At 46.1% G+C, this 115343-nt stretch carries 105 protein-coding genes, 1 pseudogene and 2 riboswitches (2 of these 108 cut by a window edge); of the genes and pseudogenes, 13 read left to right on the top strand and 93 right to left on the bottom strand.

The features are described 5' to 3' along the window. The 9 genes and pseudogenes from ABGV42_RS03130 to ABGV42_RS03090 form a co-directional block, all read right to left on the bottom strand. Positions 1-435, bottom strand: partial view of a sugar ABC transporter ATP-binding protein gene (locus tag ABGV42_RS03130; RefSeq protein WP_347383125.1) — the 5' end (the start) only. Its footprint begins 1047 nt before the window's first position; 435 of the gene's 1482 nt are visible here — the first part of the coding sequence; the start codon lies at positions 433-435; the stop codon falls past the left edge of the window. A gap of 14 nt (positions 436-449) precedes the next feature. After that, complete coding sequence (gene rbsD, locus ABGV42_RS03125; RefSeq protein ID WP_347380332.1) at positions 450-851, bottom strand: D-ribose pyranase; 402 nt, start codon at positions 849-851, stop codon at positions 450-452. Beyond that, complete coding sequence (rbsK, locus tag ABGV42_RS03120) at positions 848-1729, bottom strand: ribokinase (RefSeq protein ID WP_347380331.1); 882 nt, start codon at positions 1727-1729, stop codon at positions 848-850. Before rbsK ends, rbsD begins: the two co-directional genes overlap by 4 nt. Beyond that, positions 1722-2711: a LacI family DNA-binding transcriptional regulator gene (locus ABGV42_RS03115; protein WP_347380330.1), complete on the bottom strand. Its 990-nt coding sequence runs from the start codon at positions 2709-2711 to the stop codon at positions 1722-1724. The genes rbsK and ABGV42_RS03115 overlap by 8 nt, the downstream gene beginning before the upstream one ends. 189 nt (positions 2712-2900) lie before the next feature. Next, positions 2901-5034: pseudogene (locus tag ABGV42_RS03110) on the bottom strand (serine hydrolase domain-containing protein). A 356-nt stretch (positions 5035-5390) separates the two neighbouring features. Then, complete coding sequence (locus ABGV42_RS03105; RefSeq protein WP_347380329.1) at positions 5391-6650, bottom strand: MDR family MFS transporter; 1260 nt, start codon at positions 6648-6650, stop codon at positions 5391-5393. A gap of 337 nt (positions 6651-6987) precedes the next feature. Continuing rightward, positions 6988-7884 carry an aldo/keto reductase gene (locus tag ABGV42_RS03100; RefSeq protein WP_347380328.1) on the bottom strand — a complete coding sequence of 299 codons (897 nt, stop codon included), beginning with the start codon at positions 7882-7884 and terminating at the stop codon, positions 6988-6990. 118 nt (positions 7885-8002) lie between these two features. Beyond that, positions 8003-8776 (bottom strand): SDR family NAD(P)-dependent oxidoreductase, encoded by a 774-nt coding sequence (locus ABGV42_RS03095; RefSeq protein ID WP_347380327.1) that lies wholly within the window; start codon positions 8774-8776, stop codon positions 8003-8005. Positions 8777-8840: 64 nt separating this feature from the next. After that, positions 8841-9329 carry a GNAT family N-acetyltransferase gene (locus ABGV42_RS03090; protein WP_347380326.1) on the bottom strand — a complete coding sequence of 163 codons (489 nt, stop codon included), beginning with the start codon at positions 9327-9329 and terminating at the stop codon, positions 8841-8843. A 171-nt stretch (positions 9330-9500) separates the two neighbouring features. Between ABGV42_RS03090 and xerS the strand changes: the two genes are divergently transcribed. Further along, a complete protein-coding gene (gene xerS, locus ABGV42_RS03085) occupies positions 9501-10595 on the top strand; it encodes a tyrosine recombinase XerS (protein WP_347380325.1) in 1095 nt (364 codons plus the stop codon). Positions 10596-10768: 173 nt separating this feature from the next. Here xerS and mobB read toward each other — a convergent pair whose 3' ends face one another. Together mobB and ABGV42_RS03075 are read right to left on the bottom strand one after the other, a co-directional pair. Continuing rightward, on the bottom strand, positions 10769-11314 hold the full coding sequence (gene mobB, locus ABGV42_RS03080; RefSeq protein WP_347380324.1) for a molybdopterin-guanine dinucleotide biosynthesis protein B: 546 nt from the start codon (positions 11312-11314) through the stop codon (positions 10769-10771). A 5-nt stretch (positions 11315-11319) separates the two neighbouring features. Then, a complete protein-coding gene (locus ABGV42_RS03075) occupies positions 11320-12588 on the bottom strand; it encodes a molybdopterin molybdotransferase MoeA (protein WP_347383124.1) in 1269 nt (422 codons plus the stop codon). A gap of 167 nt (positions 12589-12755) precedes the next feature. Here ABGV42_RS03075 and ABGV42_RS03070 point away from each other — a divergent pair, with 167 nt between their 5' ends. Continuing rightward, a complete protein-coding gene (locus ABGV42_RS03070) occupies positions 12756-13046 on the top strand; it encodes an HNH endonuclease (protein WP_347380323.1) in 291 nt (96 codons plus the stop codon). A 135-nt stretch (positions 13047-13181) separates the two neighbouring features. Here ABGV42_RS03070 and ABGV42_RS03065 read toward each other — a convergent pair whose 3' ends face one another. The 5 genes from ABGV42_RS03065 to ABGV42_RS03045 all read right to left on the bottom strand — a co-directional run bounded on the left by ABGV42_RS03065 (position 13182) and on the right by ABGV42_RS03045 (position 16092). Beyond that, positions 13182-13916 (bottom strand): DUF4247 domain-containing protein, encoded by a 735-nt coding sequence (locus ABGV42_RS03065; protein WP_336781953.1) that lies wholly within the window; start codon positions 13914-13916, stop codon positions 13182-13184. Positions 13917-13927: 11 nt separating this feature from the next. Further along, a complete protein-coding gene (locus ABGV42_RS03060) occupies positions 13928-14434 on the bottom strand; it encodes a DUF4178 domain-containing protein (RefSeq protein WP_347380322.1) in 507 nt (168 codons plus the stop codon). Between the two features lie 23 nt (positions 14435-14457). Continuing rightward, positions 14458-14859, bottom strand: a complete 402-nt coding sequence (locus tag ABGV42_RS03055) for a DUF350 domain-containing protein (RefSeq protein WP_347380321.1) — start codon at positions 14857-14859, stop codon at positions 14458-14460. Between the two features lie 96 nt (positions 14860-14955). Further along, on the bottom strand, positions 14956-15627 hold the full coding sequence (locus tag ABGV42_RS03050) for a PspA/IM30 family protein (RefSeq protein WP_347380320.1): 672 nt from the start codon (positions 15625-15627) through the stop codon (positions 14956-14958). Between the two features lie 123 nt (positions 15628-15750). After that, positions 15751-16092, bottom strand: a complete 342-nt coding sequence (locus tag ABGV42_RS03045) for a hypothetical protein (RefSeq protein ID WP_347380319.1) — start codon at positions 16090-16092, stop codon at positions 15751-15753. 151 nt (positions 16093-16243) lie between these two features. Between ABGV42_RS03045 and ABGV42_RS03040 the strand changes: the two genes are divergently transcribed. Then, on the top strand, positions 16244-17035 hold the full coding sequence (locus tag ABGV42_RS03040; protein ID WP_347380318.1) for a polysaccharide deacetylase family protein: 792 nt from the start codon (positions 16244-16246) through the stop codon (positions 17033-17035). Positions 17036-17165: 130 nt separating this feature from the next. On the opposite strand, the gene ABGV42_RS03035 is transcribed toward ABGV42_RS03040, so the two are convergent. The 3 genes from ABGV42_RS03035 to ABGV42_RS03025 all read right to left on the bottom strand — a co-directional run bounded on the left by ABGV42_RS03035 (position 17166) and on the right by ABGV42_RS03025 (position 20459). Then, the gene (locus ABGV42_RS03035) at positions 17166-17843 is read right to left on the bottom strand and encodes a 3D domain-containing protein (RefSeq protein ID WP_347380317.1); all 678 of its coding nucleotides are present in this window, start codon (positions 17841-17843) and stop codon (positions 17166-17168) included. A gap of 2 nt (positions 17844-17845) precedes the next feature. Beyond that, a riboswitch (cyclic di-AMP (ydaO/yuaA leader) is annotated at positions 17846-18045 on the bottom strand. A gap of 262 nt (positions 18046-18307) precedes the next feature. Further along, on the bottom strand, positions 18308-19033 hold the full coding sequence (locus ABGV42_RS03030) for an amino acid ABC transporter ATP-binding protein (protein WP_347380316.1): 726 nt from the start codon (positions 19031-19033) through the stop codon (positions 18308-18310). Further along, a complete protein-coding gene (locus ABGV42_RS03025) occupies positions 19020-20459 on the bottom strand; it encodes an ABC transporter substrate-binding protein/permease (RefSeq protein ID WP_431523631.1) in 1440 nt (479 codons plus the stop codon). The genes ABGV42_RS03030 and ABGV42_RS03025 overlap by 14 nt, the downstream gene beginning before the upstream one ends. A 204-nt stretch (positions 20460-20663) precedes the next feature. Here ABGV42_RS03025 and ABGV42_RS03020 point away from each other — a divergent pair, with 204 nt between their 5' ends. Further along, entirely contained in the window at positions 20664-21839 is a 1176-nt protein-coding gene (locus ABGV42_RS03020; protein WP_347380314.1) for a M20 family metallopeptidase, read from the top strand. A gap of 246 nt (positions 21840-22085) precedes the next feature. Next, positions 22086-23837: an alpha-glycosidase gene (locus ABGV42_RS03015; RefSeq protein WP_347380313.1), complete on the top strand. Its 1752-nt coding sequence runs from the start codon at positions 22086-22088 to the stop codon at positions 23835-23837. Between the two features lie 75 nt (positions 23838-23912). Here ABGV42_RS03015 and ABGV42_RS03010 read toward each other — a convergent pair whose 3' ends face one another. The 3 genes from ABGV42_RS03010 to glgB form a co-directional block, all read right to left on the bottom strand. Continuing rightward, a complete protein-coding gene (locus ABGV42_RS03010; RefSeq protein WP_347380312.1) occupies positions 23913-25619 on the bottom strand; it encodes a right-handed parallel beta-helix repeat-containing protein in 1707 nt (568 codons plus the stop codon). Positions 25620-25753: 134 nt separating this feature from the next. Then, positions 25754-27196 (bottom strand): glycogen synthase GlgA, encoded by a 1443-nt coding sequence (glgA, locus tag ABGV42_RS03005; protein ID WP_347380311.1) that lies wholly within the window; start codon positions 27194-27196, stop codon positions 25754-25756. Then, positions 27193-29199 carry a 1,4-alpha-glucan branching protein GlgB gene (gene glgB / locus ABGV42_RS03000; protein ID WP_347380310.1) on the bottom strand — a complete coding sequence of 669 codons (2007 nt, stop codon included), beginning with the start codon at positions 29197-29199 and terminating at the stop codon, positions 27193-27195. Before glgB ends, glgA begins: the two co-directional genes overlap by 4 nt. Positions 29200-29395: 196 nt before the next feature. Here glgB and ABGV42_RS02995 point away from each other — a divergent pair, with 196 nt between their 5' ends. After that, a complete protein-coding gene (locus ABGV42_RS02995) occupies positions 29396-30631 on the top strand; it encodes a glucose-1-phosphate adenylyltransferase (protein ID WP_347380309.1) in 1236 nt (411 codons plus the stop codon). A gap of 75 nt (positions 30632-30706) precedes the next feature. Here the strand turns inward: ABGV42_RS02995 and ABGV42_RS02990 are convergent, their stop codons facing one another. From ABGV42_RS02990 to ABGV42_RS02970, 5 genes are all read right to left on the bottom strand, one after another. Further along, complete coding sequence (locus tag ABGV42_RS02990) at positions 30707-32218, bottom strand: sensor histidine kinase (RefSeq protein WP_347380308.1); 1512 nt, start codon at positions 32216-32218, stop codon at positions 30707-30709. After that, positions 32215-32913 (bottom strand): response regulator transcription factor, encoded by a 699-nt coding sequence (locus ABGV42_RS02985; RefSeq protein ID WP_095286490.1) that lies wholly within the window; start codon positions 32911-32913, stop codon positions 32215-32217. The genes ABGV42_RS02990 and ABGV42_RS02985 overlap by 4 nt, the downstream gene beginning before the upstream one ends. Further along, the gene (locus ABGV42_RS02980; protein ID WP_347380307.1) at positions 32906-34222 is read right to left on the bottom strand and encodes a hypothetical protein; all 1317 of its coding nucleotides are present in this window, start codon (positions 34220-34222) and stop codon (positions 32906-32908) included. Before ABGV42_RS02980 ends, ABGV42_RS02985 begins: the two co-directional genes overlap by 8 nt. Positions 34223-34244: 22 nt before the next feature. After that, complete coding sequence (locus ABGV42_RS02975; RefSeq protein WP_347380306.1) at positions 34245-34970, bottom strand: phosphonate ABC transporter ATP-binding protein; 726 nt, start codon at positions 34968-34970, stop codon at positions 34245-34247. 84 nt (positions 34971-35054) lie between these two features. Next, on the bottom strand, positions 35055-36254 hold the full coding sequence (locus ABGV42_RS02970; RefSeq protein WP_347380305.1) for an MFS transporter: 1200 nt from the start codon (positions 36252-36254) through the stop codon (positions 35055-35057). A 201-nt stretch (positions 36255-36455) separates the two neighbouring features. Between ABGV42_RS02970 and ABGV42_RS02965 the strand changes: the two genes are divergently transcribed. Then, on the top strand, positions 36456-37376 hold the full coding sequence (locus ABGV42_RS02965; protein ID WP_347380304.1) for an ArsR/SmtB family transcription factor: 921 nt from the start codon (positions 36456-36458) through the stop codon (positions 37374-37376). A gap of 45 nt (positions 37377-37421) precedes the next feature. Then, positions 37422-38186, top strand: coding sequence for an HAD family hydrolase (locus tag ABGV42_RS02960; RefSeq protein ID WP_347380303.1), 765 nt, complete (start codon positions 37422-37424; stop codon positions 38184-38186). Between the two features lie 52 nt (positions 38187-38238). Here ABGV42_RS02960 and ABGV42_RS02955 read toward each other — a convergent pair whose 3' ends face one another. From ABGV42_RS02955 to pdhA, 9 genes are all read right to left on the bottom strand, one after another. Next, a complete protein-coding gene (locus ABGV42_RS02955) occupies positions 38239-40572 on the bottom strand; it encodes a type IA DNA topoisomerase (RefSeq protein ID WP_347380302.1) in 2334 nt (777 codons plus the stop codon). A gap of 125 nt (positions 40573-40697) precedes the next feature. Next, positions 40698-41189 carry a Fur family transcriptional regulator gene (locus ABGV42_RS02950; RefSeq protein ID WP_347380301.1) on the bottom strand — a complete coding sequence of 164 codons (492 nt, stop codon included), beginning with the start codon at positions 41187-41189 and terminating at the stop codon, positions 40698-40700. Between the two features lie 249 nt (positions 41190-41438). Continuing rightward, positions 41439-42926, bottom strand: a complete 1488-nt coding sequence (locus ABGV42_RS02945; protein WP_095286483.1) for a glutamate synthase subunit beta — start codon at positions 42924-42926, stop codon at positions 41439-41441. 650 nt (positions 42927-43576) lie between these two features. Then, entirely contained in the window at positions 43577-44065 is a 489-nt protein-coding gene (locus ABGV42_RS02940; RefSeq protein WP_347380300.1) for a dihydrofolate reductase, read from the bottom strand. Between the two features lie 27 nt (positions 44066-44092). Continuing rightward, positions 44093-44887, bottom strand: a complete 795-nt coding sequence (gene thyA / locus ABGV42_RS02935; protein ID WP_347380299.1) for a thymidylate synthase — start codon at positions 44885-44887, stop codon at positions 44093-44095. A gap of 278 nt (positions 44888-45165) precedes the next feature. Continuing rightward, positions 45166-46581, bottom strand: a complete 1416-nt coding sequence (gene lpdA / locus ABGV42_RS02930; protein WP_153979013.1) for a dihydrolipoyl dehydrogenase — start codon at positions 46579-46581, stop codon at positions 45166-45168. A 3-nt stretch (positions 46582-46584) separates the two neighbouring features. Further along, positions 46585-47904: a dihydrolipoamide acetyltransferase family protein gene (locus ABGV42_RS02925; RefSeq protein ID WP_347380298.1), complete on the bottom strand. Its 1320-nt coding sequence runs from the start codon at positions 47902-47904 to the stop codon at positions 46585-46587. Positions 47905-48080: 176 nt separating this feature from the next. Then, positions 48081-49058 carry an alpha-ketoacid dehydrogenase subunit beta gene (locus ABGV42_RS02920; RefSeq protein ID WP_347380297.1) on the bottom strand — a complete coding sequence of 326 codons (978 nt, stop codon included), beginning with the start codon at positions 49056-49058 and terminating at the stop codon, positions 48081-48083. 105 nt (positions 49059-49163) lie between these two features. Next, positions 49164-50231, bottom strand: coding sequence for a pyruvate dehydrogenase (acetyl-transferring) E1 component subunit alpha (pdhA, locus tag ABGV42_RS02915; protein ID WP_175399014.1), 1068 nt, complete (start codon positions 50229-50231; stop codon positions 49164-49166). Between the two features lie 255 nt (positions 50232-50486). Here pdhA and ABGV42_RS02910 point away from each other — a divergent pair, with 255 nt between their 5' ends. Then, on the top strand, positions 50487-51221 hold the full coding sequence (locus ABGV42_RS02910; protein WP_347380296.1) for an alpha/beta hydrolase: 735 nt from the start codon (positions 50487-50489) through the stop codon (positions 51219-51221). A gap of 146 nt (positions 51222-51367) precedes the next feature. Here ABGV42_RS02910 and ABGV42_RS02905 read toward each other — a convergent pair whose 3' ends face one another. Together ABGV42_RS02905 and ABGV42_RS02900 are read right to left on the bottom strand one after the other, a co-directional pair. Beyond that, positions 51368-51838: a low molecular weight protein-tyrosine-phosphatase gene (locus tag ABGV42_RS02905; protein ID WP_347380295.1), complete on the bottom strand. Its 471-nt coding sequence runs from the start codon at positions 51836-51838 to the stop codon at positions 51368-51370. Between the two features lie 2 nt (positions 51839-51840). After that, on the bottom strand, positions 51841-52509 hold the full coding sequence (locus ABGV42_RS02900; protein WP_347383123.1) for a trimeric intracellular cation channel family protein: 669 nt from the start codon (positions 52507-52509) through the stop codon (positions 51841-51843). Positions 52510-52678: 169 nt separating this feature from the next. On the opposite strand from ABGV42_RS02900, the gene ABGV42_RS02895 reads away from it, so the two are divergent. Further along, on the top strand, positions 52679-53320 hold the full coding sequence (locus ABGV42_RS02895) for a thiamine diphosphokinase (protein WP_347380294.1): 642 nt from the start codon (positions 52679-52681) through the stop codon (positions 53318-53320). Between the two features lie 287 nt (positions 53321-53607). Then, complete coding sequence (locus ABGV42_RS02890; RefSeq protein WP_347380293.1) at positions 53608-54108, top strand: C40 family peptidase; 501 nt, start codon at positions 53608-53610, stop codon at positions 54106-54108. Between the two features lie 140 nt (positions 54109-54248). On the opposite strand, the gene ABGV42_RS02885 is transcribed toward ABGV42_RS02890, so the two are convergent. The 26 genes from ABGV42_RS02885 to metH all read right to left on the bottom strand — a co-directional run bounded on the left by ABGV42_RS02885 (position 54249) and on the right by metH (position 81668). After that, positions 54249-54941, bottom strand: a complete 693-nt coding sequence (locus ABGV42_RS02885; RefSeq protein ID WP_347380292.1) for a response regulator transcription factor — start codon at positions 54939-54941, stop codon at positions 54249-54251. Positions 54942-55115: 174 nt separating this feature from the next. Further along, complete coding sequence (locus tag ABGV42_RS02880) at positions 55116-56165, bottom strand: ThiF family adenylyltransferase (protein ID WP_347380291.1); 1050 nt, start codon at positions 56163-56165, stop codon at positions 55116-55118. Further along, on the bottom strand, positions 56162-56929 hold the full coding sequence (locus ABGV42_RS02875) for a thiazole synthase (RefSeq protein WP_347380290.1): 768 nt from the start codon (positions 56927-56929) through the stop codon (positions 56162-56164). Before ABGV42_RS02875 ends, ABGV42_RS02880 begins: the two co-directional genes overlap by 4 nt. A gap of 3 nt (positions 56930-56932) precedes the next feature. Beyond that, on the bottom strand, positions 56933-57136 hold the full coding sequence (gene thiS, locus ABGV42_RS02870; protein ID WP_347380289.1) for a sulfur carrier protein ThiS: 204 nt from the start codon (positions 57134-57136) through the stop codon (positions 56933-56935). Next, the gene (gene thiO / locus ABGV42_RS02865) at positions 57133-58362 is read right to left on the bottom strand and encodes a glycine oxidase ThiO (protein WP_347380288.1); all 1230 of its coding nucleotides are present in this window, start codon (positions 58360-58362) and stop codon (positions 57133-57135) included. The genes thiS and thiO overlap by 4 nt, the downstream gene beginning before the upstream one ends. Positions 58363-58390: 28 nt before the next feature. Further along, the gene (locus ABGV42_RS02860) at positions 58391-58954 is read right to left on the bottom strand and encodes a thiamine phosphate synthase (protein ID WP_347380287.1); all 564 of its coding nucleotides are present in this window, start codon (positions 58952-58954) and stop codon (positions 58391-58393) included. Between the two features lie 308 nt (positions 58955-59262). After that, a riboswitch (TPP riboswitch) is annotated at positions 59263-59372 on the bottom strand. Positions 59373-59482: 110 nt separating this feature from the next. Then, positions 59483-61033, bottom strand: a complete 1551-nt coding sequence (locus ABGV42_RS02855; protein ID WP_347380286.1) for an ABC-F family ATP-binding cassette domain-containing protein — start codon at positions 61031-61033, stop codon at positions 59483-59485. A 137-nt stretch (positions 61034-61170) separates the two neighbouring features. Next, positions 61171-62166 (bottom strand): hypothetical protein, encoded by a 996-nt coding sequence (locus tag ABGV42_RS02850; RefSeq protein ID WP_347380285.1) that lies wholly within the window; start codon positions 62164-62166, stop codon positions 61171-61173. After that, on the bottom strand, positions 62153-62704 hold the full coding sequence (locus ABGV42_RS02845; RefSeq protein WP_347380284.1) for a hypothetical protein: 552 nt from the start codon (positions 62702-62704) through the stop codon (positions 62153-62155). The genes ABGV42_RS02850 and ABGV42_RS02845 overlap by 14 nt, the downstream gene beginning before the upstream one ends. Next, a complete protein-coding gene (locus ABGV42_RS02840; protein WP_347380283.1) occupies positions 62701-63099 on the bottom strand; it encodes a hypothetical protein in 399 nt (132 codons plus the stop codon). The genes ABGV42_RS02845 and ABGV42_RS02840 overlap by 4 nt, the downstream gene beginning before the upstream one ends. Before the next feature lie 16 nt (positions 63100-63115). Beyond that, the gene (locus ABGV42_RS02835) at positions 63116-63601 is read right to left on the bottom strand and encodes an ABC transporter permease (RefSeq protein ID WP_175399029.1); all 486 of its coding nucleotides are present in this window, start codon (positions 63599-63601) and stop codon (positions 63116-63118) included. 65 nt (positions 63602-63666) lie between these two features. Next, positions 63667-65733, bottom strand: a complete 2067-nt coding sequence (locus ABGV42_RS02830; RefSeq protein ID WP_347380282.1) for a hypothetical protein — start codon at positions 65731-65733, stop codon at positions 63667-63669. Continuing rightward, positions 65723-67549 carry an ATPase, T2SS/T4P/T4SS family gene (locus ABGV42_RS02825; protein WP_347380281.1) on the bottom strand — a complete coding sequence of 609 codons (1827 nt, stop codon included), beginning with the start codon at positions 67547-67549 and terminating at the stop codon, positions 65723-65725. The genes ABGV42_RS02830 and ABGV42_RS02825 overlap by 11 nt, the downstream gene beginning before the upstream one ends. A 7-nt stretch (positions 67550-67556) precedes the next feature. Continuing rightward, complete coding sequence (locus ABGV42_RS02820; protein ID WP_347380280.1) at positions 67557-68387, bottom strand: ParA family protein; 831 nt, start codon at positions 68385-68387, stop codon at positions 67557-67559. Continuing rightward, positions 68384-69097: a hypothetical protein gene (locus ABGV42_RS02815; protein WP_347380279.1), complete on the bottom strand. Its 714-nt coding sequence runs from the start codon at positions 69095-69097 to the stop codon at positions 68384-68386. The genes ABGV42_RS02820 and ABGV42_RS02815 overlap by 4 nt, the downstream gene beginning before the upstream one ends. Before the next feature lie 73 nt (positions 69098-69170). Beyond that, positions 69171-70187, bottom strand: a complete 1017-nt coding sequence (locus tag ABGV42_RS02810) for an SAF domain-containing protein (protein WP_347380278.1) — start codon at positions 70185-70187, stop codon at positions 69171-69173. Positions 70188-70217: 30 nt separating this feature from the next. Then, positions 70218-71693, bottom strand: coding sequence for a serine/threonine protein kinase (locus tag ABGV42_RS02805; protein WP_347380277.1), 1476 nt, complete (start codon positions 71691-71693; stop codon positions 70218-70220). Positions 71694-71872: 179 nt separating this feature from the next. Continuing rightward, on the bottom strand, positions 71873-72922 hold the full coding sequence (locus ABGV42_RS02800; protein WP_347380276.1) for an SAM-dependent methyltransferase: 1050 nt from the start codon (positions 72920-72922) through the stop codon (positions 71873-71875). A 6-nt stretch (positions 72923-72928) separates the two neighbouring features. Further along, the gene (locus tag ABGV42_RS02795) at positions 72929-73702 is read right to left on the bottom strand and encodes an ABC transporter ATP-binding protein (protein ID WP_347383122.1); all 774 of its coding nucleotides are present in this window, start codon (positions 73700-73702) and stop codon (positions 72929-72931) included. 2 nt (positions 73703-73704) lie between these two features. Continuing rightward, the gene (locus tag ABGV42_RS02790; protein WP_347380275.1) at positions 73705-74022 is read right to left on the bottom strand and encodes a thioredoxin family protein; all 318 of its coding nucleotides are present in this window, start codon (positions 74020-74022) and stop codon (positions 73705-73707) included. Continuing rightward, complete coding sequence (locus tag ABGV42_RS02785; protein ID WP_347380274.1) at positions 74022-74360, bottom strand: cyclic-phosphate processing receiver domain-containing protein; 339 nt, start codon at positions 74358-74360, stop codon at positions 74022-74024. The genes ABGV42_RS02790 and ABGV42_RS02785 overlap by 1 nt, the downstream gene beginning before the upstream one ends. 20 nt (positions 74361-74380) lie before the next feature. Continuing rightward, complete coding sequence (locus ABGV42_RS02780) at positions 74381-75229, bottom strand: deoxyribonuclease IV (RefSeq protein ID WP_347383121.1); 849 nt, start codon at positions 75227-75229, stop codon at positions 74381-74383. Continuing rightward, positions 75219-76040: an Fpg/Nei family DNA glycosylase gene (locus ABGV42_RS02775; RefSeq protein ID WP_347380273.1), complete on the bottom strand. Its 822-nt coding sequence runs from the start codon at positions 76038-76040 to the stop codon at positions 75219-75221. The genes ABGV42_RS02780 and ABGV42_RS02775 overlap by 11 nt, the downstream gene beginning before the upstream one ends. A 6-nt stretch (positions 76041-76046) precedes the next feature. Then, positions 76047-76856, bottom strand: a complete 810-nt coding sequence (locus ABGV42_RS02770; protein ID WP_347380272.1) for a TIGR01457 family HAD-type hydrolase — start codon at positions 76854-76856, stop codon at positions 76047-76049. Between the two features lie 349 nt (positions 76857-77205). After that, positions 77206-78153 (bottom strand): ribonuclease Z, encoded by a 948-nt coding sequence (gene rnz / locus ABGV42_RS02765; RefSeq protein WP_347380271.1) that lies wholly within the window; start codon positions 78151-78153, stop codon positions 77206-77208. Positions 78154-78227: 74 nt separating this feature from the next. Then, entirely contained in the window at positions 78228-81668 is a 3441-nt protein-coding gene (gene metH, locus ABGV42_RS02760; RefSeq protein WP_347380270.1) for a methionine synthase, read from the bottom strand. 179 nt (positions 81669-81847) lie between these two features. Here metH and ABGV42_RS02755 point away from each other — a divergent pair, with 179 nt between their 5' ends. After that, positions 81848-82393, top strand: coding sequence for a cupin domain-containing protein (locus ABGV42_RS02755; RefSeq protein ID WP_239296289.1), 546 nt, complete (start codon positions 81848-81850; stop codon positions 82391-82393). 91 nt (positions 82394-82484) lie between these two features. On the opposite strand, the gene ABGV42_RS02750 is transcribed toward ABGV42_RS02755, so the two are convergent. From ABGV42_RS02750 to ABGV42_RS02715, 8 genes are all read right to left on the bottom strand, one after another. Next, positions 82485-83159 carry a GntR family transcriptional regulator gene (locus tag ABGV42_RS02750; protein WP_347380269.1) on the bottom strand — a complete coding sequence of 225 codons (675 nt, stop codon included), beginning with the start codon at positions 83157-83159 and terminating at the stop codon, positions 82485-82487. 105 nt (positions 83160-83264) lie between these two features. Continuing rightward, positions 83265-84896, bottom strand: coding sequence for an extracellular solute-binding protein (locus tag ABGV42_RS02745; protein WP_347380268.1), 1632 nt, complete (start codon positions 84894-84896; stop codon positions 83265-83267). A 69-nt stretch (positions 84897-84965) separates the two neighbouring features. After that, a complete protein-coding gene (locus tag ABGV42_RS02740; protein WP_347380267.1) occupies positions 84966-85835 on the bottom strand; it encodes a carbohydrate ABC transporter permease in 870 nt (289 codons plus the stop codon). Between the two features lie 12 nt (positions 85836-85847). Beyond that, positions 85848-86777, bottom strand: a complete 930-nt coding sequence (locus ABGV42_RS02735) for an ABC transporter permease (protein WP_371859930.1) — start codon at positions 86775-86777, stop codon at positions 85848-85850. Positions 86778-87368: 591 nt separating this feature from the next. Then, positions 87369-88160, bottom strand: a complete 792-nt coding sequence (locus tag ABGV42_RS02730) for an HAD family hydrolase (RefSeq protein ID WP_347380266.1) — start codon at positions 88158-88160, stop codon at positions 87369-87371. A 27-nt stretch (positions 88161-88187) separates the two neighbouring features. Next, a complete protein-coding gene (locus tag ABGV42_RS02725) occupies positions 88188-88700 on the bottom strand; it encodes a hypothetical protein (protein WP_153979047.1) in 513 nt (170 codons plus the stop codon). A 127-nt stretch (positions 88701-88827) separates the two neighbouring features. Then, entirely contained in the window at positions 88828-89037 is a 210-nt protein-coding gene (locus ABGV42_RS02720) for a DUF896 domain-containing protein (protein WP_347380265.1), read from the bottom strand. Positions 89038-89133: 96 nt separating this feature from the next. Further along, positions 89134-89511: a LysM peptidoglycan-binding domain-containing protein gene (locus ABGV42_RS02715; RefSeq protein WP_347380264.1), complete on the bottom strand. Its 378-nt coding sequence runs from the start codon at positions 89509-89511 to the stop codon at positions 89134-89136. A gap of 296 nt (positions 89512-89807) precedes the next feature. On the opposite strand from ABGV42_RS02715, the gene lexA reads away from it, so the two are divergent. Beyond that, positions 89808-90434: a transcriptional repressor LexA gene (gene lexA, locus ABGV42_RS02710; RefSeq protein ID WP_090916776.1), complete on the top strand. Its 627-nt coding sequence runs from the start codon at positions 89808-89810 to the stop codon at positions 90432-90434. Between the two features lie 109 nt (positions 90435-90543). Here the strand turns inward: lexA and ABGV42_RS02705 are convergent, their stop codons facing one another. The 21 genes from ABGV42_RS02705 to ABGV42_RS02605 form a co-directional block, all read right to left on the bottom strand. Continuing rightward, positions 90544-91314: an aldehyde dehydrogenase family protein gene (locus ABGV42_RS02705; RefSeq protein ID WP_347380263.1), complete on the bottom strand. Its 771-nt coding sequence runs from the start codon at positions 91312-91314 to the stop codon at positions 90544-90546. Further along, positions 91308-91838 carry an aldehyde dehydrogenase family protein gene (locus ABGV42_RS02700; RefSeq protein ID WP_347380262.1) on the bottom strand — a complete coding sequence of 177 codons (531 nt, stop codon included), beginning with the start codon at positions 91836-91838 and terminating at the stop codon, positions 91308-91310. The genes ABGV42_RS02705 and ABGV42_RS02700 overlap by 7 nt, the downstream gene beginning before the upstream one ends. A gap of 241 nt (positions 91839-92079) precedes the next feature. Further along, entirely contained in the window at positions 92080-93408 is a 1329-nt protein-coding gene (glnA, locus tag ABGV42_RS02695) for a type I glutamate--ammonia ligase (protein ID WP_347380261.1), read from the bottom strand. A gap of 129 nt (positions 93409-93537) precedes the next feature. Continuing rightward, positions 93538-93951 carry a MerR family transcriptional regulator gene (locus tag ABGV42_RS02690; protein ID WP_095286436.1) on the bottom strand — a complete coding sequence of 138 codons (414 nt, stop codon included), beginning with the start codon at positions 93949-93951 and terminating at the stop codon, positions 93538-93540. 82 nt (positions 93952-94033) lie between these two features. After that, a complete protein-coding gene (locus tag ABGV42_RS02685) occupies positions 94034-95263 on the bottom strand; it encodes an aminotransferase class I/II-fold pyridoxal phosphate-dependent enzyme (RefSeq protein ID WP_431523630.1) in 1230 nt (409 codons plus the stop codon). 108 nt (positions 95264-95371) lie between these two features. Next, positions 95372-96655, bottom strand: coding sequence for a GTPase HflX (gene hflX / locus ABGV42_RS02680; RefSeq protein ID WP_347380259.1), 1284 nt, complete (start codon positions 96653-96655; stop codon positions 95372-95374). A 117-nt stretch (positions 96656-96772) separates the two neighbouring features. Beyond that, positions 96773-97744 (bottom strand): AAA family ATPase, encoded by a 972-nt coding sequence (locus tag ABGV42_RS02675; protein ID WP_154893792.1) that lies wholly within the window; start codon positions 97742-97744, stop codon positions 96773-96775. 109 nt (positions 97745-97853) lie between these two features. Beyond that, entirely contained in the window at positions 97854-98417 is a 564-nt protein-coding gene (locus ABGV42_RS02670; protein ID WP_347380258.1) for a DUF402 domain-containing protein, read from the bottom strand. 284 nt (positions 98418-98701) lie between these two features. Continuing rightward, the gene (locus tag ABGV42_RS02665; RefSeq protein WP_347380257.1) at positions 98702-101383 is read right to left on the bottom strand and encodes a PBP1A family penicillin-binding protein; all 2682 of its coding nucleotides are present in this window, start codon (positions 101381-101383) and stop codon (positions 98702-98704) included. Between the two features lie 171 nt (positions 101384-101554). After that, a complete protein-coding gene (gene hfq, locus ABGV42_RS02660; RefSeq protein WP_017687918.1) occupies positions 101555-101797 on the bottom strand; it encodes an RNA chaperone Hfq in 243 nt (80 codons plus the stop codon). A gap of 227 nt (positions 101798-102024) precedes the next feature. Continuing rightward, a complete protein-coding gene (locus ABGV42_RS02655) occupies positions 102025-102252 on the bottom strand; it encodes a hypothetical protein (protein ID WP_347380256.1) in 228 nt (75 codons plus the stop codon). 202 nt (positions 102253-102454) lie between these two features. Further along, a complete protein-coding gene (gene miaA / locus ABGV42_RS02650; protein WP_431523629.1) occupies positions 102455-103417 on the bottom strand; it encodes a tRNA (adenosine(37)-N6)-dimethylallyltransferase MiaA in 963 nt (320 codons plus the stop codon). Continuing rightward, complete coding sequence (locus ABGV42_RS02645; RefSeq protein WP_347380254.1) at positions 103401-104186, bottom strand: class I SAM-dependent methyltransferase; 786 nt, start codon at positions 104184-104186, stop codon at positions 103401-103403. The genes miaA and ABGV42_RS02645 overlap by 17 nt, the downstream gene beginning before the upstream one ends. A 17-nt stretch (positions 104187-104203) precedes the next feature. Further along, a complete protein-coding gene (gene mutL / locus ABGV42_RS02640) occupies positions 104204-106288 on the bottom strand; it encodes a DNA mismatch repair endonuclease MutL (RefSeq protein ID WP_347380253.1) in 2085 nt (694 codons plus the stop codon). A gap of 20 nt (positions 106289-106308) precedes the next feature. Then, complete coding sequence (gene mutS, locus ABGV42_RS02635; protein WP_347380252.1) at positions 106309-109101, bottom strand: DNA mismatch repair protein MutS; 2793 nt, start codon at positions 109099-109101, stop codon at positions 106309-106311. Positions 109102-109305: 204 nt separating this feature from the next. Continuing rightward, positions 109306-110556, bottom strand: a complete 1251-nt coding sequence (locus ABGV42_RS02630) for a putative amidoligase domain-containing protein (RefSeq protein WP_347380251.1) — start codon at positions 110554-110556, stop codon at positions 109306-109308. A gap of 109 nt (positions 110557-110665) precedes the next feature. Continuing rightward, positions 110666-111226: an outer spore coat protein CotE gene (locus ABGV42_RS02625; protein WP_095286426.1), complete on the bottom strand. Its 561-nt coding sequence runs from the start codon at positions 111224-111226 to the stop codon at positions 110666-110668. A gap of 75 nt (positions 111227-111301) precedes the next feature. After that, on the bottom strand, positions 111302-112279 hold the full coding sequence (locus tag ABGV42_RS02620) for an aromatic acid exporter family protein (protein WP_095286425.1): 978 nt from the start codon (positions 112277-112279) through the stop codon (positions 111302-111304). Positions 112280-112747: 468 nt separating this feature from the next. After that, positions 112748-113539 (bottom strand): ABC transporter permease, encoded by a 792-nt coding sequence (locus ABGV42_RS02615; RefSeq protein ID WP_431523628.1) that lies wholly within the window; start codon positions 113537-113539, stop codon positions 112748-112750. Between the two features lie 41 nt (positions 113540-113580). Beyond that, positions 113581-114375, bottom strand: a complete 795-nt coding sequence (locus ABGV42_RS02610) for an ABC transporter ATP-binding protein (RefSeq protein WP_347380250.1) — start codon at positions 114373-114375, stop codon at positions 113581-113583. Positions 114376-114404: 29 nt separating this feature from the next. Continuing rightward, positions 114405-115343, bottom strand: partial view of an ABC transporter substrate-binding protein gene (locus ABGV42_RS02605; protein ID WP_347380249.1) — the 3' portion only. The gene runs 66 nt beyond the window's last position; the window shows 939 of its 1005 coding nt (coding positions 67-1005); the start codon falls outside the window, past its right edge — the gene reads right to left on this strand; it ends in the stop codon at positions 114405-114407.

Here is a 115343-nt window from a genome sequence, read left to right as displayed (position 1 = left end):
CTGCTGTCCAACGGAGCACTCTCCTGCCGGCCGTTCAAGCGGGATCTGTACCGACAGCTTGGCGAATTGCTCTGAAGCGAGCGCTTTCATTTGTTTCGTATTGAGCAGTCCTAAGGAAGATGTCATTTCCTTGCCGATGAACAGATTATCGAGGACCGTCATTTCAGGCCAAACGTTCAGCTCCTGATGAATAAATGCGATGCCTAGTTTCTCTGCTTCCTTTGGACTTCCAAAATAGGTTTCCTTCTCATCAATGGAGATCGTTCCCTGATCACGCTGATGGAGTCCGATCAAAATGTTCATCAGCGTGGATTTGCCGGCTCCGTTCTCACCCATCAGGGCATGAACCTCACCTTCCCTCAGTTCGAAATCCACTCCGCTAAGCACCTGATTGGTGCCAAATGCTTTATGAATGTTGTGCATCTGAATATGCATCATGCAACCTCCTTTTAACCGAAATGGACACCTGATTGTAAAATGCAATTGGCATAGGGTGTAGCTTCACCTGTACGAATAACCGCCTTAACCTGCCGAGTTAGTGCTTTGAATTGTTCGTGGTTTACGGAGGCATCAATGGCATTGTTGCCAAATTTCTCGGTAACGAACCGCAAAGCCGCCGGATTGCCTTCCTTGATCTCTTCTGCCACAATCACTCTCTCAATGACCATATCGTCTGCGATTAGTTCGACCACTTCCTGAAAGCTTGGCGTTCCGAGTTTCAGGGCAACATCAATCTTGACCACGCCTTCTGGAACAGGAAGGCCGGCATCAGCAATGGCAATCATGTCTGTATGGCCTAAGTCAGAAAGTATTTTAGAAATATGACTATTTAGTATGCCGTTTCTTTTCATGACAGACTCTCCTCCACTTCGTTTCTCGTTGGCATGCCGCCCTGCGCTCCGAACTTGGTCACGGACAACGATGCGGCACGATTGGCAAAACGAATGCTCTCCTGCAGAGGCTTGCCTTCCGCCAAGGCGACCGCGAATGCTGCGTTAAATGTATCTCCTGCACCAGTCGTATCCACGGCCTCCACCTTGTATGTTGGGACAAGGATTTCTTGCGCTCCATCAAAATAACGAACGCCCTTGCTGCCTTCCGTGATAAACAGCTTGTTTGGATATAGGCGCAAAGCCTCTGCCGGGCTCATGCCTTGGAACAGGATCTGGGCTTCATGCTCGTTCGGCGTGATGTAGGTGGCTTTGTCAATGACTTCCTGCGGCACTGTTCTCGCTGGAGCCGGATTAAGCAGCAGCGGCGTTCCGTACTCAGCACACAGAGAACTCACATGGACTACGGTTTCTTCGGGAATTTCCTGCTGGATCAGCACGATATCGGCATCGCGGATCACCTTAGTCGCTTGATCTACATAAGAAGGAGTGACTTCGCGATTTGCCGCCTCGACGACTACGATACTATTGTCACCTTCTGCCAATATGATATGAGCCGTTCCACTCTCCAAATGTGTAACCGGTTTCACATTTTGCGTATTTACAGCATTTGCTTGAAGATTATTTAAAATTGCTGTGCCGAATGCGTCATCTCCTACCCGGCCGACCATCGCAACCTCGGCACCCAACCGTGCAGCAGCAACGGCCTGATTGGCTCCTTTTCCACCAGGAACCGTTTTGAAGCTGTCTCCAAGGACGGTTTCACCCGCCCCTGGACGTCTTGAAGATGTAACGACGAGATCCATGGAACTGCTTCCGATTACGCATATTTTAGCCATTTGATTTCACCTTTCTGGTTGTGCCGCGTTCAATAAATCCTACGGGCAGCTGTATGTTTTTGTTCTCAATTGGAGCTTGTTCTACAAGCCCGATAAGTAATCCCGCTGCTTCCCTACCCATCTCGTATGCAGGCTGGCGAATGGTGGACAATGCTGGTGATAACAGACTGCTCATTGGAATATCGTCAAAGCCAATCACTTGCACATCGTCAGGAACCTTTCTTCCGATTCGTGATGCCTCATGCAGTACCGCCATGGCTGCAATGTCATTGCTGGCAATGACCCCATCCGTGTCGGCGTATTTGCTGAACAGCTCTTCTGCCCATAATCCCGCTTCGTTAAACGAGAACGAGGTTGTCTGGATTACGCCGTAATTCAAACCGGCATCCCGGATGATTTCAATGGCTCCCTCGAACCGATCCTGTGCTGGCTTGATATGTGAGGGACCCTGCATAACGGTTATCCGGCGGCTACCGCGCTTGATAATCTCTCTCGCTGCCAATCGTCCGCCCTCTCTTCCGTCTGCATAGACAGAAGGACTATCCAGTGCAGTCCGGTCAAGAAACACGACAGGAATTTTTAATTTTTCATATATTGGAGAATGAGGGTAGTTCGTTGAAGAGATCACACCAACTACGTTATTTTGAACAAACGTCTGGATATAGTCCTGCTCCTTCGATTCATCCTCATCGCTATTTCCGAAAATAAGTCTGAAATCCTGCTCCTGCATACGATCCTCTACACCCCGAGCTAATTGCGGAAAGTAAGGGTTTGCAATATCCGGAAGCAGCAGACCAATCAGTTTGGATTTACGTTTATATAATGATCGAGCTACTTCGTTAGGGGAGAAGTTAAGCGCCTTCACGGCATCTTCTACTTTCTTGCGTGTATCCGCATGTACATAACCCCTGTCATTAATGACCCTTGATACGGTGGCTACCGATACGCCAGCCAGATTTGCTACGTCTTTGATTGTTGTCATGAATTTGTTCTCCTCTATGTGTAACCGGTTACAGACATTAAATTATCATATATTTTTTTATTTGACAATCTTTTTCTTGCTGGAAATTTATCCAAGTAGTTCAGCGTTCACAGATCCTATTGATTATACGAACACCAAAAGCCGCGCTAACCGCGGATTTTGGTTGTTTCACTTTGTAGTATATATCGTTTATTTCTTATTGCTGGCAAGTGAAATTTCAAACACTGAACCGTTCTCACCAGCAAAAACAATGATGCCATTCTCAGGCAGTATTACTTCATTTTGACCTGTAACTACGGTGTGATTAATGGAGATGCCCGCTTGGTTGTACACTGTAAAAGCACCTTTTGAAGGCATTTTAACCGTCATGACTTTACCTGCAGCCGCTGCCGGGATCGAATACCACGCAGCATAACCGTTCGCCTGGATCGTTGTTTTTGACTGATTTCCGGAATAGAGCGGTTTCACCGCGTCCTGGCTCACATAAACTTTGCCCCCTGCTGTGACGTATTCCATTCCGTTTTCCACGAAGAATTTCGTATTCCATCGTATCACGACCGGCCAAGCCGGGGATTTGAAGCTGGTTCACAGCGAGGTTGGCATGTATGGTTTTATTGGTGTACACAAAGCCTGGCACCTCGTCAAACAGGTGAATCGGGATGATCGGTGTAGCACTGTCATATACCGTTGAAGTGTATTTCTCATTTACAAGAAAATAATTTTTGCCTTCACGTTTCTGCCAGGCTGCGGCAACATCCGCGGACAATTCACTCGTTTCCAGCTTCTCGGCCTTGTATTCAGAAGAAGCGATCTGCCCCAGTCCAGGCATGGACTGATACGAGCGGGACCATAAGTAGATATTCCCGTTATCCTCTTCAACGAATTTCAATTTTTCCGTCCCTGCATCGCTCGCAAAAGTTCCATCCGCGGTATATATGTACTTTTGTTCAGGACTACTCGGTGTTATAGGTGTGGACAAGGTTAGTTCTCCGTCAGCCTGCACATCAATCTTCAGCAGCGAGCTGGCCCCACCTCCATAGATGCCCGAATACGCTGCTAATTCCTTAGGCATAGTTACTTTTACAGGTTTACCATAAGATTTATCCGGTTTCCGTTCCGCAATGATATTCTTCTCCTCAAGTGCCCCAAGCAGCAGTTCGGTTGCGATCAATTGATCCGTTGTGCTTGTTCCTCCCGAAGAGGTGACGGCTGCAGCCATGTTGTATTCCGGAAGTACAATTAAAGAGGAATGATACGAAATCGTATTACCGCCTTTGGCTACGGCCTGGATCCCATATTCATTGAACGGGAATAGGTTTACACTATCCCAACCCAATCCATAAGAAATAGACGAATCTGCATCTTCCGGCCACATGCCATTCTTGTACTCTTCTTCTGCCATGGCTTCAGCCGATTCACGCGAGAGAATTCCTTCAACCTCTCCCGTGAAAATTTGTGAAAATTGAACCAAGTCTTCGGCCGTGGAGTAAATGCCTCCCGAAGCAATCATGTTCGTGTTTTCTTGTGGAAGTTGTCCTTCATGTAGGTCAGAATACGTTACGGCCAATTGGCTGTCATTAACCAGATCCTGCGGCGTTTTGGTGTTGCTCATACCCAAGGGCTCGGTGATATAGCGATGCATATAAGCAGTGAAACTCATGCCGCTAATCCTTTCAACCAGAATCTCGGCTAACGAAAAGCCATCGTTACTGTATACCGAATATGCTCCGGGATCTGCTTTTAGCTTTTGCGTTGCAAGTTGCTCCAACAATTTATCATGTGCATAGGTATCGTTATCCCCGAACAGGATCGCGCTGCTGCTTGAAGTTCCAGAAAATCCGGATGAATGATTCAACAGCATTCGTGTCGTGATTTCCTTGTAACGTTCATCCTTCATTTTGAAATCAGGGATATAATTTACCACAGGCACATCCAGATCGATTTTCCCTTCATCCACCAACTTCATCACAGCAGTTGTTACCACCATTTTGCTGGTTGAACCTATGCCATAGATCGTATCTGCGGTGAGAGGTACAGCGTTATTCTGGTCATTCTTGCCGGCTTGCCCGGAGATCACGATCTCTCCATCATCTATGAGTGCATACTGCACGCTTGTTGTGCCATATGTTTCGGTAAGGATTTTGGCTTTCTCGATCACTGCTTGTTGGGTCAGATCGTACGTAACCTCACTGACGGTACTCACCGGTGCAGCCATAGCGGACATTGGAGCAAGCATGGCAAATACCAGTGTTACGGCTGTAATTGAAGTTTGTTTCTTGATGGACAATCTTATCATCTCCTGTTTTTCTGTGTTGGCTACCATCAGGTGGCGTCCTAATTAGTGTACTTAAGGAAAATGTACTGCCCGTGTCATCCATATGAACTGAACATGAACTACAAAAAAAGCCGCGAATGCGGCATGATCAAGACACCATCAACGTTATTGATGTGGGTGTTCTTGACTTTTGTTGTTGAATAATGAAGTTCGTTATAACTCCTGGGGCGCAAATTGTAACTTGTCTGTAGGCAGTAACAAAGTACGGAAAACGATCTTGTTATTGTGAATTTTTCATATGTTGAAATATTATGGTATTAAGTCAAAAAAAGAACCTCCAACTTCACAATAAAGTGATTTGACGGTTCCTGAATTTGCTCAATCACGAATCCAATCTGGGTTTCCTACGTTGGTTGCTGTTCCCTTGCCTGTAGTCGTTGATGTGCTATCCATAAAAATGGAACCCCGCATACAGCACTTATCGCAATGGGTGCAAATACAAGCAATGGTTGGTTAGCCCCAAAGCTATCCAGCAAAAATCCGCCCAGAATCGGAGCACTGACATTGCCCAGATTGTTGAATCCGATCATGCCGAAATATGTTCCTTTCAGTTCCGGCTTCGCAATCCGATCCACCAGAACATCCATCAACGTGAACATGAGTACTTCCCCTACAGTAAAAATGACCACTGCCGTCACCAGCATCCATGGACTTTGTGCCCACCCAAACAGCAGCAGACTGACAGATACCATAATGTTGCCTGTAATGAGCGGCACTACAGGTGGAAAGCGACTCGCGATACGAACCACCGGAAATTGAACGGCGAGAACAACCACTGCGTTTAAGGAAAGCATGTATCCAAACCATTTCGCTCCATCTGTCATATTTGGGTTAATCGCCATGAATTGCGGCAAAGTCGAGCTAAAATGCCCATATCCGAGTACACAAAAGATTGTCCCAATCAAAACAAACATAAAGACAGGATCCCCACTCGTTATGCGAAAAGCTTGTTTCAAACGGATCGGCTCTGCCGTCCCCGAACCCTGCTCACCCTGCTGCAGCGGATGAAGAATAAACTGAACAATTAATAGAATGCCGTAAGCTATGTATACTCCTCCAGCGACCAAAAAGGACAAATTGGAATCCGATAATCCCAAATACAATCCCAACAATGGTCCAAACACGACTCCCAGGTTTATCGCTGCATACCTCAAATTGAATACAAGCAGCTTGCTTGAAGGTGGTGTGATGTCCGATAACAATGCCCTGGATGTTGGTTCAAATAATGCCCGGCAAATGCCGTTGAGTGCGTTCATGATAAAAAACAGCCAGATCTTATCCGATAGGGCAAACCCAATAAATACGAGCGCCCAGCCAAAAACCGACATAAACAACACTTTTTTTCGCCCAATCCGGTCCGAGATGTATCCCCCATAGAAGCTGGCAAAAACTCCAACGAGCGCGCTCACGGCCACAATTATTCCTGTCTCGGTTGGCGATGCCCCCATCTGCTGTGTTAAATAAATGGACAGAAATGGAATGCTCATCGAGGTCGCCATACGTCCAAAGATCGTACCCACGATGATCGTCCACGCCAGTGGATGAATTTGTTTTAACTGTGAAGCCATGCTGTTCCCCCTTGTTGACCACTTCTGATTTTTCATGTTCTTATAAACATATGAGTTCTATTATACGGCCAGGGAACTTCTTAGAGGGACATTTTATTTAGGAAACAGACTTGACTTTTCACGTTTTGGTTTGCTTTCCTGATTTCTCCTCGTCACGGACATACCTTGAGTCTATATCTGGCGTGGATACATGAAGAGGGTTTATTGTTATGAATTTTTCATATATTGAAAATATATTATACTTATCCTTTATAATTTTTCCCCATTGTTTCGGTGCATGTTCCTGTAAGCCTGGATTCCACTAAAAAAAGCCGCCCGAAGGCGGCTTTCAAACTCGACGGTTCTCTGTCGAACCGTTCGCTCCAATCTTCAATTAGGTACGTCCGGTCCAATCCGATCCGGCAATTTCCTGCCATCTAGTCCTGATTTCATCGTACAGTTCCTGCGGAAGCGCTCCTTTAGCCACCAGGTCAGCATTTTGCTGCCAACGGTTCGGCTTCGTTGTGCCGACAATAGCCGTATCGACTCCCTCCGTACTTAACGTGAAACGAAGGGCCGTTTCGACCGCTGCTTGCACATCATTACCTGTCAGAAAACCGTAGCCCAGTTCCTGCAACCGTCTCCAGTATACGAATGGGTAGGCATCTTCAGAGAGTGTATCAAACGTCCATGCAGCATTGGCAATCGGCCGTTTGGCGATGACACCCATGTTTCTTTTTCTCGCCTCAGGCAATGTCAGATCGATCGCTTCTTGGTCCGCAATGTTTAGCGATGTTTCCAAACTGTCGAACACGCCGGTTCCGATCGCATATAACGCGTTCGTTGTGTCCCCGCTATAACCGATAAACCTAGTCTTTCCGGCTTCCTTGGCTCGCTGCAGCACTTCGATTACCGCCCCTTGCCGGAGAACCTCTTCCGAGCAGCTATGCAAATGGATGACATCCACATACTCCGTTTTGAGTCTTCTTAGACTACGGTCAATCGTTTGTTCCAGCACCTTGGGATCCCAATCAGGGCCATCTACCCCGGCAGCATGTCCGCATTTGGTAAACAAATAATAGTCATCACGCCGGTGCGAAAGTACGTCTCCAATCAATTCCTCACTGTTCCCGTAACACTCGGCGGTATCAATGACGTTCAATCCGGCATCCAAAGCGGTATTCAGGAGTGTTTCCACGTCTTGCTTGGATACGTTGCTTCCAATTTCGGATCCGCCAAATCCGAGCGTGCTTACTTTCATGCCTGTGTTTCCATATTCACGCAGTTCCATGATTGATTCCTCCGAGCTTCGTTAATATAGGTTACAACTTATGAAAGAATGACAACTCTATGGATTATTACCCGTTAGACAAGCCACCGCACCCACTTTTGATCCACTTCTCCAACATTTAAAATCCGTATATGGACATGCCGCCGTCTACGAGCAGCGTTTGACCCGTAATATACCCGGCAGCCTCCGACGCCAGAAAAACAACTGGTCCAACGACCTCCTGCAGTTCACCGACCCGTTGAAGGGGTGTCCGGCTTACAATCTCCTGGAGATATTGAGGATCATCCAGCAGCTTTTCAGTCAGCGGAGTCCGGAAGTACCACGGACCTACGGCATTCACACGAATACCATATTTCCCCCACTCCAAAGCCAGCACTTTGGTCATATGAATAAGAGCTGCCTTGGTTGCACCATATACTACACCTGTTCGCAGTGCTGTGTGTCCACCTACGGAAGAGATATTAATGATCTTGCCGCCGCCCTGCTCCTTCATGTGCTGACCTGCCAGCTGCGAAGCCATGAAGGCTGATTTCAGATTTGTCTGCATAATGGTCTCCCATTGCTCGTCCGTTACTTCAAGAGCTGGCGTTCGAATGTTCATGCCGGCATTGTTCACGAGAATATCCAGTCTTCCCAGTTCTGCTATTACCTCACTAAAGGCAGCTTCCAGCTGTTCCCTGGACGTGATATCTGCACACAAGGCGATAGCCCTTCGACCTGTTTGCTCATAAATTAAAGCAGCCGTCTCCTCGACCTCCTTCCTCGTTCGGGAAACAAGAGCAACATCACATCCCGACTCTGCCAGTCCAATGGCGATCGCCTTTCCGATCCCTCTTCCCGCACCTGTTACGAGGGCAGTCTGTCCTTCCAGATGAAATGTAGGTCCGATCATGTCACACGCTCCTTATTCAATCCAATATGTATAAATGACAGTTGATTAGTTCATCACCTTGCTGTCACGTTACAAAAAACTGGCTCGGATTCCCTAATTCCGGATGAAATTTCTCGCGAAATCTTCCTCCTGTATAGGCTCCGATTACTTTTCTCCAGAACGCCTGAGCGATCACATTGTTGCGCACCTGCGTTACTTTCCATCGTCCCGGAAAACGATGAAACAGCTCGTGTGCCGCTTGAGTCCCGATCCCGCTCCGTCGATATTTTTGCATGACGAAGAACTCGGTCAAATAATAATCGTTATCCTTGCTGCCTGGCTCGAAGCGTTCCACCAGTGCAAAGCCGGCAGGTGCTCCATCACATGTGATGAGGAAAGCAAATTTGAGGCCTTCCTCCTCCCAAAATGCCTCCAGACCGGGATACTCCGGAAAAATACCGTTGCTGTCCACATCAATATTTAAATATTTCGTGAAATCATACAGATAAAATTGCATTAAATGGCGGATCACCTGACTCCGTTCTCGGGGAACCAGTTCGATTTGCATATTCATCCGGTCCACCTCCTCTGCTTTACTTATACTAGTTACTTTAAAGGTTTGTAAGGCGAAGGGCAAGAATACAGCTCTCCTCTGCACTATTCCATGGACAGGCTGTGACCATGCAAATTATGGTACACTAGGACATAGACGATTTGAAGAAGAACTAACCAGGAGGTGCCGAACTTGACCAATGTGCAAAAAGAGATTGATCGACGCAAGCTGGATGATAAGCTGCCTTCCATGCCTTGGTTCGTTCAGCAATTCATAGATTATAAGCTGCCTGATTTATCCCCCTCCACCCTGCTGGAGTACTTAAGGGATTATGATACTTTTTTCAGTTGGCTGCGTGCGGAAGGATTGTCCGAGGCTGAGTCAAACCGGGAAGTGACGCTAACTGAACTTGAGGTATTACGGATGGATTCGGTAACCTCATTCCGATTGTTCCTGGCTACCAAACGGGAAGGAGCCAACTCGAGAATTACAGTATCCCGCAAACTGTCCTCTCTTCGCTCACTCTTTCATTATTTGAGCCAAATTGCCGAAGATGAAGACTTCTATCCGCTGCTGAAACGAAATATTATGGCCAAGATTGAGATCAAACGCACACATAAGCCAAAAGACACCGCGGCGAAGCTGAAAGGGAAACTATTAGAGGACGAGGAGCTGCTTGAGTTTATCGGATATATCCTCGAAGGATACGCTCTCGATATGCAAAAAAACAAACAAGCCCTGTATTCCCACGAACTCAACAAAGAACGGGATGCATGCATTGCCAGTCTTATTCTGAATTCTGGACTACGGGTATCCGAAGTGGTTAACCTGAATATTGACGATCTGGACTTGAACAACAAACTGTTATATGTTTACCGCAAAGGTAACAATGATGAAACGTTCAAGACACCGGTATATTTCAGGGAGCAGGCCAAGGACGAGCTGGCCAATTACATGCAGCTGCGGCAATCGAGGTATCGCACACCCAAACGGGAAAAAGGACTATTCATTGCGCTCCGTAACGGTGAGTCCGAAGGCAGTCGAATGACCAAACGGGCGATTCAGGCCATGATTATGAAATATGCCAAATGTTTTGGCAAGCCGTATCTCACTGTGCACAAGCTGCGGCATTCCTTTGCGACAGATTATTACCTGCAAAATGATATCTATAAAACAAAGGAACAGCTTGGACATGCCTCAACAGAGACCACAGAAATTTATGCACATCTCACTGACAAAACGATGTCTGAAGCCATTGAGCGTCGTACCGAAGGTACGGGTTCATAAGAGGGCTCTTATACAACTCAAACAGCGGATATTTCTACTGATCGCCAGTAAGAATATCCGCTGTTTGGTTCATGTAATAGCTTATTCGGTTTTTCATTTACAGCATATACGGTAAACCTGTGGCTATTTATACTTTTTAACCTTTAATTTCCTCGAACAAGCCTATTCCTCGGTCATGATTGTTCTTTATTCACCTTTTTCAGCAACCACTGAGCAATACGTTCAGTCTCCTGCACAGAGTGCCAAACCACATCGCTGAGCGGACCCTGTTCGCTTCCCGCTGAATGTAATGATTCTCTCGGGAACCAGGAGACGACTGCCATCACTCCCTTTAGCTTCTCAAGTATAGCTATATGTTGTTCTTCGCGAATCATCACTAGCTTGGGATAAGCTGCCTCTTTGTAACCCTCAATCAGAATCCAATCGTAATCCGATAAACGGGTTAGCATCGTCTCAAGTCGGGTTGGCTGCTGCTCAATAATCGCCGTTCGTTTCTCCGACATCACAACCACAGCGGAGGCTCCGGCCTGATTGAAACGGTATGAATCTGTCCCTTCATGATCCATCTGAAAATGATCGTGTCCATCATGCTTAATAACCGCAACACGCAGCCCTACCGAGGAAAGATATCTGGTCAGTGCTGCTGTTAAGGTGCTTTTCCCTGTATTTTTGTATCCCACGATCTGCACAATAGGTGGTGCTGTACTCTTATTGGCCATGAGTCCTACCTCACCTGTCCACTTGGCAGCTTAAGAATGCGAACCTGTTCTCCTGCAGCAATCCCTTTCTGATCAGGTGGGATGATGATCAAGCAATCGCTGTCCTTGATGGTAATCATGACGCTGGACTCATCCACTCGTGACGCAGCAGGCATCGCATATACCCGGCCATTCCGGATCTCCGTGCGCCCCCGTACAAATCGCGTAAAATTGTTTACTTTTGTATATTCTTGATCCAGGATTGCTGTCCACTCTTCCAAGTAAGGGCGGGCATCGTTTTGCATCATGCGTATGGTCGGCCTTACAAACAGTCCGAATCCAACAAAACAGGCTCCTGGGTTACCGGATAGTGCAAATAGCAACTTATCACTCACAACCGCGGCTGTCGTAACACTTCCTGGACGCATTGTCACTTTATTAAACAGCATCTCCATGTTGCCTTCCCGTACCAGATCACCCATAATGTCATAATCGCCGACCGATACGCCGCCTGTGGTGACGACGATATCGTTATGCTCCACTGCTTCTGTCAGTTTTGCACGAGCAGTATCCACATCATCCGCAATGGACCCGTACATCACAGGTTCGCCCCCTGCCTCAACAACTAAGGATCGGAGCATATGACTGTTGCTGTTACGAATTCGTCCCGGCTGCAGCGGCTCATCCACCTCCAGCAATTCCGTTCCCGTTGCAAAAATAGCAACTCTCGGACGCCGAAAGACCGGTACATCTGCCACGCCAAAAGTAGCCAGAACGGATTGCTCTCCAGCCTGGATGATCGTTCCGGCTTCAAGCAGCAGCTGACCTTCCCGAACTTCCAGTCCAATTGGCGTTACATTGGCATTCGGCTGGATATGGCGTTTCAATGCAATCCATTGTTCTCCATCCTGTTCCCTGCTTTCAGTCATCTCCAGCATAACAACGGCATCTGCCCCTTCGGGCACTTGTGCACCTGTCATGATTCTGGCCGTGGTGCCTGGAACGATGGGTAGGTTCGACGTATATCCGCATGGAATTTCATCAACGACTCGCAGCCAGATCTGTTGATCGCTGGACGCATGAGTCGTATCACTGCTGATAATCGCGTAGCCATCCATACCCGATCTTCGGAAGAAAGGATATGGATGGGGAGCATAAATCGTTTCTGCGAGCGTTCGTCCATGCGCTGATTCCAGGGTTACTTTTTCAATTGAAGCTTTAGTAACATGAGGTGATATTTTGGCCTGAGCAGCTTCGACCTGCACGGCTGTACGATTAAATTTGGGGCTTGTCATGTCATCTGAGTGTGTGTTGATCTTCAAAATGGAAAGAACCTCCTTGGGACAAAACTTGTTTAAGAAAGTGTAGCGTGAAAGCTGGGGTGTGACAAGTAGTCGCCCTCGCGGGTAACATGAAACTGTGAACTTGTGCCCATAATAGGGATGAGAACGGAGGAATCGTCTTGAGTAACCGATGCGAATTATGTGGTAGAGAGCCTGTGGAGACAACAGTTCACCATCTCACCCCCAAAGAAATGGGCGGAACGTTCATGCCTACCGCCGATCTATGTATCCCCTGTCATAAACAAATCCATTCGTTGTTTACCAACCAGGATATCATCAGTCTGAATTTAACAGAACTTCAGGCACTGCGAGAGCATGAACGAATGGCCCCTTTTGTTCGCTGGATTCGCAAACAGCCACCTTCCACCATTCCCCGGACGCGCAAATCCAATCACGTTCGCAGATCTTAATTAAATCTAATTCAATCTATACATCCTAATATATATCAAAAAGAACAGCCGCAAGGTGAGCTTTCGCATGGCAGGGTTCATTCTGCCTTACCTTGTGGCTGTTCTCTTGAATTGTTCAGGCAGACAAACTCATCGTTACCTTCGCCTCATGATTCGTCCGCCGCCTACCCTTGTCTTGGGTTTCTTATAAGAGCTCTTTGGTGAATTGAACAATCCACCACTCTTATTACGTTCGACCGTACCTGTGCTCGGTTCCTTTTTACGGCTAAACAAACCTCCGCCTGAACCTACACTTGTATCGGTGTCTCCTCCCCGCCGGGTGATGGACCCTTTTCGGTCAACCGTAATTGGCGGAGCAGCTTTTTTGTCATTGCTTGTTGGTGCACGATAAGTACCTTGATTCGGTTTGTACGTATCACGATCGGTGTACCCTCTGTACTTTCCGTACCCGCTACCGCCAAAAGAATCAAACAAATTCCCAATAAGCGTTGCAGTCAAATACCCTTGTAAAAAAGAAGAATCATAATTCTGGCGTACATATTCCTTGGAATCCACTTCAATTAAGGTGTCTTCCTTCTTGTTCGGGTCTTGCTGCAAATGATAATACTGGTCCTGATACACCAGGAACATCCGCTCTTCATTTTCCGCCGAGATCTGATCCGGTTTGCGCTGTTCGGATAACTCCTGGGCGACTTCCGGAACAGTACGGTCGGCAGCCCGATACACATAGGATGTCGTATTGCCACTGCCACTTACAGACTCAAGCGGATAAGTGTCCTGAACGGAAGGCATCCCGCACGCGGACAACAGGGACATGACAAGGCTGAGGACCAGCATTAATTTTAATCCAAGTGCCATGCGCTTTTTCATTGGAACCTCTCCTAGCTCGAACGAATCACTTTGATATCCGCAGGAAGAATGGACTCACCTTCATACAGAGTAAATCTTCTGTCTTGCCATTCCACACGCAGAAGCATGTTATCATCAGACTGGTACTGCCAAACCAATTGCTCTCCAGCCTGACCATAAGGTGTCCTGCCCGCAGTAGAAACCATTCCTCCATATTCTTCCTCCAGATGATATGCGCGTCCATCCAGATCAAGTAAGGTGGGTACTTCGTCTGGTGCGTCAAGACGGCCATCAATTGGTGTATAGAGGGCATAACGTGTCAATTCTCTTTCTTCTACATGCAGATGTCTAAATGTTGTTCCGTCCTGCAGTGTTAATACCACCGCTTTTCGCGCACGATGCTGCACCCGACCGACGACTTCATACGTTACGAGAGAGACTTCACAGATATCCCCAGGTTCAAGTTCCAGCATGGTTTTCTCTGCTCGTGGTGGTTCGGGTTTGGCTAGTATTCCTTTAATCCGTTTCCATACACTCATACCCATTACTCCCGTTCGTTATCTTATAAACAAGCTGCAATAATTAATGCGCCCACGATGTGCAAAGCACCGGAGAACAAGCCGTACCCTGTCTTTCCTTGCTGAATTCCTGTGTCCAAATCCAGATTGGCCCACGTGCGAATCATAAAATGCACAACGCTTTCCAGAATAAGCAGGATGACAAACGAAACAACGGATACAAGTAATGCTTCACCCAGATGACCCGCTGTCGAAATCGAAGTGGCAAGCACATACCCTTGAGCAAACAGCTTCATGACCATCCGTGTCGTAACCGCCATGTTCCCTGCCTTAACTTCCGCAAAATCCTTATACTTCGTAAACAATGAATCCACATACATCAAAACAAAAAGCAAAACCGAACCAGATAATGTCCAGACCAGCATCGCCAAAATGTTCAAATACATTTACACAGCCCCCACTTATCAACATGAACCGCATTTAAAAGCGAAGGAGAAACGCTGTCTCTCCTCCGCTGGTGAACCCTGCGTAAGATGCAAGGTTTAGTTTTTATTTTCGTACTGCTTCATGAGTGCCGCCAGTTCATCCTCAACGGCCTGATCCTTGCCGATTTTTTCGAACTCTTCATCAAGTGATTTTCCTTTGGACGACATCTCGTTGCTCGCTTCTGCCTGTGCTTCCATTTGCATCATTTTTTCTTCCATACGCTTCATGCCTGCACTGGCTGTGTCGGAACTGAACCCATTTAGGGCTTTGTTGATTTCGGTTTGTGCTTTAGCTGCGTTGTAGCGCGCTACCAGCGTTTCACGTTTGTTTTTCATTTGTGTCAATTGCTTGCGCATTTCATCCAGCTTGCCGCGCAGATTGTCTGCCGAAGCCTTGTTTTGATCATAGCTTGTTTTGTATTCCGCCATTTTTACTTCGGCAGCTTTTTTCTCTTCCAGAGCCCGGCGCGCCAGATCCATATTCTGTGCACGTGCTGCGGTATGAGCTTGCTCCTCACGCTTCTTCACCAATGCTTCCTGTTCTTCGAACAGCTGCTTGAATTTTTTCTCAATCGCGATTTGTTGAGCAACAGCCTTCTCGGCATCTTCCAGATCTTCCTGCATATCACGGATATATTGATCCGTCATTTTGATTGGATCTTCTGCCTTGTCAATAATGGCATTAATGTTAGACATCGTTAAATCACGCAAACGTTTGAAAATGGACATTATGGTATTCCTCCTAGTCGATATTACATCTTGTATATAATCATACATACGTGGTAACCTTCAACCCGTTTCAATTTTACCAAAAAAAATCATAAAACACGATTCGAAGCCACCCAAAATCTACTATTTTACATCTTTCGTCCGGCTTAAATGATCATCGAGCAGCTTTTCTGCCGTCAGTACGATCTCATCGATCTGCATACGCGTAATGGCGTCAAAATGAATACCCATAATAACGGTGACGGTCACCTTGAGAGAATTCGCAGCCTTTCGTGCCAGACGCTCACATAATTCTTGTTCCTTGTGCCCAGGAATATGGACTGCAGTTCCCACCACGCGTTCTCTTTCGGGATAAAAGGTCGCCACAGCTCCTATATGAGCTTTCCCACCCGTGACCAAAAATATCTGATCTTCTCCAGCTTCAATGACCTGCAAACGAACCGACTTCAAATCATAAGTATTCATCCTAATCCACCTGTCCTTTGTGTGTATATGTAATGGTGGAATTATGAGTGTTATCGGTCAGATTGGACAATGAAACTTCTCACACTATGCATAATGAACCATCACCCCGGGCATACCAAAGAGAACGCCATTTGACAAAGGAGGCTATATCATGCGTATTCGCCTCATCGCATTCGCCATGTTGATCCTTGTTTTTCTAAGCGGAAGCTATACTTCTGGGCAGCTGCTGGCTAAACCCGTTCCAGAGAGTACGCCTGCTGCAAAGCCTGACCTATCTGAAGATGAACAGCTGACGCTCGGTCAGCTAAGGCAGAAATATGCTGATACTTTCAAAACCAATGGACCTTCAACCCGACAGGTGGCATTGACTTTTGATGATGTGCCTGATCCGCGCTTCACACCGCAGGTACTGGATATTTTGAAGAAATATAATGTAAAAGCGACTTTTTTTATTGTTGGCAACCGAGCTGAGAAACATCCTGACCTCGTCAGACGGATCGTTAGGGAAGGTCACATTGTTGGAAACCATAGTTACAACCATCCTGAATTCAGTAAGCTGTCTTTAAATGCTTTTCGCAAACAAATTCTACATACCGGTGACATTATTCGTAAACTGACCGGGTACACACCGAAAATGATTCGTCCTCCATACGGAGACATTAATGAGAAACAGCTGCAATGGGCCGCAAGACAACAATACAGTATTGTTAACTGGAATGTGGATTCGCTGGATTGGAAAGGCCTAAGCAAAGAGCAGGTTAAGCAAAATGTTTTATCTGCAGTCAAGCCAGGCTCCATCATTCTTCAACATGCGGGAGGCGGCGTGGGTTCAAATCTGTCCGGTACCATTGGGGCACTTCCGGAGATTATTGATGAACTGCGGTGCAGGGGCTTCAATCTGGTGACTCTGGACGAAATGCTGCAATTGCCGAAGAGCAAATAATACAGGGCATAGTGGATAGTAAACACATCTTAATCATGAAACTAACAATCTTATTTTTTGTTAAAAACAAAGGGTACCCTTATTTCACGTTAAACGTGTCATAAAGGCACCCTTTTATTGGCGATGATACTTATTTTAAAATATAAAGTTCAACATCCTGAAAACCAAAAGTGCTCACAGACTTCTGACTTCCAGGAATGAAAATATCAATCCGTTTGCCTTTGATCGCCCCGCCGACATCACGTGCAGTAGCCACAAATGCCTGCTTAGGCAGCCCCGGATGGGAGTGACCTGTAACAAGAACCTTCGTCCCCAGTGGGATCACACTCGGATCTACTGCGATCGTGCCGAGTTCAAGCGGATTACCGAAGTAATCTACAGCACCCCATCCACCATTTTCAGAAGCGGCCGAAGAGTATGCTGTTGCTTTCACTTCAACAGCCTTACTGTAATCAAACGTTTTGCCCCAAGCTTGAACGACTTTCTCGTCAGCATTCACATCAAGGCTAGCTGTCGTGATCGCCTTTGCTTCGGAAGAGCTCTTGGCAGCTGGAGCAGCCGAGGCCGTATTTGTTGTTTTTCCTGGGATCGTAATTTTCAAACCACCATAAATGTTGTAAGGCGAAATATCATGGTTAGCTTTGATAAGTGTGCTCAGTCCAACCCCATATTTTTTCGACAAGGTGTAGAAGGTATCCCCCTCTTTGGCCACGTGAACAGAATCAGCGTGAGCTGGAACGGCCTGAATGAGCATTGCTGCTGTCAGCAGGGCTGCTGCTGTTTTGGCTATTGTTCTCTTCTTAATCATGGTCTTCCTCCCTCATTGTGCCTGCGAAGTTAGTTGTCGGATTCGGATGGAGGAAACCACCCTATAGGTTGCTGTTACATGCGTATTGCGTTATGTACCCCTAATTCACCCCAAGCAGCGTGCGTATCGATCTTCCCCTTCACGGCCTGCATCATTACATCCTCCGCACTTCCTCCTCAGGAAGTTTCGGCAGGAACAATATATCACAATTCTGTAACCAGGGTCCGTAGTAAATGTTACCAACTGTTTTAAACAACTCATTATACAGCTTTAATAATAAGGATTTTTTCAAAATCTGGAGTGACTATGCAGCTTTGGAACAATGACAGAAACGTTACTTTTAAGACAGTGGATACTTATCCACACAAAAAAACAACCCTGCTAACCATAAAGTTAACAAGGCTGTTTGATTTCGTTTTTGTTAGTCCATCCAATATGATTAACTGGCTGATCATGTTCAACGATTATGACAAAACTTTACCGAGGAAGTCACGCGTACGTGGATGCTTAGGCTGACCAAATACTTCATCAGGTGTCCCCTCTTCCACGATTACCCCGCCATCCATAAAGATGATGCGATCTCCAACTTCACGGGCAAAGCCCATCTCGTGGGTAACGATAACCATAGTCATGCCGCCTTCAGCCAGGCGCTTCATCACGTCGAGTACTTCACCGACCATTTCAGGGTCAAGTGCAGAGGTTGGCTCGTCAAACAGCATCACATGCGGCTGCATCGCAAGGGCTCTCGCTATGGCAATCCGCTGCTTCTGTCCACCAGACAGCTGACTCGGATAAGCATCCTTTTTCTCCAATAACCCAACGGTTTTGAGCAAGTCTGCTGCGATCTGCTTCGCTTCCTGTTCAGACTGCTTTTTGACCTTAATTGGGGCAATGGTAATGTTTTGCTCCACGGTTTTATGCGGAAACAGATTAAAGTGCTGGAACACCATCCCCATTTTTTCCCGAGTTGCATTAATGTTGTGTTTGCGGTCCGTGATGGATACCCCTTCGAAATTAATCTCACCGGAAGTAGGCTGCTCCAACAGGTTCAGACAGCGCAGGAATGTACTTTTACCCGATCCTGAAGGACCAATCACGACAACGACCTCGCCCTTGCCAATTGAGACATCTATGCCTTTAAGTACTTCGTTTTTGTCGTAGGATTTGTGTAATTGTCTAACGTCTATCACTTGCACTCAACTTCCTTTCCAGTCGACCCAGCAGCTTGGACAAAATGAATGTCAATACAAAGTATATAGCTGCTGCAATAAGGAACGGATTCATTCCTTGGTACGTAATGTTTTTGACTACACTTGCCTGATACATGATATCAACCATACCAATGACCGAGATAATGGAAGATTCCTTGATGATGGTTACGAATTCATTACCGATGGCAGGCAGCACTGCTTTGAAAGCCTGTGGCAAAATAATAAATCTCATTGCGGCGCCTCTACCCATCCCAAGCGAACGGGCTGCTTCGAGTTGACCGCGGTCAACCCCTTGAATTCCCGCACGGAAGATTTCTGCAAGGTAAGCACCACTGTTGATGGAAAGTGTTAAGATACCCGCCTGAAGAGGCGAGAACGTAATGCCAAATGTCAGGGCCAGACCATAATAAATAATCATCAACTGAACCAGCATCGGCGTACCACGAATGACTTCGACATATGCCGTACCAATCCACCGCAAAATTGCAGTATCATGCATCCGGAACATGCAAATGATCAAACCGATAATTACCCCGAAGATTACGCCGAGTGCAGACAATAAGAGCGTATATCCAACGCCTGTCGCATAGAAGCTTTTGTACTGCCAGAATACTTCAAAAATATTTGGCGATTTGACCTCACGGTCTGCCATTAATTGACTGGCTTCAGTTACCATCTGCTCAATCTTATTTTCGCTTTTCAGTCGTTCAAGCGTACCATTGACTGCATTCAGCAATTCAGTATTGCCTTTGCGGATTCCGATCGCTGCTGCTACCTGCTCTTCATCCGGAACTGCAGGAGCAAGTCCGATCATATCATCCAAATAACCTGCGGCCACCGTATCTTCAACAATTGCAGCGTTAATGCGTTTAGTTTGCAGCTGAAGCACAATGTCCGAGATTTTATCAAGAGAAGTCAGCTTGGCTCCAGTAATCTTCTGTCCGATCGTTTCCTGAATCGAGCCTTTCTGTGCTCCGATCTTTTCATTTTCCAGTTCTGCCATGGTTGGGTATTTATCTTTATCCTCATTGCGAACCATGATGACTTGTTTCGATTTATAATAGGTATCCGAGAAGTCGATACTTTTCTTGCGGTCCTCTGTTGGTGTCATACCTGAGATAACAATATCCACGCGGCCACTCTGCAAGGCAGGCAGCAGGCCGTCAAAACCCATATCTTCGATTACGAGTTCTACTCCCAAATCGGCAGCAATCTCTTTGGCAATGGCAATATCAAATCCGACAATCTCATCCTTGCCATTAATGACTTTATGGAATTCATATGGTGCAAAGTCGGCACTTGTGCCGAGTACCAATTTTTTACTGTCTGAAGTGCCCGTAGTTCCACTTGCCAGCGCCGAAGGAACGGCTGCCGTCAATAAAACGACAAAGGTCAACAGCATCATGGTGTAACGACTAATCAATTTCAACCCTGTTCTCCCCTTACAATACATTATGTGCTTTCTCATGTTGATGCCTGAGTCATTATAAAGTAGAATGCATGATTATGCAATGAGTTTTGTGTTTACAAATCTTGACTTGTTTCTGAAAAAACCAAGCAAACATGATATAATGACTAAATTATTTTCATTTTGCATAAGGAGTCTACGATGACACATACCAAATCACAAATTTTGTCGGTTATTGATCAATATGCTTCCCGTTTTAAAGAGATTTCATCATACATTGGTGCCAATCCGGAACTCGGGAATGAGGAATATCTCGCTTCTGCCCGCTTAAAGGAAGAACTGGTATTTCACGGTTTCGAAATTGAGGCTCCCGTACTTGGACTGGATACGGCTTTTGTCGGGACTTACTCCGCTGCCAAAACAGGACCAACCATAGCACTGTTATGTGAATACGACGCACTTCCCGAAATTGGTCACGCTTGTGGTCATCATCTGATTTGTATGATGAGCTTGGGTGCCGCTGTCGGTCTCAAGTCCATTCTGGATGAAGTCGGTGGAACGCTTAAAGTCTTCGGGACACCCGCTGAAGAGACGCGTGGCGCCAAAGTGCCAATGGCTGAAGCAGGTCTGTTTGATGATTGTGATATCGCGCTGATGGCCCACCCTTACTACGCTTATGAGAAATCAGGCAGCTCTCTAGCCATTGATGCCGTGCAATTTGAATTCCACGGAAAATCATCTCACGCTGCGGCCAGTCCGCATGAGGGGATCAATGCTCTCGATGCCGTCATTCAAACCTTTAACGGCATTAATGCATTCCGCCAGCAAGTGAGAAGCACTGTCCGGATCCATGGCGTGATTAATAGCGGTGGTCAGGCTGCTAACATCATTCCCGACTATGCTTCTGCCCAATTTTATGTGCGCGCCGCAACAAGAAAAGAGCTCAATACACTCACGCAGCGTGTCATCCAGATTGCCGAAGGTTCGGCGCTGCAAACGGGATGTCGTCTCGTGACATCCAATTATGAAACTTCATATGATGAGATGGTAACCAATGAATCGTTATCTGCAGCGTTTAGTGAAAACCTTATGGAACTTGGTATTCCACAAGACGAGATTGTTACAGGAAATGATCATGGGTCCATGGATATCGGTAACGTATCCTTACGCTGTCCTGCAATTCATCCTTACATTCGGGTGGTTGATGAGGTTCATACCCTGCATTCCATCGAATTCCGTGATCTCGCATTACAGGAACGGGCACTGGACGGCATGATCTTGGGTGCAAAAGCTCTTGCGACAACGGCCTACGATGTGTTGACTAAGCCTGCGCTGCTGCAATCCATTCGCACAGAGTTTGAACAGGCTGTTCGATAATATAAGCTTATAGTGTTAATCAAAGAGGTGTTCTCTACAGATTGAACGGATTTCTCCCGTTCTGCAGAAAACACCTCTTTTGTTTATTGTGCATACGTATATTCAGGCTTTACCTGGAGATGCTTGTGAAATGAAAACGATGAAAGCCGTGAAAAATTTTCTGATTATGTAAACTACTCTTGGTTCATTTGCTGTCTAGCTTGGTTATGTAATGCTATAACTCATCTTGATACAGGAGGTGCTGTCATGCTGCTCGAAGCGATGTATCATGTTCCCCGTGACAAGTGGGCCTATGCCTACAACACGTCTACGATTCATCTGCGTGTACGGACGAAGAGAGATGATGTAGAATATGTGACTGCACTGACTGGTGATAAGTATGATTGGAACGGGACCTACAGAGAAGTCCAACTGGAAAAAGCTGCGTCTGACAGCATGTTCGATTACTGGGAGGCTCCGGTTAAACCTAAATTCAAGCGACTTACGTATATTTTTCGCATCACGGCTGGTCATGAAAATGTATTTTTGGCTGACAATGGAATTCACCATGAATCCCCTTACCCTACGGGAGGATATTACGAATTCTCCTACATTCATGAAATTGATGTCTTTAAGGTTCCCGAATGGGCCAAAGAAGCTGTGTTTTACCAGATCATGACGGAACGGTTTGCCAACGGTAATCCGGCTCTCAACCCGGAAGGAACCCACCGCTGGGGTGGTAAGCCCGAGCTGGATAATTACTTTGGCGGAGATCTGCAAGGCGTCCTCGATCATCTGGATGATCTAACCAAACTCGGCGTAAATGCCATCTATTTTACCCCTCTGTTTCAAGCCAACTCCTACCATAAATATGACACCATTGATTATAAAAAAGTAGATCCGCATTTTGGAGATAATGATTTGCTCAAAAAAGTGGCTGAGGAATGCCATCTGCGTGGAATCCGTGTCATGCTTGATGCCGTTTTTAATCATTGCAGCGAAGATTTCCCTCCTTTTCAGGATGTGCTGAGAAATGGAACAAAATCAAAATATGTGGACTGGTTCCATATCAATGAATTCCCTGTCCGTATTAAGGATGGCATACCCACCTATGATACCTTCGGTTTTTATGGCAATATGCCGAAATTTAACACAGCCAATCCGGAAGTGAAAGAGTATCTGCTCGATGTCGCTGAATACTGGATTAAGGAAATTAAGCTCGACGGCTGGAGACTGGATGTTGCCAATGAAGTGGATAACCACTTTTGGCGTGATTTCCGCAAAGTCGTTAAAACTGCGAATCCGGAAGCCTATATTGTGGGCGAGGTTTGGAGTGATTCCCTAACATGGCTGATGGGCGACCAGTTCGATTCCGTCATGAACTACCCTTTTGCCGACAAAGTCCTTGAATTTTTCTGCGGCTCCATGGATGGCTACAATTTTGCAAATGAGATGGGGGCCCTCATTATGCGGTATCCCCAGCAAACCAACGAAGTCATCTTCAATATGTTATGCAGTCATGATACCCCACGCCTGCTCTCCAGATGCGGCGAAGACAAACGCAGATTAAAGCTGTCGGTTGTGTTCCTGTTTACCTATATCGGTACGCCGTGTATCTTCTACGGGGATGAAGTGGGCATCAGCGGTGAAGGAGATCCCGATTGCCGTAAATGTATGGAATGGGACCCTGCCAAGCAAGATCGGGAACTCTATGACTTCTACCGGCTGATGATTGATTTGCGCAAAAGCAACGAGGCACTTCGCAAAGGCCGCTTCCGCTTCCTGAAAGCTGATCACAACGATCCTTGTATCGTTTACGAACGAATGGATGACCATCTTCACTTTACCGTATGGATGAACAATACGCCGGATGGACGTACCCTCTCTCACCCTATGGAGACAAGGGACTGGAGAGATGCTCTAACCGAAGATCCGGTTATCCCCACAGATGGCATCATGAACATTAAGCTAGATCCTTACGGTTATCGAATTCTATACAGACAACTGGATCCTTCATAAAGGAACCTCCTAATTCATCAGATCTATGCACGATGTCTTCAATCTGGTGTTTAGGAGGTTTTTTTATGAAAACTTCTATACTTTTGTCCCTTTTATATTGCCATTGGCATCGACACTGACTCTCCAACGGGTGGAATTGGGACCAGTCAACACAAGTTCATTCACCAGTTGATACACGAAACCATTGTTGTCCTTAACGACATCAATAACGACGTTTTTTCCATTCGAAAAAGCACTGGACCCGTACAAATATCGACCGGTTGCACTAGACGATACCAGTAACACATTATCTTTGATGATGTTATTTTCCACAACCCGATTGGCATTATCAAAGTGAACTGCCCACCAATTCCCCTCATATTTCATGCGATTGGCCGTAATAACGTTGTTTGATCCTCGGATTTTAAGTGATGTTCCTTTACCCGAAATTGAATTCCCCGTAAATGTAACATCATCATTTATACTGACCATACGGTCAGGATTGGTCGTGACAAAACCAGGCTGAATGATATTGTTGGCGGCGACTACCCCATTGCTTAAGTCCATTGCAATGCCTGCTTTGGCGATATAATTGCCTTTGATTATAATGTTACCGTCTGCGATGATCCCCCAATGGTTGCCATTAGGAATCACGATATTATCGGAAATAATGCCGATATCCATGCCTTCAACCCCATTATTGGTTCTTGCCTCAATGGCTGCTGTAGGACTCGACCTCGAAATCGTATCAATATAGTTGCCCTGAATCACGAAAATATGGTTGCTCACATCATTTGGGTTGTATTGGGAAGGGAGAAAGGAGACAGAAACGACAGAACTGTTTCGAATATTACTGAAGAAGTTTGAAGTGACGAATGCGCCTTGAAAGCCAATTAGCCCCACACCAAAAGCCGTTCCGATTACGCTATTATCATGAATGTGCAGGCTCCTGGCACCCGTCTCGCCACCTTCATTGTTACATGTAATGCCTCCGCCTACTTTCGGCACATTCGCCCCTTGTTGGCCTGCTGTAAAAGTAGCATAGTCAGAATCAGTTGACAGTACGGGCGTATGGAGATAGTTGTTTGTTACAAATACGTTCCAGGTTGCTTTGATAAGGATGCCATCGCCCAAGTATCGGTAGCAGTCATTTTCGGTAATCATCACAAAGGCCAAATTGGTCCTCACCGCAATGGGCTCTTCACCCAAGTGGTGCAGCTTGTTGTTTCTGATGATGACATTCCGGGAAGGATTCTCTTGACTGGTTGATCCATTCACGCCAATGCCATCCGTAAATTTGCTGATATCATTATTTTGCAACATCACGTTGCTGGAATTCTCTACATAGATGCCTGTTCTTCCTTTGGCCCATCCAGCCTGAGTCGTTCGCCTTAATGTTAGCCCACTTACTTCGATATGATTACTGTTCTCAAAGCGTAAACCTTGATCGGATACTTCCAATATGGCTCCCGGATGAGCTCTGATGGTTACCGCTTTTCCGTTGAACGTATAGAACCATCCCGATTTTACGACTTTGTAGTGTCCTGGTGTGAACAGTAAAATATCACCTTCCTGCGCGGAGTCAAAAAAGGCTTTGATCTGTGCTGATTGATTGCTCCCATCACCTGGAGCGAAATTTCTAACATCAATGATATTTCCAGGTACGGAAGCTTCAACCGCTGCAATGTTTCCTAGAATTTGACTGAACATTGCATTCATTTTAAGAGGATCAAATGTTTCGTTTCCACCCAATGCCTCCACATTTGGATTATAAGCGGAGGTAAAATTAATATGATTGGCCATTTTACCAACTCTCTTTCATCAAATTTCCAACCTGATTAGTTCATCCAACCTGTAGAGGGCACACCAACATGGCTCGGATTTATTTCTGCAAAAAGAGCCACAGTACGATATACTGCGGCTCGGTGGTTTAATCATTAGTTTATTTTTTCAATTGTAATGTTACGATAGATGTCCATGTATTCGTCAGCCGAAACATCCCAGCTGTAATCCCCGTTCATTCCATTTTTCACAATTTTCTTCCAGTGGTCGGGTTCGCGATACAACTTCTGAGCACGGCGGATCGTGTTCATCATGTCATGTGCGTTAAAGCTGGTAAATGAGAAGCCGTTCCCTTCACCGTTGAACTCATTGTATGCCTGCACGGTATCGTTAAGACCACCCGTTTCACGGACAAGCGGCACACTGCCATACCGAAGTGCTAACAGCTGACTTATGCCACACGGTTCAAACTTCGAAGGCATGAGAAATATATCGCTGCCTGCATAGAAACGACGGGATAATCCATCGTTGAACTTGATTTGGGCTGACATTTTCAATGGGTAACGATAGGATGCCTCCCGGAACCAATGCTCATAGGCGGGATCCCCCGTTCCCAATACGGCAAACTGGATATCGTCGTAATACAACAGCTCATCCAGAATACGACATACCAGATCAAGCCCTTTAGAGTCAACAAGACGGGTAACCATCACCATCAATGGTGCGTCTGGACGGACAGGCAGCCCGAGCTCCTTTTGTAGCTCGATCTTGTTCTCCGTTTTCTTGGATAAGCTTGTTCTGTACTTGACCGGGATTTTATTGTCAGTCGCCGGGTTATAGCTCTTGGTATCAATACCATTCACAATTCCGGTAAAACGTTCGCCAAGCGAGCTAAGCAAACCGTCCAAGCCATAGCCGTAATAGGATGTTTTCACTTCCTGTGCATATGTTGGGCTTACTGTTGTTACATGGTCTGAATATACAATACCTGATTTCAGGAAATTGACATTACCATAATATTCTGCGCCGTCCATGGTGAAATATCGATCGTCCAGCTCAAGCAGATCACTGAATAACGAATGTGGGAATACACCTTGATACAACAGATTATGTATGGTGAATACGGTACGTATCTCACTATAGAATGGCTCATGTGCGTAATGCGCCTTCAGCAGCAGCGGAATCATTCCGGCATGCCAGTCATGACTATGCAGCACATCCGGCTTGAAGTCCAGTAGAGGCAATACTTCGAGTACCGCGCGATTGAAGAAAGCAAATCTCTCCCCATCATCCATATATCCGTAGACACCGTCACGGCCAAAATAATATTCATTATCGACAAAGTAGATCGGAATACCGTCATGGACGATCATTTCAATACCGCAGTATTGTCTGCGCCAGCCGAGTGGAACATCTGTTACGATAACCGGCTTCATGGCCTCCTTATATTCGTCAGGGATCCCTTTATATTTGGGCAAAATGACTCGAACATCTGCCCCGGCCTTTTTCAAGGCTTGAGGCAAAGCTCCAATAACATCAGCGAGTCCACCCGTTTTGATAAATGGATGGCCCTCAGCAGCAGCGAATAAAAGTTTCACGCCTTTTTCCCCCTTTTCGATTTGGCAGTGGTTTGTTTTGTATTTTTTAGTGCTTTTGGTCTGACAGAAGCGACTTCAGTTGCTGTCTCATCCGTTTTCCGACGTGTATTCTTTTTTAGAATAACCACGCTCAGCGGAGGCAAAACAATTTCCAGACTGTGGGGATGACCATGAAAAGGAATCTTTTCGGTAGGTATCTGCATATCATTCAATATACCTGATCCCCCGTAATCGGGATGATCACTGTTCAGAACTTCGGTATACATACCGGGACGCATGACACCAATCCGGTAACGCTCCCGCTTGACCGGCTGGAAGTTCACAAGCACAAGGAGTGTATCCGCAGGTTTTTTTCCTTTGCGTACATATGAAATGACACTTTGGGCATGGTCATCCGGAGTGATCCATTCATATCCGTCCAGGGAATGATCAAGCTCCCACAAAGCTTTTTCGCTCAGGTACAGCTCTGACAGGTCACGTTCAAACTTGTGGAGTTTGCGGTGACTGTCGTAATCCAGCAAGAACCAGTCCAGTTCATCCTCATCTTTCCATTCGATAAACTGGCCAAATTCTCCACCCATAAAGAGCAGTTTTTTGCCTGGGAAAGTCATGAAGTAACCCAAGAAAGCTCGCATGCCCTCAAACTTTTGTTCATACGATCCGGGCATTTTGTCCAGCAAGGACTTTTTGCCATGTACGACTTCGTCATGCGACAGAGGCAGCACATAATTTTCAGAGAAGGAGTAGACCACAGGAAATGTTAGCAAATGATGCTTCGATGGACGATCATGGAATTCCGTTTTCATATAATCCAGCGTATCGTTCATCCAACCCATGTTCCATTTATAATTGAATCCCAGTCCACCTACGTCCACAGGAGAGGTGACCATTGGCCATGCACTGGATTCCTCTGCCATCATTAACGCATAAGGATAATACTTAAATATCGTTTCATTGAGTTGCTGCAAAAAAGCAACCGCTTCTTTATTTTCCAATCCACCGTCTGCATTGGGACGAAATTGGCCAGATTGCTTTTCAAAATCAAGCCTCAGCATGCTGGTAACCGCGTCGACTCGCAGACCATCGAAATGATACATTTCCATCCAGTAAAGGGCATTGGAAATGAGGAAAGAGCGAACTTCCGGTTTGGAATAATCAAAACTCAGTGTGCCCCACCCTGGTTTCTCGGCTAGCAAGGGGTCTGCATATTCGAACAACGGAGAGCCATCAAACAAACGCAGACCATGCGCGTCTTTGGCAAAGTGTGCAGGAACCCAATCGAGCAGTACACCAATTCCAGCCTGGTGAAGCGTGTCCACTAAGTACATTAAATCCTGCGGACCTCCAAAACGGCTTGTCGGTGCGAAGAAGCCCGTACTCTGATACCCCCAAGAAAGGTCATAGGGATGTTCACTAAGCGGCATCATCTCCACATGTGTATATTTCATTTCTAATAAGTAAGGAACGAGCAGATCCGCGATCTCCCTATAACTGTATAGAGAGCCGTCTTCCTTGCGCTTCCATGTTCCGATGTGCATCTCATAAATATGTAAAGGCTTGTTATATACAGCCCTTTGCTTGCGTCTCCATGCACCGTCGTTCCATTTATATCCCTGGATCGAACTTGTGATGGAAGCTGTCCGCGGCCTAACTTCGGCATGAAATGCATACGGGTCTGCTTTCAGCAGTTCTGTTCCGTCTTCCGTTAAAATACGGAATTTGTATAATGTTCCTTCACTGATTTCCGAAAAAAAACGAGTCCAAAATCCAGAATCGGGTATCTTATATAAAGGTTCCTGTTCACCTTTCCAATCATTGCGGTCAAGAGCCAAACCTACTTCTTTGGCATTCGGTGCCCAGACGGTGAAGCGATACCCCTGACGATGATCTTCCGTCGCAGGCTGTGCGCCCAATACTCGATAACTGTGATGAAGGTTTCCTTCATGAAACAAATAGATATCCTCCGGCGAAATGGCCGGATCTGCCAATGGTTGAATGGCCAAGAGATCACCTTCTTCCCCTAGAAAATAGATATAACGTTAACCATTACCCCATTCTAGCCAAGTTGAAAAGAAAAATGACGTGTATAAAAAAATGTTGTAATTTTACAGGAATTTTACAGTATACATCGTTTCAACAGCTCCACTTTGCGTTTATGTAAGTACTACACTGGACAAATATCTTGGGAGGGAAACGATTATGTTTAATAAAGATTGCATCGCTATGCTGTTGGCGGGAGGAGAGGGGAAAAGATTAGCCCCATTGACCTCAAGTATTGCTAAACCCGCTGTACCGTTTGGCGGGCACTACCGGATTATCGATTTTCCTCTCAGCAACTGCGTAAATTCAGGAATCGATACGGTTGGAGTACTGACGCAGTACCAAGCTGAATCTTTGCACGATCACATTGGTGGAGGAGAACCATGGGGACATGGGAATTCGGACGAGGCAGGAATCTCCCTGCTTCCATCTTATCATACAGGAAATGACGAATACTTGGGAACGGCGGATGCCATTTATAAAAATATTGACTATATTGACCAACAAAACCCCGAAAATGTTCTAATTTTGTCGGGAGATCATATTTATCACATGAATTATCGTGACATGTTGGAATCTCACAAAGCAAACGAAGCTGTTGCGACCATTTCTGTAATGGAAGTTCCTTGGGATGAAGCACATCGTTTCGGAATTATGGCTGCGGATGAAAATATGCGTGTGACCGAATTTGCGGAAAAGCCGGCTGAACCAAAAAGTAACCTGGCTTCCATGGGTATTTACATGTTTAACTGGGAGTATCTGAAACGCCATCTTTTGCTGGATGCAGCTAACCCGAATTCCAGTCATGACTTTGGTAAAGACGTAATCCCTCAAATGCTTAATGAAAATAACTCTCTTTACGTGTATAACTTCGATGGTTACTGGAAAGATGTTGGTACTGTGAAAAGCCTATGGGATGCACACATGGATCTGCTGCATAACGAGGAAAACTGGAGCCTGCACAAAGAACACTGGCCGATGTTCACTCGTGACTGGAAAACCAAATTAAGTGCTCACAAAGCTCGTCATTCCCGTGCTGAGCACATGTCGCACATGTCATCCATGGTCCATGAATCCTGCGCCATTGAAGGTCGTGCAGAGCGCTCAGTCATCTTCTGCGGGGCTGAAGTTGGTAAGGGTTCAGAAGTCAAAGAAAGTGTTATTATGCCGAATGCCCGTGTGGGCAGAGGTGTTCACATCGAACGTGCCATTATTGGTGAAGGTGCCATTATCAAGGACGGCGCCATTGTCAAAGGCACTGCTGATGAAATTGTCGTTGTAGGTCCTAATGAGGTCGTATCTGCCAAACCGGCAGTCCGCACTCAGCCTGCACGTATTCTGAAAGAAGTATATGAGAAAACCGGTCGCTTGCGCGCTGGCGAACTCTCTTCATAATACACCAAAAAAGGCAAGCCGCTGATGGCTTGCCTTTTTTGGTGTATTCATGTAATGACACTTGCAAACGAGTGTCTATTCACTTTTACTTTTACCTGTTTCCGAATCCGGTTTAATATGTTGTGCCCCAATCTCCTGCTGGGTTTCAGAGGTGGCTTCATTAGCGGGATGCTCGATTACGATCTCTTCTTCCGGCAGAGCTGGCAGCTCAATCGTGACGGTTGTGCCTGATCCGAGCTCACTTTGCATCGTAATTGTTCCATCATGCAGTTCCACGAGTTCCTGTGTGATGGCAAGCCCCAATCCTGTCCCACCGTTCTGGTGATTCACCTGGAAGAAACGATCGCGTACTTTGATGAGATGCTCTTCGCTGATTCCGATTCCCGTGTCCTGTACGGCCGCTACGATCTTCCCATCCTCTTCTTTTACCGACAAGTAAATCCAGGAATTTTCGTGGGAGAATTTGATCGCATTATCAACGATGTTCAGGAACACCTGTTTCAAGCGATTTCCATCTCCATGCACGTTAAAAGCACGGGTCTCATCTGTATCCAGCTTCAAATGTATTTGCTTCTGTTCCGCTTTGGCCCAAACGTTTAACATCGTTTCCTGCACAATCTCACGAATGCTGACTGTACCTTTGACAAGCTTCATCTGATTTTGCTGCAGCTTGGAGAAATCCAGCATCTCTTCGACAAGTCCGATTAATCGTTCTGTTTCTTTCGAGATGATACTCATCCCGATCCGTGTCTCATCCGGGTCGTATCCACCCGAATCCAACGTTTCACTCCAGCCTTTGATGCTAGTCAGCGGTGTTCTAAGTTCATGGGAAATGGAAGATATAAAATCATCCTTGATCTGATTACTGCGGACAATCTCATGGGCCATAAAATTCAGTGTCGATGCCAGTTCGCCAAGCTCATGTTTGTAGTTCCCTTTAACTCGGACATCCAGACGCCCTCTCGCCATCTGGGCAGATACCGCAGTGATATTGTTAATGGGTCGAACAATGGAGTTCGCCATACCAATGCTGATAATCAGGACAATGGCCAGAACGGCGATCCCGACGGCAACGGCAAGCAATCCCATAACCAGCAGTTTGGAGTTTACATTTTCAAGAGACGTCAAGTATCTTACAATGTACGTATTCTCCCCGCCCAGATCAAGTTTGTGCGATACGGCCATGACTTGCTCACCCGTTCCGGGTTGTCTGCCTACCCATCGTCCTGTATTGCCATTCATAGCCTGCATAATATCACTTGTCTGCATTACGGCCCGATCAGACTCAAAGGCTGCAGAGCTGGCAAGCACTCGTCCGTTGAGATCAAGAATTTCGAGTTCTGTGCTGGATAGCTCCAGATTCGTAAGTAACTTCGACAGATTACCATTATCCGCATTATCCTCGCGGGCAATAGGTTCCAAAAAGTCCTTTGACATGGAAATATGAGAGCTAATGGTATTATAGATACTCTCGTAATAATACCGCTGCACCGCAAGCATAAAAATAAATTCCACCAATAACAGAGCAAGCAGAACTACGAAAAAGTAATGTAGTACAATCTGCCTGGTGATACCTTTTTTAATCATTGCTCCCGGCCCTTCCATTTGTAACCGTGACCCCATACAGTCTGCAGGTATTCAGGTTCGGAAGGATTATTCTCGATTTTCTGGCGTAAGCGGCGAATGTTCACATCCACAATTTTGGGATCTCCCATATATTCTTTGCCCCAGACATGATCCAGGAGCAAATCCCGGCTAAGCGGTGTATTCTCTTTTTCCAGGAAAAATTGAATCAGTGAAAATTCTGTTGGAGTCAATTCAATTAATTCATTTTGTTTTTTAAATTGTTTTGAGATCAGATCCAGAGAAAACGGCCCCGATTGGAAAGTGACCTTAGCTGCGGTCTCCCGGTGCACATTCACTCTGCGTAGCAAGGATTGGATTCGTGCAATCAGTTCGGTCGGGCTGAATGGTTTGCTTACATGATCGTCTGCTCCAACTGAAAGTGCATATACCTTGTCCTGCTCCTGAACCTTTGCTGTTAAGAAAATAATCCCGAGACGCTCATTGGTTTCACGGATACGACGACACACTTCAAAACCGTCAATTCCAGGTACCATGACGTCAAGAAGGGCCAGATCAATATCAGGTACAGTTTGCAAGATGCGAAGCGCTTCATGCCCATCTCCTGCTTCAAGCACTTCGAACCCGTTTCTCTTTAAATTGATGACTATAAAACTGCGGATGGACTCTTCATCCTCAAGAATAAGTACTTTACTCATTAAGTTCTCCCTTTCTGTTCAGCTGAGACATATTATCAAGTAATCCTTCGTTACTATCCTGCGCATTACGTGAAGCAATCACCCGGTCGTTTGTTCGGGTAATCTCTTTCCATCTCTTTCCTTTCTCTTGCTCCCACTGAGAAAACGTGAAATATTTAATTTCACCCACGGTTTCATCCGTATCAATCATTTTAAATCGAATATATTTTTCCTTTTCCGATTTGGTATCAATGGTAATCTTTCCGTACCACTCCGGCTTTAGATTTAAATGAAATAGATTGGCATCATCACGATACTGGAACGAAACAAATTCTTTTCCATCCTTGCCATCCCATTGATAAAAGGTATAAAACCACATGCGGGAGTCAAATACGTAATGTTCCCAGCCTTTTGGCGTTTCCTTTAGTCCAAACTCAATAATACCATCATTGTTGAAATCACCGCTTAAAATTTTGTCATCTCTGTAGGTTTGATCAGGCGATTTGAAGGCATTCACCAGTTTGTTATCTTTCACATAGATAATTTGTGAGAAAGAGCTACGGTCATCCAGCTCTGCGTCGAGTACAATTCCCATCTTACCTTTGGCGATTTCTCCACCAAGAGCATTATAGATCTCTTTAACCGTATAATCGGTCTGTAGTCGATCAACTTCCTTGAAGCTGCCTTCCTCATACTGATATAACGCTACGCTTGCAAAACCAGTGTTATTTATGGCTACAATGGCAAAGTCGCTGTTCCCATCCCCATTCAGATCCAGTGTGTTACCTTGCAAATCGTCAATAATAAACTGGTTATACGGGACACCACCCAATACCTGCTCAAGTGCACCGCCACTATAGGAATATGCAGTCAGTGCTTTCTGCTCTTGCAGACTTACACCGAGAATGATATCCGGGTTTCCATCGTTTGTAACATCCAGGACTTTAAAAGATTGCAATTCACTTCCTGGAACATCAAACGTCAGTTTCTTCACCCACGTATCTCCCTGTTCCTCCAGCAGCATGCCATGAATTCGTACATTCTCATTGGGCGTTTCATAAAATACGATAGCTTCTCGCGTTCCGTCTCCGTCGAGATCTTCAACACGAATCATGCTAGTATTGTTCATGTCTTTGGGACGGATAAGATTGCTCTCTGGCGGCTGCTCCTTCTGAACAACGTAAAACAACTTTTGTTTGTCCGTGGATAACATAGGTTTCTTCATCAAGCCTTTGGGGTCGCTTATAACCGTACATCCGCTAAGAACAGAGCCAAGCACCACGGTGACTGCTCCACACGCTAACAGGCGCCCCCATCTTGAGTTAAGCAATTTCATCACTCATTTCAATAGTTTAAATCATGTTTTTTTCTTTCTGTGTCAGTCTACGTCCACGTATATCAAAGGCGATATTGCCTTCCGCAAGACCCCAGATGCGCGTTGCATGTTTCTCGGCCATCTCAATCGGCAAAACGGCAATGACCGTTGCTCGTTCTTCTTCGCAAAGTTTGCGTAGCGTTTCGAGCACCGTATCAGCGGTATGCGGATCAAGTCCAATCACCGGTTCATCCGCAAGAATCACTTTGGCACCATGAGCGAGTGCACGAGCAATCGCAACACGCTGTTTCTCACCGCCACTTAGCTTTTCTGCCGTTTGATGGGCTTTATCCAGTAGACCAAGCCCTTCAAGATAATCCATGGCACCCATATAATCATCCGAACGGACCATGCCAGTCACCATTCTCCACCAAGGCGTCTGACCTGATCGACCAATCAATACGTTTTTGAGTGCTGATCGCCTAGGATAGAGCTGAGGATTCTGTTCCAAGTATGCCCATTCACGCTTAATTTTCCGTTTGCCGGACCAGCCTTCTTTTAAAATTTCGACACCGTCAACGGTAAATCGGCCGCCATCCCATTTCTCCATCATGGCCAGGCACTTAAGCAGCATGCTTTTTCCACTGCCGCTAGATCCGACTACTCCGATCATTTCACCCTGTTGCATATCAAATCGTATATCCCGTAGAACCGGAACACGGTCCGCTCCAACGGATTTACTCAAATTCTCAACTCTGATCATCGCGATGTCTCCTCTTGTCCATGTTTTTCCCTACTATATAGTGTACTCGGAAATGGACATCAATTTCCATGCGAACACCAGCTTCTATTTTAACACAGAATGAGATATTGGTTTATGCTGGAATAGCACACCTGCAGCACCAAAAAGCAGATACATGCAACCAAGCAGGATAAACATGCTTCCGGGTGAAATCCAGTTGATCATCTGGCCACCCAGATTCGGCCCCACAATACTGCCAATGGTAAAGTGGAACGAGGCCACCACGTTCGCTGCAGGAAGAAGTGCCTTTGGTAAAATATCTGCTGCATAAGCAAGTCCTAATGAAAAGAAGGAACCTACCAGTCCCCCTGCTACCGTCAACAGCACCAGCGTCCACCAGAAGTGAGTCCCGGCCACGGGTACGAGCATGAACATGACCCCGCCTGCAATACCAGCAGACATTAACACCCTTTTCCGCCCAAAGCGGTCACTGAGTATACCGAGAGGTAACTGCAGGAACAATCCTCCGATGCCCACAAACGGCAGCAAAGATGAGATCTGATTGGCATCTAAACCAATCCGCAATCCGTATACCGGGAAATTGCTGTTCATCCCTGCTTCCATATAACCATACAAAAGCGCGGGTATTAACGCATACCAAGCCCAGGCCCAACTGCGACGGAACCGGCGTTCCGGGAGCTGACCATGCTCTGTTTTTTCCGGTTTAGTATCAGGAAGCTTCATTAATACAAGCACAAGCACGGCGCCCATACAAACGAAAAGAACCCAGAACGGCACTGCCTCGCCGAATCCGAGCAGCTTGATGCCCAAAGGCCCTATACTAAAGCCAAGTCCGTAGGACATGCCATATAGGGATATGTAACGACCTCTTTTTTCGGGTGCCGTAACGAGAAGAACCCAGAGCTGAGCGGCATAATGCAACGCGCTATCGCCAATACCAACGACGAGTCGAAGAATAAACCATATTTTGATATCCGGGTAATACGGAAAAAGGATTAGGGGAAACATAACAAATAACAGGCCGCCGACAATCAGTTTTTTAAAACCAACCGCTCCGAGCAGCCGTTCTGCAACCAGAGTCATTGCAAAGGAACCTACATACAGTGCTGCTGCATTGAGGCCGTTTAACCCGGGGGATACCCCTTTTTGCTCCAGAAAAATGGATAGTACAGGAAGCAATAATCCCTGACTTATCCCTGCTACAACTATAACGATAATGAGTATGAGATAGTTGGATGTAGAATGTGATGATTTTGCGACATTAATAGATGACACGAATTTCATTCCTCCTGCGGACAACCAAAAGAAAAATCGCCATCGCTGACGACTTTTCGCATGTTATTCATATTCATTGATGAAGTGTTGATAGACCGATGCATTTGCCCCGGACTTGAACATTATAGTGGACAACGCCCTGCAAAACAAGCCATAATAGTACATAAGTCGCTGCGTACATTTAGTGTGACGGGAGGATTCTGCATCGTTATGACTTATCATGTTAAGATTGATGTTTCACCGATATATGAAATGCTGAACAGTTTTCTTGTATATGTCACGAAAAAATGGATTCAACATCTGGATGTTGGACCCGAATGGATTCTTGAAGTAGAAGGCAAACTAAGTTCCAACGTACGGGCTGCACTCGCACCTGCGTCCACTTGGCCCTTTGATGATTTTGATGTCTTGTTCGCATGGGCTGCCTATCGGACTAGCTCTTCGGAGAATCAGGATTTCCTTAATATGCTTGCGAGTCTGTCTTCAGAAGAATTATTTGCGCGTGTATCTCCTCTTCTGCCGGGTATTACAATAGAAGAAACAAGTCGTATTCGGGACAGTTACGTGCCGCTTCTTCGTCTCTGGGATCAACATTACTGCCAGAACATAAGTGACGATTATCGCACCTGGCTGGAGGAAGACGCTCATGAGAAGCGAATTCTTCTGGACAAAATGGGACCCGAACTGCTTATCGAATATGCTACAGCAGGTGTTATTGTGGAGCCGATGCCCGGATTAGATGAGGTGATTCTTTTCCCCACAGTACATAACCGTCCAATCAATATCTACTGCTTCTACGAAGGCATGATGATTATGCAATATCCTGTTGATACCCCTGAAGAGAATGAAGATCAACCGCCAACCTGTCTACTGCGTTTTACACATGCTTTGGCTGATCCCGAACGGCTTCGCTTGCTTCGTTACGTATCCGATGAGCCGAAATCGCTCGCTGAGATGTGTGAAGAATTGAACAAGGACGAAGACATGGTCAAAGATCAGGTTATGGCGCTGCGTATCGCAGGTTTGCTCCGAACCCATCTGCTCGGCAGTAACCGCAAAGAGAAATACAGTATCCGGCCGGATGGCGTGTCTGAATTAAACATGTTCCTGGAATCCTATATTCGCATATAAATGAGGATGGTACTGGAGTCGCCGGCTGCAAGGAGTGATTTTGAAATGAACACCATCAAACAGCATATTATTTTCGACCTGGACGATACGCTCGTCTATTGTAACAAATATTTTAACCTGGTCCTCGGTGAGTTCTTCGAGAACATGCAGGAGTGGTTCGATAATCATGCATTAACCGTGCAGGACATTCGTGACAAACAACTGGAAATTGACGTAACCGGTGTGAACAAAGTGGGATTCGCCAGTCACCATTTTCCGGAGTCTCTCATTGATACGTATCGCTATTTCTCTCAGAAATATGCAAGAGCCACATCATTGGAGGAAGAAACGTTCCTCACGAAGCTTGGCATGAGCGTGTATGATCGAGAGGTCGAGCCTTACCCTCACATGGTTGAAACACTGGAAAGTCTGCAATCGGCTGGACATACCCTCTATCTGTATACCGGAGGCGAAACGGTGATTCAGCAGCGTAAGATCGATCAGATGAAGTTATCTGCTTATTTTGATGACCGTATCTATATAAGGCAGCATAAAAACGTTGAAGCTCTTGAAGGCATTTTGTCTTCCGGACCTTTCGACCGCAGAACAACATGGATGATCGGAAACTCATTACGCACGGATATTTTACCGGCAGTAACAGCCGGAATCCATAGCATATATATCAAACAACCAAATGAATGGCAGTACAATATTGTTGATCTTCAGCTCAATCCCGACACTTCGATGTATACCATCACGGCGCTGGAAGAAGTTCCACAGGTTATTTATGAAAATATTCAACAACAGCAACAAAAAAGGACCCTTGGTTAAGGGTCCTTTTGTTTACATCAAATCTGTGAGTATACTCGTTTTGGGTACAAGCCTATGACTCCTGCCTTTCGGCAGACAGTTTACCCGAAGATTGATCCTGCAGGATGATACGGGCCTTAACCGTGCTCCCGTCTTTACGTTTGAAGGCCAGCACCTGCGTACTTCCCTTCTCAATCAAAGACTTTAACATCGTGCTGGTTATTTTTTTGCCAACGTACTCTTTCCAGATGACAAATCCACAGCCTTCCTTAAATCGAGTACATCCATATCCTTTCTTCCCCTCGATAATCTGACCGGTACACCCTGGCGAAGGACAAGATGCCAACGGCTCACGAACACCGGATTTTGCCGGGCTCGCAGATGCTGTCTTTGCCACTGAGGTAGCCGCGTTACTCGATCTGGATACAGCCCCTGAAGGCTGACGTGATGTTTTGGAGGCTGAAGCTGCTGCTTTCGCCGTTGTTTTGGTTCCTGACTTTGAGGTTTTTGCTCCCTTGCCTTTGCCACGTCCCCCACGTGAATCTTCCCCGAATGCGTCTGCTGGTGCAGGGGCCTGTACACGTACCTTCTCAATGATGGACATGGTAAACTTCTTGACGTTCTCCATAAACTTGTCCTGGCCAGCTTCGCCTTTGGAAATCTGATACAATCTTCTCTCCCATTGTCCAGTCATCTCGGGGGAAGTTAATAGATCAACACCGGCTCGGCGGATCAATTCAATAGCCGTCCGGCCTTTCAGCGTCAGCTGCATCTTCTTGCCTTGCATCGTAATGTAACCGACATTTTTAAGCCGCTCGATAGTTGCCGCACGTGTTGCTGGCGTACCCAGTCCGCTGTCCTTCATGGCGTCACGCAGTTCTTCGTTTTCGATCTGCTTACCCGCACTTTCCATCGCTTTCAGCAAAGTCCCCTCGGTGTAGCTTTTGGGCGGTTGGGTTGCTTTCTCCTTGAACTCGCTCTTGGTACACTGAACTGGAAGCTCTGGCTGCACCGAAAACGACTTATCCGTCCATTCTTCGGCTTCTTCTTCCTCATTACTGTTCTTCTTCGTTTTTTTCTTTCCCGAGCCATTCTGCTCCTGATCCGAAGAAGGCAGAACGACTTTCCATCCGAGTGACAGCAGTTCCTTCACAGAAGTTTTGAACTGGTGCTGTTCCACTTCTGTAAGCACGGTATGCTGCTTGTACTCTGCAGGAGGATAGAAATGAGATAAAAACCGTCTGACGATCAAGTCGTAAATGTTCTGCTCATCCTTGGACAAAGTTCCTGGCCGTTTCAATGTAGGCAAAATGGCATGGTGATCCTCAACCTTGGAAGGGTTGCAGACTCCCTTGTTATTCTTATGAACCAATTCAGGTTTTGCGCCAATTGCAATTTCACTATAGGGCCCGTTCTTCAACAGATTTAATGTTTTGTGCATACCCTCAATGTTCTGTTCCGTAACATAGTTGGAATTTGTCCGCGGATACGAAATAACCTTGTGTTTCTCGTACAAGGCCTGTGCAATGTCCAGTGTCTTCTTCGCTCCATATCCATACTTGGCATTGGCTTCACGCTGCAACAGAGTCAGATCATATAACCTGTACGGATACTCCTTCGTTTGCTTTGCCTCATACTTGGTAATATGTCCGGTCTTGCCCTTCACACTGGTGGCTATCGATTCAGCAGCCTCAGCGTCCGTGAGCTTGTCTCCTTGCCGTAAACCTTTGTACTCAACACCCTCTTGACGAAACCAGGCGGCCACTTCATAAAACGTCTGTGATTGAAATGCCTCAATCTCGATTTCCCGATCATAGATCAACGCAAGCACGGGTGTCTGCACACGGCCCACAGATAACAGTGCGTTATGCCGAGTCGTAAAGGCACGTGATGCATTCATGCCAATAAGCCAATCGGCCTCACTTCGGGCGCGAGCAGCGTGGGTCAGGTTTTCGAACTCTGATGCATCCTTCAGACCGTCAAACCCTCGTTTAATGCTCTCTGCAGTCAGGTCCGAAATCCATAATCGTTTAACGGGCTGACGCAGCTTCAACTGCTGTTGAATCAATGCAAAAATATATTGTCCTTCTCGCCCGGCGTCACAGGCATTTACGATCGCTGATGCTCGTTTGGCAAGTTCCCCAATGATCTTCAGTTGATCTTTTGTTCTGGGATTTGGCACAATTTTGAACTGATCCGGAATAATTGGCAGATCGGCAATATTCCAACGTTTGTATTTCGTATCATACGCATCCGGTTCAGCAAGCCCGAGCAGATGTCCAATCGCCCAAGTGATAATGTAATGCTCACCTTCAAGATAACTGCGATTGTTTTTGGCTCTTGGTTCTATGACGGCGGCAATGGTTCGACCCATATCAGGCTTTTCCGCTATAACCAGTGTCTTCATCCGTCCATCTCTCCTCCTTCACCGTCCGCATGACGGCAAAAAGGGGCCTTCCGCCCACGGAAGCCCCTTGCTTCTGAACCCTATTATATCAGATTTTGATTCCGGGAGCATCCTCCGTGGAACAATTAGCCTGCAGCCTGTTCACTAACGGCCTGCTTTTCCCTGCATTCCCTGCATACACCCTGAAAGTCAAGTCGATGATCCGTCACGGCAAATCCGTATTGACGCTCAATCTGCTGTTCCAGACGAAGTAAGCCATCTTCCATAATTTCTTCTACTGTTCCGCACTCCGTGCAGATCAAATGGTGATGATGATGGGAACCATCTGTACTCCGCAGATCAAAGCGTGCAGCGCCATCTCCAAAATTAATTTTCTCAACAACCTGGAGATCGCTTAGCAGTTCCAGTGTCCGATACACGGTTGCCAGTCCAATCTCAGGAAACTGCTCCTTCACCAGCAGAAACACTTCTTCTGCACTAAAATGATCCTTTTCATGCTCAAGCAACACACGTACCGTAACTTCACGTTGTTGTGTTAATTTATATCCTTTGTCTACCAATTGCTTTTTAATGTCAAATATTTGTTCAGAAATGGTCTTTTCCCGGTTTCTTGCCATAGCAGGTCGCACCTCCGGATTTAAATTCTCTATTTAACGATGTCATTTGTTCTCTTATTTATAATTATTATAATCTAATAATAAATCTTTACGGGATAAAAATCAATGCTATACCGCACACTCCCCAAAATTAATTGGTAAGTCTAGAATTTACGAAACAAAAAACAACTCCCGCTAATAGCGAGAGCTGTTCTTAAGCTTCATATCTTTATGTTCGATATAATATATAAAATTATTGCTCATTTCAAGTTAAGCAAGAACGGTGGCACCCATCAAATATTTATCTACTTCACGAGCAGCCTCGCGTCCTTCATTGATTGCCCATACAACCAGACTTTGTCCACGACGCATGTCACCTGCAGCGAATACTTTATCCACATTGGTATTGTATTTGCCGTAACGAGCTTTAACGTTGGTACGACGATCAGTAGCAAGACCCAGCTGTTCAACCAGCGTTTGTTCCGGTCCATCAAATCCGATCGCGATCATTGCCATTTGCGCAGGGAATACGCGCTCTGTTCCAGGGATCGGCTGGTAGATTTTACGGCCTGTTTCATCGACGATACGCTCAATTTGAATGGTATGAAGCTCTTTGAGATTACCCTCTTCGTCTCCAACAAATTTGGTTGTCATGATAGAGAATTCACGTGGATCTTGCCCGAATAATGCTTTGGCTTCCTCTTGTGCATAATCTAATGTGTAAACGTTAGGGAATTGCGGCCAAGGGTTGTTAATGCGATCTCGTTCCATAGGTGCTTGTGTATGTGTACCGAACTGGGTTACGGTACGGCAACCGTGACGGAGCGATGTAGCTACACAGTCCGAACCGGTATCCCCGCCACCAATAACGATAACATCCTTATCTTTTGCAGAAATGTAGTTTCCGTCTTCCAGGTTGGAGTCCAGGTAACTTTTGATGCTGCCATTCAGGAAGTCCATAGCGTAATGCACGCCCTTCAAGTCGCTTCCTTCGATGTTGAATTCCCGCGGCTTCGTTGCACCACCGCACAAGACGACAGCATCATACTCGTCCACCAATTGCTGAGCAGGGATGTCCTTGCCAATCTCCGTGTTTGTCACGAACTGAACGCCTTCTGCTTCAAGCAAATCCACACGACGCTGAACCACTTTTTTGTCCAGTTTCATCGTAGGAATGCCGTACATCAGCAAGCCGCCGACACGATCTGAACGTTCATATACAGTTACTGTATGACCTGCTTTATTCAACTGAGCCGCCGTCGCAAGACCTGCAGGGCCAGAACCAACAACCGCTACGCGTTTACCCGTGCGTTTCTCCGGAGGTTGGGGAACCACCCAGCCTTCTTCGAACCCTTTTTCAATAATGGCTTCTTCAATCGTTTTGATGGTAACCGGCTGACCGATCAGGCCAACTGTACAGGATCCTTCACATGGAGCAGGACAGACGCGACCGGTAAACTCAGGAAAATTATTCGTTTTGTGCAGACGATCAAGTGCTTCTCTCCACAATCCGCGATATACAAGATTATTCCATTCCGGAATCAGGTTATGCACAGGACAGCCCGACGTTCCGCCGATCATATCTATACCTGTATGGCAATACGGGGTACCACAATCCATGCATCGTGCACCTTGTGTTCTGAGCTCTTCTTCAGCCATATGTTTATGAAACTCTTCCCAATCCTTAATCCGCTCAGCCGGCTCCCTGTCCGCAGGCAGCTGCCGTTTGTATTCCATAAATCCAGTAGGTGTAGACATCTTACGTTTTCCCCCATCCGTTCTCGTCTTAATCCCTTCATTGGCATGGTTCTATATGAAATGGATTACTCATGCTGAGTTTTTTGTCTATTGTATCACAAAAACTTCTCAAAGATATTTCAATTATAGTAGCATTTCGACAACTGAATATTAAATGGATTATCCGCATAATTATTTGTATTTTATTCATCATATCGTCAGGTTTACCTGTGGTCAATACCCTTATTCTGGAGCTATAAATAATACTCAAAAGCATATTCTAACGGTTATTATGTCGAACAAAAGAAAGAACGTCATATAAATGTGAGCTAATTTGTCATTAAAATCAACCAAGTCAGCCCCAAATACCTTCTATTTCCGAATATTAACTCGAATTTAGGGCTTTACAACGGTAAACGCCCACAACTTTTATACTTTTTTACTAGTAATGCTGAAAACCCTATTTCTGCACCCTAAATTTTCATAGCTACAAATGTTATATTCGTGTAAACCACAAAAAATAGCACGAACACGCTACATTTCAAAATAAATAAAAAGACGCTGTTCACGAATATTTCGCAAATCAGCGCCTTTCGTATTTACCGTGTCTTTTTTCACACATCACATGGAAAGCTATAAATTCTTTGAACTATCGTCTTCCCGGATAGTCTTCAGCGTTTACGTTCATAAAACTCAAACGTATAATCGTACACATTTTTTTCATCCTGCTCGCCCTCAATCTGTTCCTTAAGCTCCCATTCGGACCAATCCACTTCCGGGAAAAACGTATCTCCCTCGAACTCCTCATGGATTTTGGTAACCACCAAACGATCCGCCAGCGGGAGGAACTCACGATATACCTGTGAGCCACCGATCACACATAGCTCCTCACCCTTGGTTGCTTCCAAACCTTCTTCAATGGAATGCACAACCTCTGCCTGTTCTACCTTGTAGTTCAGGTCTCTGGTGACCACAATATTCCGGCGCTGCGGGAGCGGTTTACCACCAAAGGATTCCCACGTATTGCGACCCATAATAATGGTTTTGTTTAACGTACGACGTTTAAAGAAGGCCATATCTTTGGGCAGACGCCATGGAATCGAATTGTTCAAGCCAATAACGCCATTTTCGCCCATTGCCCATACAAGTTCAATACTCAAAATGCTACACTCCTTCTTCGAGTCTGATTATACTGCAATTGGAGCTTTGATACCCGGATGATGCTGATAGTTCTCAAACTCAAAATCCTCAAACTTATAATCAAAAATCGAATCCGGTTTACGTTTAATGATCAACTTAGGCAGCGCAAAAGGCTCACGCTCAAGCTGTGTTTTCACTTGTTCCACATGATTGGAATAGATGTGCACATCGCCACCCGACCAGATAAAATCACCGACTTCAAGGTCACATTGCTGGGCAATCATATGTGTTAGCAATGCGTAGCTCGCAATATTAAATGGCAGCCCAAGGAACGTATCCACGGAGCGCATCGTAAGCATACAGGATAATTTACCCTCTGCCACATAAAACTGAAACGCAAAATGGCAAGGTGGAAGCTTCATATTGTTAATCTCTGCCACATTCCATGCACTTACCAGATGACGGCGTGAATCCGGGTTGTTTTTGATTGAATCAATAACTGCTGCAATCTGATCGATTTTCTCTCCGTTTGGTGCTTCCCATGTTCTCCACTGTGAACCGTAAACCGGGCCCAGGTCGCCATTCTCGTCTGCCCAATCGTCCCAGATTTTCACGCCATTTTCTTTCAAATAGGCAATATTCGTATCCCCGCTCAAGAACCATAACAGTTCATGAATGACGGATTTAAGGTGAATTCGTTTCGTCGTAACAAGCGGAAAGCCTTCAGATAAGTTATAACGAAGCTGTCTGCCAAACACGGATTGTGTACCCGTTCCGGTGCGATCTCCCTTGTGTACGCCATTGTCCAGGATATCCTGTAATAAATCGAGATAGTTTTTCAAGTTGTACTCCCCCACTACTATATCTTTATGTTCACTTAAAATAAAAATAGCAACACTGGTTGTGGCAGCATCATGCGTGTTTTCCAAGCTTTACAACAGCATAACCTGCCTGCCCTCAACCTGTTTCTTCGTTGTTATAGTGTACCATATTGACCTTTAGATTGCATGATCCTTAAGCGAAACAATATATGCATAAAAAAAGGACAGATAACGCTATAACACGTTATCTGTCCCTTGATTTACGTATAATGCCGGACGAGCCCGAAGCCTAGACGGTATTAGCGGGAAATGATGTGGATCGGGTGACCCATAACCAGTTCCGCAGCTTCCATCACGATTTCGCCCAACGTTGGGTGAGCGTGAATAGTCAGAGCCAGATCTTCCAAAGTAGCGCCCATTTCGATTGCAAGACCAAGCTCAGCAATCAGGTTGGAAGCTTCCAGACCTACGATTTGGCAACCAAGTACAAGGCCGCTTTCTTCGTCAGCTACGATTTTCACGAAGCCTTCAGCGTGGTTCAAAGATACAGCACGGCCGTTACCCGCATAAGGGAACTTACCTGCTTTTACTTTGTAGCCTTTTTCTTTAGCTTCTTTTTCTGTGTAACCTACGCTGGAGCATTCAGGATCTGTGAACACAACTGCTGGCATACATTTGTAGTCAACGACAGACGGTTGTCCTGCGATCGCTTCAGCAGCCACTTTACCTTCATAAGAAGCTTTGTGGGCAAGTGCCAAACCGGATACGATATCACCGATTGCGAAGATGTGAGGAATGCTAGTGCGGCCTTGGTGGTCAACTTTAACGAATCCACGCTCGTCAACGTCAACACCGATCAGGTCCAAACCAAGCTCACCGTCCGTATTTGGACGACGTCCTACAGTAACAAGCAGGTAATCTGCAGTTACTTCTTTGGACTCACCATTTACGGAATATTTAACAGTTACATCTTTATCCGTTTGCTCAGCACTTTCAGCTTTTGCACCCGTTACAATTTCGATGCCTGTTTTCTTCATGTTTTTAGCCACAAGGCTAGTCATGTCTTTATCGAATCCTGGCAGTACAGTATCCAAACCTTCGATGATGGTTACTTTAGCACCGAATTTGGAGTACATTTGACCAAGCTCAGCACCGATATAACCGCCACCGATAACGATCAGGCTTTTCGGTACTTCAGGCAGGTTCAATGCTTCTGTCGAAGACAGAATGCGTCCGCCAAACGGGAAAGGTTTCAGTTCGATTGGACGGGAACCTGTTGCAATGATTGCATTTTTGAATTTGTAACGCGGAGATTCGTGATCGTTGAATACACGCGCTTCGTTTTCGTTGATGAACATGCACTCACCGTTGAAAACTTCAACTTTGTTGCCTTTAAGCAAACCAGCTACGCCGCCAGTCATTTTCTTAACAACGCCGTTTTTGAATTCTTGAGTTTTGCTGAAGTCCACTTTTACGTTTTCAGCAGAGATACCGAATGCTTCACCGTGAAGTGCATTTTCATATTGGTGTGCAGCAGAGATCAGGGCTTTGGATGGGATACATCCACGGTTCAAACAAACGCCACCAAGCTCGGATTTGTCTACAATCAATACGCTTTGGCCCAGTTGAGCAGCGCGGATGGCAGCTACATAGCCGCCAGGACCCGCACCAATTACTAATGTGTCGATATTGAGAGAAGCGTCGCCTACTACCATATCTTACACCTCCATAACAAGCAGCTCAGGGTTAGCGAGCAGCTGTTTAATGTAGTTCATAAAGTTTTGTGCTGTTGCGCCATCGATGATACGGTGGTCGAAGCTCAGGGAAAGCGCCATTACAGGAGCTGCTACAACTTCGCCGTCTTTGATAACCGCTTTTTCGCTAATGCGTCCAGTTCCGAGGATCGCAACTTCAGGGAAGTTGATGATCGGAGTGAAGAACATACCGCCAGCAGAACCGATGTTACTGATGGAGATTGTGCTTCCTTTCATTTCATTAGCGCTCAATTTGCCATCACGGCCACGAGCTGCCAGATCACGGATGGAATCAGCGATCATCCAGATGGATTTACGATCAGCATCTTTGATAACAGGAACGATCAAGCCGTTGTCTGTATCAGTAGCGATACCGATGTTGTAGTATTTTTTGTAAACAATTTCGTTAGCTTCTTCATCAATCATTGCATTCAGAGCAGGGAATTGACGGGAAGCTGCAACCAATGCTTTAACGATGAACGGCAGATAAGTAACTTTCGTTCCTTTTTTCTCTGCGATTGGTTTCATACGAGTACGGAAAGCAACCAGCTCAGTTACGTCCACTTCGTCCATGATTGTAACGTGAGGTGCAGTGTAAGCCGATTTAACCATTGCATTGGAAATTGCTTTACGGATACCTTTGAATGGTACGCGCTCTTCTTCAAGACGTTGGTCAGCTGCTGCCGCTGCTGGTGCTGCGGATTTTTTGTCTTCTTGAGCAGGAGCTGCGGAAGCTGCTGCGGATTGGCCGCCACCGTTTTTGAAAGCTTCAACATCTTCTTTGGTTACTTTGCCGTTGTTGCCAGTGCCGTTAACCTGAGCGATGTCTACACCTTGCTCACGAGCAAATTTGCGTACGCTTGGTGTTGCCAGAACGTCTTTGGCAGGTACTGCCGGAACGCTGTTGTTGCCGCCTTCTTGAGCTGCATCCGAGCTGGAAGCTGCTGCAGAAGAACCACTTGTGTCAGCTCCGCCTTGAGCTGCATCTTTCTCTTGTGCACCTTGGTCGCCAGCAGGCGCGTCGTCTTGCTCAGGCAGTTCGCCTTCTGCATCGATAACCGCAACAACTTCACCAACGTGACAGATTTGACCGTCTTTAGCGAATACTTCAGTAACTGTTCCGTTTACCGGACAAGGTACTTCTACTACCGCTTTGTCGTTTTGTACTTCCATGATGATATCGTCGTCAGTTACTTTGTCCCCGACTTTGATGTGCATCTTGATGATTTCGCCTTCGTGAAGGCCTTCGCCTAGTTCAGGGAATTTGTATTCAAATTTAGCCAACTGAAAAACCTCCTTGATTATGTGCTCAATCCTGAAAACAACCCTTAGCTCCAAGAACTAACTGTTACTGCTAATGCAAATAACTGTCAATCAAGGGGCTAATGGCTGTTTACAGTGCAGCCTGCGCTGCGATGTGAATCACCATACTGCGCCTTGCGGCATGTCAGATGATCAAATTAGAAATTTACGACTTTGTTAACCGCGGCAACGATACGTGCCGGGTTAGGCAGCCATGTATCTTCGATTTGTGCGAATGGATATACAGTGTCCGGGCCAGCTACACGCAGAACCGGAGCTTCCAGGTGCAGAATAGCTTTTTCATTGATTTGGGCAATGACTTCAGCTGCAACACCTGCGCTTTTTTGAGCTTCCTGTACAACAATTGCACGGTTGGTTTTCTTAATGGAAGCAACGATTGTATCGATATCGATTGGGCTAACCGTACGAAGGTCGATAACTTCAACGTTGATGCCTTGTTTTTCGAGCTCTTCTGCTGCTTTCACAGAAGTGTGCACCATCATACCGTAAGTAATGATAGTTACATCAGAACCTTCACGAACTACGTTCGCTTTACCCAGTTCTACAGTGTAATCTTCTTCTGGTACTTCTGCACGGAAAGCATGGTACAGGTTCAAGTGCTCCATGAAGAATACAGGGTCATTGTCGCGAATCGAAGCGATCATCAGACCTTTTGCATCGTAAGGGTTGGAAGGAATAACCACTTTGATACCTGGAGTTTGCGCAAGCAGACCTTCCAAGGCATCCGTGTGCAATTCTGCCGCTTTTACACCGCCACCAAATGGTGTACGGAATACGATTGGAGAATTGTATTTGCCGCCGGAACGGTAACGCATACGAGCTGCTTGAACGACCATTTGGTCGAGTGCTTCAAAGATAAATCCAACGAATTGGATTTCGGCAACTGGACGGAAGCCTTGTACACCAAGACCTACAGCCAGACCGCCAATAGCGGATTCAGCAAGCGGTGTATCGAATACACGCTCTTCGCCGAATTCTTTTTGGAGACCTTCCGTTACACGGAAAACGCCACCTACATTACCTACGTCTTCACCGAAAAGCAGTACGTTAGGATCGCGTTTCAATTCAACGCGAAGCGCATCACGGATTGCTTCTTTCATGTTCATTTGTGCCATTTGCTTCATTTCCTCCTTAAACATTGACAGTTCACATTTGAATTCATACATGTATACCGATACCCCGGAATCTGTCCCGGATGTTTATGCTTTATCGGAAAAAACTTATTGGAAATCAGCTTTTTGCTCTTCCAAGTGCTTAGGCGTTTGCTCGAACATGCTGTCGATCAAGCCTGGAATTGTCATTTTCTCGGTTTTTTCCGCTTTTTTGATCTCTTCGTTCACTTTAGCTTTTGCTTCTTCTTTCACACGCGCTGTATCTTCTTCAGTCCAAAGACCTTTTTTCTCCAGATATTTAGCGAAACGTGCGATAGGATCTTTTGCATTCCATTCTGCCTCTTCTTCTTTTGTACGATATTTGGAAGCATCGTCAGAAAGGGAGTGAGGACGGAAACGATAAGTAACAGCTTCGATCAGAGTTGCACCTTCGCCATTACGACCACGTTCAGCAGCTTCCTGAACAGCTTTGATAACTGCGAAGATATCCATACCGTCAACTTTAACACCTTTGATACCTGCTGCTACCGCTTTGTGAGCGATGGACAGAGCTGCCGTTTGTTTGGCAAAAGGAGTTGTGATAGCATAACCGTTGTTCTGTACGAAGAAGATAACAGGCAACTTGTAAACACCAGCGTAGTTCAGACCTTCGTAGAAGTCACCTTCGGAAGAACCACCATCACCTGTGTAAGTAATAACAACTTGTTTTTGTTTTTTCAATTTGTAACCCATAGCAATACCCATTGCGTGCAGAATTTGTGCACCAATGATGATTTGCGGCATCAATACATTAACGCCATCCGGAATTTGTCCACCATGTTGGTGTCCACGGGAATACAAAAATGCTTGATAAAGAGGAAGTCCGTGCCACACGAGTTGCGGAATGTCGCGATAGCCTGGAGCAATAAAATCTTCTTTTTCAAGTGCAAACTCACTACCAACCATTGTTGCTTCTTGTCCAGATACTGGAGCATAGAAACCAAGACGGCCTTGACGGCCCAGGTTTACAGCACGGTCATCCCAAGTACGGGTAAATACCATGCGGTACATAATTTCTTTTAATTGATCGTCGGAAAGTTTAGGCATCATGTCTTTGTTAACAATTTCGCCGTCAGGAGACAGCACGGACAGAGCTTCTACATCCTCCGTATACACTTCATAAGGAACCTTGCTCATTTTTTTCTTCACCTCAACAAAAAATTTGAATATCAAGTTCCGCTGTTATAATATTATTATACACCTGTTTCACTGCATACGTCAAAGATATCCGTAATTTTTTTATGTTTCCTTCCGGATTGTATGTATAACAGGGGCTTAATATTGGTATAACAGCATAATACATGATTGCGTGTTTGACCTATCCCCGCACCAGGTTAATCTTACCGTATTGCGCGGACGAATGCAAAAATAAACCGAGAAAGGTGACGTTTTATGACGGATTCCCGCTATTTGAAACGTACGATTGTTAAGGAAGAAATCGATAGCCGCTATCTTGGAGAGAAGCGCACACTTCGAATTTATCTTCCGCCAGGCTACAACGAATTACTCAGCTACCCTGTCGTTTATTGTCAGGACGGCGAAGAATTCTTCAACTTTGGTCGTATCGCTACGACTGCCAACCGTATCATTTTGGACGAGGGTGCCGAACCTTTCATTATTGTAGGTGTTCAAGTTGATGTTTCGGTTCGAACGCAGGAATATGCTCCATTCGGAAATCGATTCAAAGCATATACCGCATGCTTTGCTGAAGAGATTATTCCCTATATTGAAGAGAAATATCCTGTAAGACGCTCTCCACAGGAGCGAGTGCTTGCCGGTGATTCGCTTGGTGGCAGTGTATCGCTGCACCTTGCCCTGCTCTATCCAGATCTGTTCTCACGAGTTATCAGCATGTCCGGAGCCTTCTATTCTGCCTCACAGGAAATCTATGCGGCTGAGGAAGACTTGTCCTGGCTATCCATCTGGATGATCGTTGGTTTGCAGGAAACAGCATTTGAAGCGGATACGGGCACTTATGATTTTGTTCAGTTAAACAGGGATACACGTGATTTGCTGGAGAAACGTGGTGCTCTCGTCTCTTATCGGGAAAAGGATGGGCATCACCAATGGGGATTTTGGCAAAAAGAACTACCTGAAGCTTTGTTATATTTCCTGCAAGAGAACTAGTTGTCTCACAATACAAGCGGCTGAATCGGCCGCTATTTTTTTATGACAGTTGATAACGCTTACATCTATATTCATAAAAGAAGCAGGAATCTCCTGCTTGTCTCAAACTGCTTTCTTTTTGTAACAAAATTCTGTTCCACTTTAGATCAGGCGAGTGAATGGTCATTTTGAATCTGCTCCAAAAGTACGTTACATCCCGCTTCTACGAGCCTGTACACTTCTTCAAAGTTACCTGTGAAGTAAGGATCCGGCACTTCTCGTAGTGATTCATTCGGTAGAAGATCCATGAATTTTATAATATCCGCTTCGGCTCCGCCCGTAATTTTACGCACATTAGCAGCGTTGGAATCATCCATACAGACAATATAATCAAATTGATCAAAATCAGCACTTTCGAATTGCCTTGCAGCCATATTGGCGTAAGAAATCTGGTATGAATCAAGCAGATTGCGAGTGCCTTCATGCGGAGGCTTGCCGATATGCCAATCTCCTGTGCCAGCCGAGTCCACCTGAATCTGGTGTTGAAGTCCCCGTTCCTCGATCTTGTGACGCAATACCGCTTCTGCCATAGGTGATCGGCAAATGTTACCGAGACAAACAAACAAAACATGTATCATTATTACTCCCCCTTGCTTAACGTGCGCTTAAGTGCAGACTGTGAAGGCTGTGTTGGAACAGCTTCCGGACTTACCAATGAACGGCGAGGAAGCTTCCATTTATAATGTACAGAACACATCCGGAAAAACACAACTGCTGCAAAACATATCAACAGCCCCACATTCGTGGTAAACCATCCCATGCCTATTACAAATCCGGCTGTCATAGCCCATACCGCATAGATTTCGTCACGCAGTACTAGTGGCTTGCGACCTGCAAGCAAATCCCGTATAATTCCGCCGCCGATCCCCGTCAACACTGCAGCAACAATCACCGCGCTGATGGGATGTCCCATATTGGCAGCATACAGACCGCCTTGGATGGCAAACGCCGCCAGCCCGATCGCATCAAACAAGGCTTCGGTCCGCTTCCAGTGACCAATCCACTTCAGAGGCAGTAAGAACGCCACCGCAACAGATACCAGTGCGAGCATGATTAGTCCACCCTGACTCCATAGCGTAGTGACAGGCACCCCAATCAGAACATTACGAACAACCCCACCACCAAAGGCTGTGACAAGCCCCAATACGAGCACACCCAAGATATCATATTCCTCTTCCATTGCCACGAAAGCACCAGACATTGCAAAAGCAACGGTGCCTATAATGCTGAACACTTCAAAAATGTGCAAGTCCAACCTGTTCAAACCTCACTTTTCAAGTCATCTCCATGTCGCTCTACCCATTGTATCCGCGAGGACTGAAATTGTGCAACCACATTTTGTGTTTTATACTGAGAGCATTCGTGAATACTATGAAATGATGTAATACGTTCTACATTAATAGGAAGGATGAATTGGAATGACTACGAAACGCATTGTAATTTTTACAGGCGGAGCGCTCTCTCCTCGGTTTATTGAAGAAATTAGACATGATGATATCGTGATCGCAGCCGATCGAGGAGCACTGTATTTAATTGAACATGGCGTAAAGCCTCATATAGCCGTTGGAGATTTTGATTCCATTACCGAACAGCAATTGCTAATGGTACGTGAAAATAGTGAGCGCATGATTACTGTTGATCCTATCGCGAAGGATTGGACAGACACTGAGATGGCCTTTGAAACAGCACTCGACCACGAACCTACCCATATTCTGATGCTTGGAGCTACCGGGACTCGGCTGGATCATACCTTGGCCAATGTACATATTATGGTTCGTGCCATGCAGCATCATATCTTCTGTACCATTCAGGACGAACACAACTATATGATGCTGACTACATCAAAAGCAGAGGTGGAGGACCGGGGATATGAATACATTTCCTTACTGCCGCTCACCCATGAAGTTACGGGTATTACGCTCGACGGCTTCCTGTATCCTCTTGATAAAGCTACGATACGGATGGGACAATCTTTGGGAATAAGCAATAAACTGCTTGGAGCTTCAGGTACGGTATCTATAGATAGTGGATTGTTGCTTATTATACAGAGCAAGGACTAACACTCTTTTCGAAGCAGTTATTACGTTTTTGTAACCTGTGATTTAAACGTATTAATAGATCCAATCAACAAAAGACCCTTGATAATCAAGGGTCTTTTTTATTTTCCTGTCCTAAAACATTAGTCAACGATTAATTTTTTGACATTTTTAATTGTTTTTTAATAAAGAAACCCAAAGCTAAGCTGCACAAGGGATTACAGCGATGTATCCAATTTCTAGGCTGTTACAAACCTGTTATACTCGCTCTAGCAACTTAACGAAAACGAATTTTGGAGGTAACAAACAACATGAAAACAAACATCTTGGTCCAAAAGGCCGTAACCGTCGGGTTGTGTGCTACATTAGGTTTTGGAGCTGTATTAATGACACATGCACCGGTTGCACAAGCAGCAACTGCATCCGTATCTACTGGACAACAAATCGTAAACTACGGCAAAAAATTTACTGGAACACCATATAAATTTGGCGCGTCAACGTCCACTACGAAATATTTTGACTGCTCTTCTTTTATGAAATATATCTTTAAGAAGTATGGTGTAGATTTGCCACGTACGTCTGTGAAACAATCCAAAGAAGGTAAAGCTGTATCCAAGGCAAACCTGCGTGTAGGAGACCTGGTATTTTTCTCGAGCGGCAGTCGTTCCACGGGTTCTAACGTAACTCATGTTGGTGTCTATGCAGGGAACGGCAAAATTCTGCACACTTACGGATCCCCGGGTGTTACCATCTCGGATCTGAATTCCGGTACTTGGAAAAGAACATATATTAAAGCTCGCCGCGTACTGTAGTTTTATCAACTTGTACGATAGACAGGCAGTTGGGGCCGGATCTTTGATCCGGTCCTTTTATATTTACCCGGATTTCTCAGCTGTACAAACAGGTGCATTTTGTTAATCTAACGTTGAATTGTTACTGGAATCGTCGTTCATTAACTGGTATAAAGCATATAGCCGATTCCACGAACCGTATGGATCAGTTTAATATCTCTGCCTTTATCAACCTTTACCCGCAAATGTTTAATATACACATCCACTACGTTGGTATCCATCGCAAAGTCATACCCCCACACTTCCCTTAGAATTGTGCCCCGCGTACACGCCTCATTCACGTGCCTGGCCAAAAACTCCAGCAGTTCATATTCTTTCGGTGTCAGCATGAGATACTCCCCCGCACGGCTTACCCTGCGTGAACGGAGATTCACTTTAAGATCATGCACGACGATGACTTCTTCATCCGTTCGAGCTGCATTCGCAAAGACACGAAGTAAATTTCGTATTCTCGCCATCATGACTTTCCATTGAATAGGTTCAATAATCACATCATTCGCGCCTTGATCAAGCCAAGCTACCATCTGTTCAGGGGTTGCAAGTGATGTAATCACGATAATAGGAACAATGCCTTCCTTCTGCTCCATTAGCCATTGCAGTTCCTCCACGATTGGATTGTCATGATTCTCATCCACCACCCTGATGATCATAGTGCTGGTTTCCAGCCCAGAGTCCTGTTCCTGATACAGTTCTTCCCATGTAATATTTGAAACGGAGTAACCTTCTGTACACAACACTTCCATGTAAAAGTTCGTTCGGTCTTCATCGCCAATCAGTAAAATGGACGTTTTCATCTCGATTCACCCGGCCTGTCTCAAACCGCTGTCAAGGTGTGGGATGACTCATTTGCTCCTCATTTGCTCCTCATTTCCACCTGAAGGACAGCAATCTGTTGTTTGTTTAGCATGCCGTAAAATGAAAAAGTCCATTCCCCTACAGGGAACAGACTTGGGAAAACATCCAATGATTTAACCGAAGTATCGATGAACGAGTGTACGTGCTTCAGCAGTATCTTTCGTTCCATGAACCAGAACACGTCCATCCTGAAAAATAACCAGCCGATGTGCCCCTGTGGTAAAAGAGATCAGGAACGGATTGACTTCCACAGATCCTTCATCAAGCCTGCTCAGTCGCTCTGCCGTCTCTTGAAGATTCAGCTTCATTGCACGAGATGGGCGAATCTGTACCGTATCCCTACCGCATAAAACATCGGTTTTCTCCAGATTGGCAGCGGAGAGGTAAGGAAATGTAGCTGCATTTCCGCAGGAAGGACAATCTGCTTTCTTGGCTCCATCCACGTTAATGGATATGTATTCATTCCGCCATACATCAAACGACAACAGCTTACGCCGCAGCGCACCCTCATTACCGCTAAGAAGCTTCATCGCTTCTGCTGTCTGATTCGCCGTTACCATCTGCACAGCCTGCGGGATGATCCCCGATGTATCGCATGTATCTCCGCCGAGCGGGACCTCGCCGAGTAAACAGTTTAAACAAGGGGTATCCCCGGGCAGGAACGTATACGTGATTCCATAACTCCCTACACATCCTCCATAAATCCAGGGTATGCGATATTTCTGGGACATGTCATTAATTAGCAGCCTTGTATCAAAATTATCTGTGGCATCCATGATGAGATCTGCATTTTGAATTAAATCCTCCAACTCGTCTGCACGGACATCCATCATCTTGCCTTCGATGACAATCGAGGAGTTGATATCGAGCAGGCGTTTTTCGGCTGCCATCGCCTTGGGCATTCGCTGAACAGCATCCTGTTCAACATAAAGCTGCTGCCGCTGCAAATTGCTCCATTCCACATAGTCCCGGTCTGCAATCGTAATATGTCCAATTCCTGATCGGGCCAGCGTCTCCGCTATTCCGGTTCCCAGTGCACCAGCCCCCACAATAACGACTCTGCTGTTGCTCAGTCTCCGTTGACCTTCCTTGCCAAGCGGAGCATATCGTTCCTGTCTGGAATAACGATCGCTCTGCTCGGTTGAATTTGTTTCTTCTATCATGTATGAACCATTCCTTCCGCCGGACTGCTGGCTGCCGCATAACGCTTAACGGGTATCATACCTGCTTCATAAGCCAGTCTGCCCGCCTCAACACCCATCCGCATCGCTTTTGCCATTGTAACAGGGTTCCCCGAGCCGGACACGGCCGTGTTCAGCAGCACACCATCTGCCCCCAGCTCCATGGCATAAGCTGCATCTTTGGGGGAACGTAATCCTGCATCCACAATTACAGGAACAACCGCTTGCTCTATTATAATTTCCAGGTTGTACGGGTTGATAATACCTCTTCCTGCTCCAATCGGTGAAGCACCTGGCATGACAGCATGAACCCCAAGCAGTTGCAGCCGTTTGGCTAAAATCACATCATCCGAAATATAAGGCAATACGATAAATCCTTTTTCCAGCAGGATCTCGCAAGCCTTGTACGTTTCGATCGGATCTGGTAGCAGTGTGATTCCATCTCCGATCACTTCTACTTTTATCATATCACAAAGTCCTGAGGCCCGGGCAAGTTCAGCAGTTCGGACCGCCTCTTCTGCATTGGAAGCACCCGCGGTATTCGGAAGTAATGTGTATCGCTTCAAATCAAGTGTATCGAGGAAGTGGCGTTTACCCCGCTCTTCCAAGTTCAGACGTCGTACGGCAAAAGTCAACACTTCGGTTCCTGATGCTTCTACCGCTTGACTCTGTACGTCCAAATCTTCAAATTTGCCGGTACCCAATAACAATCTAGAATGAAATGAATGATGTCCTATTTTCAGCATGTTTTAACCGCCTCCCACAAAATGTACGATCTCGATTCGGTCTCCGTCTCTTAATACGGTCGAGGCGTGGTGCTCCCTCATCAAAATTTGACGGTTTAACTCAACCACCACGGTTTTCACCTGCAAATTAAAGGATTGCAGCAACTGATCCACATGATTCAGTTCGTCATCAACCTTCATGCTCTGCCCGTTTACGATGATGTTCAATGTATGATCTCCTTTCTGCTTAAACGCTCCGGACACAATTCATCTATGCCGAGTTCTTCGGAAGAATGGCCAGCAATCAAATCAGCCATCAGGCTGCCGGTTATTGCGCTCAGTAAGATACCGTTTCTATAATGTCCAAACGCAGTATACAACCCTGGAATGCTGTTACAAGCTCCTAGATAAGGCAAACCGTCAGGGGTTGCAGGTCGGACCCCTGCCCACGCGCGTAGGAACTGGGCTTGCTGAATTCCAGGGACCCAGCTTGCTGCGGAAGCGAGCAGTTCTTGTATTCCTTCCACAGTAACGACCCGGTCCGAACGACCCGGTAAACTGGTAGCTCCAATCCAGACTTCTCCATTTGCTTTGGGAACAATGTATACATTATCTGCATAGACCGTCTTGTCAGGTCTGTAATCTGCATCATGTTCTGCATATTGAATTGCTGCGATTTCACCTTTCACCGGAATAATCGGCATTTGAAGACCTACCTGTTTCAACATTTCTCCACCCTGTAAGCCTACTGCGACAACAACATGTTTACACGTCATTCTTCCAATGGATGTCTCCACACCCTGGATTCCATTCGCGTCCGCAGTTAGACTTACATCCTGTACACCTTCTATTACTTTGGCTCCCAGGGTTTGAGCAGCCCCGGCATAGGCACGTGCCAGGTTGACAGGAAGAAGCTCACTTTCTGAAGCTCTATACAGAGCTCCGTAAGTCTTTCCGCTTATCCATGGGGCTTCACGATGAAGAATGGAATGATCCCACCAGATTTGCTCTGTCAGCGAATCAGCACACCTTGTATCTTGATACTTGTTCATCTCGTCTTCGTTACGAAATGGTGTAACAAATCCATGCTGCTGGAGACCCATTTCAATACCGCTAAGCAGATGAAGCTGTTCTTTTTGTTGATGCAGTAATGTTCTGCTTTCACGTGCAAGCTTCGACATCACAGTAGTATGGAATGCCTCGCTGTCTGCAGCTAACATGCCCGCCGCCGCACTAGACGTCTCACTTGCAATACGGGAACGCTCAATCAAGATCACTTCTTCACCTCGTGAAGCTAACTCATACGCTATGGCACAACCAATAATACCGCCCCCCACTACAATGGTTTCCGCATGAAGTTTACCCCGGATTTCTCCGCGTATTTGGCTTGCAAAAGCTGCTCCATTTCGGTAAAGGCTACCACTTCTTCTTCGGCCTCTTACTTCTTCGCTCATTCATTCACCTCCTCGGTTCATTCATATTCTAGCGACCAATAGCCTGCCTTAAGGCAGTTCCTGCGGATTCCGGATTATCACTAGCCCATACGGATGAGATAACCGCAGCTCCCTTGGCTCCGGCTGCACGTACAGCAGCTATGTTTGCCGGTTCAATGCCGCCAATAGCGATGACGGGAATGGAAACTGCTAAACATACCTCTGTAAGTGCAGATAGTCCTCTCGGCTTGATTCCAGGTTTGCTGGCGGAAGAAAATACATGACCATAAAAGAGGTAATCCGCTCCCCGTTCTTCAGCCTCTCTTGCTTCGTTAAGAGAATGAACCGAAACACCGAGACGAAATCGATCGTTATTGTTCAGGCTGCTACCTTGAGTAGCTGCCACGTTGTACTGCCCCCAATGAATCCTTTGAATGAATAGATGTGTATCCAACTTGTTCAGCTCACTAAGACCATTGATCACGATCCTGTCAGCTGGAATTCCTGCGTTTAGCAAACTGTAGGCCCATTGAATTTTCTGCTCAGTCGTTAGATGTTTCTCCCGAATGTGGATATAGTCAAACCAAGGCCATACAGCTTGTGCAGTCTTCACGAAACGTTGTTCATCCCCTAACCCTGGCGAAACAGCATGCAGTTCAAATGAAAATGAATTCCCACGTGCATTAGAGGTATCCGTTTGAATTCCCCTCCTTACCGTCACAATATGTAACTACAAAAAAGCCACTCCCTTAGGGGAGTGGCCGCGATAATATGTCCTGTTAGTTAAATGAGCTTTACATGCCAGTTGTCAGGTATACAAGCTATTAGATTATAGCCGTCACATATACGAGATACCTGCAAGTTCCACTAGTGAGCATTCACATTCGCTACAAAATCGAATATCAATTGGCCCATGTCATTAACTAAAACGCGCCACTTCCCTACGCTGGTATAATCCAGATCAGGTGCAAAGGGTCCGGAATCGCATTATTCCATCTCAGCCGCAACGAGCGGCCCCCCTAGTGATCGTATGAAGTTGTAGCCTATGTTACCATAGACACCTTTTTTTGTCACCGTCGATTTTTTAAAACCAATGTTAATGATGTTTTGAATAAAAAGCACTTACCGCACTTCGTAACACCTAGTTTTTCTCAGACCAGGCTTCAACGTCCCATGTCTTGGTGACCCAATCCTGATAGAATTCAGGTTCATGGGAAACGAGCAAAACTGTACCTTTAAACTCTTGCAAAGCTCGTTTTAGCTCCGCTTTTGCTGTTACATCCAGATGGTTCGTCGGTTCATCAAACAGGATCCAGTTGCTTTCACGCATCAGAAGCTTGCACAAGCGGACTTTCGCTTGTTCTCCCCCGCTAAGTGCACTCAGCGGACGGGTAATATGCTCGTTTTTCAAACCACACCGGGCCAAATGCCCTCGTACTTCGTTCTGCGTCAGGTGGGAGAATTCGTTCCATACATCTTCAATAGGCGTAATATTCCCAGCCCGGACTTCCTGTTCAAAATAAGCCGTCTCCAGATAATCTCCCAGGAACGTTTTACCACTAATCGGCGGTATCTTGCCTAATATGGTCTTAAGAAGTGTCGACTTACCAACACCGTTACATCCAACAATGGCTATTTTCTCACCACGTTCGATTGTCATTGTCATTTTAGGCAGCAAAGGGTAGGAGTAACCAATCTCAAAATCAATTCCCTCAAACACAGTTTTGCTGCTGGCACGGGCATCTTTGAATTTAAATGTCGGTTTTGCTGCTTCATCCGGGCGATCGATTCGTTCAATCTTGCCCAGTTGCTTCTCACGGCTTTTGGCACGCCCGGAAGTGGAGGCTCTGGCCTTATTACGCTGAATGAAATCTTCCTGTTTCTTGATATATTCCTGCTGTTTCTCATAAGCATCGATATGTTGTGCTTTCTGCATATCAGCCATTTCGAGAAACTTGTTATAGTTGGCGGCATAACGCGTCAATTTAGCAAATTCCAGATGATAAATAACATTAACGACTTCATTCATAAATTCCGTATCATGTGAAATCAGGATAAATGCATAAGGGTAATCTTTCAAATAACGTGTCAGCCATTCAATGTGCTCCACGTCCAGGTAGTTCGTTGGTTCGTCCAGTAAAAGGGCCGTCGGTTTCTCCAGCAACAACTTGGCGAGCAGTACTTTGGTCCGTTGTCCTCCACTTAGTGAAGCAACGTCACGATCAAGCCCAATCGCGGACAAGCCGAGGCCGTTCGCCATTTCTTCCACTTTTACATCGATCAGATAAAAATCACCCTGCTCCAGTTGTTCCTGGATTTCACCCATTTCTTCCAGCAGTTTTTCCAGCTGATCGGGGTCCGCATCAGCCATCTGGTCTGTAATGGTCATCATTTCTTTTTCCAGCTCGAGTAGTGGCAGGAAGGCATCTTTTAATACGTCACGGATGGTTTTACCAGGAGTCAGCTTGGTATGCTGATCCAAATATCCGTAACGAACTTTTGGTGTCCACTCCACTTTCCCGCTGTCTTTCAGCAATTTTCCAGTCAAAATATTCATTAAAGTGGACTTTCCTACACCGTTTGCCCCGACCAGGCCTACCCGCTCTCCCGCAAGTAAACGAAAAGATACATTTTTAAATAACGTACGGTCTCCAAAATTGTGACTGACGTTCTCTACTGACAATAGACTCATAAGATGAGGTTGCTCCTATCTATTTAACATTACTTTTTATTCGGTATTGTTGATACCGGTCAAGTTCTGAACTGAACCCCTATTTTAGCACAGGACCCGCCTTTTCTGAAAGTAATGTAATAGCGCAGCTGCCCTTCTCAGTGAACGACTTCGTTAATGTAACAATTATATTCAAAATACCCAGCCGCCGCGGCCTGCTTCGTATCAGTAAAGACTTCTTCGGCCCGAAAGTTGGTCTGACAGGTTGCTGGATAATAATACTTAATGCCGGTAGAAGGGTCTACACCTCCGATCACTGCTGTTTTTTTAACCAACCGGCCGCCACCAATGGCATATGTATTCACCTTCTGGTTCCCTACAGGCAAACCCTGAATAAAGGCCATGATACCCGTATCCGTAATCGTATTGTACCAATCTTCCTGTGAAATAAGAGGCAGGGTAAACGTATAGGATATCCCATTTCTTCTTGCAAACTCATTATGCCGATTAATGACTTCGGCGAGCTTCTCCTGTACGCTCATGACGATACAAGTTTGTCTGACCTGCTCAAACGAATCTGAATCTTGCAGCAATGGTATCCCAGTAGTCGAAGCAAGTTCGCTTTGAAAACCTTCCATCCATTTACCCTGAATGGCATCATATGCATACACGTAACCGTCGAGTGTAAAATTAATGCTGCTCCCGTCTGCATCTGAATATGTATAGGGCATTTTAGGACTCCATACCTGGTGGTACGAATCATCAGTCTCACCAGTCATCTCTGCTTCTTTAGCCAAGATATAATACCCATCGTAATCAAGTACAACTATGGCGGGTATATAATCGAACAGTGCTTGTATCGCATGAGGATCATCATATATGCCCATATTTAAGGCTATCGTCTGAGTGAATGTCTGCAGTGCCAGTTCTTTATCTGCCTTTACGAATTTGGTGGAATCATAACCCGCTTCACTGTTTTGCTTCTCATTCTGGTGCATGACGGTTCCAGCATCCAATACCGCTGTTTGGAGGGCCGATCTATACCTTTGACTTAGAACCTGGGCGTCTTCCGCATCTTGAGTATGACGAGAAACGATCCAAAAGAAAGGCAAAAATATTAGAACAAACACAATGGACAAATCAGTAATCTTCATTAAGAACCATGCCTCCATAACTGGTAAACACTGCTGCTGCAGGGGCTGTACCATTCAGCCACTCGCGAATCAGCATGGCCGGTGTGCGATTGGTATTTTTAAGTGTAATCGTGAAAAAGTCACCTATGGTCAGTGTATATCTGCGGCGTGGATCATCGGCTGCGTACGTTCCCGAGACAGGGAACATTTTTTCTAGGATTTGAGCTGAGTAGTATGCATCCTGTACCGTCTCGTACGTTCCTGTAAATGTACTTTGATCCACAGGATCCGTGTAGTGAGGGACATATTTTTTGTGCAGGTGTTCAATCGTAATCTCATAAACATTGCCTGTTCGTGCCAGCTGCTCTTCAAATTCGGCATACATTCCAGGAGAAATGTAACCTTTCGTTCTGACCGAATCCACAAAACGGGTAACCGTCTGATATGTGGTCATTCGCGCTATATCGTCTTGTCGATCTGCAATTTCCGCCGTCGGATATACATATAGCAGAAGTACTGCCAGCATAACTGCTAGCAGCTTGGATACAGCATTTATCAATTGATACTGGCCTCCTTCCAAAACGCAATCATAAGCAATTCTCCGCTATCATTCCTTATAAACTCCGGCCTATAGGACGCGGATACAGGAACAGGTATGGTCGCACTTCTGTTGATAAGCGGGTCTATCGTATATGTCTTCCCGTCTACCTGCAGTTCGACCGCTGTACCAGTCATTTGTCTTACCGTATGTAACACTTCAGCTCCGCTGTAACGGAGTGGTTTGCTTATACTTAATGTCGTATTGATTCTTCCTTCCATGTCTTCATTCGTGTGCATGCTGGAACTCAAAGCACTGGCCAATACGCTAACGCTTTGTTGTCCATACAGACAGGCTGTTACAAACAGGACAATGGCGGTACAAAACAACATGAGTTGCTGTGTATTTTTTGACAATGGAAACCAACTCCTGTCAGGATTGCTGGAAGATTAGTCCTCTGACCACATTTGACTTGTCCTTAACGATAACTGCCTTGAACTTTCCACTTGGGTTAACGTACTGATTGTCCTTCTCGCTCATGGTCTGGTTAATACTGCCCACTTTGCTATCTGGAGCGATGACCGAACCGTAATCCGCATTGTTAATGTCCTGGGAAATGTTTAATTCATTGCCATACCACTGACCACCCTTGTTTTTTCCTGTAATGACCTGGATACCAAATTGATCTTTGTCCGCATATTTACGCAGCGCGTTAGTAACTTGAGACCCACTGATCGTTGTCCCGTCATACACCGTAAAAGCTGCCTGCGACAATTCTGTCTGAATGTCCGCAAAGTTGTTTTGCGCCGTTTTGGTCGCCTCCTGAGCAGAAATAAACAACAGCACCACAATTGTAATAAGGGCAATCGTCAAAAAGATCCCTGCTGCTACCTTTAAAGCACTTGAAGCATTGTTCATATTAAAAACCTCCTATATTTTGATAAAAAATTGTATATCAGACTGAACAGGTTCAACCTGAAACACTACAGTTTCTGAATTTGTTCGTAATAAATGTTCATTTGCAAGAAGCTCATACCGACAAGCGGGATCACCAGGTAGAGAAAAATGAGGGCATACATCGGGGTGAAACCAATCATTCTGCCCCATGAGGCTTTTACATCAATCATTCGGGTATACTCCTGCTTCCGCTGATCAAAATAAAATGCCATCATACTGTCCAGATCATCAAATGCTTCACGAATTGATATTTTACCGAGTGCAAGCTGCAGTTTGTCCACCAAACGCTGAAACTCAGGCAAGCCCGCATCCTCTTTCAGTTGCTCAAGCGCATTTTCGGGCCCGTGCTCAAAGTGCAATAGACATTTTTGCAATGGACGTTTAAAAATGACAGCGAATCGATTAAGCCATTCCAAAATCTCTTCAACGGACATCCGATCCATCTCACGCAAAATGGAGATTACCGTCTGATACTGGTAAATTTCATGCCTCATGTCCATGCTGCGCATTTTACGCTGAAACATCATGAGCCAAATCGGCATGTAATATCCGGCTGCACCGATAAAAATGGCAATCAGCAGTTCCCACCAGTGCAAATACTGCTTGTTGTATACCTCCAGCTTTTGAATAATGCGCAGACTCGTTTCAGTTTGCGTGTCGGAGTCCAAGGGGATGGGGGAAACCTGTTGTAGCGTGTTAAACACATCATCGTAGCTAGTTCCACGTTTCATTCCTAACCGTTCCATTACCTCTCGGTCCAAAGCTGTTTTTTCAGCAGCCTGATTCAGTTCCGCTTCGGCCATCGCTCCAAACATTCGGTCATCTCTTACAGGGTCGAATAGAATGTGATTTCTTTCGATATGATGAAGCAGTAATATACAACCGATCGCCAGAGCAAATGAGCACACAAACAACATCAGTCTGCGGATTACCAGCCACTCGTATTTCAATTCGGCGCTGCTCTCCCTCATCAACCTAACAGTCTGGGTGTAGTTAGCACTTCCTGGTTTGGCAGCAAACAACATGGCCAATTTACGAATGAATCTCTGGTTGTATAAAAAACGGTCCATCATGGAAAGTTTGCGCCCTGACCGGAATCGAGTTTCATCATATTGCTGAAGTCTCTGCAACAGCAAATAGGCCAGGATAATGATGATGTAGATTGATATTTTGGTTATAAATCCAAGCTTGCTGCGGTAAAACTCATCCATGGTCGGAAAACTGCCTCTCGCCCAGCGTTCGATGGGAGCGGTAAACAATACCGGAGCCAGTGCAATCATATTCAACCCTTTTAAAAGGTAATCCAGCTTGTCCCGCCTCAAAATTTCCAAGTGGATTTCCTGAGTCAGGTTTCCCAAACCTTTCAGGTAGATTGAACCTTGAGCCCGATCCTTATCACCAAACTCCATGACCATAAAGGAGATGCCAGCGAAAGCCTTCAGAAAGCGATTGGGGGCTATCTCGTAATATCTCTCCAACGCTTCATTGGGATCTGGCGATGTCAGTGCCTCATAGATCAGCAGCACCTGATCGGCTGCTTCACCCACGCCTGCTTCTCCAGCTTCATAGAGTGCTTCTTCAATCATTCCGTGCTGATGATATCGATGCCGCACATCCGCAAACAGGTCCAGCATGTGGACCAGAAGCCGCTTCTCCGTACGATTTAGCCACAAGTCCACAACAAGGCTATTGATCACGACAGCACAAAGTACGGACAAAATGACGAAAGCAATACCCGGTTGCATTAAAAACAGCACGATACTAATACTACCGTATCCCCCGGCAACGACCAGAACAACAGTCATGGTCATACGACGTAATGATGCTTCGTCTCCAACATGTCTGAAAGAAATCCGCTTCTGAATGAGATAGATATAGGATGATAGCAGAGGCACCTTCATTCCCCAGCGGTAGGACTGCAGCAGGAATGACCTCATCCATACCGTTCGATGGACAGTAGGAGTTGGTGCTCCAGCGGCTCTACTGCTCGCCCCCTTTCCTCTCTTAAGATAGAAATTGAGAATTAGGAGCGTAACCACCAGTCCGGATATGCATACAGCCAGCAGAATGATAAGCCACGATTTAGTTGTCATGCATATCACCCCAGTACTGCTCGATAAATTGTTCAAACTGTGATGCATCCTGCAAAGTCATATGGTCCCGCATATCCATGATGCTGCTTGTGGAAAGGGGCGCGGTCACCACATATTTGCCCTGCTTAAATTCGATCACATTCCGAAAAGCAAATCCTGCACGTTCTTCTACACTGTGCACCTGATCGGCACGGGGCAAGCACTCTGTAATTCGCTCGATGTACCTGCGTCCTTCTGGATCCTTTTTCATATGAACATCAAAATTGATGACACTGACGACCTGTTCCTCGGCGATGTGCTCATGTTGAAACATGCCTGTTTTGAGCAAAGAATTTCGGAGTGAGAATACCAAATCACGGAACGTCTTGGCATGATGGGTAAACAGGGTGAACAAACTGGCAACCTGCGACATTTGAATCATCCAGGCAGCAACCTCATCACTTGCAACCTCGCCAAGTATATTGACTGTTCCATCCGTTTTTTTCTGCAAATCCAGTCCTTGTTGACCTGAAATATGTTCCGTCTCCCGAAAGCTCAAAATATTACGACGGCTGTAGATTCGACGCAGCTGCAGCTCAAATGCCATCTCTTGTACACGCAGGGTGTATGAGGCATAAATATGCTTGACCATCGCCATCAGCAGCGTCGTTTTACCCGATCCCTGTGCACCTGTCACAGCCGTAATGCGGCTTCCTTTCATGAGGTACTGCAACAACGTGATTGGCAGTTCCGCATTCTTTCCAGTTATCAATTGCTCAAGCGAGGCATTGGGAATGTCGAATTTACGGACAAAAAAAGCCCATGACTCTGCAAAAGGAGGCCTTACCACAACTACGCGAGAGCCATCCTTCATTTCGTTGACTTTATATCCATTCGCTTCCGACAGCTGACCAGGGTAATTGTATTTATAAATATTCTGACAAACCCTTTTCAGTTCCCGGATACTGCCGAACGATAGAAATGAAAGATGGATCGACTTCCCTTTGTAGAAAATCCAAACACTTTCCATACCACTTAACGGAACCTCCACTGGTGTATCCTCAAAGCCATCTTCCAACAGATCATTCCAGGAAGCTGGGTGCTGAACTCCCATATCCTGCATGGCATCCAGCATACCGCTAACTCCCCCGCTAACCCCGTCAATTCGCTGGTCTCTGATTTCATCTACAACCGAGAAGCCCTTGTAATGCTGGTAGATTCGCTGGACGATAATATCCGTTTTTTCTCTAAATCCAAGCTCACGGTATTCGCATTCAAATACGTACCGGATATCTTCCTCGGAAATATAATATCCACCGCCATCCTCAGCACCATCCTCCAATCGGAGCCTGCCCAGATCGTACGTGTCAATTAATCGTGACAAGGCATCAACGCCGAATTGCTGACGGTAGAGGTAAAAGACAATCTCAAACTGATCTTGAACGGATAACAACTCGGGCTCCGCAAAAAGGATGACTTCATCCACATTGGTCTTGTTCAGACCTATATTTCGAGTGAGCAAATCACCGATCAGGTTTTTTACATAAGTTTTGTCACTAATGCTGCCAGAGACGCAGCCTTTTAGTGCTTTTCTCATCTCGGCACGCTGATTGATTCTTCTTCGATATTCTTCTTCATGTAGACCGATATCAGCAAGCTGACTATGACTTAATTCATGCAGCGAGTTCTTCACCTGTTCAGTTAACATTTCAATCGTGAATGCCTCTCGTTCAGGAGTTCCTGCAATTTTTTGCCGATTGAATGTTTTCGTTTTGATCCAGATGTATGTCAAAACCGCTATCAAAATGAAACTGATCCCTATCGTATTCCAGAGCATTGGAGGTTCAGGCTCCCCTTTCCAGCCTTTTCAAAACAGTGCGCATACCGGCACCGTCCATAATCAGGCGAGCAAGTTCAGCCATACTGGCGCCCATGCTCCCTTTTCGAAGATCTCTACTATCACTCAATCCTTCAAGTTGCAGATACGTAGCTGTATCCCGCCGGTTCACTGCATCCAGGAATGCGGTTGTATAAGGCACAATGGATACAGATCCTTTGTAACGGAAGCGCCGGCGAATGTTGTTAACTGTTGCCCTTGCTTGCGGATCATACTTGTTGATGACAACATGCATGTTTTGGTTACTCAAACTCTCCGGTCTGATATGTTCAAAAAACAATTCCAGATCCCGCATATTTTGTGTTAAATTCACGACAACATAGTCAGCTTGAGCCAGGAGAACGGCCGCATCCATCCCCTCCCGGTCCACATCCAGCAAAACCATATCGTAGTACTCATTCGCCACTTTCAGCAGTGCTTTCAACGTTTCTGCATGTTCTTTTGGCGTGCGTTCCATCTGGTTAATTCGTCCGGTCAATAAATCCAGTCTTTCCTGTAAAAGCGGCTTTGCGTAATCTCTCAAATTATGCTTGTTCAGGCTTCCGCTAATATGTAAACGTTCTGCTGCATCCCAACCACCCTCTTCAAATCTGAACAGAGAGTCAGCATGTCCTGACTCCATAGTTGTAAGCGATGCTTCAATACCACTGCCGGCGGGGCCAGTGTTTACTAATAAAATCCGGGTCCTGTATTGAAGTGCCATGGCGTAGGCGCTAATTACTGCACTGGACGTACTGCCCGAGCCTGCAAAAGGACTCCAAAACAAAATGTTGCTCATGCTCTCATCCTTTCCGCTTCCTTTATTGCTCGGCGGCTCCAAACACTTTCCCATCCGGTCAATTGCTCGAACAATCGACATAATGATTTTTTGTAACTCCGTGATAAAGGCCCTAACCGCACCCGACGATGATGTTCATTTTCCAGTTTTACCGCAGCAGTCAGTTCATCCCAGGGAAGCATCAATGATTCACCTGTCCAAACAAATGGACTTCCCTCCAGATAAGCCCACAGGTAACGTTCCTCCAATTTGCAGTCGACTGCATTAATCAGAATGCGCTGAAATGAAAGCTCTGTTGGCAAGGACTGCTCTTCAAGAAGCCGCCTCAACCAGCCTTTTCCTCGTTCCAGATTGTAACGTTCATAATCACTTACCCAGACACGAATATCGGCCGTAAGCCACAATTCCCTTGAGGCGAAATGAGAGGTTTCCATGTCATACAAGACATAATCATAGGATTCCAACCCTTCTCCACTTGCCTCCAAATGACTCTCAACAGCAGCCGATGTCACAAAGTGACAGGCAATATCAAAACCCTCGAATTCAGTGATCCGCAGAGAATGGTGTTCTTCTCCAACCCCATACCCGTACTTTTGTTGCAAAGTTCCGTCCACCAGCAAAACCCGCTTGCCTGAAGTGGCTAAAATTTTGCACAGATATAACATCAGATCATTTTTCTCACATAATCCGGCGAAAATCCAAATATGCAAGTGATCTCAACTCCTTTCTTGAATGCATGAATTTGTTGTTATCTGAATTAAATTGTTAAATGGTATATGTCAGCTACTCCCCACCGGTCAAAAGACTTTTCTGTTCATCCGTATATCCGGAGGACTCAGTGGAGTCATTATTTCCATTTGTCGTTTGCTGATTGCTTCCTGATCCGTCATTCCATATGACTTCGTTCGAAGTATTGTTAGATCGAGGTCTGCTGTTATGGGATACAGATGATTGTGCAACATCTTGCTCAACACTTTGAGACGGCACTGTTATGGAAGCAGCCAGAGAGCTCTCAAGGGAACTCCGTACCTGTCTCGACAACTCCTGTTCTGCCCTGCGAACGATATTCGGATCACTTTCAAGCAGTTTCAGCACTTCACTATTGGCAGGGTACGTTGGGATTGCTGCTGTCTGGAACTGAGGCTCAACATACGTTAGTGCATAAATCGAAGCTTTATGTAAATAGGCATCTACAATTGCGCTGGACAGCGACAGGATTTCTTCCTCAGTCATGGTGATCCACAACGTCGCTTCATTCAGGCGCTCTACTTTCTTTTTGGACAGAAGGATATAGTCCTGACCTGTTGGAAATTGGATTCGAATGTCAATATTGTCTCCTTGAGCAAGTGAAGAGGGTAATAAAACGACCTGCAGTTCACGATTTCTTAGATCCGGCGGAGCCGGTGTGTCTTCGTACACCATTTCGGTTGTTATGGCTGTTCCTTTTTTCAGTTCTATTTTGGCTACTTGGCCTTCCATCTGTTTGGTGCTGGACCATAAATTACGTGGTGCCTGAGCATCCGGTACTGCAATAAGTTTAATATCCTCGGGCAAGATCGGTTCTCCTGCTTCAATGTCACGCACCGTTACCCAGCCCTGTGCTCCCGTGTTCCATTGCTGCAGCAGCTCAGCCTCTTTTTGCTCATAAGCTGAAGCATACTGGGCCTCCATTTTGGATTTGGTGTCATTCATTGTAAATACGTTGTAGATGACATATCCCCCGAACAATAATCCTACTGCACCCGCACCGGTTAGTCCGGCATAGATCATTTGTCGGCTTTGTTTTCTTAATTTGGACAAAAAAGGCTCTCCTTTCACAAGCTCCTCTAATCATGAATTTTTTCTTCTTGCAAAAAACGAACGCTTCTTGGGCAGCTGCCCGATCAAATGATTTAAAATGTGCGCAAATACCTTGTCTGTCTGCGGATCCCTGTCAAAAGGATCAATGTGCAATGGAAGCCCATATACACTTGATGTATTCAATGATCTACGTACACGCTGAACTGCATCAGTGGCTGCTAGCGGCAGACAATAAATCCATTTGTCCCTCGGATAACGATAATGCGAACGAACAAAGGCATTGATCTCTGCCTGTTTCCACTCAGCGCCTGACCCTACAACAATAGGCAGGTCTGCTCTGAGAAACTCCTCTAGTCGGTTCTGATCCTGACTACTGCCCAGATCCATAACGATGAATTGATAGCTTCCTCCGAGCAGCGACAAAATATCTGCTCGTCCGGACTGTTTCCAATAGTGCACTCCGTCTACTGCAAACTGTCTGCCTGTAGATAACGGCTTCCCGGCTTGTGCAACTTGCTGAATCCTTGCAAACGATTGGGAACGCGGCGACATCTCAATGACTGCCACTTTAAACTGTTGTCTCTCCAGGTAATGGCTAATGGCTATGGCCGTATGCGTAACCCCAACACCGGAAGATGCCCCTGTCAGAGCGATAACTCTAGTCCCGCCGCTGATTGTCAATGTTGTCGGTTCATTACTCTCCGTAATTCCAGGTCTTCGAAGCAGTTCTTTGCGGACTTCGTCGGCAGATTGAAAACGTTCCTCGGGATTCTGTCTCAATAATCGCCTTACAACCGGAATGTAGGTGCGCGGAACATCACTGCGTATGGAGCTTTCAACGCCTTGGATCCATTCCGTATACGTACCACCAGTCATGAGGTACAGCAGCAAGGCTCCAAGCCCATACAAATCCGATCTGGCATCCGTTTGTCCGGTACCGTATTGTTCTGGGGCAGCAAACCCTGCCGTACCCAGTTTTACCGTATCCTCTGTATGCTGAGCTTTGAAGCTGCGAGCAATTCCAAAGTCTATCAACCTGACTTCATGGTCTGGGGTTACCATGATGTTGGATGGCTTCAGATCCCGATAGATCACTGCCGGATTCAGACCATGCAAATAACTGAGCACATCGAGTAATTGGAGTACAAAATCTGTCATATGTTCGAGTGGGATCTTTCCGCGACATTGCTTGTGATAATCGCTCAGTGTCTGACCCTCAATGTATTCCATTACCAGATACGTATACCCCTCTTCATCCGGTACAAAAAAATCAACAATCAGCGGTAATCTTGGGTGTCTGAGTGATGTCAGAAGAGCAGCTTCCGTCTCCATACTTGCTTCGTAAGGTATCGTAGCAACACTTTCTTTGATGGCCCAAGTCTTACCTGGCAACTTCATATCTTCTGCCTTATATACGTGACTCATCCCACCTGAACCCAGTACGGACTCGATCCGATATCGTCCTCCCAGCAGGCTTCCGCGTTCCAGCCTCGCCGGATGTCTCATTTATATTCCTCCTTTCTGCATAACAAAAAAGGGAAAGCTTACCGAAGCGGAACAGACCGGTTATCCGGACTTGTCCACCTCGGGATGCTTTCCCTTGGAATGGTTATGGTTAATATTGGTATCATTATAGTATACGCTACAAGATATTGTAAAGCAGTAAATTTAAAAACTTTACTAGCTTAATATTTAATCATATAAAGTGTTATTTCCTCGCGATTGTGGAACAATTGTTTGGACCGTTGAATCTGCATTCGTGAACGCTCAAACGTATCAATGACTTCCTTGATCAGTGCCAACGGTTTCTTATGAAGCAGTTTTACCGTAACAACCGCTGTTCCACCGGATTGAAGGCTGTATAACAAGTCCGAAACGAGTCGGCTCATCAGTTTTGGACTCCAGCTCATATCACAGACAAGCAGGTCAAATTCACCCTCACGGAACCGGACATCACCTGCATTCTTTTTCAAAAACGTAAGTTTGGGCGATTGCAGAAGTGTGGCATCCATTTTGGCTGGGTCCACTGCAGTGACTTCAAGACCGCGTTCAAGCAGAAACGAAGTCCAACCACCTGGAGCGGCACCAATATCCAGCGCTTTGTGGAACGACGCGAAATCAATGCCAAATGTCTGCTCAGCCTCAAGCAACTTGAATTTGGCTCGCGAGATCTGACCTTCCTCTTTTTGAAAACGTACAGCACCCCCGCTCCAGTCGGAAAGGTTCTGTTCAGGTCGTGAAATACCAGCGTATAATACTTCATCTGCCGCAAACACAGAAATGACATGGTCGGCATCGCGAACTACCCATTCACAGCCCAAAGTATCCAGCTTTTCGGTCAATACCTGCTTCAATGAAGCAGCATTTTCCAGCCAAAACGAGCCTTCTGTTTTCCGGACCTGTAGTGCCACTTTGGTTCCGGTCAACTCGGTATGGTTTGTAATATAGGCAATCAGTTTCTCCAGGGCCTGATCAGAATCTTCCGTGTTTTCCTGAAACTGAACAGGCTGAATGTGACGCAGAAACGTTGGATTTTCCTCGAGGAGTTTGATTGATACCTCTTCCTCCGCCACCGGCAAGCCGGCGAGAAGAATTTCACCCGGTACGAGTACCGTGCTCTTCACAGCACCGAATGTACGGCGCAGTTCTTCCTGAGCATAAGGTGCAAAGCCATGATTGGCTGTGCAGATAAAACGGGAGAAATTCCCTTCCCCCCAAGATGACTGTGTACTCAAATTGTGTTACCCTCCAGAACGTACGCGAATCCACGGCCGATCATGATCCCACTGAATATCGACCGGAATATCGTACGTATGCTTAATTGTATCTTGTGTTAAAACTTCATGTTTGGTTCCCGCTGCGGCAATACGACCTTCGCGAGTCAACGCTACATGTGTAAATAAAGGCACGATCTCTTCCACATGATGCGTTACATATACTACCGTTACATTACGCTGACGTAGTCGATCGATTTCAGCCAACATTTTTTCCCGTTCGTACAGATCAAGTCCAGCGCACGGCTCGTCCATGATTAATAACTTGGGATCCGCCATCAAAGAACGTGCCAGCATGACTTTTTTTCTTTCGCCCTGGGAAAGTGTACCCAGCGGGTGGTTAGCCAGTTTAGCGAATCCCATATCATTAAGAAGATTCATGGCTTTGGTCTTCACTTCATCGGGAATGGTCTGATAAAAGCGCAAAAAGGCAAATGCACCTGTCGCGACGACCTCCCATACCGGATCTCGCAGCGTCAGTTTCTCCATCAGCGTTTGACTGATATAACCAATCTCTTTTCTGACTTCACGAACGTCACATTGCCCATATAAGTTCCCCAGTACCTCAATACGCCCTTGACTGGGAAACATATATCCGTTCATCATTTCCAGCAGCGTTGTTTTGCCTGAACCATTTCGTCCCAGAATAACCCAATGCTCACCTTGCTCAATATGCAGATGAACGTCATCCAGGATCTGATTGTCCTCACGGCGGAGAGAAACTTGCTCCATCGAAATAATCCTCATTTTAGGACCACCTTTCGAATTTCATTTAGCAGGTGCTCCACCGAGGACATCCGATATATTATTTTAGGTACATCCTGCTCTCCATCAAACAACATCACTGCAGGTACACTTGAAATTTGAAATTGCTGCACAAGATCCGGAATGTCATGGATGTTCATTTCAAACAATGTGTTCTCAGGCAGCAAATGCTCTGCAATTTCCAGCATTCTTCTTGCTGCCGCACATGTACCGCATAAAGGGGTATAGACAAATACAGCCTGAGGAATGCCTTCCCACACACCGCGCATCAAAAGCTTGGAATGAATGGGCTTCATTAGCTATGCTCTCCTGCAGCAACTCGAAGCATAACCTCACCTGTCATCGGACCGTTGTGTACCTTTACAGTGTCAGGTTTATTGGTATACAACATTTCGTACATTTGACGTTTGCCGTACATGCTGGATGTGTGTAAATAAATTTCGCGCGGAAAAAGCCCTTCCCGTACAATGGCAGCAGCTACCTCTCCACCATTTGGCGAATCCGGCCCCAATTCATAATCCAGGGACAGGATATCCACATCGCCTTCCCTGAGCAGCATCAGACATTCTTCAGCATTGGTAGCCAGAACAAATCCTTTAGGACATGCCCGGTAATCATCCAAGAAAACATGCATACAACCACTCCTCTCCCCGTTTACAGCCAGGATCGCATGACTTCAATATCATCTTTGTGCGTCCCATCTTCACCTGTCTCCGTTTCCAACACAACAACAGCCCGTTGGAACTCAGGTGAACGAAGCAATTCCTGCATCGCTTTGTTTCCTATATATCCCTGACCGATTCGCTCATGTCGATCCTTACAAGAACCGGAAGCATATTTGGAGTCATTAAAATGCACAGCAGCAAGTGCATCCCAGTATCCAAGCTGTCTGCCTTTTTGGAGCATAGCCTGTTCACTATTGCTGTTCCACATCCCTGAAGCAAAAGCATGACATGTGTCAAAACAAAAAGCAATATGCTCCGGAAATTGACTCAGCTTGCGAATCTGAATCATTTCTTCCATTGTCGTACCCATTGGACCGTGGTCCCCTGCCTGATTTTCAAGCAGAACTTTTGCCTGTCCATTCCAGTCTTTCAAAACTGTATCCAGACAATGTATGAGATTCTGATATCCCTCAAGCGGTTGATCGCTTTTAAGATGACCAAAATGAACCACGGTTCCTACCGAACCGCAAGCATCTGCAATTTCCAGATCATTTCTTATGGAAGCTATGGTGGCATGAAACCCCGCCTCTCCACGGGTCATGCCCAAAGCCGGATTCGTCGGATAGGGTGAATGTGCAATGGACGCGATGCCATGCTCCTCACACCACACCCGGCACAGCTCAGCATCTTTAAGGTCGGGATCTTTCAAACCAAGGCTCCGGGGATTCTTCGGAAAATATTGAAATGCCGTAGCCCCCATATCACAGGCCCTCTTAGCCGCCTGAAAAAAACCACCTCTCGTGCTGACATGTGCCCCGATTCCGTGCTTAGGCCTCATGCTGACAATTCGGACAGAAGAAAGCCTTCTTCCCCGTAATTTCCACTCGTTCAATCGTGCTTCCACAACGTGGACAGCTTTCCCCTTCGCGGTCGTATACCCTGCATTGCTCATCAAAACTTCCTGTTTTCGTGTCCCCTTGCATCAGCGGCATTTCCATATATCCGCCTTCCGAAGCTGCTTCACGGAGCACCGACTGCATAGAACGGAACAATCGCTCAGTGAGTTCAGGTGAACTCGCAATATTCTGCGTTTTGGAACTAGGTCTTAGGCCTGCAGCAAAGGCAATCTCATCCGAGTAGCAATTGCCAATCCCAGCAATAATGTGCTGATTAACCAAGGTTGTTTTCAGTGTGCCGCGGCGTCCTTTCAGCAATAAAGCAAAACGCTCAGGATTCATGCGCCGATCGAGCGGTTCAGGTCCAAGTTCGGACATGGCTTCTTCTGTTTCCTTGGACGTAAGCAGGTGCAAATAACCCAATCGGAGTCCAATAAAGAACAGGATGCGATCACCAAATTGAATCTCAACTTGTGTCGATCGATCAGGACGATCTGCCTCCGAACCCCAGTAAATCATGCCTCCCAGCATGAGGTGGAGTACTAGTCGTTTACCGTTTGCCAAATGAAATATAAGATGCTTAGCCCGGCGCTCGACAAAAATAATACGATTGCCTGTAAGCTCGCGTGCAAATTCCTCTGGCTCCTTGTTGATGGATTTTTCCCGATTGACGATAACACCTGTAATAGGTAAATCAAGTATTTCTGCGGACAATAATGTCCGGTAGTTTTCCATTTCCGGCAGTTCCGGCATCTGTATCTATCCCTTCTTGGATGCTTGGCTCGCTTGTTGCGACAGCCACTCAATCAGTTTATGCAAATCATCAAATACATGATCAGGACGTACCTTGGTAGCGCTGATATGATTATCCATATTTTCTCTGGTTGTGACACCGGTCAATACCAACAATGTCTCACATCCAGCTGCTGCTCCTGCTGCAATATCGGTACGCATATTGTCCCCGATCACAGCGACTTCATCAGCTCTTAGATTTAAGCGGTCAATGGCTGATTTCATAATAATGCTTGAAGGCTTGCCGATTACGGTTGGTGAAACACCTGTAGCCGCTTCAATCGCAGCACCAATGGTACCTGCTCCTGGGGTCAGTCCATCATCCGATGGAAGCTGCAGGTCAGGATTCGTCAGGATTGATGTTGCTCCATCATTGATCCAGCGCAGTGCTTTGGTTAATTTATGGTAGGAAAATTCTCGGTCAATCCCTTGAATAACGTATTCCGGCTTATCCTCCGTCAATTGTAATCCTGCTTCATCGATAGCCTGGAGTAATCCTGCTTCTCCAATGCAGGCAACCTTGGCGCCCGGAGATTCTTCAGCTACATATTCAGCAGCAGAGACTGCAGAGGTGCATACCTGAGAAGCTTCCGCTGGAATCCCCATTCCGTTCAGGTGATCTGCTACCCCTTGCGGTGTACGGGAAGAATTATTGGTTACAAACAAATAAGGTACAGCTTGATCATTCAGCGTCTGGATAAGCTTGTCTGCCCCCTCAATCCGATGTCTGCCATGATAGAGTGTTCCATCCAGATCAATCAGATAGGCCTTAATCATACAGAGCACTTCCTTTCTTTTAGACCATTAACATTTCATGTCCTTAATTAAATCCCGATGATTTTTTGATCTATAGCTATGTATTCCAGAAAATAATATGGGCTTGCTCGTATGAACACGTAACACGTCGAACCGAATCGAACTCAGACGTTTTGGCTCGCGCGTCTTCTGTACAAGCTTGTCATTTCCTGCGCTTTCCCGGAAAATAATTTGATTCATTTCCCTGCTCATATTGCCCATCCTACACGCTTTCCGATCAGATTGCAAAAGGGACCTCAGGGCTTATTCCCTTCAGTCCCGCCTGGTTTGCCGTCGTTGAACCACACTGTTTTTGAAAGTCCAACTGGCTTTATTGTAACTGAGATCCATTCAGGTGATGAATGACAGGAATCAATTGATGCTCATTCGCCAATCTGGAGTTAGGAAAAACGATCTTTGCCTCGTCCAAAAGGGGCTGCAGTTGTTCTTCATCCTTATAGCGAGAACTAAAATGAGTCATGATCAATTCTCCAACATCAGCTGCTCTAGCCGCCTCGGCCGCTTGCTTAGCAGTACTGTGATAATACTCATGGGCAGTATCGGCCAAGTCATCCATAAATGTTGCTTCATGTACGAGTACATCTGCATGCTGAGCGAGGGGCAATACATTTGCACATGGACGTGTATCTCCCAGAATGGTTATCACTTTGCCGCGCTTCGGTGCTCCTAGCACATCCTCCGGACGAACAACACTGCCGTCATCCAGGGTAATTGTCTCTCCGCGTTTAAGACGACCAAAAAGAGGACCCGGCTTCAAGCCATACTCAGCCAGTTTGGCTTGGTCGAGACTGCCTGGACGATCCTTCTCCGTAATTCGGTAGCCGTAGCTGTCGATTCGGTGTTCCAGCAAAGCAGACTCTACAATGAAGCTCTCGTCTTCAAACAGCAAGCCACCCGTATGCTCCATAATCTTCAACTCATAGTTAATCCGGGACTGACTTAACTCCATTGCGGTTGTAATCATACGTTCTGTTCCAGGTGGTCCATAGACCGTTAGGGGCGTTGTCCCTCCCTGGTAGGCTCTGCTCGAAAGCAAGCCGGGAAGCCCAAATACATGGTCCCCATGAAGATGGGTGATGAAGATTTTCTCCAATTTACTCAGTTTTAGCGGTGAACTTAAAATTTGGTGCTGGGTTCCTTCCCCGCAGTCAAACAACCACAAAGCTCTTCGCTCATCCAACATGCGGAGCCCAATGGAAGTTACATTCCGCTGCAGTGTAGGTACACCAGCGTTAGTTCCCAGGAAATATAGTTCCATCCGGATTGCACCTCTTTCTGTTGCCAGCAAAAAGCCTCCGACGATGCGGAGGGCTCTGCCTGACCTCTTATTGATTATGCTTTTTCAACGTTAAAATATTTGGCTTGCGGATGGCTGAACACCATTGCTGATACAGAAGCTTCTGGCTCCATCATGAAGCCTTCCGTCAGTTCCACACCAATGTCCTCAGGCTGCATCAGCTTGAAGAGCGGCCCCTGATCTTCCAAATCCGGACAAGCCGGATATCCAAATGACACCCTTATCCCTTGGTAACGCGCCCCATGACGCTGTTTCATGGTCATGTTCGCAGGGTCCGGGAATCCCCATATATCTCTCATCATATGATGCACACGTTCGGCTAATCCCTCTGCCACTTCAAGCGCTACAGATTGCAGCGCATGTGAACGAAGGTAATCCCCTTGCTCTTTCCAGGCCGTTGATAGCTCACGCACACCGTGACCTGCTGTTACAACCATGAAACCTACATAATCCATCTCACCAGACTCCACTGGCTTCAGGAAGTCCGACAGGCACAGGAACGGTTCAACTTTTTGCCGCGGGAAAGTGAAGGTATGCAGAATATTGCTTGTGTTCTCCGGATCGTAAATGATGATGCTATTGCCGCTAGATTGTGCTGGGAAAAACCGATACATTGCATGTGCCTGTATAATTCCATCCCGGACAGCCTCTTGCATAATCTCGTCCACAACTGCTTTGAGATCGGTTGCCTTGGGATCACCGGAAGCGAGCAGCTGTTCCACAGAACCACGAAGACCAAGATGATGACCAAGCAGCATCTGCATGTTCACATATGGCAAAATGTGTGACAGTGGATAATTACGAAGCGTATGCCGCTCAAGATCCGGAGGGACTAGAACCGGATTGTCGATTGCGATATCCGACCGTTCGACCCGCGTAAGCTCCGGCAGCGGTTTAACCGTTTCTGCACTGGAAGCATCCGCTTCTTTTTCAGCCTCCATCTCCAGCTGCATAACTTCACGTGTAGCCGGGTTCATCAGCTTGTTCGCCAGATCCAGACCATCCATGGCATCTTTCGCATAGACAACCATGCCATCGTATTCAGGACGAATCCGGTTTTTGGTGAATTTACGCGTAAGTGCTGCTCCGCCCACCATAATAGGCACGTCAATGCCTGCTGTTCGCAAATCTTGCGCCGTGACGATCATCTGCTGTGCCGATTTGACGAGCAAACCGGATAAACCGATGGCATCCACTTTTTCTTCTCTATATGCTTCTATAATTCGTTCTGGTGGTACTTTTATACCCAAATTAATGATTCGGTAACCGTTATTGGATAGGATGATCTCCACCAGGTTTTTACCGATGTCGTGCACATCACCCTTAACTGTCGCCAGAATGATTTTACCTTTCACCGATGTTTCATTTTTTTCCATGAATTGCTCCAGATAAGCAACTGAAGCTTTCATTACTTCCGCGCTCTGTAAAACCTCGGCTACAATCAGCTCGTTGTTGTTAAACAGTCGTCCTACTTCTTCCATCCCCCGCATAAGTGGGCCGTTGATGACTTCGAGCGCTGAGTATTTGGCAAGAGCCTGTTCCAGATCTGGCAATAATCCCTCTTTGCTGCCTTCGACAACATAGGAGGCCAGACGCTCTTCTAATGAAAGATTCGAAATCTTTTCTTTCTTCTCAACCTTTTTGTTCCGGAATGCTGCTACGAATGCAGCGAGTGTTTCGTCATTCGTATTATAGAGCAGCTCTTCCGACAATCTTCGTTCTTCCTCCGGAATGGAGGCATAACGTTCAAGCTTTTCCGTGTTTACAATCGCATAGTCGAGTCCAGCCTTTGTACATTCGTAAAGAAACACAGAATTCAGGACTTCCCGACCGGCCTCTGGCAATCCAAATGAGATGTTACTGATACCAAGAATCGTATGACACTCAGGCATGGCTTCCTTAATAACCCGAATACCCTCAATGGTTTCCTTGGCAGAACCAATATACTGCTCATCCCCGGTACCAACAGGGAACACCAATGTATCAAAAATCAGGTCTTCTGCCTTCAATCCATACTTGTTCACCAGCAGATCGTACGAACGCTTAGCGACTTCCAATTTATCTTCCCGGCTGATTGCTTGTCCGCGTTCATCAATTGTACCTACGACAACGGCTCCACCATATTTATGGATAAGAGGAGTGACAAGCTCGAATTTCTCTTCCCCATCCTCAAGGTTAATGGAGTTAATTATCGCTTTACCTTGAGAGTACTGAAGAGCAAGATCGATAACCTTTGCGTCGGTTGTATCAATCATCAGCGGAACTTTCACTTTTTTGACAACCAGTTCGAGAAATTTTTCCATGTCTTCAGCTTCTTCACGGTCCGGGTCCTGCACACAAACGTCGACAACATGCGCACCATTTTTCACCTGAGCCCGTGCAATCTCGGAAGCTTCCTCATATTTCCCTTCAACGATCAAGCGCTTGAATTTCCGTGATCCAAGCACGTTAGTCCGTTCACCAACCATATATGGACGATTGTCCTGCTCTATATATACCGGATCAATACCGGATAATGCAGGCGGATGTGTTCCGTTCATTTCTCTTGGGGGGTACTTGGCAAGCGTATCACGCATCGCCCGAATATGTGCTGGAGTTGTGCCGCAGCAACCACCGGCGATGTTCAACCAGCCCTGTTCGGCAAATGCTCCAATTTTCTGAGCGAGTGAGTCAGGTGACTCGTGATAATTACCATTTTCATCGGGCAAACCTGCATTCGGATAACAGCTGACCGCTACAGAAGCCATTCCGGAAAGCGAACGAATATGGTCGCGCATAAACTCCGGGCCTGTCGCACAGTTTAGTCCCACTGAAATTGGGTTAAGGTGTTCTAGGGATATATAAAAGGATTCGATGTTCTGACCCGCAAGGGTTGTGCCCATCGGTTCTATTGTCCCTGATATCATCAAAGGGAGTTTAATCCCGCTCTGCTCGAATGCTTGCTGGATACCAATGCTACCTGCTTTGACATTAAGAGTATCCTGCGAAGTTTCAAGCAGTAGCGCGTCAACGCCTCCCTCGATTAAAGCAAGCGCTTGCTCAGAATAACTGTCGATGAGCTCCTGGAACGTTACCCCACCGGTAACCGAGAGCGTCTTCGTCGTTGGTCCCATCGCACCTACCACATACCGTGGAGACTCCGGAGTTGAGAAGCGATCTACCGCTGCTCTAGCAATTCGTGCAGCTTCGAGGTTAATCTCGCGAGCACGATCCTGGATATCATATTCGGCCAATACGACCGAAGTTGCTCCGAATGTATTGGTTTCGATTAAATCTGCACCAGCTTCCAGATATTCTTCATGAATGCGCTGAATGAGTTCTGGACGTGTAAGTACCAACATTTCATTACATCCATCCAGATCATCACCGCCAAAATCTGCACCCGTTAGATCAACTTGTTGAATCATGGTCCCCATCGCACCGTCGAGGATTAATATTCGTTGTTTTAATGCATCATGTAGACTAAGCTTATCCAATATCTTCACCCCCGCAAAACGTTAAATCTTAGTTTAACAGAAACTAACTTAATGTGAAAGATCGGTTTTATTCAGCTGTGTGGCGGGTTTCGGAGGATTAACGTTGAATTTGCGAATCGACAAAAGGTAGGACATCCGATATAATATCTATTAAACCAAGTGGAAAAGAGGGAAAGAACATGGCTGAAATTGTTATCAGAAATACGAACGAACGTATCACTGGAGACGAAAATGTTCGAAATTTCTTGGACAAATATGAAGTACTTTATGAAAAATGGGATGCATCCAAATTAAGCGCTGAATTGCAAAATAATTTTGGATTGACTGATGATCAAAAAAATCAGGTTTTGGAAACCTATGATTATGAGATCAAAGACCTGGCTGCACGCCGCGGATATCAGATCTGGGATGTCATCACTCTGTCCGAACAAACGCCAGATATCGAAGAAAAATTGGCCAAGTTCGAAGAAATCCACACCCACGCCGAAGATGAAATTCGCGCAATTGTTGCGGGTAAAGGGATTTTTGTTATCAAAGGCACAGATGATGTAGGTTACTTTAATGTTGAATTGTCTCCTGGAGACGTCATTTCCGTACCAGAAAACACACCGCATTTCTTCACTTTGATGGAAAACAAGCAGATTATTGCTGTTCGTCTCTTTATTGAAAAAGATGGCTGGGTTGCTGACCCTTATCCGGATCCAACGTTTATTAAACAAGCGTAATCATATATAGATATTATCGTTCATTCAACAAACCCCTGACCATTCGAACAGGGGTTTGTTGCAGTTTCGATCATTATACAACATACGTTAACTATATAAAATAATGCGGGTACTTTGCTTTGACCGTCTCCTGTTCAACAACGACAAGTCTGAGGTGTGCTTCCATCACCTTCATTGCTTGTTCGGTTTGGCGTTCCTTGATGAGCTGGTAGATTTCCTTGTGTTGGGAGATAATAATTTCCGAATTAAAATCTTCAGACAAACGCAGGATGCGCAGGCGATTAAACGGAATGTTGAGATGCTGAAGCATTTTCCAGGTTCTCATTTTGCCAGTTCCCTGAAACAGGATCTGATGAAACTCCTCATCCAGTTCGAACAGCCGATAGAAGTTTTTCTTGTCCATGCACACTTCCTGCATGGCAATATTGGTTTCCAACCTGAATTTGAATTCTTCTGCAAATGATACGCAAGCCAGCGCTACAATTTCCTTTTCTATTTTCTCTCGCATAAATCTGCCTTCTTCTACATGCTCCAGATTAATATGTGAGACGATTGTTCCGCTCTGCGGGATAATATCCAAGAGTTCCTCTTCAGCAAGCTTCATAAAAGCTTCGCGGACTGGAGTTCTGCTAACCTCAAGTTCGTCCGCAATTTCTTTCTCCGAAATCTTCGTACCAGGCTCCAGTTCAAGATGAAGAATTCTTTCCTTGATCAGATTGTATGAATAAGCCCGGGTCGAACCTCTAATCTTTTGATTAAGTGACATTCCTTAACCTCTTCCTCTCAGCCGTATTCATTCATCTTAGCATAAATTGCCGTTTCACTAAAATGGTTCAGCGAAACGGCAATGGATTAAACTTCGCTTATCATGTTACTGCTGTTTGTTTTCTTTATACTTTTTGTACGTATCATTGGAAATCTGTAGATATTGAGATAAACCTTGTCCTTCCAGTTCTTGCACAAATGCATCGAATTCGTCAAGACTGCGTTCGCCCAGAATAAATTTGAGTGTATTTTGGTCCGAGTAATCCTTAAGTGGAGTACTCAGCAATGTCACCTGTTCACGGTCAATGTCTGAGTATGGAATTGGCGGTTCAGCCGGAATAACTTCCTTGGTATCCTTCATGTCCTGCTGGAATTTCAGCTCTTCCTCGCTAAACATGGAATGCAGCAGATCTGTCGTTCCACCATACGCAAATACACCGCCGGAGAAACCGTAATCAATACGCAGATCTTTTGTGCCTTTAGGATTCAATCCATTATAGTTCACATCATCCGCAAGTTTGCGTACACCATCCTGTTTGGTAAAGGTCTCACCTTCAACCCCCCATTTGGTGAACTCTTGGCCTTCATCACTGTAGTATAACCAGTCAATAAATTGCATTGTTGCTTTGAAATTTTCGCTTTCCTTAATTTTACCGGAAATCATGACACCGTTTTCAAGACGCGATCCAGACATTAACTGTCCTTTTGGTCCACCCGGAACTGTAATTTTGGCAATGGAGAAGTTGCCTTCGCCCAATGTTTTATTCATATCATTGCGGTGCAGAACAACCGTTTGGGAGTTACCGTTAATGATAAATGATTTGCCAGAGACGAATTTTTGTATTGCCTGATCGTCATCTTGAGTTAAACTTTCCTTATCCAGGAGTCCTTCAGACACCAGTTTGTTAAAGTACGTCAGCATCTCTTTGTACTCAGGTGTAGTGGACGTATATACGAATTCATCCTTGTCTTCCTTGTACGTAAGACCATTGCCGAAGCCCCAGCCGCCCTTGGTTCCAAAACCAGCAGCCGCAATATTTAATGTACTGTTGAATTCAAAGCGGTCCGAGAATGGAATGGAATCTGGATAAATCTCTTTCAACTTCTTGGCAGCATCATATAATTCATCCCATGTCGTAGGGATCGGAATATTGTTTTCCTCGAAGACATCCGTTCTAACAATCAGTGTATAATCAGGCCATACTTCTTCGTGCAAACCAGGCAGCACGTAATACTTGCCATCTTCCTGCCGGAGACCCTCCAGTTCATCTTCCAGTCCCCACTTCTCTACCTTGTCCTTGAAATTAGGCATCAAGTCAACATAATCACTTACTGGCAAAACCGCCCCGGATGATACAAAGGCAGATTCTTCGCCCGGATAGGTTTTAGGAATAACGAGAGGTGCATCTCCTGAACTGATCAAAAGAGATCTTTTCTGAGGATAGTCGGACATCGGTACGATCGTCGGATCCAATGTCACCCCCGTCAACTCGGTGATTTTTTGGAAAAGCAACCAATCTTTCTTGTAGGGGTATGCTGGCTGATCACTATAAAGAATGGATAAGTTAAACGGCTCTGACGCTTTAAACGTCTCCCCCACACTGTAGGATTCCATTGCACCCTTAGATTCGGGTTCAGCTTTCTCTGTGCCAGCACCGCTGCTGCATGCTGCCAAAACGACACTCATCATTGTTGCCAAAACCATCTTGCCTACAAGCTTGCGTGGTCTCTTTTTCATTCCATTGTCCCCCTGCATGTGGTTTAGGTTGGCCTTGCGTAGTAAAGATATTAACTATACTGACTGGAATTACTGTTTAACAGATCCCAACATGATACCGGTTACAAAGTATCTTTGTACAAAAGGATATATCGTAAGGATTGGCAGGATCGTCAGTACCATTGTTACCGACTTGATATTTGCAGAGATTTGAGTCAAATTGTCGGCTGATGCGCCCGCCGAAGCTCCTCCTGTTGCACCCGCAATCATGTTGCGCAGATAGATGGTCACAGGGAACAGCTCTTTTTTGTCGAGATACAGGAAAGCCGGAAACCAGGAGTTCCAGTGACCCACCGCATAAAACAATACCATTGTAGCCATTACAGCCTTACTCAGCGGCAATATAATACGAAGTAAGATACCGTATGTGTTCAAGCCGTCGATGGCTGCAGCTTCCTCTAGTTCCTCCGGCATGTTCTCGAAAAACGATTTCATGATTAACATGTTATAAATACTGATTGCACCAGGGACAACCAACGCCCACATCGTATTGTTCATGCCAAGGGAATTAATCAGGACATAGTTTGGAATCAATCCGCCACTGAAAAACATGGTAAACACGGCAAACATCGTCCAGAACTTGCGTCCCATTAATCTCTTTTTGGAGATCGCATATGCGAATATGGTTGTCATAAACATGGATATCAACGTACCTACCACAGTGTAGATAATCGTATTTTTATAGTTGGTCCAGAACATGCTGTCACGAGAAATTGTCTTGTAGGTTTCCACATTGAACCCTCTCGGGATGATGCTGACTTTCCCAGAATTGATATAGGATTCGCTACTGAAAGATTGTGCTACGACATTCAGGAACGGATAGAGTGTGACGAACACCACGAGCAGCAAAAAGATGGCGTTAAACACTTTGAACACTTTGTATGATTTTGATTCCTGCATGTTGCCCCTCCTTTACCACAAGCTCCGTTGTGTTAATCTGCGTGAGATTGCATTTACCGAGAATACCAAGATTAGTCCGATGAGTGATTCGAATAATCCAATCGCAGTAGCATAACTAAAGTTGCTGGATTGCAAACCTACCCGATACAGATAAGTGGAAATCACGTCTGATGTGTCATAGATCAGCGGATTGTAAAGGAGGAGAATTTTCTCGAACCCGACGGCAAGAAAATTACCCATATTCAAAATCAGTAAAGTAACGATGGTAGGCAAAATGCCTGGTATGGTTACATGAATGGTTTGTTTCCACCGGTTCGCACCATCGATCCGTGCAGCTTCATACAAGGAATCATCAATGGTTGTCAATGCGGCAAGATACAAAATGGCTCCCCAGCCCATGCCTTGCCAAATTTCTGAGGTGATATAGATGGTTCTGAACCATTCAGCACGCTGCATAAAAGGAATGTTGTCTCCGGTAAAGAATGCAACCAAGCCATTAATTGATCCATTAACGGCGGTTAACTGCAAGATCATTCCGGCTACGATAACGATGGATAAGAAATGCGGTAGATAGGATGCAGTTTGAACAAACTTTTTAAAGCGTTTACTTTTCACTTCGTTCAGAAGTAAAGCAAAGATAATTGGAACCGGGAAAGTGAAGAGTAATGCAAGCCCACCTAGTATTAATGTATTGCCAAATACTTTCCAAAACGTTGGGTCTTGTACGAACATCTGAAAATACCTTAACCCCACCCAAGTCTCACCAAAAATGCTGCCTCCGGGTACAAATCTTCTAAAGGCAATTACATTACCAATCATGGGTCCGTATTTGAAAATAATCAGATAGATAACTGGAAGTATTAACAGTGAATATAGCTGCCAATCTTTGCGGAGTAATGCTCCAGCCGTTCTTAACCTGCTTTCTTTACGTAATGAGGTCATCGTAAGTGTGGTTTTAGCAGTTTCTGACTTCATGTTTGATTCACTCCGATCAATAAACTTGATAAAATCAAAAGTACTTCATGTCAACTCCCATCTTCTCTTCTTTCTATCGAAGACATTGCAGAAATTTCACCCCCACTGCATAATAGACATTTGGTAATGTAAGCGATATCAATTTAAATGATTTTAATGAATACACTTAGGTCCAGATTGTTATCTTGTTGCTCAATCTCATCCATACCTGTTGTATTCCAAAAATTAATAATTCCCAAAACTATGTAAAGCGCTTACAATATACATAAAAATAAAAAATAATAAAGCAACAACTTCTGATTCCATAAGATGGATATTTCAAAAGATAACCGCTTCACGAAGTTTCCATACTAGTCATACTAGTATGTTAGTTACATTCTAAAACAGCAGTTCCAACATTTCAACACCTTTTTTTATTATTTTTGAAAAACCTTCAATACACTGCAGTTTTAATGTTTGAAGCAATCAAAAAAGCATTGCTAGCCTGATGAATGATTTTGCATCATTCACCAAGACTATCAATGCTTTAAAATGAATCCCAATTAGATTCGGAAATAATCAGAAGTTAGCAATGATACGTTCTAATTCTGATAAGTGCTTAATCTCATGGTCAGGTACATACGACTCCGGGTTCACTTTGTTCTCACGATTAATCCAAACAGACTGGATTCCTGCAGACAAAGCTCCACGGATATCCGTAGTAAGTTTATCTCCTACCATCAAACCTTCTTCTGGTTTCACTCCAAGTTTGCTAAGTGCATGCTCAAAGATAGACGGGTCTGGTTTTCCTTTTCCGAAAGTACCCGAGATTATGATCTCATCGAAGAAAGGAGCCAGTTCAGGCACACCATCCAACTTCTCTTGCTGCAGAGCAGGACAACCATTCGTTAAGAGCAAAAGTTTGAATTTTCCTTGCAAATGACGTAACGTGTCCATCGTTTCCTCATAAACATGAGGTCTGGATCTTCGCTCAGCTCCAAATTGTGAAGCAAGACGCTCAGCCAAATCTTCACTGTCCACTCCTAGCTTCAATAAACCACGACGCCATGACTCCTTACGATATACAGGGGCAAGCTGTTCCAACTGACGGAACTCAGACTGGTCACCGCCTGTGAAATTAGCCCAAAGTCCTTCAAATGGATTGATGCCAATCATTTTGGTGAATGGAAAGGTTTCATAAGATTCATATAGACTACGTGCCTCGTTACGAACAGCTTCTTCCAGTTCCTCAGCATTAATGCCAGTTTCTTGCGAAGCGAGCAGGCAAGTTTCGTGGAACGCTTCACGCACACTGCGTTCATCCCACAACAAAGTATCATCCAGGTCGAACAAAATCGCTTTTAATGCCATTCCGGTCATCTTCCCCTTTGTGAATAATTACTTTTTCTCGTCTGTTTCTACAGTAATCTGATGTGCTTTGGCAAATTTAAGAAGTCGTTCAGTAATGGCATCTGTATCATAGCGGTTCAACAGTTTAGTGAACACCCATCTTTTACCGCGGCTATTATGTTCGATAACTACCGTTCCCTGCTCAAATCTGAACTTAACGATGTCATCTACTCCAATGGAGCGTTCCCGATTCCCTTTGGTTGTTATAATCCGGTTGCTCCCGATTTTAATGTAAGGACGGCGAAGCATAAAAATCACAGCCAAAAATACATACAACAGCATGGTAACCCAGTCCCATGTTGTCATCGGAGCTTTAACAAGAAATGTGCTCATAAACAGATACAAAAACGCAAGACCGATTAGGAAAATAGGAAACAGAAGACTGCGTCCTTTGAAAATGTCCTCACCGGGCGTACCCGAAATCGGTTGACCATTTTTTTTGCGCTGCTGATTCAACTGCTTTGAATTTTTCCGAACCGTTCTCTCGAACGAACGAGCCATGAGAATCCCCCTTATGTCATCTTTGTATCGGCTTACAAAAATCGTAAACCGACATTCCCCCTATAGATTTGCATTCTCAAAATAAAAGGAAGAAACCTAAATATCATAATGATATCTTTAGGTTTCCTTAGTGTTTGAGTTTGCCTTGGTGGCCCTGATCCTTCTCATCATCTACAATTTCAATGGAATCCAGTTGCTGTCTGAAGTTGCTGCGGATGTTGTTTAAGTAAATTTCTCTAAGTTTAGCACGTTCGGCAAGTTCTTCCTCTGAAAGTCCAACGGACTTTTGTTTACGAGCCAATTCATTAATCCGTGCTACCAGGCTATCTATATCCAAGCTTGTCCCCTCCAAAAATACAAAGTCATACTAACTTTGACATGATCGAGGCGGCTTGTCAAGGCTGTTACTTACTCGCTTAAATGAATCATGATTTCAAGGTGTAAATTGCGGCAAAATTAGTACTTGTCCTGCTTGAATTGATGTCGAATGAAGTTGATTTACTTTCTTTATTGCTTCTACATATACACGTGTATCCATATTTTCCGGTTTATGTTCCAATGACAAGCTCCACAATGTTTCCCCTTGGGACACAGCTATTTTACTGCCAGGGAGAACATTATTCTCGTCTCCTGCAAACACTGTCAATACAGTACTGCAACCAATAAATATGATTAACGATGCCATAATCAATTTCAACATCCATGTTGGCATCTTGGCTTCTGTAAACCATTTCTTAAAATTACCTATGTTAGACTTGACCGCTTCCGAATTCACCGGTTCATAAATACTTTGATAAGTGGAATATCTCATATCAATCGTCCTCCAAACGTTTGTTCCTATCTGTTAAAAACAATATAACACGAACACTTGTTTTGTACAACAGATTTTTAGAACAATTGTTCGCTTTATTTTGAACTCCTAATCTTCCGGAATTCTATAGGCAAATCCTAATCGCAGTTTTACTATTTCATACATGCGATGAACCACACAAAAGATTCACTCAAAAACATTGATTTTATCGGATTTTATTTAGAACTTATGTTTGTACGAACGGAGGTTCTATGTTATAATTTTCCCAAACGTTACTAAAATGGGGTTGATACGGTATGTCGAAGATATCCAGCAGGCAGCAGGCTATTCTGGAGTTTATACGCAATGAAGTCCGGTTGAAGGGATATCCTCCTTCCGTACGTGAAATTGGAGAAGCGGTTGGACTGGCTTCCAGCTCTACGGTCCATGGACATCTGGACCGCTTGGAGAAGAAAGGTCTCATTAGACGTGACCCTACCAAACCGAGAGCCATTGAGTTGTTAAGCCAGGAGGAATCAGAACACTCCCATCAGTTTGCACACAGTGTTGCTCGCATTCCTGTTGTAGGTAAAGTCACAGCAGGGGTTCCAATTACCGCAACAGAGAACATCGAAGATTATTTCCCGCTTCCGACACATTATGTTGGTGAACAGAAAGTATTTATGCTCTCTGTCGTTGGCGACAGTATGATTGAAGCAGGGATCGTTAACGGGGACTATGTTATCGTGCGTCAGCAGCAAACAGCAGATAACGGTGATATTGTCGTTGCAATGACTGAAGATGACGAAGCTACAGTTAAAACATTCTACAAAGAGAAAGACCACATTCGTCTTCAGCCTGAGAATGCAACATTGGAACCGCTTCGTTTAAAACATGTTAGCATTTTGGGTAAAGTCATTGGCCTTTTCCGTGATATTCACTAGTCTTGCAACATCTAATCAGATGAACTGTACCCACAAAAAGAGGTTGCCCTGTTCAACAGGACAACCTCTTTTTTTCTGCTATTCTTTCGATTTTACTAAATTACATTTCTTATCTTTTAAGAATGCTTTTGTGATGTGAGAATACTTCAAAGCTTTGTTTACCATGGTATGACCCCATTCCACTCTCCCCTACTCCACCAAACGGTAAATAGTGTGAAGTCATATGAGACAACGTATCATTGATACATCCTCCACCGAAGGACACTTGGTTCAAGACCTGATTCTGCAGCTCCGCATTCTGAGTGAACAGGTATAGTGCCAAGGGTTTTGGACGGCGCACTATCTCAGCCAGCAACGGATTGAGATCGTCGTAGGTCATGACCGGAAGAATTGGACCAAATATCTCTTCTTGCATAACTGGCGAGTCCCAATCCACATTTCCTACCAAGGTAGGTTCAATAAGCAGCTGATCCCGATTAGAACGACCACCAATCAGAGCATGACCACCTTCTAAGAAAACAGATAATCGATCAAAGTTACGTGTGTTGACGATATGCGGAAAATCAGGATTTCCCATAACATTCTTACCGAATTTATCTTGTATTTCTGCCCCAATCTCTTCAAGCAGCTTGTCGTGTACATCTTGATGTACAAGCAAGTAATCCGGAGCAACACAGGTCTGGCCAGCATTCAAAAACTTGCCGCGAACGATCCGCTGGGCTGCCAACTGCAAATCTGCATCTTTATGAACAATTACAGGGCTTTTACCTCCCAGTTCAAGCGTCACCGGAGTAAGATGCTCAGCTGCTGCTTTCATGACGATGCGGCCAACACCAGTGCTGCCTGTGAAGAAAATATAATCAAACTTCTCGTTCAACAAGGCTGTGTTGGTTTCGACTTCACCTTCCTGACCCCTATATATTCCTCTGGGAAGATATCCACAATCAGGTCATACGTCAAACGTGATACAGCCGGCGTTAATTCAGACGGTTTAATGATGGCACAGTTACCCGCTGCAATTGCACCAATCAAAGGACCGAAAGCCAGTTGGAACGGATAGTTCCATGGTGCAATAATAAGAGCAACTCCATAAGGTTCTGGGTAGATCGTACTTATACCATCAGGTATCACAGCACTTGTAGGCACAGCTCTAGGAGCCGCCCATTCCTTAAGATGATCTAGTGCGAAATCCAGTTCACCCAAAACGATGCGAATCTCAGAGTTATACGCCTCTGTTTCCGATTTATTCAGATCAGCATGCAGTGCATCCAATATCCGCTGGTGATACTTCTCGATCCCCCGTCTTAATTGTTGAAGAGCATCAACCCGATAATCAATATTTTTGGTTTGTCCTGTATAAAAGAATGCCCGCTGGCTTGCAACGAGTTGCTTCGCTTGTTCCATATAAACATCTCCAATAAATTTTCATAAATTAAATTGCTAAAAATATATTTGTATTATATCTTGTTTATATGAAATTATCAACATATCAAAATAGCTTTTCTCTCGAAAATATGTATTTTTACTCTCACTTATATGTATACTATTAAATGTAGCTATTTTTTTAATTATTACTCACCTCTGTTCCATTATGTTATCCATTAAAAAAAAGCCCTTAGCGCTATTGCGCCAAGGGCTTTCCATATTAGTACAACGTGATATATTGATCGCGTTCCCATTGGTGGACTTGTGTACGGTACATGTCCCACTCAATTTCTTTCAGCTCGTAGAAGTGAGCCAAGGCGTGATCGCCAAGAGCATCACAGATGACTTCGCTGCGGATCAATTCATTCAATGCTTCTTTCAGGTCAGCTGGCAAGCTTGGAATGCCTTCTTCCACACGCTCTTCATCTGACATGATGTAGATGTTACGGTCAATCGGAGCTGGTAAGGAAAGCTCACGTTTGATTCCGTCCAGACCTGCTTTCAATAAAACAGCCAAAGCCAAGTAAGGGTTAGCAGCCGGATCCGGGTTACGAACCTCAACACGTGTACTCAGACCACGGGAAGCTGGAATACGGATCATTGGGCTACGGTTACTTGCGGACCATGCTACATAACAAGGGGCTTCATAACCTGGTACAAGACGTTTGTATGAGTTCACAGTTGGGTTAGTAATTGCTGCAAACGCACGCGCATGCTTTAGAGTTCCAGCCATGAAGTGACGTGCAGTTTTGCTCAGACCCAGCTCGTCCGACTCGTCAACGAATGCGTTCACATTGCCTTGGAACAAGGATTGGTTACAGTGCATACCGGAGCCGTTCATACCAAACAGCGGTTTCGGCATAAAGGTAGCATGTAGACCATGCTGACGTGCAATCGTTTTAACAACGAGTTTGAACGTTTGGATCTGGTCTGCTGCTTTTAGAGCATCAGCATATTTAAAGTCGATCTCATGCTGGCCTGGAGCTACCTCATGGTGGGAAGCTTCGATCTCAAAGCCCATTTCTTCAAGTGTGATAACGATGTCACGACGACAGTTTTCACCAAGATCCGTAGGCGCAAGGTCGAAATATCCACCTTGGTCATTCAGTTCGTTAGTCGGGTTTCCTTTTTCGTCTGTTTTGAACAAGAAGAACTCTGGTTCAGGACCGACGTTGAAGGAAGTGAATCCCATTTCTTCGGCTTCCTTCAGGTTTCGTTTCAAGATGCCACGCGGATCTCCTGGGAACGGATTACCATCCGGAAGATATACGTCGCAAATCAGACGAGCAACACGGTTCTCTGCTACCCATGGGAAAATAAGCCAAGAATCTAGATCTGGATAGAGGTACATGTCGGACTCTTCAATACGTACATAACCTTCGATGGAAGATCCATCAAACATCATTTTGTTATCCAGAGCCTTAGTCAACTGGCTCACAGGAATCTCAACGTTTTTGATAGCTCCAAGCAAATCAGTAAATTGCAATCGAATGAATCGTACGTTTTCTTCTTTCGAAATGCGGAGAATGTCTTCTTTTGTATAACTCACTATAACCTCTCCCTTTCTTATCTGCGTATTTGGCTTGCCTGTTATATTTGTACATTAGAAAGTTCGACGGGTCAAGGAGTCTGCCATCACAACTGCATGATTTCCCCTCACTCGCCAAGTTATGCGAACTTACTTTTTATTAAAAAATCGGGAAAGCTCTCCCTGAATGAGAGATACTTGTCCAGGTCTCTTACCCGAAACCAGCTGTTGCTTCAATAAACGGTGCAGCTGTGTATCCGACAGTTCTCTGCGCTTCACTTCTGTATCTGCGGTGATGACTGTCGCTTCTTCAGATTCCTTGGATACCGGATTCATAACCTGTTTGATGCCGGCAATATTAACGCCTTTTTCGATTAAAGCCTTAATCTCCAGCAATCGTTCTACGTCATTAAAGGAAAACAAACGTTGGTTACCTGATGTTCTTGCCGGTACAATCAAGCTGTGCTGCTCATAATATCGAATCTGACGAGCTGACAGATCCGTAAGTTTCATCACAATACCTATCGGGAATAAGGCCATATTTCTGCGAATTTCGTCACCCATGTTCATCAACCTTCCAGTCATCTATTCTTCACCCTATTGTACATTTAGTTATTACTAAGTGTCAATGACGTGTTAGATAAACTCACAATAATTTACGATCTTTCATCGTCTGCAGCGCCATCAAAACGCCATATTTAACATGAGAGTAGGTTAATCCTCCCTGCATGTAACCGATATACGGCTCTCGAATAGGCGCATCCGCTGACAATTCCAGGCTTCCGCCCTGTATAAACGTACCTGCTGCCATAATGACGGGATGTTCATAACCAGGCATGTCCCATGGCTCCGGAACTACGTGACTATCCACTGCCGCAGCACGCTGAATTCCTTGTACAAAAGCGATCAGGTGCTCCGCGGAGGAAAATTGTACAGCTTGGATCAAATCCGTGCGTGTCTCATTCCAAGCAGGTTTGGTCACAAATCCAGAAGCAGCAAACATCGCAGCGGCAAAGGTACTGCCCTTAATGGCTTGTCCCACAATGGTCGGGGCCATGTAAAGTCCCTGATAGATCCCGCGTGTTGTTCCCAACATGGCACCAACCTCACCACCAATGCCAGGTGCAGTCAAACGATACGCCGCCAGTTGTACATACTTTTCCTTCCCGCATATGTAACCCCCGGTTTCAGCAAGACCTCCGCCAGGATTTTTGATTAGTGAACCTGCCATCAGATCTACCCCGACCTCTGTCGGTTCGCGTTTCTCCGTAAATTCGCCATAACAGTTATCCACGAACACGATAACATCTTCCTTAATAGCCTTTACCCGTTTGACCATATCCTCTATCTCTTCAATACAGAAGGAAGAACGCCAGTCATATCCACGTGAACGCTGGATACCAACTACTTTGGTTGAAGCTGTAATGTTCTCCTTAACTGCATCCCAATCCACACTGCCATCTGCAAGCAAAGCGGTTTCACGGTAGCCGATACCGAAATCCCGAAGAGATCCGGTTCCATCTTCCGGACTGCCAATCACTTTGTGCAATGTGTCATAAGGTTTACCTGTGATGTATAACAACTCGTCACCTGGGCGCAGTACGCCAAAGAGAGCGGTAGCAATCGTATGTGTTCCTGAGGCAAAATGAGGACGCACCAACGCTGCCTCAGCGCCAAAGACGTCCGCATATACCTCATCCAGCACTTCCCGGCCACGATCGTTATATGCGTACCCCGTGGAACCGGCAAAATGATAATCACTGACTTGTTTGCGTTGAAACGCATCAATGACCTTCCACTGGTTGTAATCCGTAATCCCGTCAATCATTTTCATTTGTTGTTCAATCTGGGCCTCAACTTGTTGCTGCAGCTCCATAATCTCTGTATCCATGCTTGCCATCTTACTTCATTCCCCTTCAATGCACTAATCTAACGCATAATATCGATTATCGTGTCAACTTACCATACCAATGTGTCATGTATATTACAGTTCAATGAAATCTTCAAGTAAATAACCGTATTTTTCGTATTCCCCTTTTTGCAGCTCAACTTGATAGATCACATCATTTTCTTCAAAAGTGGTTTCAACCACATCTCCGACTTTATAGAGGACGGATGTAAGATCTCCGCGCTCTGCGGGAATGCGGAACCGTTTCGTGTCGCCTGTCAACTCTTCCTGAATTCGCTCGCGAATCTTCAGCAAGTCAGCCTCTTCCAGTGCACTTACCTTCATATGATCTTTGTCCAGAGGAAGCATTTCTAACTGCTCTGGTGTACATGCATCTTTTTTGTTATAGAGCACCAATTGAGACTTGTCCCCGGATCCCAGCTGCTGGAGAATTTCATGTACTGTTCTCATCTGATCTTCCCGCATTGCAGAGGATGCATCCACAACATGCAAAATAAGATCTGCTTCGTTCACTTCTTCCAGCGTTGCACGGAAAGCTGCAATGAGATCATGGGGAAGGTTTTGAATAAACCCTACCGTATCCGTAAGGACGATTTCTTTACCGCTCGGAAGTTCCATCGTACGTGAAGTCGGATCCAGCGTTGCAAACAACTGATCCTGAATATATACGTCAGCGGCAGTCAATTGTTTAAGCAGTGTCGATTTGCCTGCATTCGTATAGCCTACAAGTGCAACCTGTACAATGCCCGTCTTTTTGCGACGCTCGCGGTGAAGTTTGCGATGCCGTGTAACCTCTTCCAGATGCCGTTTCAGATCATCAATGCGTCCCCGGATATGACGACGATCCGTCTCGAGCTTGCTTTCCCCTGGTCCACGTGTTCCGATTCCTCCGCCCAGCCGTGAGAGGTTCTTGCCATGCCCCGATAGTCGTGGAAGCAAATAGCTAAGTTGGGCCAATTCGACCTGAATGATACCTTCTCTTGTGTTCGCGCGTTGAGCGAAAATATCCAAAATCAACTGGGTGCGGTCGATAATTTTGAGATCCAGCGCCTCTTCCAGGTTACGAACCTGAGCTCCAGACAATTCTTGATCGAATATCGCTGTGGTAGCACCCAATTCCTCTGCGATTGCACGAAGCTCCTCCACTTTCCCTTTTCCGATAAACCACTTTGTATCACGAGTTTCCCGGTTCTGGGACAATACACTCAGCACTTCAACGCCTGCTGTCTCCGCAAGCTTCACCAATTCCTCCAAAGAGTACTCCGGATTAATCCCCGAGCGCTTCACTTCATCTGTGATCAAACTCACCAATACGGCGCGGTCTTTCTTAACTTGATCTGTATCATGGGTAATTGTCATATTCAATGTGACCTCCTTCTAAACTCAGCTTCATCTATTACGGTTATTGTTCCCTCGCAGCGTGCTTTAAGCCGAACCGGTTAACCCGGCCGGCTGCTCCAAAAAAACTATTATCGCTTACTTTCGCTCAAACTTCAAATCCTCTGTTCGAATCGTCATCAGTTCCAATTTCCCTGGGCTGCCCTGGGTATACTGTTCCAGCAATCGAACCGCCTGATGACGTATGGAGCGCTCAATTGCATTTCGAACATATCGAGCATTGCTGAAAGCATGTAGAGATTCATTTTTTTCCTGCAGCAAATGCTGCTTCAATTTCAGGATGGTCTGTGGCATTAAAATATAGTCTCGCTCTTTGGCCATAATCTCTGAAATTTGTATTAACTGATCTATACTGTAATCCGGAAATTCAACCTGAATAGGAAATCGGGATGGTAATCCCGGATTGGTCTGCAGAAAGAAATCAATTTCTTCAGAGTACCCTGCCAGGATCAGTATGAATTGATTTTTATGATCTTCCATGGATTTTACAAGCGTATCAATCGCTTCCTTGCCAAAATCCTTCTCGCCTCCGCGAGCCAAGCTGTATGCCTCGTCGATAAACAAGATGCCTCCAAGTGCTTTCTTCACCAGATCACGTGTTTTCTGCGCTGTATGTCCAATGTATTCTCCCACCAGATCGGCCCGCTCTACCTCAATGAGGTGACCTTTGCTGAGCACGCCCATCTTTTGGAACAGCTTGGCGACAATCCGCGCAACCGTTGTTTTTCCTGTCCCTGGATTTCCTTTGAAAATCATATGATACACATGTGCTCCACTGATTAGGCCTGCCTCAGAACGCATCTGGGCGATTTGCAAAAATGCATAGATTTCAAATACGAGATCCTTGATGTTTTCCAGCCCAACCAACTGCTCCAGCTCACCCTGAATCTCCTGAAAATGGCTGTGCTTAGCTAATCCCTTTACTGCCTGAAGTGGTGTCTCCTCTTCCTTGGCCAACATCTGAGGCTCCTGGTTGCGCAATACAACATTAATTTGTCTGGATGGTCTGCCTCCCGGTTGCCCTCCTGCAGCCATAACCCGTCCGTTCATTCGCCATCACCTCTATTTTATCGGGCTGATCTCTCCTGATTAATAATGTATTCTATCAGATGCTCCAATATTAGAAGGATGGCGAAGTAATTCTCTGCTTGGTCAAAACTCAGATTTGAACATTTTTGCGAAACTCCCCGTTCTCAAACAAGGTTTGCCGATGCTTCAATGATAGTTGAAAATAAGGAAATACATGAGCATCAATAGCATGCAGCAATTCTTTGGCCGTCCGGTTAGCCAGATCATAATCGCCGGTGGTGATATGTTTACGCGAAAGGGCGTCCTCAAGCTCATCTTCATCCAGCAAGAATACCTCTCCATCTTTCAGGACGACAACATCGAGATAGAGATCATCAAACCAGGGAACCCCCTGATCCGTGATGCCTTGGCTTCGACAGGTATCAATATACCATTCAACGATCCGTTCCTGATCATCAAACATGGCCGTTACCACAAAATGCTCTCCCTTCGGGTAATACTGCAGCCAAGAATACCCTTTATCCGCGATGCAGAAAGTACTTCCCCCATAGGTTTTCCACAGAGGTTCTTTCAAATCCTGTATGGTATACAACGTAATGTAACCCGTAAAAATTTTGGATTGTACGAACCGGCATGTAAATTGTCGGTTCGTAATCCGGCGCCAGTTCGCGCGGTCCCCGAATTTCCGTTTCATACGAACCCCTCTTTGCCGACTACAGGCCCCTGACCTGTTCTCATATTGGTGAACACTGAATAACGTCCGCACAGCCGATTCCATGACTTACGAATCAGTTTTGCACAACGTATTACGATAGCTACAGCTTACCATATTTAAGTTATACACTCAAAATTAAGCTTTGCCCCACCGATTCAGCGACGTAAATGGAGTTGAAATGCAGCTGTCTAAAACAAAAAACCTGCTTCACCGATCATTCGGGAAGCAGGTCTAAGAGATGCGCTCGTGATATTCGGTTGAAGTTAACCATCGTTTCCGGTCTGTGTTTCAACCGAACCATCATTTTCGCCTGTATTGCTGTCTGTTCCGGTATCCGGTGTAACAACTTCACCAGGAGTCGTAACCGAACCGTCGCTGGAACCATCATTGTTCCCACCAGGTTCGGTAGTGCCCGTTCCTGGGGACGTACTTCCATCACCAGGCTGGCCGTTGCCTTGCCCTTGTCCTCCATTGTTACCATTACCGTTACCATTCCCATTGTTTCCATTACCATTGCCGTTGTTGCCGTTACTTCCGTCATTTCCATTGTTGCCGTTGTTCTCGCCAGTATTCCCGTTGTCCGGTGAACCCGTATCCGGATTCTCTATACCAGGCTGTTCAGTGCCCGGATCCGTTCCAGGGTCTGTGCCCGGTTCTGGTTCCACTGGTTCGATCTCCTGCGCTTCTATCATGAGTGATATCGTATTGGAAGGATCCGTTTCCAGTCCAGAAGCCGCATCAAACGCTGTAACATAATACTCGTATGTCAGACCTGGAAGTGCACTTAAATCCTGTGCACTCGTCGATCCCACTGAATCAATCAGATGCGTGAATTGTGCTTCGGACGTTTCTTTCCGGTAGATACGATATTGAGTATTCGCATCTCCTGTTCCTGTCCAGTTAAGCGAAACCGTCTGAGAATTCGGATCATACGCCCCGCTTAATCCACTAACCGACAATTGAGGCTGCTCCGGTTGTATTTCTTCCGCCGGTGGTGCCTGTGCACCTTTAGGCGCTTCAAAGTCCTTAACAGGTACACCCTTCAGTGCATCAGTCATGACTTTGGCGAAGAAAGCAGCGGATAGCTTACTGCTGTTTTTGAGCATATGGGTTGCATCGGGATTGTCATATCCCATCCAGACTGCAGCAGTCCATTCAGGCGTATATCCGACAAACCATACATCACGGTTCGCGCTGTTGCCTGCGATACCGCTTTGCACCGTACCGGTTTTACCTGCTACCGGACGATCCAGCCTTGCCGAACGTCCTGTACCATCATTAACTACGTTTTGAAGCATCTGAGTCAACGCATATGCATTTTGTTCACTCATGACACGCGTCGTGTCTGACTTGTCATGCTTGTAAACAGACTTATCCGAGCTGTCTTTGATTTCCTTGATCGAATACGCCTCTTGATATTCACCCAGGTTGGCAAATGCACTATAGGCTTGTGCCATCTCAAGGGTATTGGTACCTTTACTCAGACCACCCAGTGCGATCGCAAGGTTCTTATCCTCATCTGTAAGCTGTATGCCTACACTCTTGGCAAACTGCACGCCTGTATTTACACCTATTTTATCAAGCAGCCATACGGCAGGAATGTTCTCCGACTTCGTAATGGCTTCCGTCATGCTGATTGTTGAAGAGTATCCGTGCAAGTTCCCTGGACAATAATCGCCAAAGCACTGCTTCTGATTGCTCAGTGGCGAATTGGCGTTATAGTCGCCAGACTCCAGTGCAGGGGCATACGATACGATGGGCTTGAATGCTGATCCCGGCTGTCTCCGGCTCTGTGTTACCCGGCTGTACCCTTTCGTTTGATAGTCACGACCACCCAGGAGGGCAACCAGACTACCATTTTCATGGTTCATGATGACCATTGATCCCTGGACCTTCTGGTCATCTTTACTTTCCTCAAATAAACTGTCATCCGAGAATGCACTTTCCATGGCTGTCTGTGCCTGAGCATCCATGGTTGTATAAATCTTGTATCCCCCGATATTCAGATCATCTTCTGTTTTGCCTGTTACGCGTTCCGCTTCACGAAGAACATAATCGATAAAGGCTTGATATTTTTGCTCTTTCTCCGGTGGCGTATAATCGTAATCCACTGCTTTCGCTTCATCCATTTCTTCCTTCGTGATGTAGCCTTGTTCGTACATCAGCTGCAGCACCACGCCGCGGCGTGCTTTGGAATCATTCGGATTGCTCAGTGGGTTATAGGCGGATGGCCCTTTAGGCATCGCTGCCAGTGTGGCAATTTCCCATAGCTCAAGTTTATTCAAATCTTTTTCCCCGAAATAAAACTCGGACGCGGCCTTAATGCCATAACGCTGGTGACCGAAGAAAATCCGATTCAGGTACATCGTCAAAATCTCGTCTTTTGTGTACTTGCGCTCCAAAGCCATCGCAATGGATACTTCCGTTGCTTTCCGGAAGAATGTTTTGTCACGGGACAGGAACATGTTCTTCGCTAGCTGCTGGGTTAGCGTACTGCCGCCCTCCACCATGGAACGGGCCATAACGTCTTTTACCGCAGCACGTCCGATAGACCAGATATCCACACCCTGGTGCTCGTAAAAACGTTTATCCTCTGTGGCCACAAAAGCTTCCTTCACCAACTCGGGAATCTCATCTTCATCAACTGGTTCCAGTTTCTGAATGGACAGCTCGCCCATTAATTGGCCATTGCGATCATATACTTTCGACGTCTCATTAATTGTTGTTTTGTCCATGTTGGCTGTAAGCAGCCGCTCACCACTTACCATGATGAACAGATACCCGCCAAGTGCACAAAAGATGGCGATTGCCATAGTGAAAAATAGTGTCCACCCAACGCGTTTACCCGTAATTTTTTTCTTTTTAGAGGTCTTTGTTTTCGCTTTTTTGGTTGACTTGTTATTATTGTTGCGATTATTAGACCTCGACAACGGATCGTTTGGCATGTTACCTCCTGACTCCCTTTCGGTTGCGTAATTTCTATTCGCCTGTATTTGGCTAAGGCTTATCATAAACCTTTTTTGCCCGGAATGAAAAGAACAACCCTTGTTAAGGTTGCTCTGCTTCAATTCCTATACTTGTAGACGAAATGGTTGTAGAAAAGGTTTCGTAATTTTTTAAGCTTCGCCGCTGTTATCCTGCTGCATCAGCGATACGCTGCGTTGCGGCGTGAACGTGGAGATGGCGTGCTTGTAGACCATTTGCTGGCGTCCGTCGCTGTCAATGACGATCGTAAAATTGTCAAATGCCTTGATCGTTCCACGGATTTGGAAGCCGTTGGTCAGATAGACCGTAGCAGGAATGTTTTCTTTCCGCAGTTGGTTCAAGAACGTATCTTGGATGTTGATGGACTTGTTCATTAGCCGTACCCCCATTGGTTCATTTGAATTCGTGTTTAAGATGTATTCAATATCGCTGAGTAGCTTTCGTGCTATTATATCATGAACACTTTCATATAATCCACAAAAACCCCTTGTCTACTATTTTGCATCTCGGAATCAGCCTGGCGTGCAGTTAGAAGACTTATCCATTATACACCGCTTGTCTAAAATGCAAAAGAGGGACAAAATCTTCGTTTTAGAGCGCTTTATCCTTGCCGCCCCTCGTCTCTCAAAGGTTTCGCCAACGCCTTCGTTAACGGAATTTTCTGCCGTTCTTTTCGATCGAGAATCAGTACTTTCAGGTATGTATTGGTATTGGATAGAACGATAATTACCCAAATTAGGGCAATAAGACCCAGAATGGCAACGGCAACTCCATATAATCCGGACAAAAAGAGATACAAACTCGTACCGTCACTTATGCTTGAGTCCATAATGATTCCTCCTTTCTCATTTGAACACATCGTTCATTGTCTTATGTTGTTATGTGTTTTCATCATAATAATCATGGTATTTTTTTACAATCATTTTATTGATTCTATTCCTTTATTTTCTATCTATTGCACTCAAAATAAAAAACCTCTACCCTTTAAGCAATAAAGAGATAGAGGTTCAAACGTCCCAAACGGGACCTATTCACACGCCCTGCAATCCGTTAAACTTTTGATTAATCAATGCACTTACCCGCTCGTAGTTTCCTGCGAAATCTTCTGTATCTGTCATATCCACCCATTCAATGTCCTTCATATGTCGAAACCAGGAGAGTTGACGTTTGGCAAAGCGGCGAGTATCCCTTTTCAGCAATTCCACCGCAGCATCCCAGCTCACTTCGCCTTGAAGATATGCCGCTATTTCCTTGTAACCCAACCCCTGCATGGAAATATGTCCTCTTGCAACACCGCGTTCCAGCAGTGACCTCACCTCTTCTACCAAACCTTGCTCAATCATCAGGTCAATTCGCTCTTCAACCCTCGCGTAGAGCTTCTGACGATCCATTGTTAAACCTATAATACTCAGATCGTAAGGGGATTCTTTCTTCTGTGACGCCAGCTGTTCAGATAACTTCTCCCCTGTCAGGTGGTAAATCTCAAGAGCCCGAACAATTCGCCGCTGGTCGTTCACATGCAGCCGGTCCGCACTAATTGGATCTATTTCTCTCAGCTTGTCATGCAGTGCCTGAGCACCATGTAACTCCGCATAGCGGAACTGTTCTTCCCGAAAAGCCTCATCCGACCCGCTCTCCGAGAATTGAAATCCGTAACAAACCGACTCTACATACAGACCGGTTCCGCCAACAATAAAGGGCAGCTTACCGCGGTCCTGTATTTCACGGATCAGACGGGTACAGCTCTCCTGAAATTCCGCCACTGAATATGGATATTCCGGTTCATGGATATCAATGAGATGGTGCGGTACGCCCTTCATCTCTTCACGGGTGATTTTGGCCGTTCCGATGTCCATCTCACGATAGACCTGCATCGAATCTCCTGAAATAATCTCGCAGTTGAACGCTTGTGCGAGCTCGATACTCATTCTTGTTTTGCCTACTGCTGTCGGTCCGACCAATACAAGCAGTTTCGGTTTAACTTCCGCTTTCAACATTTATCACTCCGTACAGTGTTTTTGCATTGGCGCGATCCAGCACCTCGAATCCGAGCCTCGTAAACTCCGCGCTGCCGCGCTTTTCTTTCATCACAACCCGCTTCCGGGCTACCCGTTTGGCCTCCATGATGCTTTGAATATCCAGTGCATGGGAGTTTGCATAATCCCGCAAGGGCTGAATTGCACTTGAATCCATCATTGGCTCACGGAACATCGGATCAAAATAGACCGTATCGCAGCTTCGATCGGGCATAGAACGAAGAAGGTCCAGATGATTGGCATGCCTTAATTCAATTCTGCGAAAGGCTTCATCCACTTCAGGCTGATTACTCTCGTAATATGACATCCCTTCAACCAACAGCGTATAGAGCTGCAGTGAGCTTTCGCATGCAATAACCTGTCCTCGCTTACCTGCTGCAACGGAGAATACCAGTGCGTCCGTACCCAATCCGGCTGTACAATCAATGATGGTATCTCCTTCACGTACGGCTCCCGCTTCCAGCATTGGATCAGGTTCTCCGCGCAGTACACGCTTTGCGCGTACGAATCCCATGCTGGGATGGAATTCAAGCTGCGGCGCATTCTTGCGATACAAGCGCGCCTTGCCCTGAAGCACGACAAGAATTTCGTCTACGCCATAGCGTTCCATCAGCCTGGGCAAAGACTTCTTATTGCGCGGCACATAGGTGCCCCCTGTCGTTTCCGCGAGCTTGCGCGCGCGTTCAACAAGAGAAGGTGCCTCTGTATCACCGGTTGTAATATACATAACTTCCTCCTAAACAGCTACATGACCCGTTTGAACAATTTTTCCAGGTCATAGGTTGAAAATGAAACCACAATGGGTCGCCCGTGTGGACAAGTGTAAGGCTGCCGGCAGGAACCGAGTCGCTGAATCAGCGTCTCCGCCTCCTGTTCTGTCAGCTTCTGATTGGCTTTAATCGAAGCCTTGCAGGAGCACATGATGGAAGCAGCTTCCCTCATTTTCCCCACATCAATGCTGCGTTCACTGAGCACCCATTCCGACATTTCCTCGATAATGTCCTTCTCGTCCCCTTTGGGAAACCAGAACGGATGGGACCGCACACGAAACGTCTGCCCACCGAAATGCTCCAGATATACCCCAGCCTGTTCAAACCAGGCCAGCCTTGACTTTAGTTTTTCCGTTTCGGACGGGGTGAACTCCAGTGTGATGGGCAGCAAAAGCTCCTGTGAAGCTTGAGCCGGGTTGCCAAACTTTTCATAATAATACTCGTAATTCACCCGCTCATGAGCGGCATGCTGATCAATCAGAAAGAGTCCGTCTTCATTCTGGGCAATCAGATACGTACCATGATGCTGACCAATCAGGCTGAGCTCAGGGAATGCTGGCATCGTTGCATCCGACTTCACCGCTGCTGCCAGCTTCGCAGTATCAGGTAAACCTGAACCCTTCCAGCTGCGCTCCATATTGGAACGATTAGACGTTTGATAAGATGAACGGTTCTCTCTAACTGGAGGATTCATGTTGTTGGAACGATATGCAGGAGCTGTATCTTGGTTTGGCACTGGTCGTTCATCTGCCTTAACCCGCTCATCAACAATTGCTTGAAACGGATTAATCGGATTGAACTGATCAGGCGGCGGAGCATCCGGCAAGGGAGGTACCTCTGTAAAGAGTCCTGCAGTCTGTCCCGGTTGAATATCAGCGGGCGCATCCAGATCGTCCTCCTCCACAGTCCTATTTCCATGCACAGGAGCGTGATTCATCTTGCCTTGTGAATCCTGAGCTTCTAACGCTGGCTCATCCTTGTATGGACCTCGCGGAAACAGAAACTGTTCCTGTATAAATGAACTGTTGTCTCCACGTCTGATCTGTTGTTTGGTCACTTGAGGAATAAGCACTTCCTGCCGCAGTATTCCACGCAATGTCGTTTCAATGAATTCGTACAACTCGGCTTCCTTGCTGAATCGCACTTCCAGTTTGGCCGGATGCACGTTTACATCCACAAGCGAAGGATGCATCTCAAGCTGTACCACAACCAGCGGAAACCGATTGATCGGCAATAATGTGTGATACGCTTTAAGGATTGCTTGATTAAGGCCGTAATTGCGAATGAATCGACCATTCACAATCGTTGACATGCCGCCCCGATTGGCACGTGTCCATTCCGGGAGACTAATTAATCCATTTACGCGATAATCCAGATTTTCGCCCTCGATGGGCAGCATGGCTTTGGCTGCACTCGTTCCGTAGATGGCTGCCACCACCTGAAGCAGGTCGCCATTTCCAAGCGTCTGCAGCAGGACATTGGCATTATGCCGCAGTGTAAAAGAAATATGAGGATGGGACATGGCCATCCGGTACAGCACGTCCGAGATATGTCCCAGCTCGGTCTGGATGGTTTTCATATATTTCAGCCGTGCGGGGGTATTATAGAATAATTCTTTGACAACAAACTCGGTCCCTTGAGGTGAAGTTGCATCCTCATGTGTACACAGTTTGCCACCCTCAATCACAATTCGGCGTCCTCGCCCATCGTCTCCGCTAGCCGTGAGCACTTCGACCTTGGAGACAGCCGCAATACTCGGCAGAGCCTCTCCCCGAAAACCGAGACTTGTGATCTGGAAGAGATCACGTCCGTGCGTAATTTTGCTCGTTGCATGACGGTAAAATGCTGTTTCCAGATCCTCGGGTTCAATGCCTGAACCGTTGTCTTTCACACGGATGCTGAGCAATCCGCCCTCATCAACGGAAACGTCAATTTTGGTAGCGCCAGCATCCACCGAGTTCTCCAGTAATTCCTTCACAACCGAAGCAGGCCGCTCAACCACTTCACCTGCCGCAATCTGGTTGGCAATATGTTCGTCAAGGACATGTATTTTCGCCACAGGTTTCCCCTCCCGTATTATCAGGATAATTGCTGTGCCTTTAACTTAAGATCGTTCAATAATTGCATCGCCTGTATAGGCGTCATATTCATGACATCAATGTCTTTCATGTGGCGGATAAAATCTCGCGCGGGTTTGTCCACTGCGACCACATGGGGCTTGATAGCCACATCTGGTTCATCATCACCGAATATGGACAGCTGAACAACGTCCTGTTGTTTGGAAGCAGAATTGTTCTTATTGCCTCGCTCCTTGGCCGGCTCTCTCTCCAAGTATGTCACCGTATCGGGTGCCGAAACCTCAGCTTCTTCTCGTACCATTGTGGCACTCTTGGCATTATTCGATCCAATTGTGATGTTGAGGTCCGATTCCAGCGTGCTTTTTCCCTTCCCGGCAAACTCACTGCCGACCGCCACCTGTGCGGCTGCATGTTCGAAGCCGTGCAGTAAACCATTCGCTCGTTCAATGATACTATCCGGCAGACCGGCAAGTCGTGCACAGTATATACCATAACTGCTGCTGGCTGCACCAGGAATCAATTTGCGCAGGAAGTTCACTTTGTCCCCGCTCTCCTGTACGGCCATCGAGTAGTTCGCCAGTTTATCCAGACTTTCTTCCAGATGAGCCAGTTCATGAAAATGCGTCGATACGAGCGCTTTACAGCCTATAATGTCGTGTACATACTCAATGACGGACTGGGCAATGGCCATGCCTTCGCTCGTTGAGGTGCCCCGTCCCAATTCGTCAATAATGATCAGACTCCGAGGCGTAGCCTTATCGGTCATCACCTGAATATCCGCCATCTCCACCATAAACGTACTTTGACCGCCAATCAGATCATCCGCTGCGCCAATCCGTGTAAAGATACGGTCCATGATTGGCACCTCTGCCTGACCAGCTGGTACAAAACACCCGATCTGGGCCATGATCGAGATCAGTGCAACCTGTCGCATATAGGTACTTTTCCCGGCCATATTGGGGCCTGTAATCAGCAGAATACGTGCCTCTTCCTTTTTCATTGCCGTGTGGTTGGCGATAAAGGCACCATCTCGCATAACAGCCTCCACCACGGGATGACGTCCTTGTTCCACTACAAAATCATAACCATCTGTCAGTGTTGGCCTTACAAAATTCCGCTCCGCACTAATTACTGCGAAGGATTGATACACATCAATTTCCGCGACCTGTTCGGCCAGTTTTTGCAGTCTTGCGATTTCCTGATTCAACCGATCCCTAAGCTCCGCAAACAATCCGTACTCGATATCGACCATCTTGTCCTGTGCCTCGAGAATCAGTGTTTCTTTTTCCTTAAGCTCTGGTGTAATGTAACGTTCTGCATTAGCCAAAGTCTGTTTCCGCTCATAACGGCCTTCTGGCAACGAGGCCAGATTGGACTTCGTAATTTCAATATAATAGCCAAACACTTTGTTGTAACCGATTTTCAGCGAACGGATGCCCGTAGCTTCACGCTCCTTTGCTTCCAATTCAGCGATCCACTGTTTGCCGTTAACCGAAGCTTCCCGCAGTTCGTCCAGTCGTTCATGATAACCTTCACGAATTAATCCCCCATCCCTTACGGAAACCGGAGGCTCGTCCACAATCGCACACCCGATGGCATCCCTCAGGTCACTACAGTCATCCATCATCTCCGCAATGTTCTGCAGCGTCGTCGAAGAAGAATCTGCACAATACTGGCGCAGTCTAGGTATTTTATCCAGCGATAGTTTGAGTGCATTCAGATCCCGCCCGTTGGCATTCCCGAAGGCAATCCGCCCCACCAGACGTTCCAGATCATAAATGTCCTTCAATTCGGCACGCAGATCCTCTCGCAAAATGAACTGATTGTATAACGTGTCCACCGCTTCAAGCCGCTCATTGATTTTCCCTTTTTGCAGCAAGGGTTTATCTACCCACCGCCGCAGCATCCGCGCACCCATGGATGTCTCCGTCTTGTCCAGCAGCCAGAGCAACGAGCCCTTCTTGGAGCGCTCGCGAACCGTTTCCACGAGTTCCAGATTACGTCTGGTGAATGGATCCAGAATCATGAAGTGATCCGGCTCGTAAGTCGAGATTTGTGTCAATTGCCCCAGCGAACGTTTCTGCGTTTCACTCAGATAAGAGAACAGACGAGCGACACACACTTGACGTTCCGGCTCCAGTCTTGCCCAGGCAGCCTCACCGAATTGTTGCCGAACAAGGTCTTCCTTGCTTTTGGTCCAAGGCGTGTATACAACAGGTCTCCCGATTGGTGAAGACTGCGCAGCGACGGTCTCAAGAAGAGGCGCATCACCGACTAATTCGGAAGGTTCATAGATGCCGATCTCGTCTTTCAGCCATTCCTTGGAATATGGAACGGACGTCACATACAATTCACCCGTTGACAGGTCACACGCTGCAAGCGCCAGTGTATTTTGGTTTCCCGTCAGGCAGACCATATAATTGTTGGATTTGTCACCAAGCGTCTTGCCTTCCATCACTGTTCCAGGCGTAATGACACGCACAATTTCCCGGCGTACCATCCCTTTGGTTACGGTAGGATCTTCCATCTGCTCACAAATGGCAACCTTGTATCCTTTTTCAATCAGACGCTGTATGTAATTGTCCGCCGAATGATAAGGCACACCGCACATCGGAATTTTCTCTTCCCCGCCGCCTGCGCGAGCAGTCAGCGTAATTTCGAGCTCACGTGCAGCATTGACAGCATCATCGAAAAACATTTCATAGAAATCACCTAATCTAAAAAAAAGAAAAGCGTCTTGCGCTTCGGCCTTCACTTGCAAATATTGTTGAATCATTGGCGTATACTGAGCCATGAATATCCTCCATCCGTTCCTATGTTGTCAGGAAGAGTCCCTGCCCTAGAAGGAACAATAAGGCGGTCAGGCACATCTGCGTGCCTCCGCCTCATGTTTCGGCCATCTGCCGCATCCTTCAGACCGCTGTTTGCATGTCTTCCATAGCTGTAATCAGATCCAAAATTGACTTGATTCCTATTATAACAAAAAAACATCCACTCTTCATGAACCTGCACGAATATTCCAGACTTTGCGAATGTCCCGGCTCTCATCCCACGTTCTACCCTCTCTCAGGTGGCGTATCAGCGGGGCAGCATACTTTTCATATCTTGCGTAGTCTTCCAAGCCGACCAGATCATCCAGAAGCGCTGGGATGTATTCCTTCATTCGTTCCCGGTCTCCTTCATAAAAGGCTGTGTGCACGGATGTGTTCATCAAAGGACGTAGATGAAGACTCGGGTAGGAGGCGGCGATAAGACCGGCGAGAGCGACGACTCCTTTGGCAACGAGTGGAGAGATCAGAAAACTGGGAAGTGTACGATACTCGAATCCGCCATAGTTCTTCAGTCGAAAATCACCCAGTGCTCCGTACCTTGGACGCCTGCCCGACCCACGCGGATCCTGCAGAAACGCTAGCGGGAGGGCCAGATAATTGTCCAGCGCACGCAGCAGATCCCCATTAAGAGTTACTCCGCTGAAATGCACATGTCCTCCAAGCGGCAATCCTCGCTGCGGCATTCCCCCGGCCTGCCAAATGAGCGAATGATCCGTTATGCTGCGGGATGCAAGGTCAAACGCCCTAAGTAAGTGCGTTAGCAGCTCGCGCGGTTCGGAGCTGGGCTCAGGGCGAAGTTCAGCAACTGGATAGATCCGTCTGCCCCCAATAGTCACGGAATCACAGCCTACTATTCCCGTACGCCCCAGAAATCTTGAGGCAGGTACAATTTTCGATTCTGGCATCTGAACGAGCAAAAACTCCGGGTCCATCCCGAGCACAGGTGTTACTTTGTTCTGACCTTCCTCATCCAGTTGAGACTGCAGCTGCTTCCAGCCTTCCCGGTACATGACGGATAGATCTGTCATGCCCTTCCAAGGTCGGGGGTCAATCGATACAACAGCACACCCATTTTTCCCCGAGGCTTCCAACCGTACGGCACCGTGATCCAATCCAAGGGTATATAATGTTTTGACGGCGAGCCGCTCAATTCGTTTGAACAGCGTCGAGGCCATTTCCCGGTCCAGCACGCTTTCCTGTGTACCGCCCATGCCGCTGGTATCCCGCCGTTTAATTCTAAGCGCGTACAGGCAGCATATCTCTACATCATAACGTACTCGAAGCCCAGGCTTCCGTTTTTGCCTTTCACGTGAGGCAAGCACTTCGATACCAGCTCGTTCCAATCGTCCTGCCCGTTCTCCTGCCAGCATGCGTTCGTAACGCCTTGCCGCTTGCTCTGCCTCCTCCATCACATTCATTCGGCCCCTCCTTTCCATCGCCCAAAAAGAAAAAAGAGGGCTTGCGCCCTCTTCACTGCCGCTTGCGGCGCATATGATACCTTAGCTAAGGATACAAGAGACGAAGAACTTACAGTTCCTCGTCAAGCAGGTCCGGATCAAGATCATCATAATCTTCATCTGTGCTGCCAAAGTCATAATCCTTATCTTCGTAGTCTCCGCAGCCATCTGTGCATACCTTCACGCAAACTTTGGTTTCGGCAACCAGTTCTACAGCGAATTCCCGTTCTACCCGGATAATTACGCTGCCTCCGCCTGCGGATACTGTGGCTTCCACACAGCTTGGTTCCTGCGTTGCATCCGCAGATACCTCTACTGTGGAAGCCCGGTGTTTCGGATCCAGGTAAGACAAAGGCACATGTTCTACATACGACACCGTTTCTTTGGCTACATCTGTCTGTGAATTTTTGTCATAGGAATACCAGATGTTGATATCGTAAGTACCAATAACTTCAATTCCGTCCCCCGCTGATACGGCTTCATATTGGTGGTTGATAATCCAAGCCCCCAAAATACTGGTCGGACCATTAGGCGGAGTCACGGTATGTGTTACGGTAGAGAACTTACGACCCTTGCCGCAGATCGCCTTCGTGATGATCTCTCTACATTGATGTTTATGACTCAATGACATCTTTAAACCTCCTCCATACAATCATTCACTACAAGTGTATGCAGGGCATCCGTCTAGGGTGACAACTATTTTCTATTATTCGTTTGTAGATTGGGACCGGTCCGTAATCGGAGAAGGCGCTTTGTCCTTCTTCGCAATTTTCAGATACAGCGCGAGTTCCCGGCACAGCTGGAGAATCGCGGAACGAATCTCGAATTCTTCCCTTGTATCTGGCAGCTCCATTCGCCTGAATTCTTCCTGCACATCTGCGAGAAGTTTTTCGGTTCGTCCAGTGTAAGACTCTGTAAGCACATCCTGACTGAGCTGGTCAAACAGCTCCGACACCATCTCGGCGTGCGGCATCTTCTGATAAATCTGGGATACCAGATGCATCATATGCTGAATGGAGTCCAGCTGCGTTTTTCGCATGTAAAAGTATACGCTCCATTCTTCGTTCGGATGAATGACCTGATTCTCAAGTGAACGCTTGGCTGCTTCAATGCCGCCCAGAACAGCCTTGTCCGCTTCGATCAGCTCCTTCCCTGCCCATACCTCATTCGGATTACGAAGAGTCGCAGCAAATTCCTTGAAGATCACGGAGAACAGTTCGTCGATCCTTTTGCGAATCTGAAGCATTTGCGGATCCGCTGCTGGCATGTAAGCCAGATTAACGACCATTGCAGATCCAAGACCAATCAGCAGTAACCCGATTTGTACCAAAATGACCTGAACGTCCATTTCCCCGCCACTGAAGACACGAAAGACCACGACAGACCCCGTCACAATGCCTTCCTTGAATCCGGCCCGAACAATTACCGGAAACGCAATCAGTATGTACACGGCCAGAACCCAATAATGGAAGCCTAGAAAGTGAAAAAGTACACTTGCAAACAAAAGACCTACCACAGAAGCAAAAAATCGCGCCGAAATCGTGCGAATGCTTCTTTTTCTCGTAACATCGACACCCAGAATGGCCAGCAAGCCTGCCGATGTTGGCCCGGGCAAGCCGCACCAGTCCGCAATCAGTACAGCCATCAGCGCAGCAATTGCGGTTTTGATTACCCTAAAACCCATTTCTCATGACCTCTCCTCTAAGCTGCTTATATGTCCAAGCCAGCTCTTCGTCCCATCCGGTTGAACGCATGTCCTGTTTCATACCTCTAATAAATCTGTGTTAGCCTGGTTCCGCAATACTTAGTATTACACACCCTAAGGCAAACCATTTCCCGTTTCATGAAAAAGAAGCTATTGAAGGGATGCACAAGTATATGCAGTCATATCAGAAGCAATAAACGGCATCAACCGACATGCCCATGCATGCCGGTTACAACATCGCGTCCCGGATGAGGGACGCTGGCCATTTTGATCCATGCGGGCGCAAGCCATAGGGCCCTACTCTCCAATCATCGCATACATGAGAGACTGCACGGAATATTCGTATTAGTATGGTACTTGATTTTTGGTTATCGGGCAACGTGACACCCCTTGTGAAATTGTATACATAGCAGGATTTATCCTGTTCTATTAATCCCGCTTGTGACACTACCTGCGACCTGCCAGCAGTTTTCGTTCCACGTACACCACAAGCTGATACATTGCTGTAGCTACGGCCGCGATAATGAGCAGACTCGATAAGACCAGCGTAAAATTGAAGACCTGAAATCCGTAGATAATCAAATACCCGAGTCCCTGTTTGGCGACCAGAAACTCACCCACAATCACGCCGACCCAGGCCATGCCCACATTGACTTTCAATGTAGAAACAATAGCGGGAAAGGAAGCTGGAAGTACAACTTTGGTAAAAATCACGGACCGGTCTCCACCGAACGTACGAATGACCTTAATATAATTGCTGTCCACTTCGTTGAAACTGTTGTATACGACAAGGGTAGTAATAATCACCGTAATGGACAACGTTGTCATGACAATAGCTGTAAAACCTGCACCAAACATGACGATAAAGATAGGGCCTAGCGCCACCTTTGGCATACTGTTGAATACGACCATGTAGGGATCCAGCACTTTGGACAAAAAAGGAGACCACCAGATCAGGACCGCAAGCAGCGTTCCGACAAGCGTCCCCAGCAAAAAGCCAACTGCCGTCTCCCCAACGGTGACTGCGACATGTGCCCACAGTTCTCCACTGGCGATGTCCTTGCCGATCTGGGCAAAAACTTTGCTTGGATAACTGAACAGCAGCACATCAATCCAGCGCAGCCTTCCAGCCAGTTCCCATAACAAAAACATGAAGACCAGCAGGGACAGCTGAACCGCAAGTACCTTGCGGCGCCACTCAGCGACCTGCTTCATGTGGCCCTGGTGCAGCTTCTGCATCCATTCATCACGGCGCATTTCCTGCTTCTCTCTCGTCTGATTCACCCGTTCTTCTCACCTCCTCCGGACTGTTCCAGTTCGCTCCATAGCGCCTGAAAAAGCTCATTAAAACCTTCCTGTTCCCTCGCGTAAAAGGGCTGAGACTTTCGGATTTCTTCTGGAATGATGAACTCTTTCCGGATTCGGCCAGGATTACGATCCAGCACGATAACTCGGTCACTTACCGCAATGGCTTCGGACAGGTCATGTGTGACCAGCACCGAGGTTTTTCCCGATTCCTTGAGTGTATCCGAAATCAGATCTTCCAGCTGCAGTTTGGTCTGGTAATCCAGTGCAGAGAACGGTTCATCCAGGAGCAGCAAGGACGGATCGGTTGCGAGTGTTCGCACAAGCGCGACACGCTGTCTCATGCCTCCGGATAGTTCCGAAGGGTATAAATTCTCTGTTTCAGCAAGCCCCATTCCTGCAAGCAGCTCGCGTGTTCGCTTACGACTCCGTTCATCCAGCCTGCCTGTCAATTCAAGTCCAATCAGCGCATTATCCAGAATGGTGCGCCATGGAAACAGATAGTCCTGCTGCAGCATATAGCCAATCTGGGCGGAAGGACCTTCAACCAGTTTCCCTTTAATTTTCACTTCTCCTGCGGTCGGAGTCAGCAGTCCGGCGATGATGGACAACAATGTCGTTTTGCCACACCCGCTCGGACCAACAAGACTGACAAATTCTCCTTGTTTAACCTGAAGACTCAGGTCTTCTATGACCAATGAGGCTTCACGCTCATTGACATAAACTTGCGAGATGCCTTCCAGTCTAATCACCGTATCGGATTCAGGCATGGCGATCACTCCCTTTCCTGAATGCCTGGTTACTTCGCAGATGCCGCTTGTTCCGCATAGGTGTTATCAACAATCGCTTGGGAATCTACCCGTTGTTCAAGTTCACCAGCCGCACTCATGACGTCAAGCAGATTGTTCCATTCTTCATCATCAATAATCGGATCTGTTGCATACGTTCCCTGTTCCTTATAGCGATTAATACTACTTACGAGAATAGATTGGTCGATGTCTTTAAAGTAAGGGAGGATGACCTCGGCAATCTCTTCAGCTGAATGGGAATTTACCCAGACCTGTGCTTTATGCAGCCCGTTTGTAAATTTCTGTACCATTTCCTTGTTGTCGTTGATGTAACTTTGTTTCGTCATGAACACCGTGTAAGGCAGATGTCCGCTCTCTGTTCCAAAAGATGCAACAACCTTCCCGCGACCCTCCTGTTCAAAGATGGAAGCCTGTGGTTCAAACAGCTGTACATAATCCCCTGTACCCGACGCAAATGCAGATGCAATGTTGGCAAAATCGATATTTTGAATCAATTCCAGATCACTCTGTGGATCAATGCCATGTTTGTTCAACGTGAACTCTCCAGCCATTTGCGGCATCCCGCCTTTGCGTTGACCAAGGAACGTACTTTGTTTGAGCTGATCCCAATCGAAGCTGCCCTCCGCGTTGCGTGCAAACAAAAATGTTCCGTCTGTCTGGGTTAGCTGAGCAAAGTTAATGACCGGATCTTCCGCTCCCTGCTGATAGACGTAGATGGATGTCTCCGCTCCGACCAGAGCGATATCTACAGAGCCTGCGAGCAAGGCAGCCATCGTTTTGTCACCACCAGCAGTTGTCTGGATCTCGACCTCCAGCCCCTCTTCTTCAAAAAATCCTTGGGCCACGGCTACATACTCCGGTGCATAAAATACAGAACGGGTCACCTCACCAATCGTAATTTTCGCTTCATTTTTCTCTTCATTGCAGCT

Origin of the sequence: Paenibacillus pabuli (assembly GCF_039831995.1) — a bacterium.
Lineage (GTDB): Bacteria > Bacillota > Bacilli > Paenibacillales > Paenibacillaceae > Paenibacillus > Paenibacillus pabuli_C.
Note: the sequence above shows the minus strand (reverse complement) of the source record. Positions and strands in the feature narration are given on the sequence as shown.

Excerpts from the sequence above, each read along its gene's own strand:
- rbsD (WP_347380332.1), bottom strand. The coding sequence starts at position 851 with ATGAAAAGAAACGGCATACTAAATAGTCATATTTCTAAAATACTTTCT.
- rbsK (WP_347380331.1), bottom strand. The coding sequence starts at position 1,729 with ATGGCTAAAATATGCGTAATCGGAAGCAGTTCCATGGATCTCGTCGTT.
- ABGV42_RS03115 (WP_347380330.1), bottom strand. The coding sequence starts at position 2,711 with ATGACAACAATCAAAGACGTAGCAAATCTGGCTGGCGTATCGGTAGCC.
- ABGV42_RS03105 (WP_347380329.1), bottom strand. The coding sequence starts at position 6,650 with ATGAAAAATCAGAAGTGGTCAACAAGGGGGAACAGCATGGCTTCACAG.
- ABGV42_RS03100 (WP_347380328.1), bottom strand. The coding sequence starts at position 7,884 with ATGGAACTGCGTGAATATGGAAACACAGGCATGAAAGTAAGCACGCTC.
- ABGV42_RS03095 (WP_347380327.1), bottom strand. The coding sequence starts at position 8,776 with ATGATCGGACCTACATTTCATCTGGAAGGACAGACTGCCCTCGTAACA.
- ABGV42_RS03090 (WP_347380326.1), bottom strand. The coding sequence starts at position 9,329 with ATGAATATGCAAATCGAACTGGTTCCCCGAGAACGGAGTCAGGTGATC.
- mobB (WP_347380324.1), bottom strand. The coding sequence starts at position 11,314 with ATGGCCAATAAGAGTACAGCACCACCTATTGTGCAGATCGTGGGATAC.
- ABGV42_RS03075 (WP_347383124.1), bottom strand. The coding sequence starts at position 12,588 with ATGACAAGCCCCAAATTTAATCGTACAGCCGTGCAGGTCGAAGCTGCT.
- ABGV42_RS03065 (WP_336781953.1), bottom strand. The coding sequence starts at position 13,916 with ATGAAAAAGCGCATGGCACTTGGATTAAAATTAATGCTGGTCCTCAGC.
- ABGV42_RS03060 (WP_347380322.1), bottom strand. The coding sequence starts at position 14,434 with ATGAGTGTATGGAAACGGATTAAAGGAATACTAGCCAAACCCGAACCA.
- ABGV42_RS03055 (WP_347380321.1), bottom strand. The coding sequence starts at position 14,859 with ATGTATTTGAACATTTTGGCGATGCTGGTCTGGACATTATCTGGTTCG.
- ABGV42_RS03050 (WP_347380320.1), bottom strand. The coding sequence starts at position 15,627 with ATGTCCATTTTCAAACGTTTGCGTGATTTAACGATGTCTAACATTAAT.
- ABGV42_RS03045 (WP_347380319.1), bottom strand. The coding sequence starts at position 16,092 with ATGAATACTTATGATTTGAAGTCGGTTCGTTTGCAGGTCATTGAAGCT.
- ABGV42_RS03040 (WP_347380318.1), top strand. The coding sequence starts at position 16,244 with ATGCGTATTCGCCTCATCGCATTCGCCATGTTGATCCTTGTTTTTCTA.
- ABGV42_RS03035 (WP_347380317.1), bottom strand. The coding sequence starts at position 17,843 with ATGATTAAGAAGAGAACAATAGCCAAAACAGCAGCAGCCCTGCTGACA.
- ABGV42_RS03025 (WP_431523631.1), bottom strand. The coding sequence starts at position 20,459 with ATGATGCTGTTGACCTTTGTCGTTTTATTGACGGCAGCCGTTCCTTCG.
- ABGV42_RS03020 (WP_347380314.1), top strand. The coding sequence starts at position 20,664 with ATGACACATACCAAATCACAAATTTTGTCGGTTATTGATCAATATGCT.
- ABGV42_RS03015 (WP_347380313.1), top strand. The coding sequence starts at position 22,086 with ATGCTGCTCGAAGCGATGTATCATGTTCCCCGTGACAAGTGGGCCTAT.
- ABGV42_RS03010 (WP_347380312.1), bottom strand. The coding sequence starts at position 25,619 with ATGGCCAATCATATTAATTTTACCTCCGCTTATAATCCAAATGTGGAG.
- ABGV42_RS02995 (WP_347380309.1), top strand. The coding sequence starts at position 29,396 with ATGTTTAATAAAGATTGCATCGCTATGCTGTTGGCGGGAGGAGAGGGG.
- ABGV42_RS02990 (WP_347380308.1), bottom strand. The coding sequence starts at position 32,218 with ATGATTAAAAAAGGTATCACCAGGCAGATTGTACTACATTACTTTTTC.
- ABGV42_RS02985 (WP_095286490.1), bottom strand. The coding sequence starts at position 32,913 with ATGAGTAAAGTACTTATTCTTGAGGATGAAGAGTCCATCCGCAGTTTT.
- ABGV42_RS02975 (WP_347380306.1), bottom strand. The coding sequence starts at position 34,970 with ATGATCAGAGTTGAGAATTTGAGTAAATCCGTTGGAGCGGACCGTGTT.
- ABGV42_RS02970 (WP_347380305.1), bottom strand. The coding sequence starts at position 36,254 with ATGAAATTCGTGTCATCTATTAATGTCGCAAAATCATCACATTCTACA.
- ABGV42_RS02965 (WP_347380304.1), top strand. The coding sequence starts at position 36,456 with ATGACTTATCATGTTAAGATTGATGTTTCACCGATATATGAAATGCTG.
- ABGV42_RS02960 (WP_347380303.1), top strand. The coding sequence starts at position 37,422 with ATGAACACCATCAAACAGCATATTATTTTCGACCTGGACGATACGCTC.
- ABGV42_RS02955 (WP_347380302.1), bottom strand. The coding sequence starts at position 40,572 with ATGAAGACACTGGTTATAGCGGAAAAGCCTGATATGGGTCGAACCATT.
- ABGV42_RS02950 (WP_347380301.1), bottom strand. The coding sequence starts at position 41,189 with ATGGCAAGAAACCGGGAAAAGACCATTTCTGAACAAATATTTGACATT.
- ABGV42_RS02945 (WP_095286483.1), bottom strand. The coding sequence starts at position 42,926 with ATGTCTACACCTACTGGATTTATGGAATACAAACGGCAGCTGCCTGCG.
- lpdA (WP_153979013.1), bottom strand. The coding sequence starts at position 46,581 with ATGGTAGTAGGCGACGCTTCTCTCAATATCGACACATTAGTAATTGGT.
- ABGV42_RS02920 (WP_347380297.1), bottom strand. The coding sequence starts at position 49,058 with ATGGCACAAATGAACATGAAAGAAGCAATCCGTGATGCGCTTCGCGTT.
- pdhA (WP_175399014.1), bottom strand. The coding sequence starts at position 50,231 with ATGAGCAAGGTTCCTTATGAAGTGTATACGGAGGATGTAGAAGCTCTG.
- ABGV42_RS02910 (WP_347380296.1), top strand. The coding sequence starts at position 50,487 with ATGACGGATTCCCGCTATTTGAAACGTACGATTGTTAAGGAAGAAATC.
- ABGV42_RS02905 (WP_347380295.1), bottom strand. The coding sequence starts at position 51,838 with ATGATACATGTTTTGTTTGTTTGTCTCGGTAACATTTGCCGATCACCT.
- ABGV42_RS02895 (WP_347380294.1), top strand. The coding sequence starts at position 52,679 with ATGACTACGAAACGCATTGTAATTTTTACAGGCGGAGCGCTCTCTCCT.
- ABGV42_RS02890 (WP_347380293.1), top strand. The coding sequence starts at position 53,608 with ATGAAAACAAACATCTTGGTCCAAAAGGCCGTAACCGTCGGGTTGTGT.
- ABGV42_RS02885 (WP_347380292.1), bottom strand. The coding sequence starts at position 54,941 with ATGAAAACGTCCATTTTACTGATTGGCGATGAAGACCGAACGAACTTT.
- ABGV42_RS02880 (WP_347380291.1), bottom strand. The coding sequence starts at position 56,165 with ATGATAGAAGAAACAAATTCAACCGAGCAGAGCGATCGTTATTCCAGA.
- ABGV42_RS02875 (WP_347380290.1), bottom strand. The coding sequence starts at position 56,929 with ATGCTGAAAATAGGACATCATTCATTTCATTCTAGATTGTTATTGGGT.
- thiO (WP_347380288.1), bottom strand. The coding sequence starts at position 58,362 with ATGAGCGAAGAAGTAAGAGGCCGAAGAAGAAGTGGTAGCCTTTACCGA.
- ABGV42_RS02855 (WP_347380286.1), bottom strand. The coding sequence starts at position 61,033 with ATGAGTCTATTGTCAGTAGAGAACGTCAGTCACAATTTTGGAGACCGT.
- ABGV42_RS02850 (WP_347380285.1), bottom strand. The coding sequence starts at position 62,166 with ATGAAGATTACTGATTTGTCCATTGTGTTTGTTCTAATATTTTTGCCT.
- ABGV42_RS02835 (WP_175399029.1), bottom strand. The coding sequence starts at position 63,601 with ATGAACAATGCTTCAAGTGCTTTAAAGGTAGCAGCAGGGATCTTTTTG.
- ABGV42_RS02830 (WP_347380282.1), bottom strand. The coding sequence starts at position 65,733 with ATGACAACTAAATCGTGGCTTATCATTCTGCTGGCTGTATGCATATCC.
- ABGV42_RS02825 (WP_347380281.1), bottom strand. The coding sequence starts at position 67,549 with ATGCTCTGGAATACGATAGGGATCAGTTTCATTTTGATAGCGGTTTTG.
- ABGV42_RS02820 (WP_347380280.1), bottom strand. The coding sequence starts at position 68,387 with ATGAGCAACATTTTGTTTTGGAGTCCTTTTGCAGGCTCGGGCAGTACG.
- ABGV42_RS02805 (WP_347380277.1), bottom strand. The coding sequence starts at position 71,693 with ATGAGACATCCGGCGAGGCTGGAACGCGGAAGCCTGCTGGGAGGACGA.
- ABGV42_RS02790 (WP_347380275.1), bottom strand. The coding sequence starts at position 74,022 with ATGAAGCCCATTCATTCCAAGCTTTTGATGCGCGGTGTGTGGGAAGGC.
- ABGV42_RS02785 (WP_347380274.1), bottom strand. The coding sequence starts at position 74,360 with ATGCATGTTTTCTTGGATGATTACCGGGCATGTCCTAAAGGATTTGTT.
- ABGV42_RS02780 (WP_347383121.1), bottom strand. The coding sequence starts at position 75,229 with ATGAGGCCTAAGCACGGAATCGGGGCACATGTCAGCACGAGAGGTGGT.
- ABGV42_RS02775 (WP_347380273.1), bottom strand. The coding sequence starts at position 76,040 with ATGCCGGAACTGCCGGAAATGGAAAACTACCGGACATTATTGTCCGCA.
- ABGV42_RS02770 (WP_347380272.1), bottom strand. The coding sequence starts at position 76,856 with ATGATTAAGGCCTATCTGATTGATCTGGATGGAACACTCTATCATGGC.
- rnz (WP_347380271.1), bottom strand. The coding sequence starts at position 78,153 with ATGGAACTATATTTCCTGGGAACTAACGCTGGTGTACCTACACTGCAG.
- ABGV42_RS02755 (WP_239296289.1), top strand. The coding sequence starts at position 81,848 with ATGGCTGAAATTGTTATCAGAAATACGAACGAACGTATCACTGGAGAC.
- ABGV42_RS02750 (WP_347380269.1), bottom strand. The coding sequence starts at position 83,159 with ATGTCACTTAATCAAAAGATTAGAGGTTCGACCCGGGCTTATTCATAC.
- ABGV42_RS02745 (WP_347380268.1), bottom strand. The coding sequence starts at position 84,896 with ATGAAAAAGAGACCACGCAAGCTTGTAGGCAAGATGGTTTTGGCAACA.
- ABGV42_RS02740 (WP_347380267.1), bottom strand. The coding sequence starts at position 85,835 with ATGCAGGAATCAAAATCATACAAAGTGTTCAAAGTGTTTAACGCCATC.
- ABGV42_RS02735 (WP_371859930.1), bottom strand. The coding sequence starts at position 86,777 with ATGACCTCATTACGTAAAGAAAGCAGGTTAAGAACGGCTGGAGCATTA.
- ABGV42_RS02730 (WP_347380266.1), bottom strand. The coding sequence starts at position 88,160 with ATGGCATTAAAAGCGATTTTGTTCGACCTGGATGATACTTTGTTGTGG.
- ABGV42_RS02725 (WP_153979047.1), bottom strand. The coding sequence starts at position 88,700 with ATGGCTCGTTCGTTCGAGAGAACGGTTCGGAAAAATTCAAAGCAGTTG.
- ABGV42_RS02715 (WP_347380264.1), bottom strand. The coding sequence starts at position 89,511 with ATGAGATATTCCACTTATCAAAGTATTTATGAACCGGTGAATTCGGAA.
- lexA (WP_090916776.1), top strand. The coding sequence starts at position 89,808 with ATGTCGAAGATATCCAGCAGGCAGCAGGCTATTCTGGAGTTTATACGC.
- ABGV42_RS02700 (WP_347380262.1), bottom strand. The coding sequence starts at position 91,838 with ATGGAACAAGCGAAGCAACTCGTTGCAAGCCAGCGGGCATTCTTTTAT.
- ABGV42_RS02690 (WP_095286436.1), bottom strand. The coding sequence starts at position 93,951 with ATGGGTGACGAAATTCGCAGAAATATGGCCTTATTCCCGATAGGTATT.
- ABGV42_RS02685 (WP_431523630.1), bottom strand. The coding sequence starts at position 95,263 with ATGGAGCTGCAGCAACAAGTTGAGGCCCAGATTGAACAACAAATGAAA.
- hflX (WP_347380259.1), bottom strand. The coding sequence starts at position 96,655 with ATGACAATTACCCATGATACAGATCAAGTTAAGAAAGACCGCGCCGTA.
- ABGV42_RS02675 (WP_154893792.1), bottom strand. The coding sequence starts at position 97,744 with ATGAACGGACGGGTTATGGCTGCAGGAGGGCAACCGGGAGGCAGACCA.
- ABGV42_RS02670 (WP_347380258.1), bottom strand. The coding sequence starts at position 98,417 with ATGAAACGGAAATTCGGGGACCGCGCGAACTGGCGCCGGATTACGAAC.
- ABGV42_RS02665 (WP_347380257.1), bottom strand. The coding sequence starts at position 101,383 with ATGCCAAACGATCCGTTGTCGAGGTCTAATAATCGCAACAATAATAAC.
- hfq (WP_017687918.1), bottom strand. The coding sequence starts at position 101,797 with ATGAACAAGTCCATCAACATCCAAGATACGTTCTTGAACCAACTGCGG.
- ABGV42_RS02655 (WP_347380256.1), bottom strand. The coding sequence starts at position 102,252 with ATGGACTCAAGCATAAGTGACGGTACGAGTTTGTATCTCTTTTTGTCC.
- ABGV42_RS02645 (WP_347380254.1), bottom strand. The coding sequence starts at position 104,186 with ATGTATATTACAACCGGTGATACAGAGGCACCTTCTCTTGTTGAACGC.
- mutS (WP_347380252.1), bottom strand. The coding sequence starts at position 109,101 with ATGGCTCAGTATACGCCAATGATTCAACAATATTTGCAAGTGAAGGCC.
- ABGV42_RS02630 (WP_347380251.1), bottom strand. The coding sequence starts at position 110,556 with ATGAATGTGATGGAGGAGGCAGAGCAAGCGGCAAGGCGTTACGAACGC.
- ABGV42_RS02625 (WP_095286426.1), bottom strand. The coding sequence starts at position 111,226 with ATGTCATTGAGTCATAAACATCAATGTAGAGAGATCATCACGAAGGCG.
- ABGV42_RS02620 (WP_095286425.1), bottom strand. The coding sequence starts at position 112,279 with ATGGGTTTTAGGGTAATCAAAACCGCAATTGCTGCGCTGATGGCTGTA.
- ABGV42_RS02615 (WP_431523628.1), bottom strand. The coding sequence starts at position 113,539 with ATGCAGAAGCTGCACCAGGGCCACATGAAGCAGGTCGCTGAGTGGCGC.
- ABGV42_RS02610 (WP_347380250.1), bottom strand. The coding sequence starts at position 114,375 with ATGCCTGAATCCGATACGGTGATTAGACTGGAAGGCATCTCGCAAGTT.